Genomic DNA, 115,343 nt, shown 5'->3' with positions numbered 1-115,343 from the left:
GGCTGCATTATTGTCTATATCAATCCATGTGCTGCTGGTTACAGGCTTCACGTAGACCTTCAAATCATCCGCCACGGCTTCATAGGTTAGGGCCGGATCATTGTTGAAGGTAGGATAAGTAAAGCCTGCACCGCCTGTAAAGCCTGCTGTAATCTGCGGCCCTTGTGTAGGTGCCATTGCAGTGATGGTTTGCTTGTTCTGGTTCTGGAATACAAGTGTGTAATCAAGCGTAACCCCATTAGCCTTGGAGTACAGCTGAATCTCAGTAGTTGCGGAGAGCGTGAACCAATAGCCGTTCATGCCGCCGTCGTTCCAGTGCCCCCAGTTTTGGTTGTAGGTATAGCCGCCTGCACTGTCAATGTCAATCCAGTTGCCACCTACTTTCACATGTACGCCCACGTCCCCGGAAACCTCATTCCAGCTGGCGGAGCCTCCGTTGAATATAGGCATGACAAATCCGTAGCTGGCTTGCCCAACGCCTGTTTTGGAGATGACAGGTCCGTCTGCCGCTGAGAAGTAAGCCATAGAGGAAACGGTGGTTCCGGCTGCTTGAACCCTGGAAGTTGGCCATAGGCCGACACTAGCCATCAGCACTACTGCTAAGAACAAAATCAACACCTTCCGCTTAAACCCATTCTCCGTTCTGTGAAGTCGTTTCATACTTGCCCTCCTTTAATAAAATATTGGCAAAGGAAACCGCTTACATTTAGGAACACCTTTATTCTATCGAATCTAATAAACAGCTGAAAAGGTACAATTGTTTTTGTTGTGTCCCATTTTTTTGGCTTTTGACTATATTTGTTTATTTTAGCAGCCGTATCGCCCGCTTTATAGCGCTGTATCCTGATATTTGCCTTCTCTTTCAAGCTTCCGGCGCATCAGCTGCCGGTACTCTGTGGGCTGCATGTCCATCACATCCCGAAATGCCCGTGTGAAGCTTTTGTAGCTTTCATACCCTACCATGGCGGCCACTTCGACTATTTTATAATCGGTTTCGGCTAGTAGCCGCCGGGCTTTATCCAGACGCACATCACGCAGATATTCTGCAAAGCCTTTGCCGATATTCTTCTTGAACAGGTTGGAGAAATAGGCATAATTAAGCGAGACATGGTTGGATACCATCGCGAGGTCCAGCGGTTTATGGTAGCTTTCGTGTATAAAGCGTATGGCTTCATTCAAATCCTGCGTGTTGCGGTAGCTGCACTTATATTCATAATAGAACTGGTTCAGCCGAAGCAGCTGTTGTTGCAGCGCCTGAATATACTCGCGAATGCCCGGATAATCGAATAGATTACGCAAACATTCTATATCCAGCACTTCGTCCCCCATGTACGGGCGGATTACACGAACATATTCCTCCAGCATCTGCACGATGGCGCGGCATAGCTGCTGTGTATACCGGATGTGGTAACGTTGCAAGGCATCCTTGTGGAATATCTTGGAGATTCCTTGGGTGATTGCGCTGTTGTTCTTGGTGCCGATTAAATGGAATAGGGCATATAGCTCCTCATAGGGAATTTCCCACTGCTGCTCCAGCCGCTCCGTATGAGTGGGCAGGATGCAGCGTTGATCTGGAAACAGGTAACTGTGGCGATATAGCTCAAGCACTTGGGTATAGCTGCCGGGCAGCCCCTTTAATCCTTGCTGCGGGCCGGTCATGGCCGTGATGGCATCCATCTGCCCTGCCTTGAGAGCAGTGGGCAAGGCTCCCGTATCTATGGAAGCCTCAACTGCGAGGATCAGGTACGGGCGGTGTTGCAGGCATATACATCCCTGTCTGCTATATACACTGTAGGCGATGGATTCCATACTGTGGCTGCTACTGGCCCCCGCTTGATTAATCCATAGTTCCTCCCGCAGCAGGCACAGGCGGTAGTGCCGCCACAGCTCTGGATTCTGCTGCTGGGTCTGGAGGACCCAAGCCTCATCACTCACCGAGCCCTGCATAAACATACATAGCTCTTTGCGGTCGGTCTCCCGGGCGCGGCGGGAGATATGCTCCATATTGCGTGAGAGCGCCTGTCGTGTGTTTACCTCCTGCCATGCATGCTCTATGGCGGTTTGCAGGTCTTCGCGTTTCACAGGTTTCAGCAGGTAGCCCTTTGCCCCAAGTTCGATGGCTTTTTGAGCATAGGCGAAATCGCTATAGCCGCTAATAATCAGGAAATCCACCTGGATACGCTCCTCTTTGGACTGCGCCATCAGCGCAAGTCCATCCATATCGGGCATCATGATATCAGTAATCACCAGTTGGATGCTGTGCTGACGTAATATTTGCAATGCCTCAATCCCGCTTATAGCGCAGTAGATGCTATCAAGCTGCAGAGGGAATTGGCGCAGCATGGCCTGCAGGCCATCGCGAATGTGCTTTTGATCGTCCACAATCAGAATATTGATCATGATCTACCATCCTCCAAGATTCACATTTTCCCAAGGCAAATGTATGGTTACACAGGTGTAGGCACCCTGCACACTGTCAATCCAAAGACCGCAGTCCTTGCCATAATGAAGCTGCAGACGCTTATGCACATTCTCCAAGCCCAATCCGTTCTTGCTGGTGACGATCGGCGTATCCGTGTCTCCCCGCAGCACAGCCTGCAGGCTGGCCAGCATCTCCGGGGCAACACCTGCGCCGTCATCCCGTATCCTGATTAGCAGCAGGCTGTCATTCTCTACCGATACGGTAATTTGGATGCTTACACTGCCGCCTGGGGGGGCCGCATGATGAACGGCGTTTTCGACTATGGGCTGCATGCACATCTTAGGAATCGTATAGCGCAGCATTTCCTGGGGGAGATCCACCGTCAATACCATGCTGCCTCCCTCCATAAAGTTTATGAAGCGGATATAGCTGTGTATGTTGGCAAGTTCTTCGCTAAGGGCAACTGTATCGCTGCGCCACTGCATGCTGTAGCGCAGCTGCGAGCCTAGAGACACCAGCGCGTCGGCGATAGCGGGCTGCCGCTGAACCTCTGCCAGCATACGGATGGATTCCAGCGCGTTATACAAAAAGTGTGAATTGATCTGCGAATGCAGCGAGTGCAGCTGTGCATTTTTGGCAATCAGCTGCTTATCCACCACCTGCGTCATCAGGCGCTGGATTTCGTCTAACATATTATTGTAGCTGACGGCTACATAGTCGATTTCATCACCGGTCTCATTCTCCCCAAGGCCCGTATCAATCTTCGCGTCCAATTGGCCCCTGCGGACCTTGCGCATCGAAGCCAGCACCTTCTCCAAACGGCGGAAGATTCGCCGGGTCATATGTGAGACGAGCAGCAGCATCAGCAGCAGTACAAATAATGTGATCGCTACCACAAGCAGATACCAGCTCCGCGGGCCCTTCATCAGCGCCTGATGGGAGGCAATATCCACCACATAGGCGTTCAGCGGGGCGATGTAGCGATACAGCGCATAGTAAGTATGATCCCCTACTTGGACCTTAATGGGGCTATTCTGCTGGAGCACATCCAGGCGCTGGTGAATGCTGCCAAGGATTTCATCCAGCTCTTCCCCGGCATCTCCAGCAAACCTATGCTGGGGATTGTATACATATCGGGAAGGACTCGTTCCGTCCATCACCACAGAGAAGAAATCACCCCCGCTCTCCTCGAGCAGGTCGCTGAACAACACGTTATGCTGAGCGCGAATCTCCATAATGGTAGGGAGTTTGTGCTGCTGACCCTGAAGGCGTACCAGCCGGTAATAAGATAACGTATGGTCGCCATCCTTAAAAGCAAATAAGCGGTAGGCCGCACCGCCTTCTTCCCGCAGCGTTACCCAGTAGTCCTGCGGCCAAAACTTGTCATAATCATAGATTTCGGGCCAAATCTCATACAGGTTCGGATTATCTACATAGAAGCTGAGCTCACTGATCATCTCGTAGCTTTGAATAATATTATGCATCTGCTCAAATTGGTTTTGTCTAAATTTCACGAGGCGCAAGCCATCCCCGCGCATATTGGAGTGGATGAAATCCACAAATGCCTTTTGATTCAGCGCAGTGGAGGAAGCGTTCTCAAGGATGTTCATTCTGCTGCGCAGCTGTTCATTTAGCCGTGAGACATGACTGCTTCCGGTGGCCATAGCGTCCTTGTATAGCTGAGTTTCCTGCGTGCGGATAAATAAAAAGGAGACTAAAATGGCAGGGATGGCAATCATCATGCTGAAGGCCAGGAACAACTTCTGAGATATGCGGGAATTGCGGTATAGCTTTCTCATTCTAGTCCATAGAACCTTCATCCCAAATAGCCTCCCCCACCTCTGTAATATACCATATATTACAAACCATCTGGCAGGTAACTAGGCGTTATTGCTAAATGGTCAGAGCCTCCGAAGCAGGGAATACCGGCCACCCTTTCGGTGGCCGGCAGCACTCATAATATGGATATTATTACTCCGCCATTTTGGCTTTTCGCACATCCAGTTCGGTCTGGCGGTATTCCAGCACCTTGTCAAAACCGTAATTCTGGCGGCGGTCAAGAAAACTGTCGAAGATTGTATCAAAGTCTGCTTCATCCTTGGCGGTAATCAGCTCAGGCAGCACTTCCTCCCAATTCTGAGAAATACGCGACCAGGCTACCGATACCTCAGAATCGCCTTGTGGATCTAAGCCCTTGTAAATCCCGCTGTCAATATCGGCCTGCTTATTAGCGAAGTCCTCCATTTGCTTAATGACAGGAGCTTTCTCCGGTCTCCACTGGTTGATAATGACAGGATTTCGCATCATCCAGTAGGTATCCATAATGCCGTATTCCTTCTCCATCTTCTCAATATCGGTTTCGAGCAATCCTGCCATTTCAGCCTTCAGCTGCGGCTTGCCATCCGCCATTTCCCACGTTTCGCCTTCCTTGCCAAGGAACACATCCCGCTGGCCTTCTTCGCTGGCCAGATAGGTCAGGAAGCGGATGGCCCGTTCAGGGTTCTCGGTGGATTTGCTGATCATCGTCACCATCCAGCCATCCATGTTGCCGGGGAATAGCTTGGGGCTGTCGCCCTTGCTGTTCTTCGGCCCATCGACTGCGATGTAGTAAGAGTCCGGGTTAGCACTTGCAGCCAGCATGGGATTAACAGCCGTCATGCCGGTCCACTCGCGAATCATCATGAAATAACGGGCGTTGTTCGTTTTTTCCTCTACCTGTGTATCGGAATCCACCAGGAAGTCCACATTGATCAGCCCGCGCTCGTAAGCAGTGCGGAAGGTCTTCAGCCAGGTGATGTAATCCGGATCGGTAATGCGGTCGTATACTTTGCCGTCTTTCTCGTGCGGAACGGCCAGCAGGTTCTGCAGGTATTCGGTCATCCCGTAAGGGACATTCCCCTGTGCAAAGAAGGGACTGATAGGCTGGCCCTTATATTCGGGATATTTATCCTTTAGCAATTGCAATGCGCCCAGAAAGCCCTCCGGGGTGCTTAAGTCCGGACTGCCGATTTCCTCATACAGATCTTTTCGTACCAGAAAGGTCTGGTTAGCGGCCGTCATGCCGGTTTCATGCATCAGGTTGGGGCTGTATGAATCATTCGGAACGCCATACGTATTGCCATTCTCCTGACGATACCACTTCAGTGTACCGTCGCCAGCCACTTGGAAGAAGTAGGGATCATATTGATCGGCCAATTCATTTAAGGCATACACATGATCGCCTTCCCATAGCTTCTTGACAGCGGTTTCCCACGATCCCATCGAAATCAGGTCCGGCAGCTTGCCGGAGGTCATCATCAGGGTAATATGCTCGTTCGCTTCGCCGGAGGGGACTTCGAGTTTGACGTTGACGCCGGTTTTTTCCGTTACATACTTGGAGGTCAAGCTCTCTCCCCAGGTGTGGGCATACCAGTTAGCGCCTACAAACCAGGTTAAATCTACCGGGCTGGTATCGAGCGGCCATGCAGGTTCATCGGGATTAAGCGTTGTTTCGGCCGGCGGCGGCTGCGTATTATCCGTGGGTTGTGAGGTCGGCTTATTCTCACTGTTTGCTGAATTGCTGCATCCGGCCATGCCTAGTGTCAAGATTACGGACAGAATGAGAGCCAAGCCTGGTTTGAGGAGATTGCGTTTCATGACATAATCATCCTTTCTTTGCTGCTGCTGAATTTTTGTATACCGCTACCCTTTAATGGCACCAATCATCACACCTTTGACCAGAAAGCGTTGAATAAAGGGATAGAACACCAGAATAGGCAGCGTGGCCACCATCATGGATGCGAATTTGATGGAGTTGCCGGGAAGCCTTGCGCCGAATTGTGCCATCGCTTGCTGCTGCATGAAAGACATGGAGTTCTCCGCAATGATTTTGTACAGCAGGGTCTGCAGCGGCAAGATGTCCTGCGAGCGGATGTAAATCACACCCTGGTAATAATCGTTCCAATGATAGACGGCTGAAAAAAGCGATATGGTCGCAATGACAGCCATGCTGTTGGGCAATACGATTCTGAACAGGACGCCATAGTCCGAAGCGCCGTCTACCTTCGCAGATTCCTCCAGGCTGTCGGGAATGGTGCGGAAGAAACTCATGAATATGACCATATTAAAGAAAGTGTACATGGAAGGAATGATGAAGACCCAGAAATTGTCGTATAAGCCCAGCTTCGTCATCAGAATAAAGCTGGGGATCAGCCCGCCTGAGAACAGCATCGTAATCAAAGCGATTTTGAGATACAGCTTGCGGCCGATCAGATTGGACTTGCTCATGCCATAAGCGACAATGGCGGTGAACAACACATGTACCGCTGTCCCGATCACTGTGCGCAGAGTGGTGATGTAAAAACCATTCATCATAGTTTTATCATTAAACACAACACTGTAACTGGCTAGCGATAATTCTGCGGGGAACCAGTTGATGGTGCCCAGCGATGCCTGCTGCGGCGCATTAAGCGAGTTAATGAGTACAAACCACATCGGGTATAACGTTAAAAAGCATACTGCCAGCATCAGCAGGGTATTGCAGATCTCAAAGCCTCCAATTCGCCGAAATCTTCTGCGTCTGTCCATACGCCCAGCCTCCCCCTTTTAAAAAATGCTGTCGCCAGTTAGTTTTTTGGATGTGTGATTGGCCAAAAATAACAGCGCCAGCGCTACAATAGAGCGGGCGAACAGGACGGCCGTTGAGAAGGAATGGCGCCCGGATACCAAACCCATGTTATAGATATACAAGTCCAAGCTTTCCGCCATTTTCATGTTCATGTTGTTCTTGAGCATAAAGATCTGCTCAAAGTTGCTGCCGAGTATCCCGCTGACAGCGAGGATAAACAAAATAGCGATGGTGGGCCGTATGCTCTGAACGGTGATATGCCACATCCGCTGCCGGCGGTTCGCGCCATCCAGCTCGGCCGCTTCGTACAGCCCCGGATCAATGCCGGCTATGGCCGCTATATAGATAATGGCGCTCCAGCCGGTTTCTTTCAACGTATCGGTGAAAAAGGTAATCCACCAGAAGTACTTGGGATCGCTGTTAAACAGGATTTCGCGTTCCTGAAGCCCAAGCGCCATCATCAGCTGGTTAATCACACCGCCCTCGCCCAGCCAATTAAGTGCGATGCCGCCAAAAATGGTCCAGGCAATAAAGTGCGGCAGGTACGAAATGGTCTGTACCGTACGCTTAAACCGCAGACTCCTTATTTCATTAAGCAGTAAGGCGAATACAATAGGAATCGGAAAGCCGAGAACCAGCTTGAGGGTGCTCATTCCCAAGGTATTGCGGATCGAACGCCAAAAACGGTCATCCGTTACAAAATCCTCAAAGTGCTTCAGCCCGACAAACGGGGACTCTAGCATGGGCTTGGCGATGCTGAAGTCCATAAATGCAATAATGAGCCAAAACATGGGGAGATAACAGAAAATAACCATCCAGATAATGCCTGGAATGACCATGCTTTGCAATTGCCACTGCCTAAAAAGCGCTTTCATTTGTTCCGACCGGTATTGGAACATGTTCTGTGCCCCCTTCCTCTTTCATCGTATGAAAAAGGGCAACGGAAAAAAAGGTCCATGATTATGGACCCTATCCCATTTTTTTAGATTCGTTGGATCAGGCAGCAAATTTAAGTATGCTGTGATTAAATGAAGGGAGAGTGTGAAGAATGAACACGCTTGTATGGGAGCAGAATTTCTTGAATGGCGATACCGATTTGAGGCTGTGGAACGTTCGTCTTGGCAACGACTTGCTTGATAACAATGACAATCCCATATACCCGGGCTGGGGCAACGGGGAGCAGCAGTTTTATACGGGTCATGCAGGCAATCTGTATATCGACGACAATGGCTTAAACCTGTGTGCGCGCCGCGAAACCATCGAAACGGACGGGCGGCAATTTGCCTATACCTCGGCCCGTGTGGATACCAGGGACCACTTCTCCTTCTGCTACGGCAAGCTAATCGTGCGTGCTCAGCTGCCGGTAGGGCAGGGGATCTGGCCTGCCATCTGGCTGCTTCCGCAGGATCAGGCTTACGGCCCCTGGCCCGCCTCCGGTGAGATAGACATCCTGGAAGCCAAGGGCCGCCTGCCCCGGCAGGTAGCTGGAACGCTGCACTACGGTAAGGACCTGGACCATAAAGTCGTCGAAGAGTTCACTTATGAGCTTGAGAACGGGACCATTAACGAATTCCGTGATTATGCGCTGGAATGGGACGCCGGCTCGATCCGGTGGCTGGTAGACGGGCATTGCTTCGCCGAGCGTGAGCTGCAGCCGGACCGTATGCCCTTTGACAAGCCTTTTTATCTGGTGCTTAACCTTGCGGTGGGCGGCTGGTATGACAATGTAGTGGTGGACGAAGCCGCGCTCCCGGCGGTCATGACGATTTCAGGCATATGGCTGTACCAATAATTAAAGCAGAAACGTTCCTCTTGTTTCTTCAAAGGTGACGAAGCCCCGGGTACATAGTCGATAAGACATTGCATCCGGGGATTTTGCTGCAGCACTGCGGGTATTTCCAAAAAAATGATCTCTGATGTAAAATATATGCAACGAAGGATAGGTTTAAAATATATATTTTATGAAGGAGTCAGGATGTGAAGAATCAAATCCTATATATTGATGACGACATTGAAGTCGGAGATCTTGTGACACGTGACCTAGAGAATCGAGGGTATGTCCTAACGTGGTTAACTTCTCCTGACGATTACCTAGAACATATGAATAGAACGGATCTTGTTATACTCGATATTATGATGCCAGGGTTAGACGGATTTACGATTGGACAGCGAATGAAAACAGCGAATCCGGATATTCCAATTCTATTTCTTACAGCCAGAACTGCCCTGGAAGATAAGCTGAAGGGATTGAAATATGCAGAAGATTATGTGACTAAGCCGTTTCATCCAGATGAACTTGCTGCAAGAATTGAAGTGCTGCTACGGAGATTCGACAAGGTTGGCAAGGAAGTTATCCTGCTTAAGCATCTAGAAATTGATATGAAAGTAAAACGGATTCTCAATACAGATACTAATACAGAGATCATATTAACGGAGAAGCAACACAAAATATTTCTGCACTTTCTCAAACATCCCAATCAGATACTGACCAAAGAACAAATCTATGAATATATTTGGGACCAGGTGTACATCGAAGGTGATAAGACGCTAATGGTCCATATTCGCTACTTAAGACAACGTATTGAAAAAGATCCGCAGAATCCGGAAATCATAGAGACGATACGTGGAATCGGCTACAGGGTGATGCAGTGAAATTATCAACCAAATATTTATTAATCATTGTGATGTCGATTTTCATTTTCCCAATATCATTTTTAGGAGTGAATTTTTTATATTATTTCACATTGACTAAGCTTGTAATTCATCCTCAGCAAATCTATTATGAACCGAACGAGCTTAAGGCAGAGTGGATGCAGGTAATTGACAGCTTGGGGGGGCGGTCCGATAGTGAGATCATCTCTGGGCTAACACAGGCAATGAAATATAAGGATTCAACAGTGAGTTGGATAGGGGACAATGGGGAAGTATTAATGTCGGAGCCGAAATCTAATAAACTCCAGACACCATGGAGTGTATCTGATGTGTTTACGCTTGCTAATAGAGAGAAGAATAACGAGCTATACACCGTTTCTTTACTTCTTAAAGGACAACAGACAGAAGGGTTTGTCATATTAGAGATTCCTGAGCAACTTATGGGTTCGCAATGGGAGACTGTCCGGGGTAAATACTCCTATCTTTGGTTCGGCTCATTGGTTATTATTTGGATGCTCTTTGTATCTATATCCTGGTTTTTCTTCAGCCAGCTCCAGAAACGTCTTGTGGCCATGCAAGAGAATATGGACAGAGAGTGGGAGGGAGGAATTCCCGAGACAGTTATCGTAGAAAAAGAAGATGAGATAGGGCAACTGCAGCTCTCGTTTAATCGGATGGTTGAACAATTGAAAGTAAGCAGAGCCAAGGAGCAGCATGAGATGGAATTACGCAAGAACTTAATTGCTAATTTATCTCATGATCTAAGGACGCCTCTAACTATTATTCGGGGCCATGCGTTCAGGATCGACAAGGAGAGACTACCAGAGGAAGACAGGAACTCGCTTAAAATAATATATGACAAGGTCGATTTTCTGGGGGAATTGATCGAGGACTTATCCTCCCTAACCTTGCTTAATGCTGGAAAATTACCTATGAATAAAACAATAACAGACATCCGGAAGATTGTAAGGGCTTCAATGTCGGGTTGGTATCCAATTTTTGAACAAAAAGGGTTTGTGGTAGAGGTTGAATTGGAGCATTCCATAGTATGGGATGTGGATGAGATTTGGCTAAAAAGAATACTGGACAATCTGTTCCAGAATATCATACGTCACGCAGCAATCGGCAAGTACATTTCCGTTCGATCCTTGCAGACATCTGAATCATCTGTGGCGTTCGTTATAAAAGACCGTGGTCCTGGCCTTCAGTCAACTTCAGAGCATAAGGGAATTGGCATCGGACTCACGATCGTAACTATTATGCTGCAGCAGATGGGACTTGAGCAGATATGGGAGAGCAGCGGCGAAGGCACAAGCCTCTCCATCTATCCGCAGAATCCAGTTTAGTTTTTTAAACTGTTTTTAAACAAATCGATACTCTGTTTTTAAATGAACCTCCCTATACTGGAACTTAGGTAAGTAATTCCAAATAAAGGAGGGGTACTAAGTGTCAGATATGCCATCAGATTTGCTGCAAACGAAAGATTTGAATGTTAGTATCAAAAAAGTGAAAATCCTTAATGATGTGAATTTGACGTTTGAACGAGGGAAGATTTATGGATTGCTCGGCCCGAACGGTGCTGGCAAAACTACACTGTTGAAGGTTCTGCTGGGAATATTTCACCCGTCGTCTGGAACCGTTCTGCTGAACAATCGTGACCTATATCAGAAATCAAGCAAAGAGGCTATTCGTTCCATTGGAGGCATTATTGAATATCCCGGGTTTTATGAAAATCTTACCTTGTTTGAAAATCTGGATTTACATTTACGTTATATGGGAGAAGGGTCCTCGTATTATGATATCGATGAGTTATTAATGCTTGTAGGATTGCATGACCATAAGAATAAGCTCTTTATGCAGACATCGCTAGGGATGAAGCAGCGTCTGGGAATTGCAAGGTCGATGGCGCATAAGCCAGAGCTTCTTCTTCTTGACGAACCTACGAATGGTTTAGACCCGCTAGGGATTAAGCAAGTAAGAGAGATGCTTATCGGTGAAGTGCTTAGAAGTGGGACAACGGTTATTATTTCAAGCCACCTCCTTAGCGAGATTAATCTTATGGCAGATGAATTAATAATTATGAACCATGGAGAGATCATCTTTGAGACGAAAAATATGAAGAGAAATCATCCGATTTATTTATACAAAATATTCACTCCCCACACGATGGGACGGCATATTCTAGAAATGATATCTGAACAGATTATCCTTCAACATGAGGACTATGTCGAGATCATCTCAACTCTATCCAAGAATGAATTCATGCAGTTTGTTGCAGAAAACAAGATCGAAATTGCCTCTTTTGAAGTAAATGAGCTGTCATTAGAGGATTTATATTTAAGACTGATATCGGGGAGCCAAACGCATGAGTATTCTCATTAGAAATGAACTTTTAAAGCTTAAGCGTTTGAAATCAGTCTATGTTATTTTCATTCTCAGCTTCTTGCCTTACGCCATTAATACCGCAGGCCTTTTAATGACGAATAAGGATATTACAGCCGGGAGATATTATTTCTTTGTATTCAATCAATATGCAATTCTGTTTCCCACGATTATATTCACCTTTACAGGATTTTTCTTCTATACAGAATTTAAGAATAGGACAATGTTAAATTGGATCTCCTATCCTTTTCATACCTTTCAACTTATATTCTCCAAAATGATTTCAACGTTTATTCTTCTCCTATTCTTGTCCTTATTGAATCATATTGTTCTTTTGGCTACACAGTGGATGGCTTTTGGAAAAGGTATAACCTTCAATGATGTGGGTTCATCTCTGCTGACATCAACTCTGTTCTCGACGCTATGTTTATTGATTATTCCCGTTGCTGCTTTCTTGGTACTTACAACAAAAAGTATAATTGGCGTAATGATCGCTGGGGTGGCTTCCATTTTTATCACTACAATATTACTTGGAGCCGATATATCTATTTACTTCCCGTTTTCTTATATATATCGGTTAAGTATTCAGTTCTACGATTCTTCCTTCGGATACTCGACCCAGCGAGTAAAGATGTGGGGCGCACTCATCCTTGCAGCTTATGTGGGCTTGTCAACGGCAGGGTTATATTTATACTCTAAAAAATCTCGTGTTTACTAAGGAGGGTGTAATATGGAACAAGTGGTGTTTATAATTTCCATCCTTTCATTGGCTGTAGCCTTGATCTTATTTATAGGCAGGGTTTTGACTAGTGGGTTAGGCAAAGCGTTTGAAATGAAGAGTAAGTCAACGAAGTATATGCTATCCAGTTTTTTTCTATATATCATTAGCTTCGCTTTATATATTTTGATTAGCAATTCTTGAATATCGTTCTTGTGAAAAGTCATCGACTTGCGATTGTCGTGCCCGCGGTATAGCCCCTTGCAACCATCCTCGTCTGTACTCCCAGCCCGACTGCAACTCGGGCTGGGACAGTGCCCGTTAGAAGTACTTTAACGGCTACCACCTCTACATGATTTCCCCCAGCGGACAGTCCACACGATTTGCCCCTCTATCCAAGACTTCAGCCTGCCTCGCAGCTGCTCGAAAGCCAAGTTTGGCCATACCTTTTACAAGAAAACCAGTGATGATCCCAGGTTGTTTACGAAAACCCCGCGTGACTCGGAAAAGTGGAAGCTCATTTACAAACGCCGTACGTCCATCGAGTGTCCCAATAAGCTTTTTACAATCCCTAGATTGAGATAAGGTTTGTTAAATATGCGCTTCAGGATCATAGATTAATAAGGTTATTGCTGCTAAATATATATCCAAGCACCCTCATAGCTTGTGCATAGAATATAGAGAACGTATTCCAACGCGTTCCGAAGATTGCTTGATTTTAAGAGTAGGGGGGCCTGTTTATGAAAGGATTAATCTTGTGCGCTGGCCGAGGAACGAGACTGCAGCCTTCGACTTATACCAAACCGAAGTGCTTGTTACCCGTTAACGGAGAATATATTCTTGTCTCGATCCTCAATAAACTTGTTGCTGCCGGAATTACCGAGATTGGAATCGTAGTGAGCCCTTCGCAAGGGGAGATCCAGGAAACGATCGGGGATGGGGCGCGGTGGAACGCCTCTTTAACCTTTCTGCTGCAAAAGGAAGCAAAGGGACTGGCGGATGCAGTTAGAAGCGCGCAGTCTTTTGTCGCGGATTCCCCTTTTGTATTGATGCTTGGCGATAATTTGTATGAGGGTGATCTGGAGCCGTTAATCCGGTCACTGGAAGCAGATAACTCTACGGCTTCGATACTGCTTCAGCAAGTCAAGGAACCCCGTCAATTTGGTGTTGCCGTGATCGAAGAGGGGCGGATTGTCAGTCTGGAAGAGAAACCTCGCTATCCCAAATCGAATTTGGCTATTGTCGGCGTGTATGCTTTGACTGCAGCCATCTGGTCAGCCATTGAGAAGCTTACGCCTTCCGAACGCGGTGAATATGAGCTGACGGATGCTATACAAATGTTAATTTCAGAAGGCAAGCGTGTTGCGTACAGTGTAACGACCACCCCCTTTTTTGATATTGGAACCCATGAACGCTGGCTTGAGGCAAATCGGTACCAGATGGATCATGATCCAAAGAACATTGTGATGCCGTCCGGCAATAACAAATCGGTTCAGTGGATCACTCCCGTTAAAGTAGATCCAACCGCCCGCGTAACGAACAGTGTAATTGGACCTTATGTGTATATTGGACCGAATAGTGTCGTCGAAGATTGCATTCTAACCAATAGCATTTTGACGGATCAAGTGTGGTTGTCCCATGTTCATGCGGAAGGAAGTGTTTTTGGGTCACATGTCCATCTTGCTGAACACGAAATTCAGGAGCTGCCTGCCCGTCATATCCTGGGAGATCGTGCAACGGTTACAAGAATCGGTCCTGACCTGCAGAACGATTCCAAATAAATTAGATGCTACTGGGGAATAGTCCAATCCAGTCACTGGGGTAAACATACACTTAAAGTAGTCTAATGCATAAGACGGCTATGCAAAATATACTTTTAAGGGCAGGTGATCCCTCAGAATGATTGAGCTGGTTTTGACGATTAATGATAAAGACGGGAGCTATACGGAGCATGCGGGTGTTGTTCTGGCATCAATCTTTTCCAATACCCAGCAAACAATCAATGTGCACATAGTGCATGATGATTCCCTAAGTGAAGAAAACAAGGCGAAGCTCACGCAGTTGGTAGATGTATTTCATCACAACATCTTTTTTTATCATGTTACAGTTCCTGGGGATTTGTATGAAGTTGCGGCTGGTGTGCCCAAAATCGACTTCTGGACAATGGCTAGTATGTACCGCTTGTTGCTTCCGCTATTTATTCAGGCAGACAGGGTTATTTATTTGGACTGTGACATTTTGGTCAATATGGATATTAACGAATTGTGGAGCATCGATCTTGGAGAACGCTATTTGGGAGCAGTGCTGGATCAGGGCGAAAATTTGTTTGAGTACTTTGCTTCACTTGGTCTTAGTGCGGAGCTGTATTTTAACTCAGGTGTGATTCTGTTTCAGTTGAACAATATCCGCAGCAAACAGACCTGGTATGATGAAATGCTCCATTTCTTGCGTAGTTATCCAACGATGACCATGCCTGATCAGGATGCTCTGAATGCCATTTATAGCTCCAACTATTTGCAAATGGATCAGCGGTTTAATACGTTTGCTCATTCGGAACTCGATTTAGATAATAAAATAGTTCATTTCGCCGGGGACAACAAGTGGTGGGATATAGATTCGCCTGCAGCACCGCTATACTCTAAATTCCTGGCCATGACCCCATGGGCAAGAGAGCTTACACCAGGGCCGGTTCCTGAGCCGGAGCAGGCCAACATCCCGCAGGAAGAACATCCAGTTGCGCTACCTGAAGTGGTGCAGGAAGAACATCCAGTTGCGCCACCTGAGCCGGAGCAGGAAGGACATTTGGTTGCCCCAGCTGAGCCGCCCGCTCCGGCCCCAGAGAACATTTCTGTAAAGCCGCACAGACAGAAACGCCGCAGATCGTTACGACTACGGTTACGGCTAAGACTGAGACTGAAACTGAAACGGAAACTGAGAAAGAAAAGTATGCTCCGCGCCAAATACCGTTCTATCAAGCGACTAAAGCTGATCAAGCGTCGACGTGCAGCGAAGAAACAAGCACTGCGGTCGACAACGGTGAAGCTGCGGCCAGTCAAAAAAAAGAGAAAATATGTGATAAGAAGAGTTAGAGTTTCGAGAAAAAAGAGTTAGTGAAAAGGCCACCTTTTCGGTGGCCTTTACTTGTTCGCTTTAGCGGCAAGAGATGGGGAAAGAAGGTTAGCTTTGACATACAAATTTTCTTGCGTTTCTCACTTTCAGCACTTTAACATTTCTTGTTAAGAGATATTTATCAAGCTATATATCCTTACGTTCTTATATTGCTTTGCGACCTTTAGATAAGGGTGTCCATACATTGCCGCCGTTTGGTACAAGCAATTATGGAAACAGCATTCGGATCAGGTGAAATATCTCGATTCGCCATTATAATAGGCCCTTTGGTTTTTTCTGTACAAAACTCTTGTAATTCTTAACAGATGGAATTTTGGTTACAGGTCGATTTTCATCATGTGCAAAACGAAGTATAAGAGTCTTTGATCCACGTAAATACATATAATGTGCCCGCTTTCCAATGACATCGGCATTTGTTCTTTGAAAGGCCTGCAAGCTTTCTGTCAAATAATAGGGAGCGTAATAATAATCATCATCATCGAACTTGGCAATGTAGTTGTATTTCGTCTTCTTGACAATAATGATAAGTTCTTTCTTTGAAGCGCTGATTTCAACTTTTCTCTTTTTAAGAAAAATGCTGAGCTATATTAGTTAGATACTCTTCTTCATCCGTATTTTCTTTCATATGAATGAGCATCTTTGCATCTTCTCCAACTACATATCGGAATTGACTTGTACCGTCTGTGGCCGCTTGATATATGGTTTCGGCAACAATTTCTGGAGGTGAAGCGTATGCTGGGTGTTTTTCCATCTCCCTCAATTTACCCCGAAATGCAGTAGTAAACGGCGTATAGTCCGTTAATGCCTCATTAAAAAAGAACTCCATCGATCTTCCGCCAAAGTCGGTATGAATAGCACCAGGTTCAATCAACTTTACTTTGATGTTTTGTGATGCTAATTCATAAGATACGGATTCAGAGAAACCTTCTACTGCGAATTTAGATGAATGATACAGAGACATCGTTGGAAAAGTGACTTTCCCTCCCATAGAAGAGATATTGATCAGCATACCTTCTTGATTAGATCTAAAATGTGGCAACATGGCTTTAGTCATACGGATAAGACCCAAAACGTTTACTTCAAACTGTCTTCTAATCTGCTCATCCGTAGCTGCTTCTATAAGGCCCATTGTTCCATATCCAGCATTATTGAGAAGAACATCAATTGTACCAAACCGTTGAATCGCTTCCGCTAACGCTGATTGAATAGTATCTTCTTTCTCAACATCTAGTCTTAGCACCAACACATTATCTAATGAAATGAATTCTGTTTCTTGTTCAGGTGAACGCATCGTGGCTACTACGTTCCATCCTCTTTCAGCGAAATGTTTTACTGTAGTTCTCCCAATGCCTGATGAGGCACCCGTGATAAAAATAGTTTTCATAATAATTCCTCCAGTCTTACCAATCCCTCGGCAATGGTTGTAAGTTTAGCTTTATATTCTTCTATCCCAATTTGGATGCAGATGATCTGTGCTGGGTGCATTTCATCTTTATAAAGCGAATACTGCTCAAGTAGTTGATCCAATTTTGTGTGTGATTCCTCTTGTGCTTGCTTCAACCAAATAATCACCTTGTCATACCCAACGAATTCACCAAAATATAACCTCATCATAAAATCAGATTTCTTAATACGGTCTCCTTCTAGTGGAGCTAGTAAATAGGCGTTAAAACAATCTCTGCCTTTAGGCGTTATGTTTATAAGGTTCTTGTTGGGCTTACCGTCCTGAGGAACATTTTCCTTCGTTATCAACCCCTCCTTTTCCATCCGAGTAAGTGTGGGATAAATCGTGCCATAACTAGAACTATAGAAATTAGAGAATACATTCTCCAATAACTGTTTTATTTCGTATCCAGTCAACGCTTCTTTCATAAGCATGCCTAAAATAACATCCTGACTGTTCAAAATTCGACCTCCTTGTAGTTTAGAAATATTTGTATATCATGACCACAATATATCAAACCAATATATATTGTGTCAATATATATTGCTTGGGTATAATAATCCAGAAAGAACCTGCTCAATGAAACAGATCTTATCAACATGCAGTTGAGGCATGTATGGATTGGTGTATTTATAATGATAAATTAGAAATGGCTTCCATCAATAATCTGAGGTATTATGGTAGATATTTCATTGATGAGGAGTATGTTTATGTTGAAATTAAAGTATCTTTACAGTAATGAGAATTTGGCCGAAATGCTCTTGGGTTACTGGGAATATGATAAGGCATCCATCAATATGTTTCAGTATTATAGAATATCTTCAAATGCAATTTATCCGTTTCAGTCTGAAGGAACAAGCCGACTATTGAGATTTGCCCCAACAGCTGAGAAGTCTAAAGAAAATATTGTAGCAGAGCTCGAATTCATATCGTACCTGCGCACCAAAAGCTATGGAGTTCTTGAATCGGTTGTATCCAAAAATGGGGAAGAGCTTGTAGAGGCGCAAACTCCATGGGGGAACTATTATGCATCCGTATTCGAACGTGTATCCGGAGTGCAGATGAATGAGACAGATTTTAGTGACCACATTGTATTTAGCCATGGAAAAGCATTAGGGAAACTTCATTATTTATCTAGTGAATATACACCTGCCAACCCTAAGAGATGGTCATACAGTGATGTATTAGCTTGGATTCAGGGTGTATTAATCGATTTTCCACAAGAAACAGCAGCATGGATGGAATCTAAACGATTGCAAGAGTATTTTTCTTCTATTCCGATTACAAAGTATAACTTTGGACTGATTCATTATGATTTTGAATATGACAATGTCTTTTATGATAATGCAACCGACTCTTGTAACGTTATTGATTTCGATGATGCCATGTACCACTGGTACGCAATGGATATTGAGCAGGCTCTGGATAGTTTGACAGACTATATTCCAAGTGAGATTTTTAATCAGAAGAAACAATGCTTTTTGGATGGATATCTTACTGAATATAATATTTCAGAGGAATCTTCAACTATTATGCCAGCATGCAGGCGGTTTGCTAATTTATATGGGTATGTTCGCTGTCTAAGATCGATTACAGAAGAGTGGGCTAATGAGCCTGAATGGATGATCAACTTGAGAGGTAAGCTAATTCAATCGATGGATGGAAAATCTCTTTGTTTTGATAGGGAGATTCGTTAGAACATGGAGCAATATTAATTATTACGGGCTTTACATTTCAGCGGTTAAAATGAATAAGCAACTAAGACGGGTTCATCAATTTACTTGAAATAGAATATGAATGATTACTGGAGGATCGCAGTATGAATAATAAGCTACAGGTTTATGCATTGGCTGATTTGGAGCATGTGAAGGTTCACGGTAGAACAACAGGGAATCTGTCGCCCTTGACCTTGTTCTGGACAGGGAGTGCGGTGGAGCTGAATGTGCAGGGAACCGAGCTCTGGGTGGAAGTTGAGGTCAACTATGAGATATATGAGCCATGGATCAGCATAGTGATGAATGGGGTTCCTGTGAGCAGACAGATGGTAACGGCAGGCCGGTACTGGGTTCCGGTGTTCAGGGGTATGAATGCAGACCGGGTGAAGAATGTACGTATTGTAACAGAGGTGCAAGCGATGAATGGCGATCCTGGCTGCTCGCTTCAGTTCCACGCTGTGAGAACGGATGGTACCTTTCAGCCCGTGAAGGATAAGCCTTATAGAATCGAGTTTATTGGCGACAGCATCACCTCAGGCGAAGGAGCAATAGGGGCAAAAGGTGAAGAAGACTGGATTCCTATGTGGTTCAGTGCCATTCACAACTACACGGCAATGACGGCAGCGGCAATGAATGCTGAATATCGGGTGATTTCGCAGAGCGGATGGGGAGTGCTGACCAGCTGGGATAACAATCCGCATGCGAATATTCCAGCGTACTACGAACAAGTCTGTGGTCTTCTGACAGGGGAAAGAAATGAAGCTCTGGGCGCAGGGGCACCCTATGATTTCGAATCCTGGCAGCCGGATGCAGTTGTGGTTAACCTTGGCACGAATGATGGAGGCGCTTTCTACTCTCCGGAGTGGACGGATCCAGCAAGCGGGAAGATATATAAGCAAAGGTTGAATGAAGACGGCACTTACCACACAGAGGATCTGGAAGCCTTCGAGGAAGCCTCCTGCCAATTCCTAATTACCCTTAGAAAAAACAATAACCATGCACATATCATTTGGGTATACGGCATGCTTGGAATTCCAATGATGCCAGCAATCTACCGTGCCGTAGATGCGTATGTGAAGCTAACCGGTGACCGCAAGGTGTCCGTTCTTCAACTGCCCAATACTACAGCTGAAACCGTAGGTTCAAGAAGCCATCCAGGTGTATTGGCTCATGAGCAGGCCGCTGAGGCGTTGACGGGGTATTTGAAAGAGCTTTTAGCTTAAATGGTCCCCGTCTCCGCACCTCCCTGCATCTGCCGTCCTTTGTGCTGGGAGATAAGCAAATTTAACTGTGTAACCAAGTAGAGTGGCCTTAGCGCTCTCTGGAAGGGTTGTTCATAAATATTTATTAGAATAACAGTAATAGTTTCTTGCAATAAATACAGATAATTACTGTAAACTCTCCGATTCCTATTGTAGACTCAAGAAGTTGTCTGGATTTGGTCTTAAATCCCATCCTTGGGACCTATTGAGATGACAACGGATTGAAATTCTTACATTAGAAGGGGAGAAGAATATGATAGGGCATGCAGTACGCCGTAAAATCAGTCTGATGATGGTGTTTGCTCTGCTATTAAGTACGCTCATGCCATATCTGGCATTTGGCGAGGCTAAGCAGTTCAAGGACATCACAGATTCTTATGCGCAAAAGGAGATTCAATCATTAGTAGAAGCAGGCATAATTTCTGGATATGAAGATAACACGTTTAAACCGAATAAGGCGATGACACGTGCGGAACTAGCCAAGATTATCGTCCTATCCCTCGGTCTGAAAGAAAGTGGAAATACCACAGCATCGTTCAAAGACGTTGCAGCGGACAGTTGGTATCGTGGGTACGTAGGGGCACTGGTAGAAACCGGTATTACAAAGGGGACATCGGCTACTACGTTCAGCCCTAATTCAAAGGTTACCCGCGAAGAATTGGTCGTATTCTTCATCCGGGCTTTCGAATTGGAAGATACGGCGAAGAAGCTCCCGGTTGATGCTAAGCTGTCCGATATGTCAGAGATATCCGATTGGGCCAAAGCGCATGTATCTCTGGCCTTCAAGAATGGCTTCATCAATGGGGTTCAGGGCAGTGGCGGAACGCTGAAATTCATGCCCAAAGACCACGCTGAGCGGCAAGCTCTGGCTCGTCTAGCCTATGAATTCACAACCAATAAAGCGGTATATGTGGAGAAATCCAAGAAGCTTGTTACAGAAGAGGCAACCCCTGTGGCAACCCCGGCTGCAACTCCGGTGACAACCGACCGGGGTACGAATACAGGCATTCCTGCGCCTGGACCGGCAGCGCCTGAACCAGCAACGGCAACGCCAGCACCGGAAGTGCCAGTACCGGCAACGCCTACACCGGAAGTGCCAGCACCGGCAACGCCTACGCCAGCACCAGAAACACCTGCACTGACAAACAGTCTCCAAGTTGTTGTGAAAGGGGAGAGCTCCGACTCCATTTATGCGGATGAGGCAACAGAAGTCATATTCCGCGTATCACTCCATGAGGCTGAGACGGTAAGCGCAAGTGTCTATAAAGTTGATGCAAGCGGCCAAGTGATTTCCACAATCACTTCGCTATATGATGATGGTCTGGGAGCGCATGGAGACAGTCTTCAAGCAGACGGAATCTTCAGTGGAACAGCTACATTAACTGAAAGTACGGAAGGGTACATCAACCTGCAGGCATATACGGGAGATCTCCCAAGCAGCGCAGTGTTTAAATTGTCTGTAGTGAAGCATCTTACGGATGAGCAGCTTGCACAAACCGAGATTATTGAAAAGAATACGCAGGATAAGCTGGATCAACTGATTACTACATATGGTGATGTGCAAAAAGCCAAGGAAGAGACTGTGGCTTGGCTGCAGACGCTAGCCGAAGTACAATATGCAGGTATTTCGGGTAATGGGGGAAGTATTTGGTATTCCCTGGACACTGGAATTCTGGGGGGCATTTCGGCAGCTCCTGAGAACACGAAGGGGCTAAACAGTACTGGCGAGGAGATTGCCTCATCCAGTGACGCATTGACAGCGAGTGCGCTAACAGACAAGGTGGAGCAGACCGTGGCTTCAATTGGAAGCAAGCGGGTTGCTGTGATTTCTCCGTTTTCTACCAAGCTTACGTCTTCGACGGTTTATGATGCTGTATATGACGAGTTCTTTCAGTCCAATTACCCGTTTGTTGTGGACAGAGTAAAAGATACCGCAGCTGATGTAAATTTTTTTAAAGGATTAAATAACTATGGCGTTGTGGTATTAGATACCCACGGAGATAGTTTCTATGATGAGAAAGTGCTCCAGATGCTCCATACTAAGTACGGCATGGATTTCAAATATGCTGGACCGCAGGTCATGTTCTTGACAGGAGAAAAGGCAACGGCACAGAGTAAAAAAGCATATGAGCTAGATTTGAAAAAAGGAAGATTAGCTATTATCTCCGGTTATTATGCTATTACGCCTTCTTTTATTACACGCTATAACGATATGCTGCCAGATACAATCGTATTCAATGGTAGCTGCCGGAGCATGTACAACCCGTCCATGGCAGATGCGTTCATCAACAATGGAGCTGCCACTTATTATGGATACACCGATTATGTAAAACTTGCCTATGATCATGCAATCGTTCAATCTGTGTTCACCGCTTTGGTGGATGAGAACAAGACGACTGCAGAAGCATTCCAGGCAGCAGTAGCTGCCAATGGCGCAAATGATGGGTTGGCTGCTTTTGCTATGAAGGGAAACAGCATTGGCACTAAGACAGAGGGTTTGGTCAACGGAACATTTGAAACCGGTAATTGGATCGGCTGGAATGGTAACGGGGATGTCCGGGTTATCTCCAAGCTGGGGCCGCTGAAGCCGACAGAAGGTAACTATATGGCTATTATCAGTACCGGTCTTGGGTTTGAGAACAACGATAATGGAGGTCAGGACTATAACTCGGATAGTTATATCGAGCAGAGCTTCATGGTTCCAGCAGGGGCGACAACCCTTTCATTCGATTACAATTTCATTTCGGAAGAGCCCAAGGAATTCGTTGGAACCAAGTTTGACGACACCTTTAAAGCAACGGTAACTTCCAGTGTATATATTAATACGGCTTCAGTTATTACCTCTCATCTGAATGGGGGGGATACGGTAACATCCAATGTCTACGGTCACGAGGCCGTTACCATTGCTACCGAATCCATTAATAGCTCCACGGCTTACTGGATTGATGAGAATAAAGTAGATATTGATTTCTACGGCGGGGATCACACGGCATACATGACGAATTGGAAGCATGTACAATTCGACGTAAGCCAATTTGCCGGCAAGGCATCCATTGTACTGCGCTTCCACGTGTGGGATCAGGGGGACAGTGTGTTCGATACGGCGATACTGATCGATAATCTTATATTGAAGTAGTAAGTGAGATGGGATAAGACACTTGTCCCAGGAGTCAAACCAAGAAACGGTTGGATCAGGGAACCCTGAGACCAGCCGTTTTTTTATAGTTCTATGCATGAAATAGTTATTGTTTTACAATAATGTCACCCGCTGTACTTATGAGGTTTTAGTTACGTGGCTTCTCTGAAATGATGATTGTCCAAAACAGTGATTTGGGGAGGGAGAAATTATGGATTTTGAGAAAGCAGAAAGGTTCATTTGGAGAAATGGCAGATTACTTGAAAGAAGAATATTTGAATTTGTATTTCATGATGGAACAAAGAATAATATGCTACGTGCAATTAAAGCGTATCAGAACGATGACGGCGGATTCGGCAATGCAATAGAACCGGACTTACGTACACCGGAGAGTCAACCACTCTATACTGAGTTCGCTTTAAGAACCTTATATGATTGCAATATAAAAGACGCGGAGCTGGCGAATCAAGCATGTGATTATGTTGCACTCTATGCAGACTTAAGCAGAGGGATTCCAAAGATATTTCCTTCATCCAGTTATTTTCCAAGAGCCGAACGCATTTCCTCTCGGATTTATAATGATTCACATACTATTTTGACCGCATTTTGTCTGTTAGAGAGTTTACCCCAGACAGATTACGTTAAGGAGTTGTTTGGCAAACTGTCTAGTGAACTCATCCAGGCAAATTTCTTTTGTTTAGAGGCACGTCCCCAGGATAATGGTCTTACACCCTTAGATTTTTCACCATTATCAAATTCCTATTGCAGAGATATATTCTCGCAGACAACTATTAATGAGCATTTGAAAGTAATGGAGTCGCAACAAGAGGCAGATGGGGGCTATCTAATACAATGGGAACCACCCGGGGAAATGGCGAAATTAGAATGGAGAGCCCATAAGACATTGAAATCCCTAATCACGTTACATTTCCAAAATTAAAATATATTCATGTATGCATCCGTATTTGAACGTGTATTAGGAGTGCAGATACCGAATTAACAGACAGCCAGTATGATCTCATTTTTGCTTATGTGCTCAACAAGCAGCCGCCTGATTGTATAGTTAAACAAATGATCTATATAAGTTCACGTTCTATATCGATTGGGTTTGAATAGTAGGTCATGCCTCCATACTTACCATTTGCTCTGATTCCCGCGCCAAACAAATAATCTTGTCGTACCTTTCACTGTTGTAGTTATGAGCCACTTCAATTACAGTGAGAGGAAGAGAAAACAGCAATTGCCGGATGTTTTCGGCAGTTTTTTGGTCCAAAGCGGATGTAATTTCATCCAGCAATAAAATTCGTTTATTTCGGATCAGCATTCGAGCTATCTCAATTCTTTGCTTTTGCCCTCCCGAAATGTTCTTCCCATCTTCGCCTACGCTGAAATCTTTACCGTTACTATGAATAATAGAATTCAAACTCACCTCGTTGATGATTCTATCCAGCTCATCCTGCGTGAATTCTTCCCACAATCTTATGTTATTCTCAATCGTATCATCAAATATAAAGGGTTCTTGTTGTATTAACCCAATGCTTTGGCTAATAGTTTCATAAGATAGATCCCTCACTTCAAGATCAGCAAACCGCACGCTTCCCGTGTAATCGTTATGCAAACCCTGAATGATATTCAAGACGGTTGATTTCCCAACCCCGGATTCTCCTGCGATTAACACTTTTTCCCCCTCCTCGATAATGATATCAACGGGGGTAAACAGAGGTAGACCATTGCGATTGGCAGAAAAGCTACTTATTCTAATCTCATACTTAGAAAGTGGAGTGAATTCCTCTGTGTCTCTACCATCATGGTTGACAATATTCAAGTTTAACTTTTTTATATTTTCTATTAATGGTTTAGCCTGGCTAATGTTATTCATCTGTTCTATCACCGACATTAGCGGGCTTAGAATCGTATTTGATATCTGCAACAAACCAAGCAGTGTGCCAATGGATAGATTCCCCCGAATTACTTGGATTGTGCCTATAATTATCGGGATAAAAAAGGAGATCATTCCTATAGCGCTTACAAGAGATGATACCAGGGCGGAAACGTTGTTCATTTTTTTTTGCGCTGTTTCAGTCTGAGCATTCATTTCATCGTGATGTTGAGAAATTGTTTTCTCCAAATTATAGATGCGGATTGTCTTTCTCCCCATCAATATTTCTTTTAAATATTTTACATAGTTTTCATTTGCAGAAGACCAACGGGCGGATGATTCAATCAGCTTTTTCTTAAATAGAACAGAGATCAGCGCGGGTGCCAGCGAGCATAGGATGAAAATGAGGGTCATGGTCAAATCATAGGTTACAGATAATGTTAATGAAAGGATGAAGATACAGATGCTTTGAAAAATCAACAGGATCGGTTGAACAAACTTTTGTTCAATCATCTTTGAATCACCCGTAAATTTAGATAACAAAGATGAAGGATTAATATGTTCGGAGTAGGTCTCTAGTATACCTTTGTACATTTTGTTCTTAACGCTCGAATTAAACTCGCAGATCACATGGTTTTTACTTTTTCCGGCTAGATAGCCGAATGCTGAGACAGTAGTGAAACTAGCAAGTAGAGAAACAATGATAATGGGTATTTGCTCCAGTTTCCCATTTTCCGCAACATCCAATGTCATCTTCATAAACAAGCTGAAAAGAACATTTTCAAAAGAGGCAAAAAATATCAGAAATCCAAATATCCATAATGTTCTTTTTTTCACATGATTCAACAAGAACATTCTTAACCCCTCTTTCGAGAAATATAGGTGAATTCAGCCAGGAATCATCATGTTATATTCATACTTGTTATATTCATACCTGCCTCTTAATAATCCACATTAAGTTAAAATATTCCATTACATGATCCATTTTAATCCATTTAAGTATTTTGTCAACCGTTCTCTTTTGCGGTTTTCATCACGCTGTAAATCACTGCACTGGCTCTGGCTCCGCGTGGCGTGTTCGCAAACAACCAGTTCTTTCGTCCAATGACGAAAGGCTTAATTGCCCGTTCGCTGCGGTCATTGTCAATCTCCAGTCGCCCGTCTTTCAGGAAATGAAAGGCACTTTATGAACGGGCGTGCAGTCTGGACTGACTCGTTACCCTTTTACAGACCCTGCTGCAATGCCCTCGACAATCCGCTCACTCATAATCAGGAACACCAGCAGAATCGGCAGAATGCTGATCATTAGGGTCGCCCCGATGGCGCCCCAATCCGTAGTATACTGCCCGATGAAATTCTGCACCCCGACCGTAAGCGTCTTGAAATGATCCGAGCTGATGAAAGTGTTGACGAAGATAAACTCATTCCAGTTATAGATCATATTGATAATAGCCGTGGTTGCCAGCACCGACGAGGTCATGGGCAGCACAATCCGGAAGAACATCGTATTTACAGAGCAGCCGTCTATAATGGCCGCTTCCTCCACTTCCTTCGGGAGTGAATAATAGAATCCAAGCAGGATCATGATGGTGGTCGGCAGGTTGAACGCCACATAAGACAGGATGATGGAGACCGGATTGTCCGTCAAATGAAGCTTGTTGAACATACTGAACAATGGGATCAGCGTAGAATGGACGGGGATCATCAGCCCCACCATGAACAGGCCAAGTACGAGTGAGCTGCTCTTCCATCTCATGCGAGTCACCGCAAAGGTAACAAAGCTGGCAAGCATTACGGTAAGCGCCAGCGACACCGCTGTAATCCACACACTGTTGATGAAATACTGCCCTATGTTGCCATTGGACCACACATTCTCATAGTTGCTCCAGTGGGGGTGGGCCGGAATCGCAAAAGGTGCCATATTAAAGACTTCCTGATTGTTCTTCAGCGAGAAAATGAACAGCCAGACCAGCGGCAGCACCTGGATTACAGCCACGGCAATAAGCGCAATATAGAGCAGGCTGTAACCGGATCTGCGCAGCAGAAGGACTCCGCTCCGCTGCCGCAAGGGCGGATAGCTGTGAGCAGCTTCAGTTCTCATTAGTTATTCCTCCTTTCTGGCGGAATGGATCAAGAGTATTGAATCGTCTCTTTGGACGCGGTAGCCTTGCGGATCAGGAAGGTCGCTACCAGGCAGATCAGCAGCAGGAAGAACCCGATGGCACTGCCGTATCCGAAGTCAAAGCTGCGGAACGCCTTATGATACATATAGGATGCCATCACCTCACTGGCTCCGTTGGGTCCGCCGTCAGTCATTACATAGATGAGGTCGAAATATTTCAGCGACCCCACCACCGACAGTACCACCGTAACCTTAATCACCTCGCTGATCAGCGGAAGCTTGATCCGGGTGGCGATCTGCCAAGGGCTGGCTCCGTCAATCCGCGCCGCTTCCATCAGCGATTCGGGAATGTTCTTCAAGGCCGCATAATAAATCAGAATATAGAATCCGGCGTACTGCCAGATGATAGGGATAAACAGTGCTATCAAAACTATGGAAGGCTCGGCCAGCCATGAGGGCGGGTTATCAACTCCCAGAGACACCAGCAGACTGTTCAGCACCCCGTTCGTCGGATGATAGATTTTCAGCCACAGCTGGGCGATGGCTACCGATGACAGCAGCATCGGAACCAAATAGATTTTGCGCAGCAGATTCGCGCCTTTGATCTTTCCCGACAGCACCATCGCGATCCCCAGGTAGCCGATCAGGCTGACTCCCGAGAACAAAGCGAGCAGCAAGGAGTGCAGCGCACTGTGCCAGAACGCAGAATCCTGAACCAGCTCCTTGTAGTTATCCAGCCCAATGAAGACCATCTTGCTGATCCCGTCCCACTGATTGAGGCCGTAATAGCCGGTCAGTACAATCGGAATATATATAATGCCCATGATAAGCAGCAGGGAAGGCAGCACGTAGAGTGCAATTACCAGCTTGTTGGACATCACTTTCTCCATGATGTATATCCTCCTTTCCTTGTGTTGCGGGTTCACGCATATGGAGCATTAATCGCAGGAAGGGAAGGCTCCTGATACCGCCGGAGACTTCCGCCTTCCGCCAATCGCCCGAACGACTCAGTTTCCTTTGTCTACCGCTTCTTTATGCTTGGCAGCGAACTGCTCCGGCGTCACCGCTGTGCCGAACAGCGCCTGAATCATATCCAGGTGGACCTGAGCGGCGTTCGGCTTCATCTGCACATCCGCAAACAAGGTAATGCTGCTGGCATTATTAAGCTCGTTAAGCAGATCGACATACAGCTGAGGAAGCTCGGAATTCGAAGTATCTACTTTGGTAGCCGGAATGACTCCCGCTGTGGTCACGGAGTCCTGTCCCCACTTGGCTACGAAGTATTCAACAAACGCTTTGGCTTCTTCCTTCACTTCGGAGGATTCGGCTACGAACAGTCCGACACCGGGACCGCCCACCCAGCTGTTGATATTCCCTTTGCCCCCTTCTACAGTAGGGAACTTGAAGAATCCAACCTTGTCCTTGAATTCCTGCGGGATATCCGGGTTAGTGGTGAAGTTAGGCAGCTCCCAGGTTCCCATCAGGTACATGGCCGCCTTTTCATTCATGAACTCCGACTTGCCTTCATCATTGGACAATCCGTTGAACCCCTTGTTGAAGGCATTCATGTCCACCAGTGTCTGCACTTCAGCCGCAGCCTGGATCAGCCCGAGATCATCGAATGAGCCTGTACCATTCGTCGCTTTCTTCAAGGTATCGCTTCCCGCGATCCGGTCAGCCAGATACATGTACCACAGGGAGCCGGTCCAGCGGTCTTTGTTGCCCAAGGCGATAGGGGCTACACCGTTATCCGAGAGTGTCTTCACAACTTGCTTGAATTCATCATAGGTCGTCGGAACCTGCAGATTGTATTTAGCAAAAATGTCCTTGTTGTAGTAAATGGGCGAGATGTTCAGCTCGATGGGCAGGGCGTAGGTCTTGCCGTCCACCGCATAAGCTTCCGTAGTACCGGGAACGAATTTATCCTTAAGCTGTTCACCGCCCAGAATATCATCCAGCGGAGCGAACAATCCACCCATCACGTAAGGCTCCATGAAACCCGCCGCCCATGTAATACCGACATCCGGCAGCTCATTGGAGGCCGACAGCACCTTCAGCTTGTTCTTGTACTGCTCATTCTCCAATACCTCCTGTTTGATCGTGACGTTCGGATGCTCCTTTTGGTAATCGCCAATGATCTGTCCAACCAGTTTATTCTGCTGGGCTGAGCTTCCCGCCGGCCATAGATGCATCATCTTGAGGGTGACTTTAGGCGCCGGTGCCTCAGTGGATGCCGCGGTATCCGCCGGGGCTGCGGTGTTGTTCGCAGCTGTATTATTTCCGTTCCCCCCGCCACAGCCCGACAGAACGAGCGCCAACATTGATGTCAATACCAGGCTTTTGGTTATCTTATTCCTTGGCATTCGTATAACCTCCATATTTTTCGTTATGCGGTTAATGTAACCGCTCTCATATACATTCTAGCATCGCACCCGGAGGACTATAAGATCACGCTCATTGGCTATAATTCCACTTTTATTGGATTTCGCTGCGCTCATCCTTCATCTGCTGGCGATAGCGGCTCGGACTCAGGGCTTCCAGGGACTTGAACACCTTGATAAAATATTTATCCGTGCGGTAGCCTACCCGCTCACCGATCTCTCCAATCGGCAGGCGCGTCTGCAGCAGCAGCTCCTTGGCCCGTTGAATTCTCAGGCGGGACAAATATTCGCTGAATGATACTCCGGTCTGCTCCTTGAAGAGCACGCTGAAGTAGCTGGCATTCAAGTGAATCATTCCGGCCACCTCGGCCAGGGTCAGCTGCTCATGCAGATGCTGCTCCACATAGGCCAGGGCTTCTTTGACCGGTTCACCCATGCCCGCCGTATCCGGGTCGATTTCCATCAGCTTGTGATCGACCAGCTTCTCCAGCTTCTCGTGGCGCTGCTGTTCTTCCTCCTGCTTCAGAGCAGCCTCGACTACCTGCACCAGCTCCCCCTTGTCCAGCGGCTTAAGCAGATAATTGACCGCCCCCAGCCTAAGGGCCTGCTGCACATATTCGAATTCAGCATAACCGGAAATGACAATAATGACCGGCTTCCGGACCTCGCCCTTTAGGGAGCGGATCAGATCCAGTCCGCTGACCTCAGGCATACGAACATCGGTAATCAGCAGATGCACCCGCCCCTGCAGCAGCCGATCACGCGCATCAATCCCATTATCGGCCGTTTCTACGATATATCGGCCAGCCGCCCACACCTCCAGCGTCTGCCTGATGCCCTGCCGTGTTCTCGGTTCATCATCCACGACCAGAATCGTCCTATTGCCCAGGCTCATAGGTATGTCCTCCATTGTTCGGAATTTCAAAAGTGACGATCGTGCCCTCGGACAATTTGCTCTCAATGCTCAGCCCTTCCATCTTCGTTCCTTGCGCTTCATAGTACAGCTTGAGCCGCCGCTGTACATTTACAAGCCCTATTCCCGTACCCTTGGCAGAGATGGACGGACCGCCTGCAAGCGCACTGTACAGTGACCGAAGCGTGTCAGCCTCCATCCCAGGGCCGTTGTCCTGTACGGTTATTTGGGTCCAGCCTTCACGTGTGGATGGGGCGACGGTGACACTGACCGTTCCGCTGCCTACCTGGCTCTCCACCCCATGGAGAATGGCATTCTCGACAATCGGCTGAACGAGCAGCTTAGGCACCGGTACGGCAGCCCCCTCCGGTTCGAGCTTAATAATCCAGGACAGGCGATCCCCCATCCGCATCTCCATAATTTTCAGATAATGTTTGACCTGCTCCATTTCTTCTCCGAGGGTAACCCACTCATCGGAGTTCGAATTTCCGATAATGTACCGGAAGAGTCTCGACATCACAATCACAAGCCCGGCCAGCTCTTCTTCGCCTTTCTCCTCAAGCGACCAGTTGAACGCCTCCAGCGTATTGAACAGGAAATGGGGATTAATCTGTGCCTGCAGCGCTTTAAGCTCGGTTCGGCTCTGCAGCATTTCTTTTTCATATACCACCCGGATCAGATCATTCATATTGGCAATCATGCCGTTATACGTATAATTCAGCTCCCTTAGCTCCATTGTAGATACCGACTCCTGATTGGGTGTGAGTACTCCTAGCCGGGATTTGCGCATTGCCCGGATCAGATGGATAATCGGCCTTGTGATCATCGTGGACAGCACAAAAGACATAATTAAAAAGAGCAGGGTTCCGATCCCCCCCGAGACCAGCAGTACCGTTCTCAGAACAGAGAGACCCTTTGTAACATAGCTTAACGGAGTGAGCACCAGCAGCGTCCAGTTTGTCTTGTCCGAGCGCAGCTTCACCTGCACATATTCTCTGCCCTGGAAGCTGACCGTCTGATCCTTGCTGGCAAGCAGCGGCAGCAGCTCCGCCTGCGGCTCCTCACTGCTGCCGAGCAGCTGGCCTTCGTCATTCACCAGCAGCACAGACTCGCCTCCGTCGCTCCCGGACAGCGGATCATCGAGCTGAAAGTAGCTGCGCTGGATGCGCGCCATCAAATAGCCGCCTCGTGAGAACCAGTGGTCCATCAGACTGACCTGACGGATGGCCAGAAGGCTCTGATCATCGCTCGGATCGACGCCGATCCAGACCAGCCTGCCTTTTTGGATATTGGCTTCGGTGATATAAGGAGCACTGATCCTTGTCCCAAGGCTGCCGTCTTTGATCGGGAACAGTAGCCGGTAATCCGCCGTATACAGCTCCAGGGAACCCACACTCGGCATATAGGCCTGATAGCTGGAGATAATCTGCAGCAGAGACTGCCGCTGATTGAAAGACACGGATTTGCCGTTCAGCTCTTCCGTCAGCAGCTGCTGTACTGTCGGATGATTCGCCACCTGCTCCATCAGGCTGTCGATCTGGCCGATCAGCGCATCGAGCCTCCCATTCGCTTGCACCGCAGTCTGCTGGATGTGCCGCTCTGCATTGTTTTTCAGCAAATAGGATACCCTGTTGTACACGAACGCCCCGGAAACAGCAATAATAATCAGCATGACCAGCAGGAACCCAATGAATATTTGATTGCGCAGCGTATTCAATTCTTTGATTTTCCCATACACTTAGGATTCCCTCTTTCATATGGTGGCGTTTCCAACCTTATTCTCCAAAAGTTCCGCCGATTGTCAAGAAGAATTGCCGGACATCTTCCAGATACAGTAAAAAGCCCTTAAGCAGTTCCCCTGGCAAGGGTACCGTTAAGGGCCGTAGCCGCTTGGTCAGATGAGCACAAGCGGATGTGGTTTCCCATATTGTGACTGAGCTTTTAGCCTACATTCAACTCGAAGACACATTATGAAGCAGCGGGTAACGTCGTGGTGGGTGCGCTGCCCGCTTTGTGTGTGGAATTTGTTAAAAAACCATTTCTTGCAAAACGTGATAGGAAAGCTTTATGATTTTACTTCTTCCGGAATGTCAAAAAACTGATGTAACTTCATGTCCTGTTGCCCCAGGGTGGTGACTTCTCCGTTAGGTTCGATAAACCCGTAAGTAGCTTCCCCGATGGGTCCCATAAAGTTGTAAAAGACCACGCGCTTTGTTATTTTGGGAAGTTCTCCGTCCTGGTTGGTAATTTTTTGCGGAAGGAAGAACAAGCCGCTTGAGGCTTTAACTGAATTGGTGGTGGCCGTCCATTTTGCTTCGCTGTGGTTTCCCACAATTTCGTAATACGTAATGCCGTTCCCTCCAGACAAGAAAAACTGGTCCGCTCTTCCTTCAGGAAAGTAGTATTGTTGACCTTGAGTCTCGTTTATAACCTCAAAGGATTCCAACGAGCTAACCACTGGAAATTTCAGCGCTGCGGTTCGGGCTTTGGCCAGACTGGACGATGCAAATTGTTCCTTTACCTCTTCGCTGGGCTTGGCGACGAATACGATCCGTTGCTTGGGATTCCACAGGACATACGCCTGGGTGGATTCTGCGATAAAGCGCAGGGGAACCATGACACGCCCTTGCTTTAGGGTCGAGGCCGTCTCCAATTTCACTGCTTTATTTCCTACCTTCGCCGTTTTTTGACCAGCGACTAAGGTGATGGTTTCGCCGTCCCGGGTAATGGTGACGGTTTTGGACGAGTTATTCCATTGTACCGAGATGCCGGGTATTTTTTGGGCCACCTGCAAGGGAACCATGGTTGTTCCATTGGTAATATACGGGGCCACATCCGTGTCCACGAAAAGGTTATTCATCCTAACTTCAATAGCTGAAGGAGCCGCCGAAGCTGTTCCTGTAGTCAGTGCGCTTCCCGCGATCAGCAGGGAAGCGGTGAGCCATCCGATGACGCCCGTTTTCAAATGCTTGTTCACGTTATCATATCCTCCTTGTTCCATTTTAGTCATTCACTCCCTATATTTCAGACGCACGAGAATTTAAAAAGTTACTAAAACCAAAGAAGAAACTTCTATTGTAGAAGTTTCTTCTTTGGTTTAGATGTGGCTGGCTCCTGTTAGGCTGGGTCAAGCTTGGTGATTAGTGGAGCGAAGTTGTAGATGGTGAATTGGTTGGCACTGGCTGGATCGGACCCATTACCTACCACTACGCGGCTTGTGGAAGAAAGATTATCCGTCCACGTATTGTAAACCGCTCCTGCTGTGTCCATACGCAGCTGGGTTTGGGAGAAGCTGGCTTGGCTGTATGAGCTGCCGCCCTGATCCTGCACGCCATGAATCATTTTGACTTTGTTGTAGGTGCCCAGCATCTTAGAGGTATCACCGACATCCACATTATTCGTCCAGGACAGTGGAGACCCATTTACGTAAAGGGTTGCCCGGTTGGTCGAACGATCGTACGTCAGTTTCAAATCTACCGTTTGGCCTTTGGCCAGGCTGGGAACCGGTTTGGACTCATAATACGTTTGGGCCCCATTGTAGGAAGCACCAAGAAAGACTTTGAATCCTTCGTTTTTTTGAGAAAAGCGAATAAATAAACCCTTGATTTATAAGTGTTTTTTAGAGAGGAAACTCCCCGATTCGGACTTTTTCAACAGTCTGATATATTTCTAAATAAAAAAAGTAATTTGCATTGACGAAATGTATATACAAGACTATTATAGGTAAATAAATGAAAATAATAGAATTATAGGGAAATCTCTTATACTGAAATGGAATTCTGACACCTCAATTAATATTTTGAAAATGCTGTACTGAGGCAGAAAGGAGGGCATGATTGGTATTGCTTTGGCAAGTTTGACACTGATGGTTACAACATAGAATGTAAAATGCAACTTGTATGATGTTTGTATACCAGCCGAAGTTACCAGCAACTGCGAAAAAACTGCGTCATTTCTAATCTAGAAAAAGAAAATCAAAAAATGAAGGTGAGGACAACTTTATGTTTAAAAAATTATTAGCATTAGCATTATCGGCAACTATGGTTATAGGTATGGGTACAACGGCTTTCGCATCAGATGTTCCAGCTGTTGACTTTGATTTATCCGTATCCGAAGTAGCAGGACTCCGCACTTCTGTGACGAGCGACGAAACGTCACAATATACCGAATGGACGCCAGTCTCGCTTTACGGGGTTTCATTGATCTCTTCTGTTGGAGCTGGTTTTGCATCAGGAGGTACGCTTACACCTGCTGCGATTGCAGCTGTCGTTGCCGCAACGGGAGCAACTGGCGCAGCAGCTATTGCGATGACGGCAATTGGCACTCAATACAATGTTTGTGAACTTGCTTGTTGGAACGCACTAAATGCATCCAACAATATTCACTATTAAACAATATCATGGTAGAAACTTACGTTAGAATAGTCTTAGTTACATTAATATCTATAGTTGTTGTATACTACGCATATCTATTGGCACAAGCACGGGTTATATTAAAGCAAGCCCACAAGAACCCGACTGATGAAAGTGTGGAACGCATTGCACTTCTTAAGCAAAAGCTCGTTCCTACGGTATGTTATTTACTGTGCATGGTTGCCGCCGGGGTACTATATCTTGTAGGAATAAACATCGGAGTTATGTTGTGTGTGCTCATAATCTTAAATGTTATTGTTGCTTTCGTTGGCGACAAAAGGATTTTGTCAAAAGCAGAATTTAAGAAGAAATAAGTTCGGCTTTATCGTGACGCAAACAGTGGCACAAAGCAAGACGAAGCGGTAGTGTAGACGGCGGTATTACTATACAAGATTGTAATTGTAGATTTGCGCTTTAACCAATTTTGGGTATGCGAAAAGTTTGATTTTATGGCTATAGCAAAGGAACAATTAGTAAGCGTCAACTCTACCACGTATAGAAAAATCCCTACAGTTGTAGCATAATTACTATTGCTGTGGGGGATTTTGCATTCTTTCATTTTTTCGAAAGTTCTTTTGACCATGGTAGTATTTCCCTTATATTAAGTTCCTTACTTGACTCTTGCAAAAATGTTGTCATAGAAAACCATGGATGAATATGTCAGAAATTAATGTTTCATGAGAAGCTTTGTCGAAATCATAAAAAATACTGCAGGGATTCGGACTTCCCTGTCTGGCTTCGCAGCAACCTACATCGATAACGCGGATCTCCGCTCCGTCATGAGCATAAGGGACAACTGGTGCTCTATGTCTTTGAACAAGCGATGCAGCAGAAGCCGTTATTCGACATATTACGAGATCTGAAGATGATCTCATAACGCTCTTTTGAACGCTAACACAACCAGTCTGTCCGTTTCAAGGTCGGATTAGATTTTTTGCAAGAGTCAAGTTAATAATAAATAGTGGTTTATCTAAAGAACGGTTCTCAGAAATAACCGCACCTGTTCAAATTGAATCAAACCCGATAAATCAAAATAATAATTCAGCAGAACACCAGTTATGCAACTATATATTTGTGTGCAGGATTCATGGTAAGTAAAACAGAAGAATTAGGACAGGCTATAATGCCTATTTCGTTTTTGTTAATGGCTGGTTTCTATCTAGGAATCTACGGCTTTCAATCGGGTAGACCCTCCATACGTCAATCAAGGTGGTAAACGCGGAGCAGCTCCGTCCCTTAAGGGATAGGGCTTTTTTTTGCATTCTAATCCATAAATAAACTGGAGGTATTCAAATGACAAAGGTAATGGTTACAGAACGTTTGACGTTGCGGCGGCTTGAGCTTCATGACGCTGCAGCGAGAGGTGATAGCCACTCGTTCGCTGTAACTCTTACAGAAGGCAGGGATTTCCCTGGAGTTATAGGCTACATGTAAATAAGACTCATAATATGGCAGAGCTGGCTTATTGGATGGGTAAACCCTATTGGAGAAGCGGCTATTGCACAGAAGCGGCTGCACGGGTCGTGCAGTTTGCATTTGACGAGCTAGAGTTAAATCGGGTATTTGCCGCAGCTATGACGCGAAACCCTGCTTCGTATAAAGTAATGGAGAAACTCGGAATGAAATATGAAGGGATCTTGCGCAATCATATTCGAAAGGGAGAAACTTATAAGGATTTGACTTACTATGGGCTTCTCCGAAATGGGGAGAAATGATGCAATTAAAGCATATCCGAACAATCGCCTGATGGTTCCGCTGCGGTTTCTAACTTTAATTTGCAGGGGTTCTGGTAGACATATCAAAATCAACATCTTCAATAAATTCGATAATTTCTCCATTGGGGCTGTGAATGACCGCGTTCTTTATTAGAAGAGGCGGTTCGCCAAGAGAAAGGTAATCGGGTGCTATAAAAGTCTTTGCTCCATGAGCAAGGGCTTTCTGAAATATTTCATCTACATTATCCACATAGAAGGCGAGATGTAATAACGCTCCATGAGCTATATCTTCTTCAGATAATGCTTTCTTTCCTTGAGCGGGAATAACTGCATCGTTATCAAAGATCTCAATGCAGGTTCTTTGGTCAGGTGAAATCAGCATAGAAGCTTCTTTAATTTGAAAGAGTGGCAAACTCCAATGATGACCTAACTTGAACCCTAGAACTTCAATATAGAATGTAATAGTTGCATTATAGTCTCTGGCTTGGATTGCTACATGTGATAGGCCTTTTACGCTCATCTATAATCGCTCCCTTATATCGTATATATTTATTATAGTTCCATTAGAACATGGAATACATACGAAAGATAAGCGTTTTATAGTAATATGGTTAATGAATATAAGGTATTTTAGTTGAATAGGTTTACATTATTGAATGGGGTCAGGGGGTTCTTGATATAGAACATATTATGGATGATATTGATAAAAAGATCATGGCATTACTTCAGTACAACGCACGAATGTCCATTTCTCAAATCAGCAAAGAGGTTTCAATGTCGCAACCATCCGTTAAAGAAAGAATTATCAAGTTGGAAGAAAAAAACATCATTTCTGGGTATAACACAGTTTTTAATTTGCGGGATCTGAATCGAGGCACGACCACATTCATTCTTTTAAAAACAGAACATTGCCAGGAAATCACTGATTTTTGTAAAAATGCTATGGAAGTAACTGATTTATTTCGCATAAGTGGAGAATACAATTATCTCATTAAGGTACAAACCGCATCTATTGAGGAACTTGCCGAATTTCAAGATTGCCTTATAAAGTTCGGACCTTCAAAGTCTCATATCAGTCTAAAAAACATATTGGAAAATAGGGTTTTGCTCTAAATGGATGAAAAGAAATTTATCGTGATGGACAAAAAGAGCCATCCACAAAGGATGGCTCACTATGGAATCATAGACCAGCTTGCAAGTTGGGCGTGTGGATAGAAGTAGACCTACAGATTCGCCAAGAGAACGGCCAGAATAGCTACAAAGGCTGGGAAGCCCTGAACCAATAAAATCGATTTCTTGGATGTGAGGCCGCCATAAATCGCTGCAACACCGACACAGATTAGAAAAAACAACTGAAGCTGAAACCCGGTCGTGTCGTTCGGATGGAGCAAGCCCCACAATAAACCAGCGGCCAGGAAGCCATTATACAACCCTTGGTTGGCAGCGAGCGATTTCGTATCCTGCGCAAATTGCTTGCTGGTCCCGAACGCCTTCTGTGCTCTCGGGGTAGTCCACATAAACATTTCCAAAACTAAAATATATACATGCTCAAGCGCAACCAACGCTACGAGTATCGTACTCAAAATCATCATTTCAATCTCCCCTTTTTCAAAAAAATAAGAAAGTCTCACATATGTAAGATCCTTCGTTTCACCTTATTTATTAGTTAACAAAATTAAATTTCACAAGATCTAATTTTACAAATCTAAATATATCTAAATTCAGAGTTTTTGTCAATTGATGTGAAATAGGTTTCAGACTTCATAGATGTGGTGTTTGCTGAACATTGATAGTGTATAATGAGTCTATTTTGGCGATGTTTCAAACACGGAAAAAAGGAGCGTGGCAAGGTTCAAGAATTGAACCGGTATGCTGGAAACACTGACGAAGTATATTCGAGTTGTCCGGGTAGCCCTATGCACCAGTCATTCTGACAACTCCACCGTTTCATTCTTAAGTTCATCTTATATAGTCTCATAGGTCCAGTCCACAGAATTAGTTGCGAAACTGCATCTATTTAGCCGTTTTTTTGTGTGTTGGAGGAAATAAGTGCGAAAATGCACCTAATTTAGGATTCTGAGCGTAATAAGCTTGCTTTACTCGAATTTAGTTGCAGATATGCACTTATTATCCTGATAATGGGTGTTTCGGCGGAGATTAGTTGCAGTTTCGCATCTAATTACTCCGAAGGTTCCAGGGCAACACTCTATCTAAATCCTGGCTGAATCCTAAGCAGTAACTAATGGTGAAAATTCCCTAATAACTACCTTGAATCCCCAAGTTCATGCATGCGTTGGGCGTGATGCCGATGGCGGCCAGGGTAGTCGATCAAGGGTTCTTCAAACCGATCCCGGTGTGGATGAGCAAGCTCTGCTGCCGGTACTGTCCACCAGTCATAGTGTTAATAACAGTACCTACGTGCCCCCCAGCTACAGCAATAAGGGTTATCACGATAATACTCCATATGAGCATTAACGAGATAACCCTTATCACTTCATACGATATTAAATTAGGCCAGACTTTTGCAGCAGTCTTTGCACAATTGCTGCAACTTCAGCTCGTGTAATATAAGCCTTCGGTGCAAGCTCGGCATTGCTTCTTCCTGATACGATGCCAGCCTCTAATACATCGGCAATGCTGCCGGATGCCCAACTGGATACATTTGCTGCATCAGTGTACGGATGAAGAATATCGACTGTATCTAAGGCCGCAAGCTTGGCCTTCAGATCGGTAATTGTCATCGCTTTGGCGATGATGACCATCGCTTGCTCTCTAGTAATCTTATCCATTGGACGGAAGGTACCCTCTTCAAACCCATTAATCAGATTGTACGAATATAGGGTCTGAATAGCACTGCTGTACCACTCTTCTACCTTCACATCCGTAAATGTAGTCAGGTTATTCTCCAGCTTCAATCCCAATCCACGAACCATAATCGCTGCAAACTCAGCCCGTGTAATATCCTGATCCGGATTAAATTGTTCGTCGCCTATGCCGTTGATGACCATCCGGGAACCCATGTCGTTGACGGCATCCTTTGCCCAGTGCTGTGCAACATCCTTGAATTCCAGCGGATGCCATACAATGGTATAACTGCTATTGGTCAAACTGCTCACTTTTGCAAAATATTTCCTGTCAATGACTACAATCTTCGTTGGCACATGACGAACAGTTCCGTCGGATTCCACAACAATTCCGGTTGTGATTCTGTCTGGATCTATCCCCTCCGGTATTTCAATAGTGCGTTCAACGTAGGCTTTGAACTTGGACAATTCAATTGTTGTATTTCCGTAAATGGCTTGAACAGAGAAGTCAATTGGCGGAATAACAATCGAATATCCTGAGGCGACCGCGGAGTTCTCAACGATCTTGAGCATCCCCGATGTCGGTTTGGAAATTAGGATCTGTATCTCAATATCCTGGAGCGCTATCGACTCCCCAAGCTGCTTGGATATGGAATCAATATTAATCAGCAGGGAAGGTAAAGTATAGGTTGCACGTTCTGTCTTTAGTTCTAGAACGGCCTGATTTTGCTCCAAGTTTTTGATCATTTGACCATTAAGCTCGCCGATAATCACATCGGAATTGCTATGAACTGGAATAGTAATCACAGCACCCTGCCCCTCCAGCGCTAACCTGTCATCCAGCTTTTCCTGGTCAACGGCTATAGTTGTTACAGATTGGCTGTTTACTTGCGTTGTTGTTGCCGTTCCAGCGTTCTCCACCTTGCCATTCACAAGAACTTCAACGGCTGTGGTTGCTGTACCAGTTGTCTCCGGTATCACTGTCGGAATGCTAGATGGTACAGGTTGAATGCTCCCTCCGCCACTCGACGGTGAAGTCGGTGTTACTGTATTGGAGATAGCTGAGGAGATACTGCTACCAACGTTATTGATCGCTTTCACTGTAAACGAATAGGCCGTACCATTGGATAGACCCGTTATCGTAATGGGGCTAGTTGTTCCAGTAGCCATGATCTTGCCAGATGCTTCTGAAACCTCATAAGCAGTAACAGTGCTGCCTCCGTCATCTGCAGAACCTGTAAAGGAAATAATGGCTTGAGTGTTCCCGGCTGTTGCAATGATATTTGTTGGTGGAGTGGCAAGTGTCATCGGAGTTGCGCTTAATTCATTGGAAAGAATGCTGTCCCCACCGTCATTAGTAGCTTTTACTACGAAATAATATGGCGTACCGTTCTTTAAATTCAATATCTCATAATTATTAAGGGTACCACTCACTGTAGTTAGTGGATTACCATATGAGCCAGCCGCTGTACTTTGATAAATCAGATATTCAGTTGCGTTTGGAACATTTGTCCACTGAACAACAACACTTGAATTACCCGAGGTAGCTGATTGAATTACTGGTGCCTCTGGAGGGTTTATTAGCCATTTTGCGAATAGGGTCACATCTGATGTAATAGCAGTAGTCGTAAAATTAAATTTCGTTGTCAGATTACTGTCTACATACCACCCTGCAAAAGTGTATCCCGCCTTTATGGGAGCCTTCGGTTCAGTGGCAAACGCGCTATAGGTCACGTTTTGACTATCCACTGGTAAACCACCATTGCTATTAAAACTAATCGTATAAGTGTTGGCGGCAAAGCTTGCCGTCACGTCCACGTTCGCTAGAACATTGGCATCCATACGCGTAGCGGTGGTATCATCATCGCTCCATTTCACGAAGTGATAACCTGCATCGGCTACTGCGGTCACTGCGGTGCCGTTGGCCCCGCTGTTAACCGTCTGCGCGGCGTTGCCCGTGAGTGAGCCGTTGTTTCCGGCGGCGTAGTTTAGCTTGTAGGTGTTAACGGCAAAGCTTGCTGTCACATCCACGTTCGCCAGAACGTTAATATCCGTGCGAGTAGCGGTTAGGACATCATCACTCCATTTCACGAAGTGATAGCCTGCATCCGCAACGGCGGTTACGGCGGTGCCGCTGGCCCCGCTGTTCACCGTCTGAGTGGCGCTGCCGGTGAGTGTGCCGTTGCTTCCGGCCGCGTAGTTTAGCTTGTACGTGTTGACGGCAAAGCTTGCCGTCACATCCACGTTCGCTAGAACATTGGCATCCGTACGTGTTGCGGTGGAGACATCATCACTCCATTTCACGAAGTGGTAGCCAGCATCCGGTACAGCGGTCACAGCGGTGCCGTTGGCCCCGTTGTTCACCGTCTGAGTGGCGATGCCGGTGAGTGTGCCGTTGCTTCCGGCGGCGTAGTTTAGCTTGTACGTGTTGACGGCAAAGCTTGCCGTCACATCCACGTTCGCTAGAACATTGGCATCCGTACGTGTTGCGGTGGAGACATCATCGCTCCATTTCACGAAGTGATAACCTGCATCTGCCACAGCGGTCACGGCGGTGCCGCTGGCCCCGCTGTTAACCGTCTGCGCGGCGTTACCCGTGAGTGAGCCGTTGTTTCCAGCGGCATAGCTAAGCTTGTAGGTGTTGACGGCAAAGCTTGCTGTCACGTCCACGTTCGCTAGAACATTGGCATCCGTACGCGTTGCGGTAGTGACATCATCGCTCCATTTCACGAAGTGGTAGCCAGCATCCGCAACAGCGGTTACGGCGGTACCACTAGCTCCGCTGTTCACCGTCTGCGCGGCGATGCCAGTGAGCGTGCCGTTGCTTCCGGCGGCGTAGTTTAGCTTGTAGGTGTTAACGGCAAAGCTTGCCGTCACATCCACGTCCGCCAGAACGTTAATATCCGTGCGAGTAGCGGTTAAGACATCATCGCTCCATTTCACGAAGTGGTAGCCAGCATCCGGTACAGCGGTCACAGCGGTGCCGTTGGCCCCGCTGTTCACCGTCTGCGCAACGCTGCCCGTGAGCGTCCCGTTGTTTCCGGCGGTGTAGTTTAGCTTGTAGGTGTTGACTGCAAAACTTGCGGTCACATCCACGTTCGCCAGAACATTGGCATCCGTGCGCGTTGCGGTAGTGACATCATCACTCCATTTCACGAAGTGGTAGCCAGCATCCGCAACAGCGGTTACGGCGGTACCGTTGGCCCCGCTGTTAACCGTCTGGGCGGCGTTGCCCGTGAGTGAGCCGTTGTTTCCGGCGGCGTAGTTTAGCTTGTAGGTGTTGACGGCAAAGCTTGCCGTCACGTCCACGTTCGCCAGAACATTGGCATCCGTACGCGTTGCGGTAGTGACATCATCACTCCATTTCACGAAGTGATAGCCTGCATCCGCAACGGCGGTTACGGCGGTGCCGCTGTCCCCGCTGTTAACGGTCTGGGCGGCGTTACCCGTGAGCGTGCCGTTGCTTCCAGCGGCATAGCTCAGCGTATAGGTTGAGGCCCCCTTTGGAGAGCCAATCGCTATATTATTAATACCAAACCAATTGTCTCCTGCTCTATAAATACGAACCTCATCGATATTATAAAAGCTTGTATTTAAGCTTAGATCTATATTCACATAATTAAGGTCCATATTCCCAATGAAACTGACAGGTGAACCTACAGCAAGTCCATCTGTGTAGGCTTGAATAGAATAGGTCCCCCCATCCCAGTTCCCCCAATCATAGAAATTTAATGAGGACATAGAAAACTTAACAACAGGCGAACTTTTTATTGATATTCCATATATTGTACCGTTGTTGAGGTCATCTGGTGTAACTATTGGAGGAACATCCCAGTCTTGCTCATCATGATAGTTCATAAAGAACCCTGCTGGAGTATTACCGTCAATATCTATGGGGGAGATAAGTACATGTACACCAGCAAGATCAGTCGAACCACCTTGTCCATCTGTAATTATCGATCCACCATTATTGCCGTTATTACTAAAAGTGATCACTCCTGAACCCGTCTCCGTAACTGGATCACCAATTTCTATATGGTTAAATCCAATCATGTTTCCCCATGCCATATCTCCTTGATATTGGTTGGATATTCTCACTTCATCCACATTTTGAAATATCGAAGCTGTGAGTCCATTCGATGGGGTAAAGGTTTCTATGAAGTCATTTTGATTAATATCAAGGATAACTGCTCCCGTTGAGACCCCATCCAGAAATCCTTCAAATTTAATCTGCGGTTGACCATCAGAATCTACTACAAAAATGGATTTGAAATGAAAGGCGCTTCCATCATTACTTTTTATAATAATTATATCTGGGGCCTTACTTTGGTTATAGGCACCTGAAGTTGCATCAATGGGTGCAACTACACTTTGATCGCCAGCGACCAAAGGATTGATATCTTGCCTGTATGTGAAACTCCCAGTCTGTGTTCCTAGAGAACCTTTATTCACATTAAAAATATCCAATTGAATGCCACTGATATCGGTAGCTGCCAAATCCCCATTGTTAAATCCTACACCATCATGTAATACCTCGCCCGAATTCGTTTCGTTAACACCGGAAAATGTAAGCATACCTGATGCTGCAAAAACCTTAGATCCCATACTACTAAAAAAAGATGTACAAAGAAGTGTGGTTATTACTACGATGGAAATAATCTTGCTTTTGGTAAAAAAATTCCCCATAAATTCCTCCTATAATAATGTATTCAAAAATTTAATAGATTCAAATTTACTAATTTTATCATGTGTCGGTTATAAAATGCACTATAAATATAAGAATAATTTATTATAAATTCCGGCGTAATATATAGTCCTTGTAGAAAGGGAAATCCTCAGCAGAAGTGGAATAGGGAGTATCTCAAAAGCCATGAAAATGGCTGAATTCGGATGTATAATTGATACCGGATGATCAATAGAGGTTGAGGCATGTTATTTGAAAGAAAAACAGGGTAGAGATGGAAGTAACGACGATGGTGAGGATGAAGGTCTGAAAGACAAAAGGGCTCAAGAGGAGTAAGGTCTATGGACAGAAATAACAATAGGTTATATGCATTTAAGTCAATTTCCCGATTTTCTTGCAGTCCCATTCAGTTGGAGCAACGGCTCAGCACTCGATTTGGATGGATGCTGATCACAATTGCAGGAACAGGAGCTGTTATTACCGATCATCAGCGCTATGTCATGTCATCCGGCGGTGCTTTGTTAGGGCAGTCAGGAAACCTTGTGCTGCAAGCGGAAAGATACGATGAAGAGAGCAACTTTTTTTTTATTGAGTTCATGGCTGTTCCACTTCCCGGGTTTTCAGATGAGGACAACCTGGCTAAGGAGGAATCTCATGGGGCCAAATGCAAGGACGCGCCATATGCTAATGAGTTAGTGACATTGTCAGAACGGTTGTTTTCGGTCATAAATATGAATGCTGAATCCCCGCAACGCAGTTTGACTACGCATATGCTCATACAACAGATGATGCTTTGGTGGCTGAACTATGATCATGAAGAGCATAGTCAACAACGAACAACAGATCAGGCAGTATTGTCAACTATGCATTACATGGAAGCTCATTTTACAGAAATGTTGACGAGAGAACAATTAGCCGCAATAGCAGGGATTACCAGTACTTATTTCTCTGTTCTCTGCAAGAGATTGACCGGAATAAGTCCTTTCGACTATCTGGAGCGGCTTCGTGTCCATCGTGCAGCCGAGCTGCTGCTGCAAGGAAGAGAGAACAAGGGGGATCTGGCTGAGGTATCACGTCATTCCGGCTTTCGCGATCCGTGGTATATGAGCAAACGATTTCGAAAGCTTCAGGGCATGAGCCCTACGGTTTATAGGAGCCGTTTCATTCCTGAACGTGTGGCTTCACTGGAGTATCCGTATACCTATCATTTGATAGCACTTGGCATCCTTCCATGTGCTGCAAGCTTCAGCAATTATAACGATGTAATCCAGCCAACCCTACACGAAACTATTGTAGAGCTTCCCTCTCTAATGTCTATTGAAAGTCAAATACAATTGCTCATTAAGAGTAAACCGCAAGTCATTCTCACTTACGATATGGAGAATGTCCGTGAAAGGCTTAGATGGGTCGCACCGGTTGTTTATATCCCTTGGATATCGATGAACTGGCGGGAGCATATGAGAACCATTGGTCGGTTGTTTCTTAGAGAAGCCGAAGCGGTCCGTTGTATAGAAGTATTAGACCGGCAGGCGGAGGATGTCCGGCTGCAAGTATACACAAGGATAGCACCTGGCACGAGGATTAGTGTGTTCAAAATCGAAAATAAACGCTGTTATCTGTATGGCATTAGAGATACCGGCTGCATCTTCTATGAATTTCTTGGGTTTTCCCCTCATCCTCATATCCAGCAGCGTATTGCTCAAGATCCGAATTTTCATAGTATGGAGATTTCGATACAGCAGATGACGGAATATGCAGGAGAAGTGAATTTTGTCATCCTGTTTCCTGATTTGAGCGAGCAAAGTGATTATCTGCGCATGAACGAACACTGGAGACAGTTCGAAATTGCGGCTAAGCATTCGGTGATCTATCTCGATTATCGTGAGTGGCTGCACTATGATCCGATCAATATTGCGGCTCAATTGCAGAAAATCACTGGTTTATTAGCCGGATTAGCGCAGGTTCGTTAACAATATGACCAATAGCTTTTAATAATCGGATGTAGCAGCTTTTCTTATTCCACATTACAATTGATAATGATTATCAGTTTCATTACATAATTGGAGGGAATACAGAGATGCGTACTAGAAAAATGGTTATCGTTGGCATGCTATTGATGGTTATTATGGCATTAACTTCTTGTGGTCAGAAGAATACAGATAATATCAAAGGAACAGAGGCGTCAGCCGTAGAAGCGAAGGAGAATGCAGCGGAGGAGCCAAAAAATCGAACTGTGAAGACAGTGAATGGGGACGTGACCATCCCAGTTAATCCAAAGCGAATCGTGGCAACTTATTATGTTGGCGAATTAGCAGCGCTTGGCATCAAGCCGATCGGTACTGTAATCCGCCAGCTGGGAGATAAGAATCCTAATCTGGCCTCATATACGGAAGGCGTGGTGGATATCGGTGATTTCCCGCCTAATCTGGAGGCTATTGCTGCTTTGGAGCCTGATTTAATCATTGCAACTGATTTTGATGGTATCGAATATGCGGATTTTTCCAAGATCGCCCCTACGATTATCATTCCATGGGTAGCTGAAGATGTTACAACTAAGCTGCGTACCTTTGCGACACTTTTCAATAAAGAACAAGAAGCTGAGAAATTTATCGCTGAATCAGAAGCAAAAGTTGTCGAAGCCAGAGAGGCAATCAAGGGTTATGTATCTGAGGGTGAGACCTTCTCAATCATTAGGTTCTTTGGTAAATCTATTAGAGTGTATGGGGGGCGCGATATTGGCCATTCCCTATATAACAGTTTGCAGTTGACGCCGTCACCGCTTATTAAAGAAGCTATGGACAAGGACCCGAACTTCACTAGTACGGAGGATGTCTCTTTGGAAGTGATCTCAAAATATGCGGCTGATCGTATATTTGTTGTAGTGACGGATGAAGATGGTGACAAGTACTTTGATGAATTGCAAAAATTATCCGTCTGGACGAACCTGCCAGCAGTCAAGAATAATAAAGTGTACAAAATTCCAGCCGACAAGTGGTTCACCTATGATCCTATTTCTATTAATGTAACGTTGGATGAAGCTGTTCGTATTCTGAAAGCGGACGGTCTGAAATAGAGGGGGGAAACCGTATGGCAGTTGAGTTGGAGTTGTATGATGTAACCATTGTTGGAGGTGGGCCAGCTGGATTGTATGCTGCATTCTATAGCGGGATGCGGGATATGAAGACGAAGCTCATTGAGGCGAAGGATGAACTGGGCGGCAGGATGTTGATCTATCCGGAGAAGATGATTTGGGATGTAGGAGGAGTGACACCGATTCGCTGTGAAAAGCTAATTCAGCAGTTGATCGAACAAGCCCAGACATTCGAGCCGACGATTGTACTGAGTCAGCAGGTTACCGGGCTCAAACGGCTTGAAGACGGGACTATGATTGTGACGTCGAATACCGGGGAAAGCCATCACACGCGTACGCTCATTCTTGCCTTGGGATATGGGGTGATGAAACACGCCAAATTGGAGCTGGAAGGAGCAGATCGTTATGAAGTGACGAATCTACACTATACGGTGACTGAATTGGAAGGCTATCGCGGCAAACATGTATTGCTTTCCGGTGGTGGAGATACAGCCGTTGACTGGGCTATGGAATTGGAATCGATTGCAGCCAGTGTTACGGTGGTACATCGCCGCGAGCGCTTCGGCGGACATGAGAAAAATGTGAAATATATGATGGAATCATCCATGAATATTCACACGCCATATGCTATAGCGCAATTACATGGCAGCGGCAATGCTATCGAAGCTGTTACGATTGCACGAGTGGATGCTGAGGGTCGTTTAACGGAGGAAACGAAACGGTTGGAAGTGGATATAGTAATCATCAATCATGGTTTGCTCGGTGACTTTGGCCCAATCGTCGATTGGGGATTGGAGATGGGGAAATGGGATATTCCGGTGGATGAAAGAATGGCGACGAATATACCTGGGATATTTGTAGCGGGAGATACAGCTAACTACTCAAGTAAGCTGCACCTAATTGCCGGAGCGTTCACTGATGCGGCATTGGCTGTCAATGGTGCGAAGCTGTATATGGACCCTGCAGCGTCAAAGATGGCGTATGTCTCCTCGCATAATGCCAGATTTAATGAGAAGAACAAGGCACTCCATATAACGGAAGAGGACGCATGAAGCTCTGCTAGGATCATCAATAATAAACATCGAGTGTAACGCCGTGTGAAACCAAAGCCTTAATCCTTGTAGGAGCAGGATTAAGGTCTTGGTTTTTTTGTGTTCCCAGGGCCGTGTGAACGAATTCCTATTCTCGCTTGGCAAAGGAAAATGATTCCGGAACGCCGCTAAATGATAGCGTTACCATCAATATTTTTACTAAAAATGTAAGGGTATAGCACATATTGACAAAATTCACCTTACTTCGACATAGTTGATGTGTTATATTCTGGACGAATATTAAGTACAGTTTGTTTGATCCTATCAAAAACTTGAAAGGGAGTACTTGTATGGAAGCACTAGTATGGACATCCAATCACAAGCTGGAGTTATGCGAATGTAAGGAGCCGCAGATTGCAGCACCGGATGAAGTGAAGATCCGGATTGAGATGACAGGTGTTTGCGGAACGGATCTGGCGGTGGTTACCGGTAAAGAGGAGGGCGTTCCAGGTATTATTCGCGGTCATGAGGCTGTAGGCACTGTCGTTGAAATCGGCAGCAATGTCGACCGCTTGAAGGTGGGAGACCGCGTAGTTATTGATCCCAATAAAAGCTGCGGCGACTGTTACTACTGCCTGAGGCAACAGCCTCATCTGTGTATGGGTAGAGACGGAAACGGGATGCCCATTGCAGGTTTGAATCAAAATGGCACATTTACTTTTTTTTACTCCACTGTACAAACGTTTGCACACCGTCTTCCTGATCATATGAGCTGGGAGGCGGGGGTTTTGGTCGAGCCGCTGGCCTGCGTGCTGCACAATTTTAAGGAGGCAAATGTTTCGGCAGAGGATAAGGTACTTATTCTCGGGTCGGGTCCGATGGGTATTTTGTCACAAATGGTCAGCAAATCAAAAGCGGCACTCACAGTTGCGACGGAGATTAATCCATATCGGCTCGCCTTTGCAAAAAAGACTTCAGACTACGCTCTGACGCCTTCCGAACTAAACGAAACTAACGTAAATGAAATCTGCTCGGGCCGTAAGTTTGATCTGATTATCGACACGGTTGGTACTCAGCTCGAGATTGCAGAGAAATGGATTGAACGTGGAGGTCGGATCGTCCCTTTCGGAATTAACGCCCAATACCGGTATACGTTTTCTCCTACCAAATTCGTACAACATGCGATCAAAATTATTGCGGCAGGAGAATACCGCTATATGTTTGAGGAGGCTTTGCGATTTGCCGCTGAGACACCTGATTTGAAGCATCTAGTGACCAGAAAAGTAAAGTTGGAGCAATACGAAGCGGCGATTAACGAACTGCTCGGCTATGAATTAAGCTCTATGAAGGCGGTAAAGTGTGAAACTGTAAAGACAGTTTTTATTCCGTAAAGCACAACTACAAAAAGTAAGAGGTGAGACCTGCTGATGAGCCAAAAAAGCAAATTAGGATTAGTTCAGGATTACTTATCTGCATACAAAGATAAAGACGTTGAGCCCATTTGGATACCCGCAATTTGGAACGAGTGTCAGTATGATCGCTTTCTCGCAGAGAAAGAGGGTGAAATTTACGTACACCCCTATGATTTTATGACGGAGCATCTGCAGTATTTGTCCAAGCTTTCTTGGAGATATCTGCTCAAGGAACGGACAAATTTAGACGACAGTGCAATCTATTCCTCGCTCGTTCGTTACTCGACAGCTTGGGATTACAATCATGATGGAACAATCGAATCCGGTACTTTTTTGCGGTTCTGTATTCTTCTGCCGCTGCTCAAAAAAATAGGCGTCAATATTTTGTACATGCTTCCGGTTAACCAATATAGCAAGTTGAACCTGAAGGGAGACATCGGATCGCCTTACGCTGTGCAATCGTTATTCCACCTGGACCAGAACCTGCACGATAGCCTGCTGGACGGCATGGAGAACTTCACGATTCACGATGAGCTTAGCGCTCTGGTAGAAGCCTGCCATTTACTTGATATTAAGACCGTTGTCGATTTCATTCCGCGCGTTACGGCGAGAAACAGCGAGTTTATCGCCGAGCACCCGGATTGGGTGTATTGGATCAACAATGATGCGCTGGAAGGTTTTGCACCGCCTCCGATTCCGGAGCTTGGTTTTTTTGAGGAGTGCACACCTGACAAGTTGGAGTCCGTCTATCGCAGTCAGGAGACCGCAGCGTTCCTTCGGAAGTTCTCACAGCCGCCAAACGAGCTGAACCCGGTACTCTGGGAGCAGTTGAAGCAGCGCGCAGCTAAGACTGGGGAAGAAATATTAACTTTGGTGGAGCAAGAGATGGGCATAACGACATCGCCGGCGCACTCGGACTGGATTAACGATGTTCAACCGATTTGGACAGATATTACATTCTTGCGCCTCTACAAGGATTTCTCTCCGCAAGTGAGACATCTTATCAATCCCGATCAGGCGCCATATGTCCTTTTCGATACGATCAAATGTAATGACTACCCGGGGGAAGAACCGAACCTCGAGCTGTGGGAGGTTCTGGAGCAGGCAGTACGGTTTAGTCTCGAAACGTACGGTATTGACGGCTTCCGCATCGACATCGGACATGTACTTCCGACTCCGCTGCTGACCCGCATTTTTGACACGATTAAAGAGATTAACCCGAATGCCATATTGATCAGCGAGGACTTGTTTAACCGTAATCACAAGAAAGCGGCCAACACTGGCTACAACATCATGCTTGGCAGCGGGTGGAACGTCATGACACAAATTACGAAGGACAATCTGATTGCATTCTTAGAGGAGCTGCCTGAATTAAACATTCATGTGTTTGCCTGTGCGGAAACGGCAGATACTCCGCGCATCACGAGCCGCGGCGGTGTCGAGGTTGCCCGTATGATCGCGGTATTTAATCAATTTCTTCCGAACGCGATTCCGTACGTGACTACCGGCTATGAAATGAACGAGGAGCAACCCTTGAACTGCGGTCTGGGAGACAATACGAACGGAGCCGACATCTTGCGCGCCTTTTTTAACGTCATGCAGATTAATTGGACGAATCCTGCGCCGATGCTGCCGCTGCTGGCTGAGCTAAGCAACTTTAAAAAAGACTGGCTTGAGCTGGTCAAGCCCGACAACTTCTTCGTGGCTCAATCACCGGATGGTACCGTGCTTTATGGGTATATGCATGGAGATCAAATGCTGTTGTGCTGCTTTAACTTGAGCGCTGATGCTTCCGTCCAAGTCGATTTGAAGGCTGCCGTACCTGGCCACGTACCATTGACTGTGATGCTTGACAGTTCCTTAACGACCAGCAGTGCAGGTCAGACGTTTGACAACTTGCTGCTTGCGCCTAATCAAGCTTTAGTGCTCGTAGACAATAATAGACAAGCAATTTAAGGGAGAGAGCCTACGATGAAAAGAAACAAAAAAGAAATCGTGTTATGGCACGAGTTTGACGGACCGGGAGATACCTCGATTGAAGTGCTGGAGGAAATTTGTAGGCTTTATACGGAGCGCTTCGGCATACAGGTTACTCCGCAGGTGATGAACATTACAGCGTTGATTGCTGGCCTGAGTCGAGTCAAGGAAACCGGTCAAGGCCCGCATCTGGCGATGGTTCCTGCCGACATGTCCTCCTACGTGGAGAAGGGTCTTTACTCCGAAGTGCCAGACGGGCTGTTTGCTGATGTGTTGACCGAAGCTGCCCTTTCAACGATGCAAATGAATGGTGTTCAGTATGGTGTACCGGTATTGCGAGGTAACCATCTGGTTGTGTATTACAATAAAGAGATTTACGCCAGTGCGCCGACGTCATGGGATGTGTTCGAAGAGGCAGCGGAGAAGCTGACCGCTCAAGACATCGTGCCCATCGGGGCAGATCTGAAGGAAGGCTATTGGTTTATTCCGTTCCTCTCGGCTTTCGGTGGTTGGCCTGTAGAGGCAGGACAGCCGAATATCGTTACCCCTGAAATGAAGCAGGCGCTGCAATTCATCCGCGAGAAGATGGATCAAGGCGTGCTGGCTAGTCTCGACGGCTCAACAGGACTGCTAGAGCAGTTCATTGGCGGCAAAGTGGGTGCCATTATAAGCGGCGAGTGGATATATAACCATCTGGATAAGCATATGAAGGATAAGCTTGCCGTTTGCCAGCTTCCAGTCATTGAAGGCCGGCAATCGTTGTCCATGTCTTCTTCGATCGGCTTGATTTACCCGAATCATTCGTTAACGTCCGGGGAGCGGGAGCATATCTTGTCGTTCACGCGCTTTATGCTGAGCGACGAATGCCAATCCATGTGGGCGGTCAAAGTGCAGCGTATTCCGGCTCATGAAGAGGTGCTGAATCGGCTGGCCGCCTCTACTACACCTAACAAACAAAACATTCTATCACTTTTGGGCAATACGCGTCCGATGCCGACCCATCCTTTTATGATCCATGTATGGGAGTCGATGCATACCGGTCTGATTGAGCTGGACTCCAGCAATGCTGAACAAGCGCTGGAAAAAATAGATCAGACCATCCACGAGTCCCTAAACGCATTGTGAAGCTAATATGTGAAGGAGAGAAACTATATGAAAACAACAATATTCAGTCAAATATCTATTGATGGAAAGTTAACTTTGGGGGCGGGTAATTCGAGCAAGGAGCTTTTCACCTTGTTTTCCAGTCAGGATATGGAATACATCCATCTCTTCCGAGGGGATGTACAGGGCATTATGGTCGGTAAAAATACGATCCTGACTGACAATCCGTTTCTAACTAATCGATATGAAGACAATAAAAATCCAATCCGCATCATTCCGACGAGGACTTTGGACATTCCGCTGGATAGCCATGTGCTATCTGATCAAGGGAAGACGATTATCGTCACGACCGAGCGGGGGAGAGATGAGGCCAAAATCCAGCAGATCCGGGACAGAGGGAAGGATTGCCTCATCTGCGGCGACGATAAAGTCGACTTCGTAGAGCTTGAGCGTCAGTTGGAGGAAAACTACGGCATTACTGACCTGATGGTCGAAGGCGGCGGCTTTTTGAACTGGCATATTTTTAATCAGGACATCGTCGATGAAATTATTCTGATGCAGCTCCCGATCATCATAGGAGGCTCCTCAAACATTACTTTAGTGGATGGAGAGGGTTATCAGGAATTGTGCTTTACGAAAAAGTTCAAGGTTGTAGAAATTCAGCCTAAAGATAATTACACGCTTATGCGCTATAAAAAAGTGATATGACATCAGATCCAAGGCAGATGAAATCAATAATATAGGAGTTGTGAAAAAACCATGTCAGACAAGGATAAATTCTACAAAAGTGTGTATAAAATCGCTGTGCCGGTTACGCTTCAAAGCTTGCTCATGGCACTGCTCAACTTGACCGATCAATTGATGGTCGGACAACTTGGGGATGTGGCCATCGCCTCAGTTGGGATGTCGACGAAGATTTATGGGATCATCGCGGTCGTATTGGCCGGCTTATCGACTGGTGTATCGATTTATGCCGCACAGTTTTGGGGGAACAAAGATGCCAAAAGCATATCACAGGTGCTGGGCCTCGGACTCATCATCGGCTTTGTGTTCTCGTTCCTGTTCTCCGGAGCGGTCTTCATGGATTCGCAGCTCTTCTTGAGCCTATTCACCACAGACGTGAATGTGACACAAAACGGGTATATTTTCCTGCAAATTATGTCGCTTGGCTTTGTACCTGTCATGCTTACGATGATGTATTCGGCAATTCTGCGTAGTACCGGGCATGCCAAATGGCCGATGTATGTAAGTTTAATTACAGTCGTTCTGAACATTATACTGAACTACCTGCTTATTTTCGGTAATCTCGGCGCACCTGAACTTGGTCTGAAGGGCTCAGCCATTGCTACGCTTATTTCGAGGGTTTTCGAATGCTTGCTGATCATTGGTGCCGTATACCGGTATCGCTTGCCAGGAGCTGTCGGGTTGAAGAACTTGTTCATTATTCCTAAACCGCTCATTCGCAAGTTTTTTGGAACGACCTATCCGATTCTGTTGACCGAATTGATCTGGGTATTGGGTGAAACAGCATATGCAATTATCTATAGCCGGATGGGAACGATGGAGATGACGGCGATGACAATTACATTCCCGCTGCAAGGGCTGTGCATCGGCTTATTGTCCGGCCTGGCCAGTGCAGCCGGGGTCATGGTCGGCAACCGTTTAGGCGCGAACGAAATCGATGTCGCACTCGATCACGCCAAACGATTTATTCGTCTTGGCATCGTTATCTCCCTGATCGTCGGGGTTGTCATTGCGGCAGGCTCAAGGCTGTATGTCTCTGCGTTTAACATCTCCGAGGATGCCAAACAAATGGGCACTTATATCATTATCGTGTTCGCTGCATTTCTCTGGGCCAAAGTATCCAATATGATTATGGCCGGCGGCATTCTGAACAGCGGGGGAGATAGCAAGTTCGTATTCGCCATGGAATCGACTGCAACGTGGATTGTAGGTGTACCCTCCGGGCTGCTGCTGTCGTACATCTGGAAGCAGCCTGTCTTCCTTGTGTATCTTGTCATATCTCTTGAGGAGGTTGTCCGCTTCGGCTTCGGCTATGCACGTATTTATTCCCGTAAGTGGATGAAGAATTTAGTTAACGATTTGGCTGACACCCAAAACTTAACCCTTTAGACAGTTTCTTAAGCTGGAACTTTATCAAACATCGATGGGATCTGCTTTACCACTTACAGGGCGGTGAACCGTACCATAAGTAACGAGCCTCTAGAATCACTTCTAGGGCTCGTTTTTCAATTTATTCCGAATTACTTCAGCAGTGTAAGTATTACTTCTATCGAATTATCGACAAATGATCGCTCTGGACGAGACTTCAATATTACGGTTAGTCCAATTAACGATACGAGCAGCGCCTGTGATACAGCCTTTGCATTTTCCCCGATCTTGAGCTCACCTGATTCTATACTCGTTCTATGGTTTCTTGAAATATGTCTGGTTCGGATAAGAGAAGCACGGGACTTCGTGTATTTGTATATACTGGGGCGTTGAATTCCCATTTTGGAAGTTAAATCACTTAATGAGTAGCTTCATATCCCTTCTCCCAAAATAGTTGCATAGCTGGTTACTACTTAGGTCCCTCTAAGGATGTAGAATGCTACACTAGAGATTTCAGAGAAATTAGATGCAAAAGTGCATTTAATTTCAGCTGGAATTCCTGTTATTGGGCAAATAAGTGCGAATCTGCAACTATTTTCGAGTAAAACGATTGTTTAAGGCTCAGAATCCGAAATTAGATGCGTTTTCGCACTTATTTGCTCTAAAACAGAAAAAATCTTCTAATTAGATGCAGATTCGCAACTAATTCGGTGGATTGTACTTATGTGGCGATCAGACTTTGATGCTCGGGAACAAGCAGTCCGCCGTCTTCGCGGCTCAGCCCGATGTTGCCGTGGTCGCGGTCGTTGTCTCCCGCTTCGAAAACGACGATGTAGCCGTGCTTCTCTAAACGAAAATCACACTCCGTTTCGTCGTCCAGTTCGACCTTTAGTTGGTTGAAGTAGTCCTCGACTTGATCTAGGAGTGCCGTTGGAAGTGCTCCGGCGCGGCGCAGGACGTCAAAGTCCTGATGTTCTTGATGATCCTTATTCTACGTATTTACGTCCTTAGAGCTTTTGAATAAGGTGCTAATACTATATATGTGATGACATCAGTTAGGTTCCTCTTACAACAACTAATTCTAATTGTCGTTCACGAAGAGAGCCGAGGGCCTCCGGAGCATTATCAAATCCATAAACAGAGGTGGGGGGAAGATGTATCTTTCCTGTTTCTAGCATGTTATTTAAAACCTTGATACTCTCAGTACGTTCTTCTTCTGAGCGAACTAAGTGGAGTGCGCCGGTAACAGAATAGCCTTTAGATAGGATATGCAATGGATCAGGGCGTCCCCAAGTTCCGCTCGCAAACCCAATTAGTACAACTCGCCCTCCTAAAGTAATACTATTTACAGCGTTAGTATAAACGTCACCACCAACCGTATCATAAATTACATTGACGCCCTGACCCTCAGTAAACCTGGCAATGGTTTCATCAAATCCTTGCTCTGCTGGATTAAAGATATAGTCAGCTCCTTGATCGCGGCAAAACTCCTCTTGTTCTTTAGCCCTCGCTGTGGCAATGACGGTTGCTCCAAGTGCTTTGCCTAATTGAATGGCTGCTGAACCAGTTCGGCCTGCCCCGCCTAATACAAGTAACGTTTCCCCAGGTTTTATCGCTGCACGGTGAACAAGACCAACATATGCAACATGGAATGAGCCTAAGAAACTAGCAGCTTCTTCATTTGAAAGCGTTGATGGTGCCAATATAGTGCTGTCACCTGGGCTTAGGCAATATTCTGCCAATCCTCCCAAGCCAACATGGTAACCTGTAATTCCCATTACACGATCCCCTTCTTTAAATGGATATCCAAGGCCTGCTTTGTCTACAATACCTACTATCTCTTGACCAAATGAAATGGGTAGTGTTTTGGTAATTAAATAAGTTCCTTCTAGCATCATTTTATCGGGGAGACCTAGTACTGTAGCCAGAACTTTTATTCTAGCTTCGTTTTCTTGGGGCTCCGGTAAGGGGATTTCTATTTTTTTCACAACCTCTTCAGCTTTTCCTAATGAATGTGCCTGCCAACTAAACATAAACATTTCTCCTCGTTAATTTATATTTGTAATACTCTTCTTGACAAAATTATAGATTAACATCATTATGAGTTCAAATCATGTTTTTCATATTAATATGAGGAGAATTCATATGACTTTAACTCAACTTCAGTGCCTTGTAGCTCTTGCGAAACTAGGCAGTTTTACAGAAGCAGCAGTGCAAATGAATTTAACTCAATCTGCTGTGAGTCATGCACTAACGGCTTTTGAAAATGAGTTAAATATTACTTTGATAGAGCGTAATCGTAAGGGAATTATTACTTTCACCCCTGTGGGGAAGAGGATTTTGGAGTATGCACGTTCTATTGTGTCTTATGCTGAAGCTATCGTACAAGAAGCAAAAGCAGAACAAGGAGAAATAACAGGAAAACTACGTATTGGTTATATTCCTTTCATACATGCAGGCATGCTAGCTCGTATAATAACAGTTTTTCAAGAGAGATATCCAAACGTAGAAGTGGTGCTTTTTGAAGGTACCATATTGGAAATAGAAGATTGGCTAAACCAGAATATAATTGATGCTGGATTTTTACTTCATCCGTCTGTTGGAAAAAATAGCACATTGATATTAACAGATGAGCTTTGTGTACTGGTTCCTTCTGGACATCATTTAAAGGAAAGGGGATCTATTGCTCTAAGTGAGCTAGGGGCGGAACATTTTATTTTATCTAAAGATGAGTGTTCATTTGATATTATTAATCAATCTGGTCCTGAAAAAGAGAAAATCACTCCGCATGTTAGGTTTAGGGTTCAGGACAGTGCAACAATATTCGCTATGGTGCAAGAAGGGCTAGGTATAACTCTACTACCACGTATGATGCTCTCTAATAGTCTGGAAGGAACGACAATTCTATCACTTGATCCGCCCCAACTACTACCTATTGGAATGGTTGTAAAATCAAAACAACGGAGTTCGCCAGCTGTACAGGCATTCATTGACGTGGTTTCGATGGTTGCTACTATGGGGAAAGACAGGGGTGAATTATAAAATGAAGAAATTAGGAGTAAAAGGTTATGTTAGTTTCTATACTGAATTTAACCAAGAATAGAATTTGCGAGGGGTTCCTAAACAATTATGGAAGCATAAGTAGAGCAGATTTTGAAGACTCTAGCCATTGTGAAATTGTCGCACACTTAGTAAACTCTCGCTTTCTTCATTACATCCGTTTGATTTAAGAAGACAATAAAATTTATTAGAGTGCCCTGAAAACTCCAATCAGGCACATGTTTCTGATGAAAGGGTGCAGCCGCATGAACAAAACGGATCGGTTGTTAGCCATAGTGCTTGAGCTGCAGCGTAACAAAGTGTTACGGGCCGAGGATTTGGCCGCTACATTTGAAACCAGCGTGAGAACCATCTATAGGGATATTCAGGCTTTGAGTGAAGCAGGCGTATCCGTGATCGGGGCGCCAGGGCAGGGATACTCCCTAATGGAGGGGTATTTCCTGCCGCCGGTTAGTTTCACGGTGGAAGAAGCGGTGACGTTGCTCATCGGGACAGATTTCATCGAGCAGTGGTTTGATGCCCACTATGGCAGTAAGTCTCGTACTTCTAGAGGGAAGATTGAAGCCATCCTGCCGGAACCAATCCGCAGCGAGGCCTCCCGGATTCGCAAGAGCTTTCGGTTGCGTACATCCCCTGAAGATGTAGCACGAATACAAGAGAAGGCATACTTGGAAGTGATTCGCCGAGCGTTATTGGAGGAAAAGAAAATAAGCTTCCGCTATTCCAAAAGAATCGCTGAAGCCGATGGGAACCGTCAAAGTGTTCGTACGGTTGCTCCTTATGGGCTTGTGCTGCTTCATGAGGCCTGGGTACTCATCGCATGGTGTGAGTTGCGTCAAGACATCCGTCATTTCCGGTTGTCCCGGATGACGGAGCTAATCGAGCTGGAAGCTGGATTTAAGCTGCCCGCAGATTTTCATCTGGAGGCATACAAGCCGCCAGACGATCGCAACATCCGTGTGCGCGTTCGGGTCCAGTCTGAGATTGCCGATAAGGTAAGGGAGTCCAACAACTTCTATACAGAATCCATAGAGGATGGTGCGGAAGGGTTGCTGGTGACCTTTCGCGTTCGGCAGCCTGAAGAATTGCTGCACTGGGTGCTCAGCTGGGGAAGCGGAGTGGTTGTGCTGGAGCCGGAATCCTTCCGGAACCGGGTTAGAGACGAACTGGAGAACATGTTAAAACGCTACTGACATAATGGTGTCAGTAGCGTTTTTATATACTTAGCTCAAAAGATGACTAAAGGAGCTAATACATGATGATTACAACAAAAGAAGTATTACAACGTTTTGAGGAAACTGCGACACATTATATTCATGAGCTGAATCATTTCAATATGGAGCAGCTGAAGCAGCAGCCAAGTGAGAACGAGTGGTCCATCGGACAGATGGTTCAACATCTCATTAACTCGGCGCTGTATATGCAGCTTCGTAATGCTGATCAATGCCTGATGCCAAGCCAAGATGCCCTGGTATCTCCAGCGGGAAAAACCGAGGCTGGTGCAGCTATATTTGCGGAAGGAAGTTTCCCGCCCATTCGTATTCAGGTTCCGCCTTCCCCCCAATATACGCCGGAGCAGCCGGAAAGCAAAGAGCAGCTAATCCAAGGGTTACACACTGTCATTCAGAGAATGCAGGAGATTGAACCTACCCTTGACAAAGCGTCCAAACAAAATACAGTGTCCCATCCGCGATTCGGCGGACTATGTGCGGAGGAATGGTTTCTGCTTGTTGAAATGCACTACCGTCATCATCTTCTGCAGCTGGGCCGCTTAACCGAAGGATTGGTTCGGTTCTAATGTGTTTCATTCATCAATTGCGGATGAGATAATCGAATGCCCCTAGAGCAGCGGTCGCACCCGAGCCCATGGAAATAATGATCTGTTTATAGGCACTATTGGTACAGTCGCCTGCGGCAAATACTCCTGGTATATTCGTAGCGCCATGGCCATCTACAACGATCTCACCGAAGCGAGTACGTTCAATGACATCGCCTAACCAATCCGTATTGGGCACAAGACCGATCTGGACAAACACACCCTGCAACTCAATATGTTGCACTGCTTCTGTATCACGTTCAACGTAGCTAATACCGTTTACCTTGTCGGTGCCTGTAATTTCTTTGGTTTGAACGTTCTTTATTACCGTTACATTAGGTAGACTGTAAAGACGTTTTTGTAGCACAGCATCAGCTTTCAGCTCCGGCATAAATTCAAGCACCGTTACATGCTTCACAATGCCTGCGAGATCAATCGCTGCTTCAATGCCGGAATTACCGCCGCCAATAACGGCTACGTGTTTTCCTGCAAACAATGGACCGTCACAATGAGGACAGTATGCAACACCTTTATTCTTAAACTCTGCTTCGCCAGGTACACCCACATTGCGCCAACGGGCACCTGTTGATAGGATGACGGTTTTGCTCTTCAGCACGGCACCATTTTCAAGCTCGATTTCGATAAATTCCTTCTTCTCTAAACGTTTGGCACGCTGTAAATTCATCACATCAATGCCATACTCTTTGACATGCTCTTCCAGACTGGCTACAAGCTTGGGACCTTCCGTATGCTTCACACTGATAAAGTTCTCAATGCCCATAGTGTCCATGACCTGGCCCCCAAAACGTTCAGCAACAATGCCTGTACGAATGCCTTTACGCGCCGCATAGATCGATGCACTTGCGCCAGCTGGGCCGCCTCCAACAACGAGCACGTCATAGGGTTCTTTATTAGTAAGCTCTGATGCATCCGGAGCATCACTGATCTTGGCGAGAATTTCTTCAAGTGTCATGCGACCACTGCTTAAGAATTCACCATTCAGGTAAACAGAAGGCACGGCCATGATGTCTTTACGTTCTACTTCTTCTTTGAATGCTGCGCCGTCAATCATAGTATGGGTAATCCCGGAATTGAGAACACTCATCAAGTTTAGGGCTTGAACTACATCGGGACAATTGTGGCAACTGAGACTGATGTAAGTTTCAAAATGATACTCGCCTTTAATGTTTCGAATCTGATCGATTACGTTTTGCTCAACTTTTGGAGCTCTTCCACTTACCTGCAGTAGAGCTAGCACTAATGAAGTGAATTCGTGTCCCAAAGGGACACCAGCAAAAGTTATCCCAGTATCTTCGCCGATACGATTCACACTAAAACTTGGTGTTCTTGGTAGGCTTGTTTTCTCAACAGTAATGCTAGAGGACATAGCGGCTAATTCATCCACTAGAGCTAGGACTTCATTAGATACATCATCGGTTCCTACACTAACCTTGAGCAGCACATTTCCTTCCATAAGTTGAAGGTATTGATTCAGTTGTACCTTTATATCTGCATCTAGTATCATATTTATCCAACTCCTTAGATTTTTCCTACAAGATCAAGGCTTGGTTTAAGTGTTGCAGAACCTTCTTGCCATTTAGCCGGGCAAACTTCACCGGGATTGTTTCGAACATATTGTCCTGCTTTGATTTTGTTGACAAGAGTACTTGCATCACGACCGATTCCGTCTGCGTTAATTTCAACCGTTTGAATAATACCGTCTGGATCGATAATAAAAGTACCGCGGTCAGCATGACCCTCGGATTCGACCAGCACATCAAAGTTGCGGGAGATTGTATGGGAAGGGTCTCCGATCATAGGATAGGTGATTGTACCAATAGCTTCTGAACTATCGTGCCATGCTTTATGTGTGAAATGAGTATCTGTAGAAACGGAATACACTTCAACTCCAAGTTGTTTTAGAGCTTCGTATTGGTTTTGTAGATCCTCAAGCTCGGTGGGGCATACAAATGTAAAGTCTGCTGGATAAAAGCAAACGACACTCCATTGTCCTTTTAGATTCTCTTCCGTAACTGTGATAAATTGACCCTTGTGATAAGCGGATGCTTTGAACGGTTTTACTTCTGTTCCAATGAGTGACATATTAAATTTCCTCCTAAGTGTGGTTTTAAAAGATGAGAAAATGGCTTTTCAGGAAAAATAGTTATTCGTTATTAATAATGATTCTAATTAGATATTAATTATTATTTTATCTCTTGTCAAGCGAAGCGTTGCTACTTTTTGGGTTTATGCTGATTAATAGGACAGGCCGGTTGAAGCTGTATTGGAGGAGAGCTGCTGCTTGCGGAACTCAGATGGAGACATACCGCTTAGCTTATTAAATACACGATTGAACTGAGAGAAGCTGTTGAATCCGCACTGCTCAGCTATAACGGAAATCTTATGCCGGGTGTAGATCAACAGTTGTTGGGCATTGCGGACTCTGGTCATCTGGATGTACTCGGTTAGCGTAAAGCCGGTGATCGACTTGAACTGGTGTGATAAATAATAGGGGCTGATATAGAATTCTCTGGATATGGAATCAAGCGACAACTCGCCGTTGTAATGGCTGTGGACGTATGCGGTAATCGAGTATATTTTTTGCATAATGGCACTTCCGATCTCATCCAGAACATAACTGTTGCGGTCCCGCTGCTGGAACAAGGCACACAGAAACTGTTGGAACAGGCTGTGAATCAGCACAGGATTCAGCGGAGATACGCCATGCGATAAGGTGAAGATAGTGTTAAGGGGATCAAACACGGTTCTGCGCGGTTCGCTCGTTAAACGGTAGATCGGTACTTCTTCCCCAAAAGGGAGAAGCATACTTTTGTAAGCGGTTTCTAATCCGGGTATATTTTTGGGCATGGCAAAGTTTATGATCAGCCGCTTATGCGGAGGACCTAACGGATATTGTGTCTTATGCAGCCGGTACGGACGAAGCAGAACGATGTCATATTGCTGTAGGGCATACACATTCCCTTCGATGATATGGGTTGCTCTGGAATCCAACAGAATATGAATCTCATAAAAGTCATGAAAATGCTGAAACTCCATATTGATATTGTGGGACCGCTGATCATAATCGAAATAATAGAAAAGGGAATCAGCTGGAGTGTTGATGTGTACGCTATACCCTTGCTCATACAACAATTCGCTTTCAAGCATATCTTTCACCGCCACATTCTCTAATATGCACTTATTATACGGACAAAAAAGCAAGATATGCAATATAAGTGGGTCATTACAGCAATTATAAAGTAGTTTTTGAGGGAGGAGATTGCTATAGTGGCTTCATGTAAACGGATGCAAGGGGTGAAATGTGATGTTCTTGACAGAAGAGAAGCTGGTTCGGCGTCAGGCCGAAATTGGAAAGTACAGGTATCGCCAGGTACTGGAACTGAAGGAATTGGAGCTGGCGGAGGACGAGGACGGGGCGAATGGTGTATATCCGGATGTAATCTCATTCCATGACAAGATCAAGCTGCACGAATGCTGGTCCGGGCGTGACCGTTATGTCTGGCTGCGTGCCGTGACGGTGCTGCCCCTGAGTCAAGCGGGCTTCAAGATCGCCGGAAGATTTGACTTCGGCAAGTCGGGGGCCTTCAACAACTCCGGGTTTGAATCGCTGCTGTTTGTGAACGGGGAGCCTTATCAAGGCGTTGATACCAACCATAGGGAGGTTATCTTTGGCAAGGAATTAAGTGGTCAAACCGTGGAACTTGTCTTTCGGCTGTGGTCAGGTCTGGAGGGCGGGGGGCCGCCCGTTGTTCAAGAGCACCGGTTGAGCGAGGCGATGATTGGTTATCTGGATGAAACGATTGATGATCTGTTCTATATGTCGCAGGCGGCGCTGGACACCTATCGCTATCTGGGCAGCGACCAGCCGGAGAAGCAGTGGCTGGGCAAAGCGCTGAACGACGCGTTCCGTGAAATTGACTGGTCGGAGCCTGGCTCGGAGGCGCACGCGATCTCGCTGTACCGAGCAGGTGCCAGCTTGAATCAAGCGGTTGATGCCATGCCCAAAACATTTGATATGACGATTACAGCCGTTGGCCATAGCCATATTGATGTCGCCTGGCTGTGGCGGCTAAAGCATACCCGGGAGAAGACGGCACGTTCATTCTCTACCGTGCTGCGGCTGATGGAGGAATTTCCGGAATATCAGTTCCTCCAAACACAGCCGCAATTGTACGATTATCTGGAGCGTGATTATCCCGATCTGTTTAGACGCATCTCCGATAAAATCAAGGAAGGCCGATGGGAAGCGGAGGGGGCAATGTGGCTGGAGGCAGATTGCAATATCCCGTCCGGCGAGTCATTGGTCCGCCAGATATTGGCGGGCAAACGCTATTTCCGTGAACAGTTCGGCATCGAGAGCAAATATTTGTGGCTGCCGGATGTGTTTGGGTACAGCTGGGCGCTGCCGCAGATTTTGCGCAAGTCAGGCATAGATACTTTCATGACAACCAAAATCAGCTGGAACCAGTTCAACCGGATGCCGCATGACACCTTCTGGTGGCGGGGTCTTGATGGTTCTGAAGTGTTGACGCATTTCATCACAACCTCGGAGAAGAATGGAGATGCCTATACGTATAACGGCCGGATGACAGCCGCTCTCCTGCGGGGAATCTGGAATTCGTATCAGGACAAGGCAATCAATGATCATTTGCTGTTTGCTTATGGCTGGGGCGACGGAGGCGGTGGGCCAACACGGGAGATGCTGGAGCTTGGGCGGCGGTTTGATAAGCTTCCCGGGATGCCCAAGATTAATATGGGCAGCGCCGGAGAGTATTTTGCCGGACTGCATGAACGTATCGGGGATACTAAAGAGTATGTGCATACATGGAACGGCGAACTATACTTCGAATGCCACCGGGGGACATACACCTCTCAAGCCCGCAATAAAAAATACAACCGGCGTCTGGAATTGCTGCTGCGGGATGCGGAATGGCTGCACACACTGGCCGGTGTGAGACGCGGCGATCTGGAAACCAGTTATCCGGCGGAAGAGTTGCGGGGCATTTGGGAAATCCTGCTGCGCAACCAGTTCCACGATATTATTCCCGGCTCGTCGATTAAAGAGGTTTACGAGGACAGCGACCTTGAATATGCGGAAGGAGAGGCACGGTCGCTGGCTTTAATTAACGGAGCGAGCGAAGCCGGACGCAGTAACAGCGGGCAAGGCCGCCTCACGCTGCTGAACAGCTCGGTCTGGGATCGTCCGCGTTATCTTGAATTGCCGGGAGAAGTTGCGGATACAGCTATCATCCATGATGCCGCCGGGCAGCTCCTGGAACAGCAGCGGACGGCAGACGGCGGAAGGCTGGTGTATGTTCCCGCCGTGCCTGCAATGGGTACGGCAGTCCTGCAATATGTACGGGGACAGCAGGACAACGCTCCTTCTTGGGAGGGAGAAGTGCGGCTTGCGGATGTCGCCGGCAACAGCCTGACGACACCGCTGGTTGAGGTGGCCTGGAACGATCAGGGCCATTTCACCTCGATGCGCGACCGCCGGAACGGCCGTGAGCTTCTGGCACCCGGAATGCGCGGCAATGTGCTTCAAGTATTCGAGGACAAGCCGCTGGATTTTGAAGCCTGGGACATTGATATATTCTACCAGGAGAAAATGACGGAAATCTCGCAGCTTGTCGAATGTGCCCTGGTAGAGAATGGACCGCTGCGCGCTGTCCTGCGCATGGTCTGGACCTATCATCTCTCCACGATTACCCAGCAAATCATTTTCTATCGCGATACGGCCAGAATTGACTTCCGGACCGTCATCGACTGGCATGGGCATAATCAATTGCTCAAAGCTGCGTTTCCGGTCGATATCCATGCCGTGGAAGCTACCTACGATATTCAGTTCGGCAATGTCAAACGGCCCACGCACTGGAACACGAGCTGGGATTATGCCCGTTTCGAAACGGTGGCCCACCAATGGGCCGATGTCAGTGAGAAAGGATATGGCGTGGCTCTGCTCAACGACTGCAAATACGGTTATGACATCAAAGACAGCGTGCTGCGGCTGACGCTGCTGAAATCGGCTACTCACCCCGATCCGGAGCAGGATCAGGGCAGGCATACCTTCACTTATGCGCTTTATCCGCATACAGGAGATTTTGTGGAGGGCGGGGTTGTCCAGGAGGCCTGGGAGCTTAATAATCCCCTGCGTACCGTGCCTGGAGAAATGGATGGGGAGCCGCTATTCTCTATCCAAGGCGGACATGTACTGGTCGATGCCATAAAGCGCTCGGAAGATGGCAGCCATGTGGTACTGCGCCTGCATGAATACGCCGGTTCACGGACGCGGGTGCGTGTGGAGAGTGCCTACCCCATTGCATCCTGGCAGGAGTGCAATTTGATGGAGGAGCCGCAGGAGGCATGGCGGGTGGATGATTTGGCATTCCAGATTAAGCCCTACGAGATCAGGACTTTCAGAATAAATATAGGGAAAGCGCACAAATGAGGGAGGACCAAAAAATGGCGGGAGAAGGAGTGGAGCCACAGATGGATAACAGCCGGGTTAACAAGGCCGAAATCATCGGGAAGCTGAACCGCGTGACGGATAAGCTGCTGAAGCTGGAGCGGCCGGACAACGAAGCCGAGCTGCAGAAATTAGGAGATGATGCGGGACGGCGGGGATATTTCGCTCGTGATTTCGGAATGGAAGAATGGGACTGGCCGCAGGGAGTGGGGCTATACGGGCTCCAAAAGCTTGAGCAGCATTTCGGGGACGGCCGTTATCAAGATTATGCCAAGCCGTGGATGGGCAAGCAATTGGAGAAGGGGCTGCCGAGCCGGAACATCAATACGACTGCACCGCTGCTGTCGCTGATGGAACTGGAGGGAGCGGAGGAATTAAGCCTTGAATGGATGCAATGGCTGATGCATGGTCTGCCGCGGACAAAGGAGCTTGGCTATCAGCATGTCACATCAGGAGCGAGCAAGAGTGAAATTACGCTCAATGACAATGAAATATGGATTGATACACTGTTTATGGCCATTCTGTTCACGGCAAAAATGGGAGTGAAGTACGATAATTCTGAATGGCGGCAAGCGTCGCTGCACCAACTGCTGCTGCATATCAAATATCTGTATGACAAAAAGACGGGACTGTTCTTCCACGGCTGGCATTTTGGCGGCCGGCACAATTTCAGTGAAGCCTTCTGGTGCCGCGGCAATGGTTGGTTTACGCTCGGCCTGCCGGAGTATCTGGAGCTGATGCGCCCGTATCTGGACAGCGGAGTCTTCACCTATCTTCAGCAGATCCTGCATTCGCAGGCAGAGGCCTTATTGGCCTGCCAGAGTGAGGATGGGCTGTGGCATACGCTGCTGGATGACCCGGCCAGTTATACGGAGACGTCTGGGTCGGCAGCCATAGCGGCCGGCATTCTGCACGGTGCCCGCAGGGGACTGCTGCCGGAGGCGTATGCACAGCAGGCCCTGAGAGCGATCCAGGCTGTGCTGGGCAGAATTGACAGTGAGGGCACAGTGCTTGGCGTATCCGGCGGTACACCGATAGGTGCGGCAAAAGCAGATTATAAGCAGATCATTATTGCCCCTATGGCCTATGGCCAGGCGATGGCTTTAGTTGCGCTTGGAGAAGCATTGTATTACAGTTGAGTGCCGTATCCGGCAGTTTAATCCGGCGATAAAAGAAGCGGCGAAATATTTGCTTGTAGCTTCAATGGTGCTTGGAGTATACTATTCACGGGATGGTTAAGCGCTTACCTCGAAGGAGGATAAGCGAACATGGTAAATCCAATCGTAGTAGGCATTATCGGCGCGGGCAGAATCGGCCGCCTGCATGCGGATAATCTGCGTGTAATGCCGTTGTTTAAGTTGAAATCAATTGCAGAGGCTGTGGTAGGCGAGGAATTGCTGGACTGGGCGGAGAGCCGGAACTTGGGCTCCGTATTTGTGAGTGGGGAAGACATTCTGAATGACCCTGAGATCGAAGCGGTGTTCATCTGCACCCCGACGGATACTCATGCCTATTGGATTGAGCAGGCTGCCCGTGCCCACAAGAATATTTTCTGCGAGAAGCCGATCAGCCTGTCGTCGGCGCAGACAAGCCGGGCGCTGCAGTGTGTGGAGGAAGAGGGCGTAATGCTTCAGGTCGGCTTCAACCGCCGGATGGACCCGAGCTTCCGCAGGCTCAAGCAGCTGGTTGAATCGGGAGAGCTGGGCAGTCCGCATATCGTTAAGATCACATCGCGTGATCCGCAGCCTCCCGGCGAAGCTTACGTGCGTTCTTCCGGCGGAATGTTTATGGATATGACAATTCACGATTTTGATATGGCCCGTTACCTGATGGGTGAGGAAGTGACCGAAGTGTACACCCGGGGTGCCAATCTGGTTGACCCGATGTTCGGGCGCTGCGGAGATGTAGATACGGCCGTCATTACGCTAACCTTCGCCAGCGGCGCCATCTGTGTGATTGATAACAGCCGGAAGGCCGTCTATGGCTATGATCAGCGGGTGGAGGTGTTTGGTTCCCACGGTTCAGCCACCGCCGACAACTGCCGTCCGACCACGGTGGAAGTTTCAACCGCGGCTTCGGTCACGCGTGATCAGCCACAGCATTTCTTCCTGGAGCGGTATAACCAGGCTTTCTCGGATGAGATAGCCGCGTTTGCCCAGGCGATTCGCCTGCAGGAGCCGGTCATTTGCAGCGGTCTGGACGGGCAGCAGGCGGAACGGATTGCCGAAGCCGCGAAGGAGTCTCACCGTAGCGGGCTTCCAGTCAAGCTGTCTTTTTGCGCCGGAGAAGGGATTTCGGCAATGCAGGCTTTGTAAGCGTCCACATACCCTGATGAAGGAGGAGCCGAGGAGAATGACCGATTTAATCATAAAGGGAGGGCCACCCGGCAAGGATGGGCTGGTGGCGGCAGTGAGCAAGGAGAGCGCGGGATGGAAGTACGTGGGTTTTGAAGTGTATCAGCTGCAGGCTGGGGATACCCTGAACCGCAGTGCGGAAGGGAACGAAATCTGCCTGGTGCTGCTGGCGGGCAAGGCGGACGTAAGGGTGGACGGTCAGGAATTTACAGGCATTGGAGAGCGCATGTCTGTATTTGAAGATGTGCCGCCGTATGCGGTGTATGTCCCGGCAGGAGGGCAATACGAAGTTGCGGCCTTGACGGAACTGGAGCTGGCCGTCTGTCTTGCACCGGGTACGGGCAAATATGCGCCCCGGCTGATCGCTCCGTCCGATGTTGTGGCCGAGGACCGCGGCTTTGGCAGTATGTCGCGCCGGGTGGTTAACATCCTTCCCGAGCAGAGTGAAGCTGAGAGCCTGCTGGTCGTGGAGGTGCGAACGGGCGGTGGCAACTGGTCCAGCTACCCTCCGCACAAGCATGACCGGGATAATCTGCCTCTAGAGTCGTATCTGGAAGAAACGTACTACCACCGGGTAAATCCCGCCCATGGCTTTGTGGTGCAGCGGGTGTACAATGACGACCGCAGCCTCGACGAGACGATGGCCGTGCCCGACCGCAGCATCGTGCTGGTTCCGGAAGGCTATCACCCGGTATCCGCGCCACCGGGCTATGATTCTTATTATCTTAACGTGATGGCGGGTCCGGTCCGTACCTGGGTTTTTCACAACGATCCGGATCATGAGTGGCTGTTCGGGACGAAGCCGCACAAGCCGCACGAACGGTAATCATTCGATAACAGGCAGGCACAAAAAGGGGCTTCCGCATGGCGGAGGCCCTCTTGTGCGTAGTTATCTTAGTCAAATCATCAGCCGGAGCGTACAAGCCGCCGTCACCGCCAATTAGACACCGTCTGCCGAGTTCCCTATAATCGAGGTATAAGATTGATTGAACGTAAAGGCGGGCTAACTAACGATGAAACCTACGATATATGATGTGGCACGGGAAGCTGGAGTCTCCATCGCTACGGTGTCCAAGGTGTTGAACAAGAGCGGGAGGATCAGTGACAAGACGCGGGAGAAGGTGGGCCGGATCATGGAGGAGCTGAATTACCAGCCAAGTCTGGTGGCCTCTGCGCTGACGAGCCGCCGCACGGGAACCATCGGGCTGATGATTCCCGATATCGCAAATCCCTTTTTCGCGGAAGCGGCCCGCGGCATCGAGGATTATGCCCAGGAACAGGGGAGCGACTTAATCGTGTGCAGTACGGATCGCAGCGATGAGAAGGCGGCCAGGTACATCTCGCTGCTCTTGCGCAAACGGGTAGATGGCCTAATCATTGCTTCTCATATCGGAAATCCGGACCTGATCCGCCGTTTGCTGGCCGATCAGGTGCCGCTGGTGCTATTCTCGGCCGATATCCGTATGATTGAGAGCAACAGTGTCACGGTGGATGACTATAAGGGAGGGTATCAGGCGACGGAATATTTGCTGTCCCTGGGACATCGCAGGCTCGGCATCATCTCCGACAATTTGCCGGGGAGCAAGCTGCGCGCTGAAGGCTTCCTGGATGCGCTTAAGGCGGCGGATATCCCCTTTGACAATCCAGCCAATATCACGCATACTTCGGCAACGCTGGAGAACGGCCGCAAAGCGGCTGCGGCGATGCTGGACCAGGCAGAGGAACACCGGCCGACAGCGATATTCGCCTGCAACGATCTGTTGGCGATCGGGGTATTGAAGGAGGCGCGCAGCGCAGGTTTGTCCATTCCCCGCGATCTGTCCGTAGTGGGCTTTGACAATACGATGCTGGCTGAAATTTGTCACCCCGCCTTGACCAGCATTGCCCAGCCCTTGCCCGAGATGACAGAGCAAGCCATGATTCTGTTGAACGAATCCATCGACAATCCGGATAGTCCCAAGCGCAAGATCATGCTGATGCCGGAACTGGTTGTTCGCCATTCCACGGGTCCGGCCCCGCATTAAGCGGAAATGGGATCTGCCGCCCGGAGTAAGAAACCTATCTTATAATGAAGACCTTTCCCCCGCTTTGCGGTTGGCGAAAGGTCTTTTTGTACAAATATAAGAATTTATATGTTTCACACGATAACTTATCCTTCTATTTCTCGCTGAAACGATACCGTCCTTATAAAAGGACGGCAAAGCCGTATCCACTTGTCCATAAATAACATGAACTTAAGAATGGAACAGTGGAGTTGCCAGAAAACTTAATGTATAGGGCTGACTCTAATTTCAGGATTGCCAAACCGGACATTCTAAACTATACTAAAGTAGAAAATAAGGTTAAGCGCTTACCCTACCCCCTGTCGATTGTCGTTTTCTCAGTTAGGAGCATCAAAGTCTAATCGCCACAATTAGCCCGGCCACCAATTTAAGTGCGAATACGCATCTAATTCGCCAATTTATTCTGTTTTAGAGCAAATAAATGCGATAATGCACTTAATTTTGGATTTTGAGCTTTAAACAAGCGATTTCCTCGAAAATATTTGCAAATTCGCACTTATTTGTCCGATATCAGGTGTTTCGACTGAAATTAGATGCAGTTTTGCATCTAATTTCTCTGAGAGCGCTAGTGTAGCACTCTATATCTTCGAGTGGCATACTGAACTTTTTTCAAGGAGGCGTCATTATGAACGGTTTACAGTTCGATCCCGCGCGGCCGCTGGATTTAATCGCCGTCGGCCGGCTCTGTATAGACTTGAACGCCAATGAAACCGGAAGACCGATGGAAGAGACGCTGACGTTTACCAAATATGTAGGTGGCTCTCCCGCGAATATCGTGATCGGCGCGGCGCGGCTGGGGATGCACACCGGCTTCATTGGCAAGATTGCCGATGATCAAATGGGCCGTTTTATCCGAACCTATCTGCAGCAGAATGGCATTGACGACAGCCAGGTCAGCGTTGACCGGACCGGTGCGGTGACTGGGCTTGCTTTTACTGAAATACGGAGCCCTCAGGAATGCAGCATTCTGATGTACCGGGACCATGTGGCAGATTTGCTGCTGAGTGCGGAGGAGATCTCGGAAGATTATATCCGGAAGTCCAAAGCGCTGCTAATCTCAGGTACCGCACTGGCGCAAAGCCCCTCCCGCGAGGCGGTGTTTCTGGCACTGGAATTTGCCCGCAAGCATAACGTCACTATATTTTTCGATCTGGATTATCGTCCTTACACCTGGAAGTCAGCCGCGGAAACGGCGGTCTATTATAACTTGGCAGCAGAGAAATGCGACTGTATCATCGGCACCCGTGAGGAATTTAATATGATGGAGAACCTGTACAATGTGACAGGAGCAGACGACGAAGCAACGTCCAACCGCTGGTTCTCGCACCAAGCGAAGCTGGTCGTCATCAAGCATGGCGGGAGCGGCTCAATCTCCTACACGGCGGACGGGAAGAAACACCGGAGTGGCATTTTTCCCGCAAACGTACTAAAGACGTTTGGAGCCGGAGATTCTTACGCTTCCGCCTTCATCCACAATCTGATGCAGGGCGGAGGCGTCAGTGAGGCCATGCGTCGCGGCAGTGCGTCGGCATCCATCGTCATCTCCCGCCACAGCTGCTCGGATGCCATGCCAACCTTGGACGAATTGGAAGCGTTCTTATTATCTAACGAGGAAATCGGCTCAGGCGCAGAGTAAGAAGGGCGACGGAGGCGGAGAACACAAATTCAGAGGACACAGCTACAGCAATACATTAGCAGCAACACATCATTAGAGCCGAAGGAGTGGGTAGGGTGGAACAGCAAGCCGTGCAGGTCCTGCACAACTATATTGACGGGCAATGGGTAGAGGCAATTACGGAGCTGACGGAGCCGGTATACGATCCGGCCACGGGTAAGGTGTTGGCCAGAGTTCCGCTGTCCACAAGAGCCGATGTAGACCGGGCTGTGGCGGCGGCGAAGGCGGCTTTTGCCGGATGGTCCAAAACGCCGGTGCCGCGGAGAGCGCGAATCTTGTTCAAATACCAGCAGCTGTTGGTGGAGAATTGGGATGAACTAGCGAAGACCATTACGCTGGAGAATGGTAAAAGCTTCAAAGAAGCCTACGGCGAAGTTCAGCGCGGCATCGAATGCGTGGAATTCGCAGCTGGTGCGCCGACGCTGATGATGGGCCGGCAGCTGCCGGATATCGCGACAGGCATCGAGTCCGGAATGTACCGCTATCCCATCGGTGTGATTGGTGGGATCACGCCGTTTAATTTTCCGATGATGGTGCCCTGCTGGATGTTCCCGCTGGCCATTGCCTGTGGAAACACCTTTGTGCTGAAGCCCTCCGAACGCACGCCACTGCTGGCGGCGCGTCTTGCAGAACTGCTGGAGGAAGCCGGACTTCCGAAGGGGGTGCTCAATGTGATTAACGGTGCGCATGACGTTGTAAACGGCCTGCTGGAGCATCCCGATGTCAAAGCGATTTCCTTCGTCGGCTCGCAGCCGGTGGCTGAGTATGTATATAAGAAGGGAACGGCACATTTGAAGCGGGTTCAGGCGTTGGCGGGAGCGAAGAATCATTCCATCGTGCTGGCGGACGCGAACCTTGAAGCTTCGGCAGCGCAGATTGTGAACGCGGCTTTCGGCTCTGCCGGGGAGCGCTGTATGGCTTGCTCCGTGGTAACGGTGCAGGAAGAGGTCGCTGATGAGCTGATCTCGATTCTGCTGCGTGAATGTGACGTGATGAACATTGGAAACGGCCTGGATGAAGACACGTTTCTGGGACCGGTTATCCGCCAAAGTCATAAGGACAAAACGGCCGCTTATATTGAACAGGGTGTGGCTGAAGGCGCAAAGCTGCTCAGAGACGGCCGGGAGGATGCCGCGGTGCGGGGAGAGGGTTATTTTATCGGCCCGACGGTGTTTGATGGGGTGACCCAGGAAATGAAAATCTGGCAGGAGGAAGTCTTCGCGCCCGTCCTGGCGGTGATCCGTGTCAAGGATGTGGAAGAGGGGGTTGAGATCGCCAATGCGTCGCGTTTTGCCAACGGGGCCTGCATTTTTACGAACGACGGCGGGAAAGTGCGCTATTTCCGGGAGCATATCGAGTCAGGCATGCTTGGGGTCAATGTGGGCGTACCGGCACCGATGGCCTTCTTCCCCTTCTCCGGCTGGAAGGATTCCTTCTACGGCGATCTTCATGCGAATGGAAGTGACGGGGTTGAATTCTACACACGTAAAAAGGTCGTTACTGCCCGCTGGCAGTAAAGAGACGAAGGAGGAATTCATGTGGATACGATCAGACTAACGACGGCGCAAGCGCTGGTGAAATTTCTTGAGCAGCAATATGTGGACTTTGGCGGCGGGCCGGAGCGCTTCGTACACGGCATATTCACAGTCTTCGGCCACGGCAATGTACTCGGCTTGGGGCAGGCGCTGCAGGAAGCGCCGGGTACGCTAACGGTCTACCAGGGGAGGAACGAGCAGGGGATGGTCCATGCGGCCACCGCGTTCGCCAAGCAGAACCGCAGGCGGCGAATTATGGCCTGCACCGCTTCCGTGGGTCCAGGCTCGGCGAATATGCTGACGGCCGCCGCGACCGCGACCGCGAATCAGATTCCGGTCCTGCTGCTGCCCGGCGACACGTTCGCCACCCGCCAACCTGATCCGGTGCTGCAGCAAATGGAGCATACCTACAATCTGTCGATCACAGTCAACGATGCCTTCAAGGCGGTGAGCAAATATTGGGACCGGATCTACCGGCCGGAGCAACTGATGACGGCATTGCTGAACGCGATGCGTGTGCTGACCGATCAGGCGGACACCGGGGCGGTTACGATCGCGCTGCCGCAGGATGTGCAAGGAGAGGCCTGGGACTACCCGCTTGAGTTCTTCTGCAAGCGCATCCACCGAATCGTTTCCCGTCTTCCCCATCCGGATGAGATCGCTGCGGCGGCTGAGCTTATTGCCGGTAAACAGCGGCCTTTGCTGGTCTGCGGGGGTGGAGTCCGGTATGCGGATGCCGGAGCGGACTTGCGCGCTTTTGCCGAGAGATTCGCCATTCCGTTCGGTGAGACACAAGCCGGTAAAAGCGCGGTGGCAAGCGACTGCGTCTACAATCTCGGCGGCATAGGCGTCACCGGCAATGGCTCTGCTAATGCCCTGGCCGCAGAAGCGGATCTGGTCATTGGTGTCGGCACCCGGTTTACGGATTTCACTACAGGCTCGAAGAGTCTGTTCGCGCATCCCGAAGCGGAGTTTCTGACGATCAATGCCTCTCCTTATCATGCTGCCAAGCTGGATGCGCTGGCCGTGGTGTGCGACGCAGCTGAAGGTTTGAAGGCGCTGTCCGCTGCCCTGGAGGAGCGCGGTTACCGCTCCGCCTATACGGATGAAATCGTGTCGGCAAGAAAGGCATGGGAAGAGGAGAGAAGGCGTCTAGCTGGAGTGGAGTATACCGTGAAGGAGGGGGCGCATGGCACTTCGGGTTCCTTCGTTCCCGAGATTGCCGGACATTTCGATGAGTTGCTTCCCGAGTATGCGGCGAAGCTGAATACTTCGCTGACGCAAACACGGGTGCTCGGGATACTTAATGATTGCATCCCGAAGGACGCTATCGTCATCGGGGCCGCAGGCAGTCTGCCGGGCGATATGCAGCGGATGTGGAATTCGGCTGTGCCAGATACTTACCATATGGAATACGGTTTTTCGTGCATGGGGTATGAAATCTCCGGCGCATTCGGCGTGAAATTGGCCGAACCGGAACGGGAGGTATATGCGCTGGTAGGCGACGGCAGCTATCAAATGCTGCATTCCGAATTAGTGACGAGCCTTCAGGAGAACAAGAAGATCAACGTCATTCTGCTCGACAATGCGGGCTTCGGCTGCATCAACAATCTGCAGATGGAACAGGGTCTGAACAGTATGGGTACTGAATTTCGCTACCGCAGCCCGGAGGGCCAGCTAAACGGCGAATTAATGCAGATCGACTACGCAGCCAGTGCCGCCGGCTATGGCGTCAAGACCTTCCGTGCGTCGACCGCAGAGCAACTGCGCAGCGCACTGGAGGAAGCTCAGAGACAGGAGCGGTCCACGCTGATCGACATCAAGGTGCTGCCAAAGACAATGACTCATGGTTATGGAGCCTGGTGGCATGTCGGTGTCCCGGAAGTGTCCGGCAGCGAAGCGGTGCAGGCCGCTTACGAGCAGAAGCACGGGCAGCTGGAGAAGGCGCGCAGCTACTGAAACAGTCTGGGCTGCCGGAGCAAAGTGTGCAAACACGCGGCGGGCCTTCGATCTGTACTATTGTAGAAACGGAAGGGGTAGACGTGATGATGTTCAAAGAACATGCGGTCAAGCTGGCGATTGCTCCCATCGCCTGGACCAATGACGATATGCCTGAACTGGGACGGGACAATACCTTTGAGCAGTGCATCAGCGAGATGGCACTTGCCGGGTTTCAGGGAAGTGAGGTGGGCAACAAGTATCCGCGCTCCCCGGACCGGCTGCATCGGGCGCTGGAGCTTCGCGGACTAGAGATTGCCAGTGCCTGGTTCAGCGCATATCTGACTGTACGTCCGTACGAGGTGACGGCAGAGGCCTTTTGTGCGCACCGTGATTTTTTACATGAGATGGGGGCCAACGTGATTGTGGTTTCAGAGCAGGGGCGGAGTATTCAAGGGCAAATGGATACCCCGCTGTTCGCTGGTAAACCTGTGTTCACGGAAACAGAGTGGGCCGCACTCGCGGAAGGCCTGGGTGGGCTTGGCCGTCTGGCCGCCGAGAAGGGTATGACACTTGTGTATCACCACCATATGGGGACCGGGGTACAGACGGTGGCCGAAATTGCCCGGTTAATGGAGCTTACGGAACCCGGCGAGGTATCCCTACTATTCGATAGCGGACATCTGGCTTTTGCCGGTGAGAATCCCTTGGAGGTGCTGCGTGCCCATTTACCCCGGATTAAGCATGTGCACTTGAAGGATATCCGCCCGGAGGTGGTCGAGCGGGTCATGCGGGATCAGCTCAGCTTTCTGCAGGCTGTAAAAGCGGGAGCGTTCACCGTACCCGGCGATGGCTGCATTGCGTTTGCAGAGATTTTCGCCGAATTGGCCCGCCATTCTTATACGGGATGGTTTGTGGTGGAAGCCGAGCAGGACCCGGCGCTTGCCGATCCTCTGGAATATGCGATCAAGGCGCGCCGTTATATTAGGGAAAGCACAGGCTTGTAAAGCGATTCGACAATGATTTGCCGCTTGGCCGATGCTTGGGCGGATAGGTATGCGGGGTTTCACACCATAAATGATCCTTATATTTCTCGAAGAAACGGATGCCGCCTCTTTCAGAGGACGGCTAAGCCGTTTCTTCTTGTGGGCAGGGACAGTTTGGAACGGAGTGGCCATGGATACCCGGACGCAAGTGGATGGGCTGTGGTTGCCGTACGTAATACTATGATGGAGAAGATTGTCGAAATTTGGCATGTTGCCTTTACTTGCTTCGTTAGCCGGGTCCATGCCGCGTATGCTATAATGGCAGCAATTCGCGCAGAAGAAACACTCATGAAGGCGCATTCAAAACTCTGTGGGCGGTGCGTGCATCAGTGGCTGAACCGCGGCCTGGTATCTTAACGGTTGTATGGAGGGGGTTGTCTATTGTTACGCACCTGGTATCACCGATTGCTGCTGTCCTACTTTCCCATTTTCTTGCTTACCGTGACGATACTGATTTTTGCCTCTTTTGTGTTTATCAATGATATTTCACAGATGGAGACCCAGAAAGCGGACCGTATCTCCGCCAGCTATCTCGTGGATAATGTAGACCGGACGATAAAGGAAACCGAACTGTCGGTGCTGGAGGCTGCTGAACGCAGTGATGCCTTTAAGCGTTATTTCAACAATCAAAGCGAGACGGATACGGGGGCAATATATGCGGTTGCCCAGAGCCTGCGCAACCTTACCAACGAGTCGCCCCACATTCAGTCTATCTATTTATACGACAAGACAAATGAAAGCGTTTTAACTGAAACTGGAATCAAGGATCTTTCAGGTTTTGTAGACGAAGACTGGATTGACAGCATGGCCTCCGGCTCTTTGCCAGAAGGCTGGCAGTCCGTCAGGGAATATAAAGATGAGTTCGTTCAGCGTACGCCTGTGCGTGTGCTTACCATAAATAAAGGGATGCCTCTGCCCTTCGGCTCGGAGGGGATATTAGTAATTAATATCAAAATGAGCGGGATTGAGCAGATTGTCGACAGCATGGTCAACGAACAGCTGTCCTTCCTGACTATTCTTAGCAGTGATGGACAGACAGTGTATCAGGCGCATTCGGACAGTGGAGGCGCCAAGAATGGAAAGCAGCTGAACACCATGTATCTGGAAAGACTTGACTGGACGTTCTCCAGCGGGATCAAGGCGGGGAACCTGTTCGGCTGGGTGTCTGTGATCTCCTATCTCTGGGTGGCTATTGCCTTGGGAACGGTTGTCAGCGCAATTTTTTACCTGGTCTATGTTACGCGGCGCAATTACAAGCCCATTCAGGTGATTATGAACCGGATTGAAGGCCATCAAATCCGAATGATGGACCAATCTACCGACAGATCGGACGAAATGGTGCTCATTGACGAGGTGCTGGAAGATCTGATCAACCATATGACGGATTATGACAAGAAGAGCAGGGAGAATCTGCTGCTGCAGCGCAGCAAGCTATTCACTGATCTGCTGCGCAGCGAGCGGCTGGACAACGTGGTCGAACGGATAGAAGAGCTGTCGCCGCTTTCCGGTGCTCATTCTACATCCCGCTTTACAGTTGTACTGGCCGAGATTAACCGTTACGAGAAGGTGTTTCAGGATCGGTACACAAGGGGTGATCAGAACACACTCAAATTTGCCCTGATGAATGTCTTTCAGGAGTTGGCGCGCAGTGCGGAGCTGCAGGGTTGGGCGGAGTGGATTGGAACCGACCGGGCGGCGATTCTCTTCCTGACGACTGGAAGTGATGAAGAGATGTCGGAGAAAATCCGTATATTCGCCGAGGACTGCCGCTTCTGGGTAGAGCAGAATTTACGTATCTCCCTCAGCTTCGGGATCGGACTGGCAGCGGTTGGTCCGGGCGCCATCCGTGATTCCTATGCGGCAGCGGAGAATGTCATGCAGCATAAGCTCTTGATGCATGAAGACATCGCTTTGGCGGCATGTGGGGAAGCTCGTCAGCCGCTGCTTGAGACATACAAGTATTTACAGATGATAGCCGAATTTGTCAAGCAGTTCCGGATGTCGAGCGGCCAATGGCGGGAGAGGCTGGAAGGGATTTTCGATGCGTTTGAACAGGATTATTTACAGGATGACAATATTCGCTCTCTAGTCGAGGCCATGCTGCAAATGCTGAGCCGGGAAGTGGCTGTGATGTCGGAGCAACTGCAGGACGAACTGTCGGCGGAGAATGCTTCGGTACGGCTGAAGCAGCTGGAAGACGCTGAATCCATTGATGAAGTGAAGGGCATTCTGTTTGAATATTTGACCGACTTATTCCGTACCTATGTCTCCGTCAGCGAGACCAAAAGCTACCGAGCAATGGTCAACGAAATGAAGGACTATATTGAAGAGAACTTTGCCAATCCCGATCTTTCCCTGAAGCATTTAAGCGACCGGTTTCAGGTATCCGGCAAATATGCCAGCTATCTTTTCAAAACGGAATTTAAAATGAAATTTGTTGATTTCCTTACAGAGCTGCGTATGAAGGAAGCCGAACAGCTGCTATTGGAAACGGAATATTCGTTGCAGGATATCGCGCTTCAGGTAGGCTATGCCAATGCTATTACGTTCGGAAGGGTATTTAAACGAATCGCAGGAATCACGCCGGGCGATTACCGCTTGTTGAAGCGTGGCCGTCCAACCTCCAGAACATAAACCGCACGCCAAGGTCTTGCACATTCCGCAGGATCAGCCCCTCTTTGCCCTTAAGATCTTGCGCATTCCGAAGGAACAGCCGCTTTTGATCTTAAGGGTCTTGCGCATTCCGAAGGAACAGCCCGCCTTTGATCTTAAGGGTCTTGCGCATTCCGAAGGAACAGCCCGCCGTTGCCCTTAAGATCTTGCGCATTCCGAAGGAACAGCCCGCCTTTGACCCTAGCCTCCGGCGCGCATCCCGTCAGGGATAGCGTGCCGCCCCCGGCGGCGTTCAAGCGGTCCCGCAGGGATAAGCGCTCCCTCCTCCCAGCCTCCTAAACACAGTACCGCCAGACTTATTCGCCAAACTTGCAGGTGTCCAGAGGGTGCAACCCTCTCAAACCCTCCCTTGGAAGGGAGGGTTTGAGAGGGATCGATCCGCCTTTGTGAAAGCGGTTTATCCCACGAAAATAGTTGTATGGATAAACTGGAAGTCCGAATTTGCAGCAAGGGGAATATCCGAAACAGGTTTATTGTCAAACCCCTGAAATTCATGAAATACTGTGGGCATCCGGAACAACAAGCGGCCCAGTAGCACAGCGAATAAACATCATGTGAAATGGATTCCGCTAGGGACGGACAGGGTTCAAGGTTGGGGGATCATAAAGTCACCATTAAAGCCTGAAAGGCGAAGGAGATGGAAAAATGACAGTGAACGTACACCAAGGAGTTCTGAAGAAGGCAATCGGAATCGGATTGACCGCAGTGATGGGTATTTCCCTGCTGGCAGGGTGTTCCTCCAATTCTGATAATAACAAGGCAAACGGGGGGGCGGCGGCAGAAGGGGAAAGCGCCAAGCGCGTTAAGTTGAAGGTGGAAGTGTTTGACCGCGGCAACAGCCCGGCGCCTTATACCATTACCAACAACTATTTGACTAAACTGGTGCAGGAACGGTTCGGCGATCCGAATAACATTGATGTCGAATTTGTACCCATTCAGCGCTCTGAGGAAATAACGAAGCTGAACGTTTTGATGGCGAGCAATACCGATGTACCTGATATCGTATTTACTTATGATTCCAGCGTATTTTACCGCTACGCCCAGCAGGGCGGCCTGACCGATGTCGGTGAACTGCTCAATGAGCATGGCCCCAACCTGAAGAAATTTATTGGTGAGGATACACTGACATTCGGCCAGCTTGAAGGTCAGCAGTACGCGATCCCGGGTAAACGGGCGATCACAGGCCGCTACAGCTCTTACATCCGCCAAGATTGGCTGGATAAACTGGGTTTGCCTATGCCAACGACGACCGATGAGCTGTATACAACTTTGAAAGCGTTTAAAGAGAAGGATCCGGGCAATCTTGGCAGCAAAAACATCCCGATGGGCATGGCGCTGGCTCCGGCTCAGTATGAAACGCTGATTTATTCCTTCATGAAGCCGATCAGCGGCGATCTGACCTACAGTCAGCGTTATGAGCTGCCGCTTCACGAAGGCTTCAAGGATGCCTTGCAATTTCTGAACAAGCTCTACAACGAAGGAATGGTCAGCAAGGATTTCAGTCTGGACGAGGATAAGACCCAGTTGGCCAAGGATATCCAGAACGGCAATGTAGGCTACTGGTCGGAGGATGTGGATGTCCTGTTCTATGCCGATGGTACCCTGGATAATCTCTACAAAAATGTGGAGGGCAGCAAGGTGCTTCCCGTAGACATCTTAACCAACGCCAACGTTGACAATAAGCATATTAAATCCCGCTATGCCTCCAACGGTATGTACCTCATGATTCCGAAGAGCAGCAAGCGTGCCGTAGAAGCGATTAAGTATCTCGATTGGATGGCCTCGGACAATAATCTGATCAACCTGCAAAACGGAGTCGAAGGTGAGAACTATGACATGGAAGACGGCATTCCGGTAGTCAAAGCAGATGTCCCCCAGGAGTTTGCCGACCGTTTGTTTAACGCCGGTGACACGGCCATTATCTCCAACGGCAAAAACATCGGCGACCAGGCTACCAACGAAAAAGCATGGGTGATGGGCTTCCCTGAACGCAACCAGGAAATGCTGAAGCAATCTATCGCTATCGCCAACACGGATACGGTCGGACCGCTCGTCTTCGGCAAGCCGATTGAAGCGGAAGCGCAATACGGCAACACACTCAATGACAAACTCGGCGTGATTATTGTAAAGACGGCGATGGTCAAGCCGGAGCAATTTGAAGCCACTTACGAGCAGGAAATGAAGGATTTCATGTCTTTGGGTGGAGATAAGCTGCAACAAGAGCTGGAGCAGGCGCTTAAGGAACTACCGGCTCAATAAATAAATATGAAGTGAAAACCCGGGGGAAGTGGTTGCCGCTCCATCCGGGTTTTCTCCATAGGAGGAAACCGACTTGAGCAAAGCGACATACTTTAGACGGTATTGGCAACTATACGCGCTGCTATCGCTGCCTATTATATATTTCCTGATTTTCCGTTATGGTCCAATGTATGGCGTGCAGATTGCCTTTAAGGATTTCAATTTGTTTAAAGGAATCGGAGGCAGTGAGTGGATCGGCTTTGACGCCTTCCGCGAGGTTTTTGGAATGAGGGAGTTCTACACTACCCTGCGCAATACCTTTATGCTCAATTTTCTGGATTTACTCGTCTCCTTCCCGGCTCCAATTATACTGGCTATTATGCTGTATGAAATTAAGTCGGTATGGTTCAAAAAAATATCGCAGACCATCCTGTATATCCCGCACTTTATTTCCTGGGTGATCATCGGGGGGATCGTATATCAATTATTCGGCAACCAGTCCGGTATGGTGAACGGTGTTCTGGAGGGCATGGGACTAAATCCTATTCCATTCTTGACGGAGAAAAACCCGTGGCTGATTACTTATCTGTTCACAGGTATCTGGCAAAGTGCCGGCTGGGGAACCATCCTCTACCTGGCAGCGTTGACCGGTGTCAACAAGGAGCTGTTTGAAGCTGCTGAAGTAGATGGAGCAACCAGGCTCAAGAAGATCCGTTATATTACGCTTCCCAGTATTAAACCAACCATCGTGACGCTGCTTATTCTCAATATTGGAAAAATGGTCACCATCGGCTTTGACCGTCCCTACATTATCGGGAATACAGCGGTACGTGAATATTCCGATGTGCTCAGCACCTTTGTGTACCGGATCGGTATGGAATCCGGGCAATATACGCTGGCTACCGTAGTCGGATTGTTCCAGGCGGTGGTAGGGCTGGTGTTCATCCTTGGCTCCAACTATATTTCGAAAAAAGTGACCGGAGACGGTATTCTATGATAAAGAAGGAAGGAGGCGGAGTGCTATGAGTGAACGTACCTCAAACCGGATATTCGATATCGTCAATATTGTGTTTGTTGCCTTGTTCGTTTTGTTCTGTCTGGCTCCGTTTTTACATGTGATTGCGGTGTCGCTCAGTTCCAACCGGGCAATCACTTCCGGAGAAGTAACGATTTTTCCCATTGAAGTGAACTGGGATGCCTACATTAAAGTTTTTTCTGATAATGCGATGATTCGCTCGCTCATCTTCACCATTGTGCTTACGTTTGCTACAACGGTGTTATGTATGCTCTTCACGATCGCAGCAAGCTATCCGCTGACCAAAACTAATCTGAAGGGCCGCAAATTCTTCATGTATGTAATCATCATTACCATGTTCTTCAGCGGTGGCATCATTCCCGAGTATTTGCTGATCCGTGACCTGCACATGCTCAATTCGGTCTGGTCGCTTATTCTGCCCGGATTGGTCAGTCCCTTTAACCTGATTATTCTCATTTCTTTCTTCAATAATATCCCTCCCAGCCTGGAGGAGTCGGCCGAAATCGACGGCAGCTCCCATTTCTATACACTCATGAAAATTGTATTGCCGTTATCCATGCCGGTTATGGCTACACTGTCCCTCTTCTATGCGGTCGGAAGGTGGAACGGCTTCCAGGATTCCCTGATGTATATCAATAATCCGGACCTGTATCCGCTCCAGCTTAAGCTGTTCCAGATGGTGCAGAACAATATGGTATCTGAACTGACACAGATGGAAGGAGCTAACCGGACCGCGCTGACACCGGAGAGCCTTAAGGCGGCCACCGTCATCTTCGCCACGGTACCGATCCTTGCCGTCTATCCATGGCTGCAGAAATATTTCGTCAGCGGCGTCATGCTTGGTGCTGTCAAAGGCTGAACCCTAAGGTATAGAAAAAGGAGAACACAGTTATGGAGGACAAAGGAGCATTCTCATTCTCAACTTGCTGGAATATTAAGCGCCATACTGTCGGCAGCGGGATGCTGGAGGAAATCCGCAATCTGGGCTTTCGCCGGGTGGAACTGAACTACAATGTGACTAAGGAAATGCTGACCACCATCGAGCCGATGATCGAGCGGGGAGAGATTGGAATATCCAGTGTTCACAACACCTTTCCCCATGTCCCGGACCCCGATTACGGCACCGATTCTGTGCTGCTCGGCTTCGAGAATGAGGAGAAGCGGCAGCGGGCGATTGAGCTGCTGGTCGGCTCAGCCGAATACGCCCAGCGTTATGGTGGCGAGGCTGTTGTTGTGCATCCTGGTGAAGTACCTTTTCCTAATGATATCAGCAAAGAGCTGGAGCAAATCTACAGCGGACAGGGCAGAGATTCGGAAGCTTACCGCAGCAAATGGGCGGAGCTGATGGAGCGGCGGGAAGCCTACAGCTCCAGTTATGTGCAGACAATTATCGAAAGCCTGGATGAAGTATGCAACCGGGCCGCTTCTAAGGGCTTAAACGTCCGCTTTGGCATCGAAACACGCTCCAAGCCACAGCAGATTCCGACGCTCGCGGAAGCCAAGACGATTATCAGAGCGCTAAAGGGTGCCCCTGTGGGCATATGGTATGATACCGGTCATGCTATTATGATGGACCGTCTGGGTCTGTACGACAGTGTGGGAGAAATGGAAGGTCTGATGGATGATATTGTGGGCGTCCACATTCATGAGACCATCGGTCTCTCCGACCACTGGTGCCCCTATGTGAACAGCAAGAATATGGATTTCTATGATGCCTATTTACCGATGATTGAGCGGGCACAGGTCAAGGTGTATGAGCTGAAGGCGGCCTGTAAGCCGGAAGAAATCCATGAAAGTCATCGCCTGCTTGCTGCCAAGCTGGCGGGCAGAGGATAGGCCACTGACGTCTTAAGGAGCCTGGCACCGCCCGGACATGAAGCAGAATGTTTAACTTGGAGGGAATACAATGTACAAGCAACTGGTGGAAAGTAATGACAGAGCGGTAGAGGGAGGGCTGTTCCGGCAGGTGCTCGACCCAGTGAGCCGTTATTATGGAGGGACGATTGACCCGGGTACGGGTATTGCCTGGGTCAATCATACGACAGGCACGCCGACCGATATGTGTTATTGGGGAGCGGCTCTGGCCAATCCCGATTCTACATATTATCGGGATGAGCGGCTGCTGGCGCGGCTGCTGCTGGCGACGGAGTTCGTGCTGCGCGCCCAGCACGAGGACGGCTCTATCTCTCCAGGCTGGACGAACTATCACTCTCCGCCGGATACGGCCTTTGTCATTGTCGGCTACGCCCAGCTGTACCAATTGCTGGCTCGGCAGGACTGGGAGCCGCTGAAGCCGGTGCTGAATAACATGAGGCTGTTTCTGAAGCGGACCGTCCCCGTCATGCTTACAGGGGGATGCCACACGCCGAATCACCGCTGGGTACTATGCGCAGCACTGGGATTTCTGCATGAGCTGTTTGGACTGGAAGAGGCTGCTGAGCGGGCCGATCAATGGCTGGCGGAAGGGATGGACATTACCCCGGACGGGGAATGGACGGAGCGGAGCAACGGCATTTACAGCGCAGTTAGCGACATTATGCTGATTCACGCCGCCCGTCTGCTGGACCGGCCGGAGCTGCTGGACCCGGTCCGTCTAAATTTGCAGATGATGGTCTATCTGGTTCATCCTAGCGGCGAGGTCGTGACCGATTATTCTGGACGGCAGGATCTGGGAAGCTATCACGATCTGTCTCCGTATTATTTGCCTTATGCGATTCTGGCCCGTTCCGACAGGGATGCACTGCTTGCGGGCATGGCTGAATGGGCCGGCCGGGCGCTTGTTGATCCGGGTGTCTGCTCCGTCAACGTGCTTGTGCGGATGCTGCTGGAGCCGGAGTTGCAGCAGCCGTTCGAGGCCTCAGCGGCCCTGCCCGTGAAATATGAGCAAATATTGAACGGTGATTTTCTGCGGTATAGCTATCTGCAGAATATGGAGGCCGCCGGTCATCAGGGGCGGATTTACCACAGCCGGCTGCATACGGATTTCGGGGCACCGGTTGCCCGTTTCAGGGACGGCGACACCAGTGTGACGCTGATTACGGAGACGCCATCCTTTTTTGCGCTCCGCCACGGTGCCGTGAGGCTGTTGGCCGTGCAGCTGGCTTCTTACTTTTACCCAGGGTATGTGCCAATGCAGGAGATGACCAAGCTGCCCGAAGGATACCGCCTGGCAGGAGAGCAGAAGAAGGGTTATTACGGTCCAGTTGAAGGAGCATGGCTTCCGCAAACCTCCGGGGCGTCGGTAAGTCCGTGGTATTTACTCCCGCACCAGAGCCGCCCACTTACCCATGAACAGACGTTCCGTGTAGAGACGGAGGTTCAGCGCACTGACGAGGGCTGGACACTCCGGCTGCATGGTGATAAGCCGGGGGAGGTCATGACTCAGCTGTCTTTCATTTTTGGGAAGGAAGGAAGCTTCACTTCCGGAGAGCTGCAGCCTACAGAAGAGGGCTGCTATCTCTGGAGCGGTGGTATCCTGCGGTATACCTGTGGTGAGGATTGGATTGAATTGACGGGGGGCGAGCTGGGCCATCTGGCGGCCACAGTGCGCGAGGCGAAGCTGCAGGATAACTGCAAGGTGGTGCTGGTCAACTTTATGACCCCGTTCGACAAGATGTTTACTATCACCCTATCTCCTTCCATGATAAGGGAGTAAACCCGGCTCCTTATGGACGAACTGGAGAACATGTTAAAACGCTACTGACATCAAGATGTCAGTAGCGTTTTGTAGAACGGCTTGATCACAATATTTCTAAAAATCGCTGTGCCGCCCTCGGAGAACAGGGTGATTCCTTGATCGTTTAATTCAGGGAAAATGAGACTGGAATACACTATGGTTCCATCATCAATAAAGACTTCGACGCTCGTTTTATCGACAAAAATCTTCAGATGAACTTTCTTCTTGCTTACATCGAAGGGAGCCGTGCTTTCCAGATTTTCCTCGCTTTTGTCGGGGTGCCCCGTATAGGCCCGATTGACATAAGTGTACCCGCCTTTTACAGAAACTCCAACATCAACATGACGGTTTTTATCGGATGATTCCCGAAGTCTGAGTCCCACATTCTTGATCTCTGACCAAGTGATATCGGCGTCAAGCTCGTACGAATTTCCTGTGAAAGGAAGCGTTTCAGAGCCATTTACATCGATTTGTTGATATGAAACCGTTGAATCCGCCATTTGACTTAAGGCTTCAAGCGGTTGCGAAACAAGATGATAAGTGCCATCGCCTACCGGTTTAAGTTCAATTTGACGAACAATCGAGTCCATACCGTTGAAGCCTTCCCGCAGTGTCGGTGTATTATGGGCATAATCCCAATTGTTCATCCAGGCTAAAGCGTAACGATGACTAGTTTGATCCCTGCTGATCCCATCTTCAAATGTTACGGCACCGTACCAATCATAGCCGTAATCCAGCCACAGTGGTTCCTGGAGATCGGGGTGAAATGCCTTTCCGTCAAAGTCTCCGGTCCAGTAGGCGTAGGTATTTGGCTTTCCTGATGATTTGCCGTTGGCACTGACGCCAAGCACCCATTTATAGGTTCCGTCGTCCGCACGCATCCGGTACAGATCGGGACATTCTACGAGTCCGATATTCTCCGTTACGAAACCGCTTGTATAGTGCCAATCTTTTAAGTTCGGAGACTCATAAAACCCTATTTTTGTGCCTTCCGCCAAGGTCATGATCCATTTGCGGGAGAAGTCATCCCAGATGATTTTGGGGTCTCTAAAATCAGGTGTTCCCGGATTCGGCAGAACGGGTCTGCTGCTGTAGGCTGTAAATGTTTGTCCCCGGTCGGTACTATACCATAAATATTGTTCCTGCTGTCCGCTGCCAGCGGAGGGCTGAGTCACAATCGCGACAAGAGCCCCTTTTCCGAAGCCTGCGGTGCCTGTCTCGTCCACAATGACTGACCCTGACCAGGGATCGCCATTTGGATTCGTATATTTGGGGATAGCGACCCCTTCATCTGTCCAATGCACCAGATCTACGGATGTCGCATGCCGCCATTCGGTGCCATTCCCCGTGGGATAATCACGGTTATAAAGATAATAGTAATGGTATGCTCCATCAAAATAAATCGGCCTTTGGGGGTCGTTTTTCCACTTGTCGGGCGCTGTGAAATGATAGTTGGCCCGATAGGTCAAATTTGGATGGGAAGCGGGAACTTCCTTCGGGTTGTGGTCCCTTCCGGAGTAATGAGCTGCTAATCCTATAGTGAACATAAAGCTTAAACAAATGGTGCATAAAAGAAATTGCCGCTTTAATGCTCTCTTATTTGTGTCCAAGAGGTTAGTTAACCGTCAATTGCCCTTGTTCGAGGACACTGTCTTTGACGACTGAAGTTTTCGAGCCTTTAATGTTTAGCAGGAAACTTGGCGCAAAAGTGGAATGCTGGTCGGCATATAACCCTCTGTTAGTCATATAGCTGGTGATGACCACATTATTTCCTTTCGCCTGAGGGACCGCGAAGTGGGAGTATGTCCAGATAGGATCATTAGGATCAAGAGCCATGTGCAATACAAGTCCGCTGCCGTTCAACGGTTTGTAAGGTCCGGTCAATGAAGACGCTACATAACCCAGCATGTATACATCATTGGCGCCGATTCCATCAATCGTCATTTTGGAGCCTCTGGAATCCGTGAACAAATACCATTTTCCATTCATTTCAAATAAGTTTGCGCGTTCGATTTCATCCGTTACGGTATTGGAGGCAATCAACGGCTTCATCACTGTTTTCAGCGTGTAATCATCATTCAACTCAATAATACCCAGTGAGCCGTTCGCTAATGCCGCCAGAGATTTCTTAGGACCGAACAACAATTTATTTTTTTCAGCTTCGAAGAAGGGTTTGCTTCCTTCATAGTAAGTTCTGTTGGATAGCGATTCTTCTCCCTGGTAACCCGTTTCCGATCCGGTATTTGATTCGAAGACTAGGTATTTACGACCGTTGTCTTCAACATAGTGAGGATCTCTTAACGTATGGTTATCGGCATAGTCACCTTCACCGAAGGCTTGATCCACAGTTTGATACATCTTGCCGTCTCCGTCAAAGATCGATTTGAGGTCTTCCACGCCATCCACTTTCAGCGTATCCGCATCCGGCTTGGACACATTAACTTGAGCTGTCGTCAAGGTTTGCTTGCCAAAAAATCCGTTCGCCGGATCCCAGCCTTGGCGGTTGGTATAGAACAAGCGGACTCCGCCATCTTTCGTCAAGGTTGCGGAACCGGACCATTCTTCGGCTTGATTGTTGAGAATCGGATCGTTTGAAAGGTATTTATCACTATCCTTAAAGACTCTGCCGGCATTTTTCCAGCTGTCAATCGATGTGTCGCCCACTTTTTGATAGAACATATATATGAATGTGTCCCATCCTTTTTTAGGATCTCCCGCCAACGCAAACACGATATGGTGGCCATTATATTCGGCGACTGTTCCGTCCGCGTTTTGAAGCGGCCAGCTGTCCCAAACATCAAGATCGATTGCGTTACCCCACTGGTCAACCCCTTTTGCAGAAGGGATATTCTTGATTGTGGAAGCATTGAACGGAGTGACTTGAAACTGCTCGCTCTTTTGTTGCTCCGGTATTTTCAGGATGTCAGAACGGGTAATGTGGGAGAAGCCATAGCTTTCTTTGTAATCCTTGCTGTTATTCCCTTGGGCAAAAGCTGAAGCCCCGCCACCTGCAAGCAATGCTGTTGTAAAGGTTACTGCTGCTGCTCTTCTAACAATCTTTTTGATAGTCATACTGTCTGTCTCCTTTTCTGTTTCAAAATTTGTCATCTTAAACAGAAAAAAGACCTAAAAATACCATGGGGGACACGTAAATCGCATCGATTCCCAAGCGGATTTTTAGGTCTTGCCTGCTTAACAGTAACAATCCCGACATATTTTATTGTCGCGTTAATTCTATAATTTTATAACGGATACTGGCTATAGACTGATACTCCTGTTTTTCTTAAACAAAAAAAGAGTGTTATTTGTTATTTTTTACAATATCAAGGGTCTAAAGTCCTGTAATTTTCAATTACAAAATATTACCTTCCATCGACCGGGTACATATCCGGCCGATTTCCATGGCGATAAATACCAGCTGACTGTCAATGAAAGTATACCCGTAATCCTCTTCCACCTGATCGCCGACCTCCTTAGCCTGCAAGTAAGCCCGGGCGTAGCGCTCTTTGGCAATTCGTACAATTTCGGGGTTCAGCTCATTGAGAAGCTTACCGGTTTCATCGGATTGCAGGATATTTTCAAGCTGGGTCACCAGACGCTCGTAGTTGGCGGAGCCCCGTTTGAGCATAATGCCGGCGGCCTGTTCCACTCCTTCGGCAATATCACGGATCATTGCCGCCATTTCGCCATCTGTTCCGTGAGCTCCGGCGTTTTTCCAGGCGGTATGGATATGCATGGCGATGTATCCTACCTCGTCCTCGGGAATATCGACCTGCAACGTTTCGCGGATTATGCTTTTGGCGTGTTGGCCGATCTGGAACTCTCTCGGGTATAAAATGCGGATTTCATCCAGCAGCGTGTTCTGGATCAACGTTCCCTTAGCGATCCGCTCCAAAGCGAATGAGAGATGATCCGTCAGCGCAATATGAATATGTTCATTAAACGCTACGTCCAGTTCGCGTTCTGCATACGAAATAATCTGCTCGGACACCGCAATCTCCTCCTCGGGCAATGTCCGCAGCATTTCCTGCAAATGGCCATATTGATCCGGGTCGCCCATAATGAACACTTTCTCGATAAGGGACGGATCTATAATATCGTTTTTCCTTTTCTGAAAAGCAATACCGGAACCCATGACAATCTTTTCCTCTTCGTGGTCGTTTACCACAACCGCGTTGTTGTTCAGAATTTTTTTGATTTTCATGTTTATCTCCTATGCTTTTTCGATTCATATCTAGGATTATTGTTCCTTAAGAAGGCGGTTTGTCCACACCCAGAATCCATGTAGTCATAAAGGCTGTAACTGCTGCAAGCAGAAAACCGATCATATAATGAATAAGATTCATCGGTCCGAGCTCGACGATAAAGGCAATCATCGGAATCCCGGTCAAACCGAACGAATCCGCTACCACTTGGTGAAAGGCTACATAAGCCCCTCCGGCGGCTCCTCCCGCCGCAGCGCCCAAGAAGGGACGGCCAAGCTTCAGGTTGACGCCAAAGGTGACCGGTTCGGTGATGCCAAAAAAGGCGGTGATCGAAGCGGGCAGCGCTATTTTTTTCAGAGCCTTGTCCCGGGTTCGGGCATACACAGCCAGTCCGGCCGCACCCTGTGCGATATTTGCCATGGACCAGATGGGGAGCAGGAAATTAACGCCGATGTCCGGATTGGTAATCAGTCCAATTTCAACGGCCTGTATGCCGTGATGCAGCCCACTCATGACGATAGAGCTGTAGATTCCCCCGAGCAGCAGCCCGAAAACCGTACTGCCGTATGTGAACACCGCTTCCAGCAAGCTGCTGAGTGAGCTGCTCAGTTCAGAGGTGAGCGGTCCTATGACCAGAATGGCAATGCTGCCCCCAACGGCAAGGCTTAGAAAGGGAATCAGCATAACAGCAACGGAAGACGGAATGATCCGGCGCAGCCCCTTCTCAATTAAAGTCATCAGCAATACCGCAAGAATGGTTGGAATTACGGCTCCCTGATACCCAGACTGCGGCGTGACCATTAAATCTGCGGAGCTTAAGGGTACTCCGCCGAAGCCAGTGACCCGTAGAAGATCAGGACGGGTCATGAGAATGCCGATTGCGGCACCGAGCGGAGGAGTGCCCCCGAACCGCTTGGCTGTGTGATAACCGAACATCACGGCCAGAATCTGAAACGCCGATGCGGTCAACAAGGACAAGGTTCGAAACCAGACACTGCCCGGCGGCGCCCAGCCGAAGGCCTCCATCATGCTGAGCAGGCACAGCAACAGGCCGACCCCGACAAAGAGCGGAATCATGGGCACGACGATATCGGAAAAAAAGCTGACCGCATCGATAAACTTTCTTAGCACGCCCTGGTTTACCAGGCCTTTCGCCTTGGACGATGAACCATCGGTGCCGGCCACCGGCATCGATGGTCTCTGTTTCTGTACTTCAGGCCCGCCGTCTTGAAGAATGCGGACAACCTGCCGGTGTACCTTGAAGACGCTGGCCGATCCCAATATAATCTGCAGCTGTTCGGCTCGAAAGAAGACGCCGTGAACCTCCTGCATGCCGGAAAGGCCAGCTTCATCCACTCGGGAGCTGTCCCGCAGTCTAAGGCGAAGCCGGGTTGTGCAGTGAACGGCTTCCGACACATTATCGGCTCCTCCGGACAACCCAATCAGACGTACAGCCAATTCCCTGGCCGAGCCGCGGATCTCTTTCGCGGGTTGTCCATCCTGTTCCGGGCGGATATTCCCTTGCGGCATTGCAGTTCCTCCCAACCCTTTTGCGTAGAGGCTATAACTATCACCCCGGCTTGTATTCAACCTGCGGGGCCGAACATGACTCTTCTGAGGTCTATGCCTGCCTCAAAAAGTAACAACTCCGTAATATTTGACTGTAATCTTATTGTGACAATGATCGATTCTAAAATCAATGGTCAGGAATACCACATTATCTGGGAAGAAGCAGGTATTCCGCCTTAGTTCGGAACGATTCAGCCTGGGTCTGGCTTGCCTGAATGCTTAAGTTCTTTATAACCCCTGAAGAATCATTACTACTTAGGTCGGATTTCCACACTAGTGGCGTCGTTAAATGTCATATAATATAACGTAATATATATGGTTTATAGAATTTAACAATCGAAAGAGTGTTATTTTCGTAAAAATTATAAAGATTTCTTTGTTTATTTGTAATATAATATGACACATGAACATTTGAACGAGTAAATGTTATATAAACTAACGCGACAGCGAAGGAGGGGTAAATACTATGCAAATTGAAGCTATCCCTTATCGATGGCCCTACGACGGCGTCATTGACCCCAGGAAGACGGCGCTCCTGATTATTGATATGCAGATTGATTTTTGCGGAAAAGGCGGTTATGTCGAACAAATGGGTTATGACTTGTCATTAACCAGTCAAGCTATAGGGCCTATCCAAACTCTTCTGGAGCGTATCCGGCAGATCGAGGGTTTTACAGTTATTCACACAAGAGAAGGGCATAAGCCGGATCTCTCCGACTTGCCTCCTAATAAGAAATGGCGCAGTAAGCAGGTCGGGGCAGAGATCGGTTCCTTGGGTCCTGCGGGCCGGATTCTGGTGAGAGGTGAACCGGGCTGGGCCATTATTGAAGAGCTGACTCCTATTGAGGGGGAGCCTGTTATTGATAAACCGGGAAAGGGCAGCTTCTATGCTACGGATCTGGACCTCATTCTGAAGAATAAAGGAATCACCCATCTAATTCTGACAGGGATTACTACCGATGTATGCGTGCATACCACCATGCGGGAAGCGAACGACAGAGGATACGAATGTTTGATACTGGAGGATTGTACAGGTGCGACAGATAAGGGCAACCACTTGGCAGCCCTGAAGATGGTGACCATGCAAGGCGGCGTATTCGGCAGTGTCAGCAGCTCGGAACAGGTTCTGAAGGCTCTACAACCGCTCTAAGGCTTTCTATAAAAATACTGGAGGAATGTATATGTGGCACAAATCAACCAAGAAATCATCGTTCCTGATCGTAACCATGCTTATGCTTCTCTTAACCGCATGCGGTGCGGACAATAGCAAGAACTCAACTGCGACGGGATCTGCCGCCGGCAATTCAGCGGGAACGGAACCTGAGGCCCTGAAAAAAGTGGTGTTGCGGCTAAAATGGGTGCATCAAGCCCAATTTGCCGGATTCTATTCAGCGGTCGAGCAAGGGTTCTATAAAGAAGCGGGTTTAGATGTAGAAATTAGGCCGGGCGGTTCAGACTTCCCAGCAGTCCAAATGGTAGCTTCCGGCAGCGAGGAATTCGGAGTCACCGGGGCTGACCAGATTATATCAGGCCGTGAAAAGGGAGTGCCCGTTACCGCTGTAGCTACTCTTTACCGCCAGACTCCGTTTGTGCTCTTCAGCTTGAAATCGTCGGGTATCACTACAATGAAGGATCTTGAGGGCCAACAGGTAGGCGTGAAATTAGGCGGCAATGAGGAGCTTACTTACCGAGCTATGGTCGAGAGTGCCGGAATCGATGCTTCAACCATTAAGGAAATGCCTGTTAAATTCGATCTGAGTCCCTTGTTAAGCGGTCAAGTGAAGGTATGGCCTGGATATGTAATTAATGAGGTGCTGGCTGTTGAAGAGACGGGGGAAGAAGTTAATATTATCAAACCTGCAGACAGTGGTATTAACTTTTATGCAGATACTCTATTTACCACACAGGAACTAATTGATAAAGATCCGGAGCTGGTTAGAAGCTTTGTGCAGGCATCCATGAAGGGGTGGGCGTACGCTGTGGAGAACCCGGAGGAAGCTGCTGAGTTCGGATTGAAATATGGAGACTCTCTGAAGCTTGAACATGAAGTCAATATGATGAAAGCCAGTATTCCTATGCTGCAGCCTGAGAGTCCCCCGCTTGGGAAGATGGATCTCGAGGCCTGGAGCACGCTGCAGCAAAGTCTGCTGGATTTAGATTTCCTGAAGAAGGAGCAAGACTTGAGTACATTATTTACCAATGAATTTCTGGAGTAGGGGTGGCTGCCATGGGAGTATCACTAAGGAGTGAACGGAGTGGGCATATGACAGATCTGAAAGAAATAAACGTAACTTCGGCACTTAAACGTGAAGCGGCTGTGACTCTAAAGAATTGTTCGCTCTCCTTTGACACGGTGCCGGTCCTGAATAATGTGAACTTGGATGTATATAAGAATGAATTTCTAACGATTCTGGGACCCAGCGGATGCGGGAAATCAACCTTGCTGCGATTAATGCTGAATCTGCTTCAGCCGGACAAGGGAGGGGAAGTAATCTTTGGTTCGGATTCGCCCTCGCTGGGGATGGTTTTTCAGAAGCCGGTGTTAATGCCTTGGCTAACCGCCATCAAGAATATTGAGCTATCCCTGAGCTTAGGCACGAATAAGAAGATGTTCTCGAAGAAGGAAGCCCGGGAGAAAGCTGAAGGAGCGCTGCAGCTTGTGGGCTTGCAGGATTTCAAAAACCACTATCCCCATCAATTGAGCGGAGGCATGCAGCAGAGGATCGCGATTGCGCGGGCCTTGGCTGCCGATCCCACGGTATTGTTGATGGATGAGCCTTTCGGGGCTCTGGATGAATTCACGCGGGAGAAACTGAATTTCGAGCTTCTTCGTTTATGGGAGAGCGCTGAGACGAGCCTGAGTACAGTTGTTATGGTCACCCACTCTATTCATGAATCGGTGATGATGTCTGACAGAGTTGTCATGATGTCTCCGCGGCCTACGGGCGTAGTGGATATTATTCCAGTACCGCTTCCGCGTCCAAGAGAAGTGGGCATGGAAGATCATCCCGAGTTCTCCCGGACAGTTCATGAGCTAAGAAAGCAGGTCAAACATCTATGATCAATAAAATAAAGAATGGGTTGTATCCTGTCGGGTTCGCTCTGGGATTCCTGGTCTTGTGGGAGCTTGCTGTAAGAATATTTGATATTCCCTTATATCTGCTGCCTTCGCCTACGGCTATCCTTGCGGTCATTGATCTGAAGTTAGGCTCACATCTGCTGGTCACGTTATCGGAAGCTTTAACCGGGTTTATTCTCGCTAACATGCTTGGCTTTATAACCGCGATTATCTTCGTTCATTCCAAGACGCTGGAGAAAGGCATGTTCCCTCTGGCCATTGCCTTGAAAACGACACCGCTTGTGGCGTTGGCTCCATTGCTGGTGGTATGGCTGGGCACCGGGTTTACCTCGAAGGTGGTGGCCTCCATGTTGATTTGCTTTTTCCCGATTCTCGTAAACAGCGTTAAGGGCTTGAAGGCGATAGAATATGAAGCTTGGGAGCTCTTCTCTACTTATAAAGGTACGAAATGGGAGATTTTCTGGAGGCTGCGTTACCCAGCAGTCTGCCTTATGTATTCTCTGCGTTGAAGATATCAACCTCTCTGGCGATTGTAGGTGCGATCGTAGGTGAATTCGTAGGTGCGAGTAAAGGATTGGGTTATGTCGTATTGGTCTCGTCCTATCATATGGAGACTCCGCAGATGTTCTCGGCGATTATAGCTTCAGCGGTGTGCGGCCTGCTGCTGTTCTGGTGCATTAGCTGGATAGAGAAGAAGTTAATATTCTGGCAAAGGGCGGATGAGATATGAGATGTTCAGTTACACGCGTGCCTATGGCCTCACCAAGTGATGTGAAGACGCTCAGAACCTATGTGGATCAGGCAGCTATCCATCCCGATGAAGTGATTGCTGTACTAGGTAAAACCGAAGGGAATGGCTGTGTGAATGATTATACCCGCGGGTATGCGGTTCGTTCAGTGCAGGATTTCTTTGCCGGCTATATCGGAGAGAAGGCCAGGCAAATCTCTTATGTGATGTCAGGTGGAACGGAAGGCATATTGAGCCCCCACTTAACTGTTGTCAGTCGTAACCCCGGTGGTGATGAGGCCCGGAAGTATGACCGGAAGTCATTGGCGATAGGTGTAGCCAAGACACCTGAATTCCTGCCAGAGGAGATTGGACGATTAAACCAAGTAGAGCAGGTTGCTGCTGCAGTCAACCGTGCCATTCATGAAGCGGGGATTACGGATCACGCCGATGTTCATTTTGTACAGGTGAAGTGCCCGTTGCTGACTACAGAGCAGTTGCAGGATGCTAGCAGCAGAGCTGTGACAGTGGTGACGGAAGATACTTACAAATCGATGGGTTATTCACGTGGGGCTTCCGCACTCGGGGTAGCGATTGCCTTAGAGGAGATTGAGGCAGCCGGCTTAGAGGAGAAGGATATCTGCCAGGACTGGGAACAATACAGCTCCGTGGCTTCGACCTCAGCCGGCAGTGAACTGAATTACTGCGAAGTGATCGTCTTTGGCAACTCGTACAGCTCAGAAGGCCCATTCTATATTGATCATGATGTCATGAAGGATTCAATTGATGCGGATGCTCTCAGGAAGCTGATAGCCAAACATGAACAGGATGAGCTTGTCCAAGTATTGGCCAAGGCTGAAGCAGACCCGACCGGATATGTCCGCAGCCGCAGGCATACCATGTTAAATGATTCAGATATTAATCATACCCGGCATGCACGTGCTGTCGTAGGTGGCGTTCTTGCCTCCGTATGCGGCGATCCTATGATTTACGTTTCCGGTGGGGCAGAGCATCAAGGGCCTGCAGGCGGTGGTCCTGTGGCCGTAATTTTCAAAAGGGGGATGAAATGATGATCACAGCCAAAGAAACGAAGGTTCTGACAGGTGAAGCCAATCCGTGGGCGCTTATGCCCAATCATATTCATTTATACCATCGGGAAATCCTGTCAGCAGAACAGGCAGACGGCATGGGGATTAGAGCAAGTTCTATTCTGTGGGAACGAATTGATGTAGGGGGGCAAGTCCTGCCGCACTATCATGATGTAGCCGAGATTATTCATATTACTGTAGGTAAGGTGAAGCTGTTGTGCAATGATGAATGGAAATCCTACCAAGCGGGAGATACCTTTCACGTTCCTGCCGGAGTGATCCATTCCGTGGCCAATGACGATGACCAGCCGACGGAGCAAATCAGCGTGTTCTTGCCTGCTGAGCAAGAAACGGCACCGCTGAATACATTCTTTAATACGCAGCTTGTGGAAGATGTATATTCCATGAAATTGAAGTGAAGTTATGACTACCAATAAGATCGGGTTCACCTGCGGGGATATCTTATTAATACCCGACTTCAAGGATGCAGTGGTTCTGGCTGGTGCGAATGGTATGCAGCGTACCATAACGCGGGTGAACGTAATGGAAGTACCTGATGTAATCGATTGGGTAAGGCCAGGTGAATTCCTGATTACCAGCGGATTTCCATTCCGGGATCAGCCGGATGCGATCTCTGACATTATTCCACAGCTGGTGGAAAGAGGTGTGGCGGCCTTAGGTATCAAAACAAAAAGGTATATTGATAGAATCCCCCAGCGTGCGCTGGAACTGGCGAATCAGTTGGATTTCCCTATATTTGAACTGCCCCTGTCCGCCTCCTTCTCCGATGTGGTGAGAGATATTATGGAGCGGGTCTTGGTTCAGGAGGCCAGAGAATTGTCTCTTCTGCAGAGCCGGTTCCAGAAGCTGTCGCAACAGCTGCTGTATGGCAAAGGCATTGAAGAGTTCCTGCAATCGCTTGATGCGATGGTGAATAATCCGATCATCCTGCTGGATGACTCGGATCATTTGTTTCTGTCCCCCCAAGCAGAGCATGTGGTGAAGTTGATGGGAGAGGCCTTCATTTGGTCCCAAATGCGTGACGATAGTAATTTAGGGATCAGCTTCATCACCATAGGTGGACGCCGAACCCGCGTATATATCTCTGCAGTTAATGACAAGCAATATAATAAGTGTCTGCTCATTCTTCTGGAGTGGAATCAAGAGTCGTCTGTCGTGGATCAGCTGACGATTGACCGCGTAGGTGTCCTGGTAGGACTGGAAATGATTAATGCCCATGCCCGCAGGGAAGTGGAGTCCAAATATATTGATCAATTCCTGCAAGATTGGATATCCGGCCGGATGGTGACTATGGAGGATTTGAATATTAGAGCGGAGGCCTGCGGCTGTCCCCTGGAGAAGGATGATCGCCTGTATGTCGGTTTGGTCCGCTGGTTAGACAGCAAGCCAACAACGAAACAGCTGCTGCAGGCGGTCAGAAAAATTCGGATGAAGTCGTTTTGTCCGAATATTCAGGTAACCCTGTTGGAAGGAGAGTTGACCTTTGTCTTATCTCTGCCTCCGGAAGGTAATTTAAATACAACCTTAGATATGATTGCTGCGGACATCCAGGCGCAATTTGGATCAGAGCCCTATTCCATATGCTTGGGGAATGGTGTCGATTATCCGGATAAAGTATTTAAGAGTTATAGCGATGTTAAGAAAATCCATCATATCAGCACGATTTGTGATTATAGAGAAGCTTACATTGATTATAAGAAGCTTGGCATATTTCAATTACTGTATCTTCTGCCGGATATTGAAGAAATAAACGATTACCGGAATCGGTATATCGTCCCCATCCTCAATTATGATGCTAAGCATAACACGCTGTTATTCGATACGTTGAAGGTCTATTTGAAGCATAATCGAAATGCGAAGAAGACATCCTTGGAGCTGTTCACCCACTATAATACGGTAACCTATAGAATTGAACGGGTATGCGAGATCCTAGGCATTAGTTTGGATAGCGGGGATGATATGCTGCAGCTGCATTTTGCAGTGAAACTAAATGAAATGAGACCGGTAGAATCAGACGGAATTCCAAAGGGGAAGGTGACATCATGAACTCCATTGATATCCCGCGTGTATTATCTATAAAGTGGCTGCGGGAGATGTATACAGCCCAATTCATTACGCCTGAAGAGATCATTCTGGAGATCATTAACCGTTCGATTGAAGATGCAGATATGAATATTTGGATTGTTCCGCCCTCGATGGATCAACTGGCGATTTATTTAGATCGACTGAAAACGATGGATATTGCAACTTCTCCGCTGTGGGGCATTCCGTTCGCGATCAAGGATAATATAGATTTGGAAGGAGTGGCGACAACGGCAGGTTGTCCCGAATTCGCTTATCTGCCTACTGAACATGCAGTAGTAGTGAATCGTATGATACAGGCCGGTGCGATACCTCTGGGCAAAACCAATCTGGATCAGTTCGCCACAGGGTTGGTGGGAACAAGAAGTCCATATGGTGAAACGAGTAATGCGCTGCGCAAAGAATTAATTAGCGGCGGGTCCAGTTCGGGTTCTGCGGTTGCGGTTGCGCGCGGTCATGCAGCCTTTGCCTTTGGGACAGATACAGCAGGCTCCGGCCGGGTTCCAGCTGCTCTGAATCATCTAGTCGGGTATAAACCAAGCTTGGGTGCCTGGCCCACCAAAGGTGTGGTTCCGGCCTGCGCCAGCCTTGATTGCGTAACTGTATTTGCCCACTCCTTAGAGGAAGCTCTAGATGTAGATGCTGCTGCGCGCGGTCTAGATCCTACAGATCCCTGGTCCAAAGATTATCCGCAGCCCCACCTAAGCCTTCCCTCCAGAATGTATTTGCCGAATAATGCCCCCGATTTCTATGGGCCCTTTGCTAATGAATACCGAAACGCATGGAATGCTGCCATAACGAATCTGCAAAAAATGAACCTGGAGATCGAATACATCGATTATGATATCTTCTCCCAAGCGGCTGCAATTCTGTATGAGGGTCCATGGGTCGCTGAACGTTGGGCCGATTTGGGTGATTTTATTGATTCCCATCACGGAGCAGCCTTTCCTGTAACAGAGAAAGTGCTGCGTTCGGGTGCGGATGAGAGACATACGGCAGCTTCGGTCTTTCAGGCCATGCATAAGCTGCAGGAGATGAAGGCCATTACCAAGAATCTGTTGAATAATGCTGTGATGGTCATGCCTACCTGTGGAGGAACCTGGACCCGTGATCAGGTTCGGCAAGATCCAATCGGCACCAACAGCAATATGGGACGGTATACGAATCATTGCAATCTGCTGGATTTATGTGCAGTTGCTGTTCCGGCAGGTGATGCAGCTGCAGACACTCCGTTTGGAATCACGTTTTTTGCGCTTGCCGAGAATGAAGATTTAATCTGTGGAGTTGCGGATTTGTTCCAAGATACCTTGCAACGCGTTAGCCCATTGCGGACAGAGACAACGTTAGTGGCGGTATGCGGCTTACATATGCGTGGGTTCCCATTAGAGAAGCAAATGCATGAATTTGGAGCACATTTTGTCCGTGAAGAGGTTACGGCAGCCAAATATCAGCTGGTTAAGCTACCTACAGTGCCCTCTAAACCAGGCCTTATAAAAAAAGGGGTGGGGGGAGCATCGATTCATTTAGAAATATGGGAAATGCCCCTTAAGACGTTTGGTTTTTTTGCAGCATTAATACCTGCTCCGCTCGGTATGGGTAAAGTTGAGCTGCAGGATGGCTTGGAGATCCCCGGTTTTGTCTGTGAAGCTTATGCAGAGACAGAGGCGGAGGATATCACGGCTCTTGGTAGCTGGGAGAATATATAGTTGTGCGCTGTGAAGAATAGGGCACCTCAAAATATGGAAATACGGGGACTGGCATCTGCTCACAGGCTGTTATACAATACCGATTAGACAGGGTAAGTTACCTGCAATAAGGGCTAACCGGAGGCTGGGAGATGACAGATACAGTGAATAAAGTGAAATTATCGCAATGGGATGCGCTTTTGGTAGAATCGCTGCGTTCCCTCGGCTGGTCGGATGAAGAGCTGCTGCGCAGAGTCGCGTCAGGTGAGCTGCCGGTCGACGAGAGCGAATACCATTTTGAATATGCGCAGCTGACCGTCCTGGCGGGTGAGCAGCCGGAGGTGTTCCAGCAGGCGGTAACCGGCGGCTATCAGATCAAGTACAATACCATTCGCGGTATCCGCAGCTGGATCTCCATTGCCCTGGGCAAGCAGGCCGAGCTGGAGCTGGAGGAAGGCAAGGAAGCAGCGGAAGTGGCTCTGAGCGAAACCGAGGCAAGCCAGCTGGAGGCTGTGCTGTCTTTCGGTTGGCGGATTACCGGCGGTCCTGCCGGTGCGGACGTCACCGGGGTATACCGAATCGAGCCTACACGAAGATAAGGATAAAGGCCCGATTAGCTTGCCATAGAGCTAACGGGCTTTTTTGACTATCAGATATAGCCTAACTATTATATAATAGTAAAAACTTTAATTTCTCAATAATAATGTTACACTACAATTAGTTATATTTGCCCCAGAATATCCTAACATAAGGATGGTATAAATGAGCAGACAAACTAAAACAGACGTTATCTTAATTGGTGCCGGAATCATGAGTGCTACGTTGGGGTCCATGCTGAAAGAGTTAGCACCGGACTGGAACATCACAGTATTTGAGAGACGGGCAAACGCAGGAGAGGAAAGCTCGAATGAATGGAATAATGCAGGAACGGGGCATTCCTCCCTGTGTGAGCTGAACTACACCGTCGAGCAACCGGATGGATTGATTAATATTAGCAAAGCCATCGCAGTGAATGAGGAGTATCAGACCTCCAAGCAGTTTTGGTCGTACCTGGTAAACAACGAGCTGATTCGTAATCCGCGGGACTTTATCGTGCCGGTGCCTCATATGAGCTTTGTACAAGGCGAGCAGGATGTGCTCTTTTTGAAGAGACGTTTTAAAGCGCTTTCTAACCACCCGCTGTTTCAGGAAATGGAGTATTCTGATGATCCGGCAAAATTGATGGAATGGATTCCGCTTATGATGAAAGACCGGACCAATACACCGATAGCGGCAACCAAAATCGAATCCGGAACGGATGTTAATTTCGGCGCTTTAACGCGCATGTTGTTTGCCCACTTAAAGAGCTCAAATGTGGATGTGAAATTCAATCATAATGTGGATCAGATTAAACGTACTAAGGGCGGCTCGTGGGAATTAGCAGTGCGGAATATAGAGAGCGGTGCCGCTGAACGTCATACTGCAAAATTTGTCTTTATCGGTGGTGGGGGAGGGAGCCTGCATCTGCTGCAGCAATCGGGCATTCCTGAAGGAAAAGGGATTGGCGGATTTCCGATAAGCGGACTCTTTATGGTATGTAAAAAGCCGGAGATTGTAGCCCAGCATCGTGCCAAAGTATACGGCAAAGCTTCGGTTGGTGCTCCTCCGATGTCGGTCCCGCATCTGGATACTAGAGTGATCGACAATCAGGAATCGTTGTTCTTTGGACCGTTTGCCGGCTTCTCCCCCAAGTTTCTGAAATTCGGTTCCATGTTTGATTTGATCACTTCTGTAAAGACGCATAACCTCTTGACGATGATGGCCGCAGGTGTAAAAAACGTATCCTTGACCACTTACCTGATCAAACAAGTTATGTTATCGAAAGATAAGCGTATGGAGGCTTTGCGGGATTTCGTCCCGAATGCCCAAAGTGAGGATTGGGATCTGCTGGTGGCAGGCCAACGTGTGCAGATTATTAAAGACACGGCTGCCGGCAAAGGCACGCTTCAATTCGGCACGGAAGTGATCAGCAGCGCCGATGGCTCGATAGCGGCATTGCTCGGTGCTTCCCCAGGGGCTTCTACCGCCGTTTCCGTCATGCTTGAGGTGATCCATAAATGCTTCCCGCAGCATATTGAAGCGTGGCAGCCGAAATTACAAGAAATGATTCCTTCTTATGGTATGTCACTATCGAATAATCCAGCTCTTATTCAGGAAATTCAAGCTTCAACAGCACGGGCACTTGGCTTATCCTAATTCCTCAAGAGGAGCAGACACCAGAGCCTTCAGATTCGCTTCCTGGTTCTGATCCATACCCAAAAAGATGGCGGCATAATAAATATCTTCCTGCTTCCACAAGTAATAAGTTTGGCTCTTAACCTTCGTCGTGCCGTTGCCGGAATAGAGAGGTCCAAAGTAAAGATGACTGTTATCAGTGTAAGCTGAAATTTCGATCCCGTTCATCTCCAGCTTCCGAATGTAGGTGAGCTTGGCTGCATCGAAGAGTGGAGCTTGGCTCTGATAAAGCGAGAGCTCGTCGTTCAGGTCATAGATTGGGGAATCGTACCTTGCTCGATAAGAATTCCACAAGGCATCCGAGCTTTGTCTAAACGAAAATCCGGTGTTCTGATCTCCAGCCTTCAGCAATGTCGAGTTAATCAGCGTTAGCCCCTTGCCTTGCAAGGCGAGCGGAAACTTCACCTTAAAGCCGAGAATATCCTTCGCTTCGAGCAGATCCGTCTCATCGTATAGAGGAAATGAATTGCCCTCCCCGTCATAACGGACATGCTGAATCTGCTGCGGGGAGGCAAAGGACTGCACCATTTTGGCCAACTCGTCCCAGCTCGATGATTTGCTCTTCATCTGTGCCGAAATGGGTTACATAAGTGATGTTTGCCAGGTCATTGGTACGATTGACGTACTTCTGAAGGACATCAACGTTCTGGAGTTGATAACCATCGGGCAGGTAATCGGACACCTTGAAGTCGAAATCAGCAAAAGCGGTCGCCCGGTCCAGATTGTTAAACCATTTAGCCCAATCATTAATCCGTGCAATCTTAAAGGAGGAAGCACTATTCTCAGCTGAGCCGGCATTCGAATCTGCAGCCGGAGCGGCACCGCCTGCCGGCTCTGACACCATGGTGAAAATAACGGCGCTTATAAAGAAAACCAGGACAACAGCGGCGATGGATAACTTGTAAGACCCTTTTTTGAAGCTCATGATCATTGTAATTCTCCGTTTCATTTCATTCTTATGGACAAAAAAAGGCGTAAGATGGACTTGAAGGGAGGACCTTCGGGAACTTAACCGTGACAGCATGAGGAGTGTCGTGCCGTAGGATGTAGATTCCCGCTCACCAAGCACCTCGAGTACGCCCGCGTCGCAGGCCACCTCCTGGTCGGCTTTCATTCTCTTCATGGCGAACCACACGAGTGGATTGTACCAGTGAATCAGGACAGCCAGCGTCCACAGGAAGTTCACCCACAAGTCTTTCCGTTTATAGTGAGCCAGCTCATGCAGCAGGATGTGCGTTAGCTGCGCTGAATCGGTAATGGCTACGAGATCCTCCGGCAGATATACGCCCGGCTTCAACAAACCATAAATGAACGGACTATGAAAGCTGCTTGTCTCATAAATAGGAATGTTCCTTTGGATACCCAGCTTGGCCTTGCACGCCTCCAGAATGAAGAGGACCTCTTCGTTCTCAAGCTTACGCGCCATAGCAACTTCTTTTCTGAATCGCAACGTTACGGATAGGTAGTATAAACCCAGAGCCAGAATTCCTCCAAGCCAGCTGATCGCCAGCCAATGGCTTGGCCCATAATGGGCTGTTTCAGAGCTAGCCATTTGAGGGTGTGCAGCTGTGTTAGTAGAGCTTGGTTCCTCTGTCTGATTCGATATAGAACTGTAACTAGGATTGATTTCCTCACTAGGTTCCGAGGGAGCCCTTGATCCGAGCGTTGTTCCCAAATAAACCTGGTCATGAATCGTCTGCGGCAGCAGATTGAACAGGCTGACAGGGCTGTGCGGAGCTATAGGAACAAGCAGCCTAATTAATGCGATCACCCACAACATATGGACGATTCGAGCGCCAAGGCGCTTGTTTAACGGCTTCCGAAGTAGTAGCAATAGCAGAATGATCACGGAAGATGCCAGGGATGCGGTCAGCAGGAGGGAGAACATCGATTCGATCAGCTTCATGTGCTGGAATCGCCTTTCTTCTTGTTCTCCAACAGCTGTTGAAGCTCCTCAATGTCTTTCTCCGAAAGTTGCTCTTCTTGAAGAAATTTTGCACACATCAATCCGACAGCCCCGTTGTAAACCCTGTCCAGAAAAGAACGATTCTCGGTTTGTAAGTATTCATCGTGCGAAACCAGTGGATAGTAGATGTAGTTCCGGCCGGATTTTTCGAAACGAATCGCCTTTTTATTGTGCAGCCGGTTCAGGAAGGTTTTGATCGTCTGATCTGACCATTGCATCTGCTGCTTCAGCTTGATTATGATCTCGTTAGCGGACAGAGGTTCTTTCTCCCAGAGGAGCTTCATCACTTCACATTCTGCTTCGGTAATGTGGGGGGATGCGTTCATTAGCTTCACCTTTTTCAACCAAATTTGTTTACGGACGTAAACGTTAAATTGAGTTTACAAGTGTAAACGAATTGTGTCAAGCAACCATTGAATCTACCGGACTCAAGAAAGGTTAGCAGGAATCCCCACATGGATCGTTGAATATAACCGTAAGCATATCAGCGAAATCTAGCGTATTCGGATGCGCCTTAGCCGCAGGAGGAGAACAACATGAAGTCTATTACTGTTCAAAGTCTTACGGACACGTTCCATTTGGAAGTGTTGGCGGGAGCCAGCCGTATGGACCGCGAAATTACCCGCTCACGGACGCATAGACCGGGGCTGGAGTTTGTCGGTTATTTTGATTTTTTCCCGATGGAGCGGGTGCAGGTACTCGGCCGTAAGGAGATTAACTATTTATTAACGTTAAGCGTAGAGGATCGTATGCTGCATATTGGCAATATCGTCAAATATCATCCCCCGTGTTTTATCGTAACGGCAGGCCAACAAGAGATCCCTTACTTGACTCTCTTTTGTGACCAAGAGGGGATTCCGCTTCTGCGGACGGGGGACACAACGAACGAGTTTATTGCCAAGCTGGACAGCTATCTGGTGAAGACACTGGCGCCGGAGCTGTCGATCCATGGCGTGTGCGTGAACGTATCAGGTATCGGCATTCTGCTCAGAGGAAAGTCCGGGATTGGCAAAAGCGAGACTGCGCATACGCTCATCAGAAGAGGCCATCGGTTCGTAGCAGACGATATTGTGGTGCTCAAGAAGCTGGGTCCGGCGACGCTGCTCGGCACGCACAATGAGACCACACGCGAATTCCTTGCACTGCGCAGCATCGGCCTGATCAATGTGGTACGCCAATACGGACGCAAGGCCTTTCAGGACGAGACCCGCATCGTGCTCGACATTGAGCTGTCTCCATGGCGGGAGAATTCGCTGAATAATGAGCTGGAGCTGGTCCCCCAGTTCACGGAATATCTCGGCGTCCAGATTCCGCATATCGAGGTCCAGCTTCAGCCAGGACGTGACGTAGCTGGACTGATCGAGGCCGCGGCGAACAATTGGTACCTCAAACAGCTTGGCTACAGCGCCGCTGAAGAGTTCATGAAGCGGATCGAGAATGGGATGCAGTCGTAAGCGCAGGAGATTAATTTTATGGCTAAATATCTGGTTTGAGAGAAAAGGCCATCCCGCAAGGGATGGCCTTAAATTGCTTATTGTTCGCTTGAACACATCTTTACCCCACATGCCTATACATTTAGATCCCCATCGATAACGCCATCACGCTACATTGGGAACAGCTGGTTGAATCCCGTGAGGCTATTTGGATGTATAAAATAGAGGTGTGATTAGGGACGGCTAAATTTACTGGGAACAATTATTTTTGATTTAAGGCTGTAAGGCTTCCAGTTTCGACTGAATGGATAAATAAAAGGGGTCTACCTCGATGGCTGTCCTTGCTGCTGAAGAAATCTCAACGTAACGTTTGTTCAGAAAGTCATAAAGCTTCTGTTCTCCTGTTTCGCAGAAGACGGAGTAAGTAATAAAGTCCTTTATGTTTGCAGTTACCAGGATTGCATCATTTAGGTAGGCATCAACGAGTATTCGTGCGTCAGAGGCACGTAAGTAATCTATTTTGTAATGAGGATTTTTGAAGATGCTGTTGAACTTGTTAGAACGTATGTAATTGCTGAATTTCCGGAGTTCATGCTCAAGGTCAACCGAAAGGTTGGCACTCACCGGTAAGTATCCCTCGAGCATGTCACAGATAATACGTTTGCTTCTATCTTTAAGTGTATGCATTTGAACTTCAAGTTCACATTTCACTTCTGCACTAAGTAAAATGATTGATTGCCCATCCAGAACTTCTTTTCTAGCAGTAGTGAAAAATTCCTTAGCCGCTTTTTGATAAGCTGCATTATCATCGTTGTGCATGTAACGAAAGAGATTGGAGTCCAATAAATACGCCGACATTTATTCCTTGATTCCCTCCTTATGTGCTGCCATAATCGGTAGGACCCTCGTTATCCCAAAGTGCCAGAGCATGATCGGCAATTTTTTTTGAACTCTCTATCCCTTCTGTTCTATCCCTTACAAAAGCCTCCCAGTTCGAGAGCTTCATAAATGGTTCCGGTTTAATTCTCCAGGTACTATTCTGACCAGCTACCTGTTCAGCTTCCCATTTGCCGTTTGCACAATGACGACGTACAACTTGAGGAACTAGGCCCGTGAGTTTGCTAACGTCACGAACAGATAGATAATCCGGAACGCTTGGAGTTTCAGATGTAGAGTCAAAGAGGGTTGTTGGATGAAGCGAATGAATGGATTCGTCGACTTCTCTAAGGGTTTCTTCTGAAAGAAGCGGTACGATTTGTGCTTCTCGAAGACGCAGTTCAGATTGAAGCAGTCTTATTTTTGCAAGTGTAATTTCAGCTTCGCTGTTCAGACGTCGTTCAGTCATTTGCGGTAGAGTTACATATTTTAGAACTTTAGACATATCGACCAACCTCCTCACCTCCATATTAGCATATAAATTCCCAGAAACGAAGGAACCAATAGAACCTTTGGAACTTTAATTTCAGTATATGTATATTACTCCTCTTTAAACGTTGTACCTCGAAAAAAACCTTTACCCCCTGATAAATAATCTTATCCTCGGGACCCAGCAGCTCGGGAGTGATAAGACCGCTGACCACCGCTTCACCAAGGCCATATCCGGCACTGATCATGACTTCCTCGGTGTTCTCATTCACAGGGTTGGCAGTAAACATGACACCCGCAGCTTCCGCAGGGATCATAGCCTGAACGACAACCGCCAGATCTACCTTAAGATGTTCGAAATCCATGCTCTTTCTATAAGAGATGGCCTGAGTGGCCATGAATCCTTACTCAGTTCACTTAACGGCTTAGTATAGCTGGATATGATATAGTCTCCTTCATAGACTGGGAGTGGTATTCTTCGAAACCACGATAATAAATATTCAAACTAACGGTGTAAGATTAATCAAAAGCAAGCAGAGCATCTTCCAGACACTTGCCAATGAGGTGGCGAAGGAAGCGCTGCAGGCGGCAGAGCTGGAGGGCGATTGGAAAGAACAGCTGTATCATTGTACCGGCAGCATTCGTAGCGCCTTAAGCAAATATCCGTGTTCGTCTCAGCTGCTGATGAGAACCTTGCCATCTGATGAGGTCTGGATTCCTGTTCAGCGTAAGAAGAGTTGATGCCCAAGGCCACCTTAAGGGTGGCCTTTACTATATACAATGCGGTTGCGGCCTTCATGTTTGGCTTCGTATAGGGCTTTATCAACTGATTTGAACAGATCATTCAGGTAGCTTGTAGCTTGCCTGGCGGTATCGGCTGAGAAATCATGGATCGCTAATAGTCCAATACTGATGGTAACCGATAGAGGCTGATCTATATTTTCGATAACCATCCTATTCGATTCTATGCTGGCTTTGACTTGCTCCGCTATGAGCTGCGCTTCTGCATGCTCTGTATTGGGCAAGTAGATGATGAATTCCTCTCCGCCATAACGTGCCAGAATATCAGTGTGCCGCAGCGTTCGCTTCAGAACCTCGACTGTACCGCAAATTACAGCATCGCCTGCCAGATGACCGTAGTGATCATTAACCGATTTGAAGAAATCGATGTCCAGCAGCAGAATGGCAAAGGGCTTGTGAGACTCCCTGTTCTTCATAAGCTCATTCTCCAGCTGTTGGGTCAAATAATGACGATTATAGCAGCCTGTCAGGCTGTCGGTTATGGCCATTTTCTGGAGCTTGTGATTGGTCTCGAACAGCTCGGCTTGTACCCTGATCAAGGATTCATTTCTTTCCTGCAGACTGATATTCTGCTGATTCGTCTCATTAATCAACCGCCGCAGCTCGGTGATATCCTGAAAGGTGACGATCCGTCCAACCCGGCTGCCGCTAACCAGGATAGGTGCAGCATGAATGTGAATATACCGCCCGATCGCAGGAAGGAGCAGCTCGATTTCAGCGGTCTCCAGTGGGCGTTCCCGGTAACTGTCCAGGAAGGATTGGAGGGTGGCAGTGGTATAACGTAAGATACCTGCCATGTCGAAGCAGTCACCGATCTGCAACTGTAAAAGAGGAGTCAGAGATTGATTAACTTCGATCACGATTTCATGATCATCAAGCACTAGAATCCCATATTCCATCGTATCAATAATATCCTGATGCGCGATGGTTACAATATCAAATACCTTGTCACGGTTAATGGTAATCACGAAAAAGATAGCAGAGAGTAAGATGCCAAGAGAAGTCATCCCCGGGATGACCGGCAGATAATCGTCCAAGACCACATTCAGGAATATATCCGCCATAACGCAGGCCGTCACCGCCACAATGCCTTTGAGCATGAAGATGACCTGATTCTTGATCCGGGGAGCCTGATCGGACACCAGTGCGATATAGATGATATACAGCGAAACTATGGCATGTACAATGAGAATGGATATATTGACCCAGAAAATAGGTCCATAGGTTCTTTCGATATACCCGCCGTTCACAGGACGGACGAACCAGCCGTTTGGATTAAATATCACTCCCAGCGATGTTAAAAGTGCAGGCACAAACAGTCCAATCAACACTTTTTGGCGCAGAAATTGCGATTGGCCGGTAAGAAGAATCGTGAACCAAATAAAGCCGGTAGTCAGGAGAGCAGCATCCACAAAGGCAAGCTTCACATAAAACAACTGGTACGTCGGGTTTTCTATGGTTTTTATGGCGAACTGGCAATAGGGCCATAGCATCATGGAGATGTGGAAACCCAGATACACCTTGTGCAGGTTCGTGATCGTAACGGAAACAAACATGTATAGAAGCAAAGCAAACAACATAAAGCACAGAATCAAATCAATCCATGGTGCTAACCCCAATATATTACACCTTCTTGCTATTATTAGTAATTCAAGAAATTATGTGGGTCTAAGGTCTTATATCATGTTTTTAATATATAATTTGCCTGTGAAGAATACAATGTTTTTAGAGAGATATGCAGATTTTGTGGTCGGGTAAACAGCCTTGTGGATCAGAGGTTCTATTTGCCACAATGAGAAGGGGATAGCGGAGGTCGTAAGTGTATTTCGTACAGCTATATTAGCGGATTAGGCGGCTAGAGGGCATGTAACTGTATTCGGTACAGTTACATGCCCTCATTTTGACGTGCAGCGGCGTTTGGGAGAATAATAGCTGTACGGAATACAACTAAACTCGTTTTTGGCGGAAATATTGACCTAATAGCTGTACTAAATACAGTTAGGGGCAGGAAATGCGTTGGTATGGCTCCGTTCTTGAGGTGCAGAAACAATGCAGGTTATACCTGTACATGCTCATTCATGAGTCTTGCGGTCTGGAGGCCAGTATTGATACAGCACTTGTGTCCTTTTATCCTCATAGCCCAGAAGCGCGAGCTTCTGGTACATCTGCTCCGCCAGCGACAGGCCTGGCACAGCCATGCCCATTTCTTCAGCCGGAGTCCGGCAATGCCAAGCGCTATCAGATGATTCTTGTATTCCAACATCGCGGGCAAGATCACCCGGAAATTCAAACGGATCAAGACATCCGAAGACAGCCTGCTCCATAATTTTCATATTCTGACCAAACTTACGCCCACCGAACTGGAGGTGCTGGATCTGCTTATGAAGGACTACAGCCGCCAGGATATTTGCCGTGTACGTCATGTAGAGCCGTCTACGCTGAAATCCCAGATCAACAGTATTCTGAAGAAATTCAACAAAAACAGTGTGCAGGAGATCCTCCCTGTATTGCGGGAATTGCATATACCCCAAATCCTCTCCCAGCGCAAGGGAAGTTTACCGTTACAATCGCCTACGGACACTTAAAAAAGGGGAACCCTAAGGCTCCCCTTTTCGTTGGCCCCCTTACCGGAGCCTAGAAATGTTACAGTATTTACTTCGCCAGAGCGTGGGCTGCTGCGTCCTCACCGCCCAGACGCCCGGAAGTGAAGGAGTAGCCGATCCCGACACCGTTTCCGACGTAGGTATCATTAAAGAGCACACCTTCTGATTCCAGACCCACGGCATACAGACCTTGGACAGGCACACGTTTATCGTTCAGCACCTGAAACTGAGTATTGACAAGCAATCCGCCTACAGAACCCAGATTGTTGATCTCAGCTATAATGGCGTAATAAGGTCCACTCTCTCCCATAGGGAGCAGGTATTCCTTAGCCTTGCCGAATTCAGTATCGACTCCGGTTCGGGTCGCCTCCTGATAGCTGTTGAATGCATCTGTGAATACAGCGGCATTCAGCCCGGCGTTGCTGGCCAGTTCTTCAATGGTGTTGCCCTTGTAGCCGTCACCGTTAACTACCATGGAGTCGAACACCTTATCGGCATCCTTCCAGGGATTGTCCAGCGTGAACTGCTCCGCGAAGGGCTGGTAGAATTCCGGCGGCATTCCCGGCAGGGCAGGTGCTTCTACACCCTTCATCCCTTTAGCCTTCAAAGCATCAATCTGGGACTTGGAGATGACAACCAGATGGTAGGGACCGTTGAATGCGCTGGTATTGGCCGCTGCTACGGAAGAAAGAGTGGAGGCTTCATCCCGGAATCTGGCCCCGGAAGAGCCGACATTCATGAAGTTGGGCAGATAGGTAAGCATCAGCGGATAGCTGGCCTCAAAAGGCTCGTATTGAGTCTTCAGCTTCTCCGTGGCTCTCGCCAGTGTCTGATGCAGCATTTGCCCGCCGAAATTGTCCGGAACCTTGGCTCCGGCTGCCCAGGACATTTCCAGACCTTCGCCGATATTCTGACCCAGCCCTCCATTTACGCCTTCGAAGCCGAAGGCGTCACGGACCATTTCCTTGTTGGCGGCGTATCCGCCGGTGGCCATAACAATGCTTGTCCCCGTAATTTCCAATGAAGTTCCATCGGCTTTCTCGGCCATAACGCCTTGCACTTCTCCGTTACTGCCTGTAATCAGCTTCTTGGCGGTAGCTTCTGTAATGACCTGACCGCCGTGTTTCTCCACTGATTCTGCCAGCATGGCGCGCAGCAGCTCCTGCCGGGTGTCATATTCGGGAAGCATATGCAGCTGTTCGCCGCCCATGTTAAGGAATGTGGTTGTGTAGCCTTTCTGACTCAGCCAATCATAGGTTTCCCCGGATTGGGTCACATATTGACGGATTGCCGCTGCATCCACTCTCCAGTGATTATTGACAATCCAATCCGAGATTTCCTTCTCGACATTGATCTTGAGTCCGCTGCTGACAGCGGCTGATGAATTGTAGAATTTACCTGCCCAGGACAAGTTGCTTGCCCCGCCAATCGTGGCCGTTTTCTCGATAATAATGACCTTTGCACCCTTGTCTGCGGCTGAGACAGCCGCAGACACACCCGATGCTCCCGCGCCCACAACAATTACGTCTGCCGAGAGCTGCTCTGTTTGTCCTTGGCCTGCTTTGACAACTGTTCTGGATTTGAACGCTCCGACGTCTCCGCCAGCCTGCTTAAGCGCATCTTCGACAGCGCTCAGGATAGCTTGGCTTGATTCTGAGGCACCGCTGACTGCATCAATCGACAGGGTCTGGCCTGAGAGGATCTGATCCGTTACTTTATTCATCGCTTCAACACCAATACCGGCTGTTTCATTCTGGCTGATGATCTGGATATCGGTAATCTGCTGCTTGTCGTCCATGGTAACTTCCACCTGAATCTTGCCATCCTTGCCGTCAGCCTCCGCCTTGTAAGTTCCCGCTTTATAGGATGCTGGAATCTCCCCGGAATTGGCGGACTGCTGAGTAGCCTCCGGAGCCGCCGAAGGCTGCTTCGAGGCGGCCGGTTCGGCCGAATCGCTGCTGCAGCCGCTTATTATGGACAGCATCATAACCAAGCACAGCAACAACATGAGCATTCTGGTTAATGGTTGTTTGCGCATTTCTTTTCCCCCTGTGTCGTAAGTGACTACTCCTATTTCTCTTTGCCGGAGCGTCCTGAGTACGACCAAAGCTTAAACCTTGGTGTAATACCAAGGTCAATGAATTATATGTGAAATTTTTCTCATACTATTCAACAAAAAGTGTTAAGGGGGCGCTCCGCAGGCAGATTCACGGGAATATTAATTTCCAGATATGTTGTGTTAACGGTACCAACATGCTCCGTAAAAAGAATCTTGCCGTAAATATCGCCCGTAAGGGTATATCCGTTCTCGCGGGCGTAGTCCAGCATGAATTGGAAGGCCGCCCGCTCAAGATTCTCCTTCCAGCAGGTGACGATGACGGAGGAGATGCAGGCCGCAGGCTGAAGATATTCGATGCAGTCGTTCAGGCATACGTCCAGCTTCTTCTGATCGCTCTCCAGCAGCGCCAGACCCCAGCTGTAATCCAGCCCCCCGTCCACGCAGATATGCTCTGGGTTCTTAATCAGGAAGGAATAGAAGGTGAAGGGAAGCAATTCCATCCAGCTGTGAACCGTTCTTCTAAGACGGTCCTTTTGCAGCAGTTGATTCTTATCCGTCTGCTGAATTCTGTAGATGCCCGGCATCTGCCTGATCCGGCAGGTGCCGAAGGACTCGCTAATAAGCTTCAGCTCATCGTGGATCTCGCTTATCTTCTCCAGCAGCATCGTGCTTCGTTTAATCTCTGCCTCCAGTTGCAGCTTGGCGGTGTCAATCGAGGTTACCACCTGCTTGGAAGGTGCATCATTAATCAGCTCTGTCACGCTCTGGAGCGGAATCTGCATACTCCGGTACCATCTGCTTGAGAGCAGGTTTCGGGCATCCAGATCATTGAAATAGCGGTAGTTATTATGCTCAGTCTTAACCGGACGGATAATGTCATGTTTCTCATATAATCGCAGGGTGTCAGCCGTTACTCCAAGAATGGATGCGAATTCTCCAATGGAATATTTCATGTGAAGTCCCCCTTGTCTTGTAGAAATTTGTCTATCACTCCCTAGAATATCATATCTGCGGAGTTCTACGAGGCATAGAAGGGACATTTGTAGATTTCACAAAAAAACTGCCCTCCGTCCGTATAACCGGACCCTGAGGGCAGTCTCTTCACAAGCGCAAGGCCGCCTGTACAAGCGGCCAGCCTTGTCTGCTTCCATATGCTTCTTAAGCTTGCAGTGAATTCAGCATGTCTTGCACACCTTCGGCAAGCGGAGTGGCCGGACGCTGCAGCAGCTTCTCCAGGTCGCCGCTCTCAATGTCGAGAGCGCCTTCGCGGATTGCGGCCTGGATGGCCACTACAATCGGAAGGGCCGCTTCTGGCACCCCTGCACCTGCCATAATGTCCGAATATGCGGCATCATCGACCTGCTGTACCGGGACTTCCTTGCCCAGCACTCCGCCGACAATGGCTGCCAGCTCTTCTTGGGTGAGCGGCTTGCCGGATAATTCGTACACCTGATTCTCCCGTCCTTCTCCGCTGAGCACCGCTGCAGCCGCTTCTGCATAATCACGACGTGTAGCCCAGCCGACCTTGCCAGCTCCGGCTGAGGTCAGCCATGGGGCTCCAGCCAGAACTGCCTGGATGGTGCCCAGCTCATTCTCCAAGTACCAGTTGTTGCGTAGGAAAGCATACGGAATACCCGATTCACGGATAAACTCTTCTGTTGCACGGTGAACCGGAGCCAGGAATAA

Annotated in this window: 90 protein-coding genes and 6 pseudogenes (2 of these 96 only partly in view); 55 read left to right on the top strand and 41 right to left on the bottom strand. The window is 48.1% G+C overall.

Going from position 1 to position 115,343, the window contains the following annotated elements:
- From B9T62_RS31315 to B9T62_RS31290, 6 genes and pseudogenes are all read right to left on the bottom strand, one after another.
- Window positions 1-660, bottom strand: a pseudogene (locus B9T62_RS31315) (family 16 glycosylhydrolase); it reaches 1,898 nt to the left of the window's first position.
- Between the two features lie 168 nt (window positions 661-828).
- Window positions 829-2,400: a response regulator gene (locus B9T62_RS31310; RefSeq protein WP_087918843.1), complete on the bottom strand. Its 1,572-nt coding sequence runs from the start codon at window positions 2,398-2,400 to the stop codon at window positions 829-831.
- A 3-nt stretch (window positions 2,401-2,403) separates the two neighbouring features.
- A complete protein-coding gene (locus tag B9T62_RS31305) occupies window positions 2,404-4,242 on the bottom strand; it encodes a sensor histidine kinase (RefSeq protein ID WP_087918842.1) in 1,839 nt (612 codons plus the stop codon).
- A 151-nt stretch (window positions 4,243-4,393) separates the two neighbouring features.
- Window positions 4,394-6,058 (bottom strand): extracellular solute-binding protein, encoded by a 1,665-nt coding sequence (locus B9T62_RS31300; protein WP_087918841.1) that lies wholly within the window; start codon window positions 6,056-6,058, stop codon window positions 4,394-4,396.
- A gap of 45 nt (window positions 6,059-6,103) precedes the next feature.
- A complete protein-coding gene (locus tag B9T62_RS31295) occupies window positions 6,104-6,988 on the bottom strand; it encodes a carbohydrate ABC transporter permease (protein ID WP_087918840.1) in 885 nt (294 codons plus the stop codon).
- Between the two features lie 18 nt (window positions 6,989-7,006).
- A complete protein-coding gene (locus B9T62_RS31290; protein ID WP_087918839.1) occupies window positions 7,007-7,927 on the bottom strand; it encodes an ABC transporter permease in 921 nt (306 codons plus the stop codon).
- A 149-nt stretch (window positions 7,928-8,076) separates the two neighbouring features.
- Between B9T62_RS31290 and B9T62_RS31285 the strand changes: the two genes are divergently transcribed.
- The 7 genes from B9T62_RS31285 to B9T62_RS31245 all read left to right on the top strand — a co-directional run bounded on the left by B9T62_RS31285 (window position 8,077) and on the right by B9T62_RS31245 (window position 15,891).
- On the top strand, window positions 8,077-8,820 hold the full coding sequence (locus B9T62_RS31285) for a glycoside hydrolase family 16 protein (RefSeq protein ID WP_087918838.1): 744 nt from the start codon (window positions 8,077-8,079) through the stop codon (window positions 8,818-8,820).
- Between the two features lie 185 nt (window positions 8,821-9,005).
- Complete coding sequence (locus tag B9T62_RS31280) at window positions 9,006-9,680, top strand: response regulator transcription factor (protein WP_087918837.1); 675 nt, start codon at window positions 9,006-9,008, stop codon at window positions 9,678-9,680.
- Window positions 9,677-11,026 (top strand): HAMP domain-containing sensor histidine kinase, encoded by a 1,350-nt coding sequence (locus B9T62_RS31275; protein WP_087918836.1) that lies wholly within the window; start codon window positions 9,677-9,679, stop codon window positions 11,024-11,026. The genes B9T62_RS31280 and B9T62_RS31275 overlap by 4 nt, the downstream gene beginning before the upstream one ends.
- Before the next feature lie 109 nt (window positions 11,027-11,135).
- A complete protein-coding gene (locus B9T62_RS31270; protein ID WP_087920493.1) occupies window positions 11,136-12,062 on the top strand; it encodes an ABC transporter ATP-binding protein in 927 nt (308 codons plus the stop codon).
- A complete protein-coding gene (locus tag B9T62_RS31265; RefSeq protein ID WP_087918835.1) occupies window positions 12,046-12,780 on the top strand; it encodes an ABC transporter permease in 735 nt (244 codons plus the stop codon). Before B9T62_RS31270 ends, B9T62_RS31265 begins: the two co-directional genes overlap by 17 nt.
- 740 nt (window positions 12,781-13,520) lie before the next feature.
- Window positions 13,521-14,561, top strand: coding sequence for a sugar phosphate nucleotidyltransferase (locus B9T62_RS31250; protein WP_087918833.1), 1,041 nt, complete (start codon window positions 13,521-13,523; stop codon window positions 14,559-14,561).
- A 118-nt stretch (window positions 14,562-14,679) separates the two neighbouring features.
- Complete coding sequence (locus B9T62_RS31245) at window positions 14,680-15,891, top strand: glycosyltransferase (RefSeq protein ID WP_087918832.1); 1,212 nt, start codon at window positions 14,680-14,682, stop codon at window positions 15,889-15,891.
- A gap of 324 nt (window positions 15,892-16,215) precedes the next feature.
- Here B9T62_RS31245 and B9T62_RS41930 read toward each other — a convergent pair.
- The 3 genes and pseudogenes from B9T62_RS41930 to B9T62_RS31230 all read right to left on the bottom strand — a co-directional run.
- Window positions 16,216-16,425 (bottom strand): annotated as a pseudogene (locus B9T62_RS41930) (glycosyltransferase family 2 protein); the annotation flags it as partial.
- Window positions 16,426-16,474: 49 nt separating this feature from the next.
- The gene (locus tag B9T62_RS31235; protein WP_087918831.1) at window positions 16,475-17,293 is read right to left on the bottom strand and encodes an SDR family oxidoreductase; all 819 of its coding nucleotides are present in this window, start codon (window positions 17,291-17,293) and stop codon (window positions 16,475-16,477) included.
- Entirely contained in the window at window positions 17,290-17,814 is a 525-nt protein-coding gene (locus B9T62_RS31230) for a PadR family transcriptional regulator (protein ID WP_087918830.1), read from the bottom strand. Before B9T62_RS31230 ends, B9T62_RS31235 begins: the two co-directional genes overlap by 4 nt.
- Window positions 17,815-18,063: 249 nt before the next feature.
- On the opposite strand from B9T62_RS31230, the gene B9T62_RS31225 reads away from it, so the two are divergent.
- The 4 genes from B9T62_RS31225 to B9T62_RS31210 all read left to right on the top strand — a co-directional run bounded on the left by B9T62_RS31225 (window position 18,064) and on the right by B9T62_RS31210 (window position 24,406).
- Window positions 18,064-19,050: a phosphotransferase enzyme family protein gene (locus B9T62_RS31225; protein WP_087918829.1), complete on the top strand. Its 987-nt coding sequence runs from the start codon at window positions 18,064-18,066 to the stop codon at window positions 19,048-19,050.
- A gap of 122 nt (window positions 19,051-19,172) precedes the next feature.
- Window positions 19,173-20,291 (top strand): SGNH/GDSL hydrolase family protein, encoded by a 1,119-nt coding sequence (locus B9T62_RS31220; protein WP_087918828.1) that lies wholly within the window; start codon window positions 19,173-19,175, stop codon window positions 20,289-20,291.
- Between the two features lie 292 nt (window positions 20,292-20,583).
- Window positions 20,584-23,466 carry an S-layer homology domain-containing protein gene (locus B9T62_RS31215; RefSeq protein WP_087918827.1) on the top strand — a complete coding sequence of 961 codons (2,883 nt, stop codon included), beginning with the start codon at window positions 20,584-20,586 and terminating at the stop codon, window positions 23,464-23,466.
- A 211-nt stretch (window positions 23,467-23,677) separates the two neighbouring features.
- Entirely contained in the window at window positions 23,678-24,406 is a 729-nt protein-coding gene (locus B9T62_RS31210) for a hypothetical protein (protein WP_087918826.1), read from the top strand.
- 180 nt (window positions 24,407-24,586) lie between these two features.
- Here B9T62_RS31210 and B9T62_RS31205 read toward each other — a convergent pair whose 3' ends face one another.
- The 9 genes and pseudogenes from B9T62_RS31205 to B9T62_RS31165 all read right to left on the bottom strand — a co-directional run bounded on the left by B9T62_RS31205 (window position 24,587) and on the right by B9T62_RS31165 (window position 34,232).
- Entirely contained in the window at window positions 24,587-26,200 is a 1,614-nt protein-coding gene (locus tag B9T62_RS31205) for an ABC transporter ATP-binding protein (RefSeq protein ID WP_087918825.1), read from the bottom strand.
- A 155-nt stretch (window positions 26,201-26,355) separates the two neighbouring features.
- Window positions 26,356-26,517: pseudogene (locus tag B9T62_RS31200) on the bottom strand (IS66 family transposase); the annotation flags it as partial.
- Window positions 26,518-26,561: 44 nt separating this feature from the next.
- Window positions 26,562-27,446 carry a carbohydrate ABC transporter permease gene (locus B9T62_RS31195; RefSeq protein WP_087918824.1) on the bottom strand — a complete coding sequence of 295 codons (885 nt, stop codon included), beginning with the start codon at window positions 27,444-27,446 and terminating at the stop codon, window positions 26,562-26,564.
- Between the two features lie 29 nt (window positions 27,447-27,475).
- Window positions 27,476-28,357, bottom strand: coding sequence for a carbohydrate ABC transporter permease (locus B9T62_RS31190; RefSeq protein ID WP_087918823.1), 882 nt, complete (start codon window positions 28,355-28,357; stop codon window positions 27,476-27,478).
- A 117-nt stretch (window positions 28,358-28,474) separates the two neighbouring features.
- On the bottom strand, window positions 28,475-29,830 hold the full coding sequence (locus B9T62_RS31185; protein ID WP_087918822.1) for an extracellular solute-binding protein: 1,356 nt from the start codon (window positions 29,828-29,830) through the stop codon (window positions 28,475-28,477).
- A gap of 112 nt (window positions 29,831-29,942) precedes the next feature.
- Window positions 29,943-30,743 carry a response regulator gene (locus B9T62_RS31180; RefSeq protein ID WP_087918821.1) on the bottom strand — a complete coding sequence of 267 codons (801 nt, stop codon included), beginning with the start codon at window positions 30,741-30,743 and terminating at the stop codon, window positions 29,943-29,945.
- Window positions 30,727-32,433, bottom strand: coding sequence for a cache domain-containing sensor histidine kinase (locus B9T62_RS31175; RefSeq protein WP_245864698.1), 1,707 nt, complete (start codon window positions 32,431-32,433; stop codon window positions 30,727-30,729). Before B9T62_RS31175 ends, B9T62_RS31180 begins: the two co-directional genes overlap by 17 nt.
- A 393-nt stretch (window positions 32,434-32,826) precedes the next feature.
- On the bottom strand, window positions 32,827-33,738 hold the full coding sequence (locus tag B9T62_RS31170) for a copper amine oxidase N-terminal domain-containing protein (protein ID WP_157794080.1): 912 nt from the start codon (window positions 33,736-33,738) through the stop codon (window positions 32,827-32,829).
- A 140-nt stretch (window positions 33,739-33,878) separates the two neighbouring features.
- The gene (locus tag B9T62_RS31165; RefSeq protein ID WP_157794079.1) at window positions 33,879-34,232 is read right to left on the bottom strand and encodes a hypothetical protein; all 354 of its coding nucleotides are present in this window, start codon (window positions 34,230-34,232) and stop codon (window positions 33,879-33,881) included.
- A 416-nt stretch (window positions 34,233-34,648) separates the two neighbouring features.
- On the opposite strand from B9T62_RS31165, the pseudogene B9T62_RS41925 reads away from it, so the two are divergent.
- The 4 genes and pseudogenes from B9T62_RS41925 to B9T62_RS41015 form a co-directional block, all read left to right on the top strand.
- Window positions 34,649-34,720, top strand: a pseudogene (locus B9T62_RS41925) (AgrD family cyclic lactone autoinducer peptide); the annotation flags it as partial.
- A 42-nt stretch (window positions 34,721-34,762) separates the two neighbouring features.
- A complete protein-coding gene (locus B9T62_RS31160; protein ID WP_087918817.1) occupies window positions 34,763-35,152 on the top strand; it encodes a hypothetical protein in 390 nt (129 codons plus the stop codon).
- Window positions 35,153-36,466: 1,314 nt separating this feature from the next.
- Window positions 36,467-36,607, top strand: coding sequence for a hypothetical protein (locus tag B9T62_RS41020; RefSeq protein ID WP_245864175.1), 141 nt, complete (start codon window positions 36,467-36,469; stop codon window positions 36,605-36,607).
- Window positions 36,608-36,621: 14 nt separating this feature from the next.
- Complete coding sequence (locus B9T62_RS41015; protein ID WP_245864172.1) at window positions 36,622-36,888, top strand: GNAT family N-acetyltransferase; 267 nt, start codon at window positions 36,622-36,624, stop codon at window positions 36,886-36,888.
- A gap of 55 nt (window positions 36,889-36,943) precedes the next feature.
- Here B9T62_RS41015 and B9T62_RS31150 read toward each other — a convergent pair whose 3' ends face one another.
- Window positions 36,944-37,408, bottom strand: a complete 465-nt coding sequence (locus B9T62_RS31150) for a VOC family protein (protein ID WP_087918816.1) — start codon at window positions 37,406-37,408, stop codon at window positions 36,944-36,946.
- 170 nt (window positions 37,409-37,578) lie between these two features.
- On the opposite strand from B9T62_RS31150, the gene B9T62_RS31145 reads away from it, so the two are divergent.
- The gene (locus tag B9T62_RS31145) at window positions 37,579-38,001 is read left to right on the top strand and encodes an Lrp/AsnC family transcriptional regulator (protein ID WP_245864171.1); all 423 of its coding nucleotides are present in this window, start codon (window positions 37,579-37,581) and stop codon (window positions 37,999-38,001) included.
- A 110-nt stretch (window positions 38,002-38,111) separates the two neighbouring features.
- Here B9T62_RS31145 and B9T62_RS31140 read toward each other — a convergent pair whose 3' ends face one another.
- Both B9T62_RS31140 and B9T62_RS31135 read right to left on the bottom strand, forming a co-directional pair.
- Window positions 38,112-38,480, bottom strand: coding sequence for a DUF1304 domain-containing protein (locus tag B9T62_RS31140; protein ID WP_087918814.1), 369 nt, complete (start codon window positions 38,478-38,480; stop codon window positions 38,112-38,114).
- A 912-nt stretch (window positions 38,481-39,392) separates the two neighbouring features.
- A complete protein-coding gene (locus tag B9T62_RS31135) occupies window positions 39,393-43,760 on the bottom strand; it encodes an InlB B-repeat-containing protein (RefSeq protein ID WP_169834459.1) in 4,368 nt (1,455 codons plus the stop codon).
- Window positions 43,761-44,717: 957 nt separating this feature from the next.
- Here B9T62_RS31135 and B9T62_RS31130 point away from each other — a divergent pair.
- From B9T62_RS31130 to B9T62_RS31095, 8 genes are all read left to right on the top strand, one after another.
- The gene (locus B9T62_RS31130) at window positions 44,718-46,346 is read left to right on the top strand and encodes a helix-turn-helix domain-containing protein (RefSeq protein WP_087918812.1); all 1,629 of its coding nucleotides are present in this window, start codon (window positions 44,718-44,720) and stop codon (window positions 46,344-46,346) included.
- Window positions 46,347-46,453: 107 nt separating this feature from the next.
- A complete protein-coding gene (locus tag B9T62_RS31125; protein WP_087918811.1) occupies window positions 46,454-47,449 on the top strand; it encodes an ABC transporter substrate-binding protein in 996 nt (331 codons plus the stop codon).
- Window positions 47,450-47,463: 14 nt separating this feature from the next.
- Window positions 47,464-48,519: an NAD(P)/FAD-dependent oxidoreductase gene (locus B9T62_RS31120; protein ID WP_087918810.1), complete on the top strand. Its 1,056-nt coding sequence runs from the start codon at window positions 47,464-47,466 to the stop codon at window positions 48,517-48,519.
- A gap of 329 nt (window positions 48,520-48,848) precedes the next feature.
- Window positions 48,849-49,889 carry a zinc-dependent alcohol dehydrogenase gene (locus B9T62_RS31115; RefSeq protein WP_087918809.1) on the top strand — a complete coding sequence of 347 codons (1,041 nt, stop codon included), beginning with the start codon at window positions 48,849-48,851 and terminating at the stop codon, window positions 49,887-49,889.
- Between the two features lie 36 nt (window positions 49,890-49,925).
- Entirely contained in the window at window positions 49,926-51,866 is a 1,941-nt protein-coding gene (locus B9T62_RS31110; RefSeq protein WP_087918808.1) for an alpha-amylase family protein, read from the top strand.
- 15 nt (window positions 51,867-51,881) lie between these two features.
- Window positions 51,882-53,012: a sugar ABC transporter substrate-binding protein gene (locus tag B9T62_RS31105; RefSeq protein ID WP_087918807.1), complete on the top strand. Its 1,131-nt coding sequence runs from the start codon at window positions 51,882-51,884 to the stop codon at window positions 53,010-53,012.
- 27 nt (window positions 53,013-53,039) lie between these two features.
- Window positions 53,040-53,699, top strand: a complete 660-nt coding sequence (locus tag B9T62_RS31100; protein WP_087918806.1) for a RibD family protein — start codon at window positions 53,040-53,042, stop codon at window positions 53,697-53,699.
- Between the two features lie 51 nt (window positions 53,700-53,750).
- Window positions 53,751-55,124, top strand: coding sequence for an MATE family efflux transporter (locus tag B9T62_RS31095; RefSeq protein WP_087918805.1), 1,374 nt, complete (start codon window positions 53,751-53,753; stop codon window positions 55,122-55,124).
- Window positions 55,125-55,255: 131 nt separating this feature from the next.
- On the opposite strand, the pseudogene B9T62_RS31090 reads toward B9T62_RS31095, so the two are convergent.
- Window positions 55,256-55,563: pseudogene (locus tag B9T62_RS31090) on the bottom strand (TetR/AcrR family transcriptional regulator).
- Between the two features lie 595 nt (window positions 55,564-56,158).
- Window positions 56,159-57,136, bottom strand: a complete 978-nt coding sequence (locus B9T62_RS31085; RefSeq protein WP_169834458.1) for an NADPH:quinone oxidoreductase family protein — start codon at window positions 57,134-57,136, stop codon at window positions 56,159-56,161.
- Between the two features lie 112 nt (window positions 57,137-57,248).
- On the opposite strand from B9T62_RS31085, the gene B9T62_RS31080 reads away from it, so the two are divergent.
- The 3 genes from B9T62_RS31080 (at window position 57,249) to B9T62_RS31070 (ending at window position 59,961) form a co-directional block, all read left to right on the top strand.
- Window positions 57,249-58,145: a LysR family transcriptional regulator gene (locus B9T62_RS31080; RefSeq protein ID WP_169834457.1), complete on the top strand. Its 897-nt coding sequence runs from the start codon at window positions 57,249-57,251 to the stop codon at window positions 58,143-58,145.
- A 263-nt stretch (window positions 58,146-58,408) separates the two neighbouring features.
- Window positions 58,409-59,356: a helix-turn-helix transcriptional regulator gene (locus B9T62_RS31075; protein ID WP_087918802.1), complete on the top strand. Its 948-nt coding sequence runs from the start codon at window positions 58,409-58,411 to the stop codon at window positions 59,354-59,356.
- A 68-nt stretch (window positions 59,357-59,424) separates the two neighbouring features.
- A complete protein-coding gene (locus B9T62_RS31070; RefSeq protein ID WP_087920492.1) occupies window positions 59,425-59,961 on the top strand; it encodes a DinB family protein in 537 nt (178 codons plus the stop codon).
- Window positions 59,962-59,974: 13 nt separating this feature from the next.
- On the opposite strand, the gene ahpF is transcribed toward B9T62_RS31070, so the two are convergent.
- The 3 genes from ahpF to B9T62_RS31055 form a co-directional block, all read right to left on the bottom strand.
- Window positions 59,975-61,504, bottom strand: a complete 1,530-nt coding sequence (gene ahpF / locus B9T62_RS31065) for an alkyl hydroperoxide reductase subunit F (protein WP_087918801.1) — start codon at window positions 61,502-61,504, stop codon at window positions 59,975-59,977.
- 14 nt (window positions 61,505-61,518) lie between these two features.
- On the bottom strand, window positions 61,519-62,082 hold the full coding sequence (gene ahpC, locus B9T62_RS31060) for an alkyl hydroperoxide reductase subunit C (protein WP_087918800.1): 564 nt from the start codon (window positions 62,080-62,082) through the stop codon (window positions 61,519-61,521).
- A gap of 153 nt (window positions 62,083-62,235) precedes the next feature.
- On the bottom strand, window positions 62,236-63,147 hold the full coding sequence (locus tag B9T62_RS31055; RefSeq protein WP_087918799.1) for a helix-turn-helix transcriptional regulator: 912 nt from the start codon (window positions 63,145-63,147) through the stop codon (window positions 62,236-62,238).
- 157 nt (window positions 63,148-63,304) lie between these two features.
- On the opposite strand from B9T62_RS31055, the gene B9T62_RS31050 reads away from it, so the two are divergent.
- From B9T62_RS31050 to B9T62_RS30975, 15 genes are all read left to right on the top strand, one after another.
- Complete coding sequence (locus tag B9T62_RS31050) at window positions 63,305-66,448, top strand: alpha-mannosidase (protein WP_087918798.1); 3,144 nt, start codon at window positions 63,305-63,307, stop codon at window positions 66,446-66,448.
- A 14-nt stretch (window positions 66,449-66,462) separates the two neighbouring features.
- Window positions 66,463-67,605 carry a glycoside hydrolase family 88/105 protein gene (locus tag B9T62_RS31045; protein ID WP_245864168.1) on the top strand — a complete coding sequence of 381 codons (1,143 nt, stop codon included), beginning with the start codon at window positions 66,463-66,465 and terminating at the stop codon, window positions 67,603-67,605.
- 129 nt (window positions 67,606-67,734) lie between these two features.
- Window positions 67,735-68,781, top strand: a complete 1,047-nt coding sequence (gene iolG / locus B9T62_RS31040) for an inositol 2-dehydrogenase (RefSeq protein WP_087918797.1) — start codon at window positions 67,735-67,737, stop codon at window positions 68,779-68,781.
- A gap of 37 nt (window positions 68,782-68,818) precedes the next feature.
- Window positions 68,819-69,646 carry a 5-deoxy-glucuronate isomerase gene (gene iolB, locus B9T62_RS31035; protein WP_087918796.1) on the top strand — a complete coding sequence of 276 codons (828 nt, stop codon included), beginning with the start codon at window positions 68,819-68,821 and terminating at the stop codon, window positions 69,644-69,646.
- A gap of 187 nt (window positions 69,647-69,833) precedes the next feature.
- Window positions 69,834-70,844 (top strand): LacI family DNA-binding transcriptional regulator, encoded by a 1,011-nt coding sequence (locus B9T62_RS31030; protein WP_087918795.1) that lies wholly within the window; start codon window positions 69,834-69,836, stop codon window positions 70,842-70,844.
- A gap of 664 nt (window positions 70,845-71,508) precedes the next feature.
- On the top strand, window positions 71,509-72,519 hold the full coding sequence (gene iolC, locus B9T62_RS31025; RefSeq protein ID WP_087918794.1) for a 5-dehydro-2-deoxygluconokinase: 1,011 nt from the start codon (window positions 71,509-71,511) through the stop codon (window positions 72,517-72,519).
- Window positions 72,520-72,614: 95 nt separating this feature from the next.
- Complete coding sequence (locus B9T62_RS31020) at window positions 72,615-74,075, top strand: CoA-acylating methylmalonate-semialdehyde dehydrogenase (RefSeq protein ID WP_087918793.1); 1,461 nt, start codon at window positions 72,615-72,617, stop codon at window positions 74,073-74,075.
- A gap of 21 nt (window positions 74,076-74,096) precedes the next feature.
- Complete coding sequence (iolD, locus tag B9T62_RS31015; protein ID WP_087918792.1) at window positions 74,097-76,052, top strand: 3D-(3,5/4)-trihydroxycyclohexane-1,2-dione acylhydrolase (decyclizing); 1,956 nt, start codon at window positions 74,097-74,099, stop codon at window positions 76,050-76,052.
- 89 nt (window positions 76,053-76,141) lie between these two features.
- Window positions 76,142-77,038, top strand: coding sequence for a myo-inosose-2 dehydratase (iolE, locus tag B9T62_RS31010; protein WP_087920490.1), 897 nt, complete (start codon window positions 76,142-76,144; stop codon window positions 77,036-77,038).
- 420 nt (window positions 77,039-77,458) lie between these two features.
- Window positions 77,459-79,711, top strand: coding sequence for a helix-turn-helix domain-containing protein (locus tag B9T62_RS31000; protein WP_087918790.1), 2,253 nt, complete (start codon window positions 77,459-77,461; stop codon window positions 79,709-79,711).
- 684 nt (window positions 79,712-80,395) lie between these two features.
- Window positions 80,396-82,009: an extracellular solute-binding protein gene (locus tag B9T62_RS30995; RefSeq protein ID WP_087918789.1), complete on the top strand. Its 1,614-nt coding sequence runs from the start codon at window positions 80,396-80,398 to the stop codon at window positions 82,007-82,009.
- 73 nt (window positions 82,010-82,082) lie between these two features.
- Window positions 82,083-82,985, top strand: coding sequence for an ABC transporter permease (locus B9T62_RS30990; protein ID WP_087918788.1), 903 nt, complete (start codon window positions 82,083-82,085; stop codon window positions 82,983-82,985).
- Window positions 82,986-83,010: 25 nt separating this feature from the next.
- The gene (locus tag B9T62_RS30985; RefSeq protein ID WP_087918787.1) at window positions 83,011-83,883 is read left to right on the top strand and encodes a carbohydrate ABC transporter permease; all 873 of its coding nucleotides are present in this window, start codon (window positions 83,011-83,013) and stop codon (window positions 83,881-83,883) included.
- 32 nt (window positions 83,884-83,915) lie between these two features.
- A complete protein-coding gene (locus B9T62_RS30980) occupies window positions 83,916-84,860 on the top strand; it encodes a sugar phosphate isomerase/epimerase family protein (protein WP_087918786.1) in 945 nt (314 codons plus the stop codon).
- A gap of 70 nt (window positions 84,861-84,930) precedes the next feature.
- Window positions 84,931-86,679, top strand: a complete 1,749-nt coding sequence (locus B9T62_RS30975) for a hypothetical protein (protein ID WP_087918785.1) — start codon at window positions 84,931-84,933, stop codon at window positions 86,677-86,679.
- 50 nt (window positions 86,680-86,729) lie between these two features.
- Here the strand turns inward: B9T62_RS30975 and B9T62_RS30970 are convergent, their stop codons facing one another.
- The 4 genes from B9T62_RS30970 to B9T62_RS30955 all read right to left on the bottom strand — a co-directional run bounded on the left by B9T62_RS30970 (window position 86,730) and on the right by B9T62_RS30955 (window position 92,435).
- Complete coding sequence (locus tag B9T62_RS30970; protein ID WP_087918784.1) at window positions 86,730-88,247, bottom strand: glycoside hydrolase family 32 protein; 1,518 nt, start codon at window positions 88,245-88,247, stop codon at window positions 86,730-86,732.
- A 67-nt stretch (window positions 88,248-88,314) separates the two neighbouring features.
- Complete coding sequence (locus tag B9T62_RS30965) at window positions 88,315-89,772, bottom strand: glycoside hydrolase family 68 protein (RefSeq protein WP_087918783.1); 1,458 nt, start codon at window positions 89,770-89,772, stop codon at window positions 88,315-88,317.
- A 280-nt stretch (window positions 89,773-90,052) separates the two neighbouring features.
- On the bottom strand, window positions 90,053-90,904 hold the full coding sequence (locus B9T62_RS30960; RefSeq protein ID WP_087918782.1) for a PRD domain-containing protein: 852 nt from the start codon (window positions 90,902-90,904) through the stop codon (window positions 90,053-90,055).
- Between the two features lie 46 nt (window positions 90,905-90,950).
- Complete coding sequence (locus B9T62_RS30955) at window positions 90,951-92,435, bottom strand: PTS transporter subunit EIIC (RefSeq protein ID WP_087918781.1); 1,485 nt, start codon at window positions 92,433-92,435, stop codon at window positions 90,951-90,953.
- Between the two features lie 505 nt (window positions 92,436-92,940).
- Between B9T62_RS30955 and biuH the strand changes: the two genes are divergently transcribed.
- The 10 genes and pseudogenes from biuH (at window position 92,941) to mqo (ending at window position 103,391) form a co-directional block, all read left to right on the top strand.
- Window positions 92,941-93,624, top strand: coding sequence for a biuret amidohydrolase (gene biuH, locus B9T62_RS30950; RefSeq protein WP_087918780.1), 684 nt, complete (start codon window positions 92,941-92,943; stop codon window positions 93,622-93,624).
- Window positions 93,625-93,655: 31 nt separating this feature from the next.
- Window positions 93,656-94,690 carry an ABC transporter substrate-binding protein gene (locus B9T62_RS30945; protein ID WP_087918779.1) on the top strand — a complete coding sequence of 345 codons (1,035 nt, stop codon included), beginning with the start codon at window positions 93,656-93,658 and terminating at the stop codon, window positions 94,688-94,690.
- A 47-nt stretch (window positions 94,691-94,737) separates the two neighbouring features.
- Window positions 94,738-95,535, top strand: a complete 798-nt coding sequence (locus tag B9T62_RS30940) for an ABC transporter ATP-binding protein (protein ID WP_245864167.1) — start codon at window positions 94,738-94,740, stop codon at window positions 95,533-95,535.
- Window positions 95,532-96,283 (top strand): annotated as a pseudogene (locus B9T62_RS30935) (ABC transporter permease). The gene B9T62_RS30940 and the pseudogene B9T62_RS30935 overlap by 4 nt, the downstream one beginning before the upstream one ends.
- Window positions 96,280-97,350 (top strand): cyanuric acid amidohydrolase, encoded by a 1,071-nt coding sequence (gene atzD, locus B9T62_RS30930; protein WP_087918777.1) that lies wholly within the window; start codon window positions 96,280-96,282, stop codon window positions 97,348-97,350. The pseudogene B9T62_RS30935 and the gene atzD overlap by 4 nt, the downstream one beginning before the upstream one ends.
- Window positions 97,347-97,787 carry a cupin domain-containing protein gene (locus B9T62_RS30925; protein WP_245864162.1) on the top strand — a complete coding sequence of 147 codons (441 nt, stop codon included), beginning with the start codon at window positions 97,347-97,349 and terminating at the stop codon, window positions 97,785-97,787. Before atzD ends, B9T62_RS30925 begins: the two co-directional genes overlap by 4 nt.
- 4 nt (window positions 97,788-97,791) lie before the next feature.
- Window positions 97,792-99,435: a PucR family transcriptional regulator gene (locus B9T62_RS30920; RefSeq protein ID WP_087918775.1), complete on the top strand. Its 1,644-nt coding sequence runs from the start codon at window positions 97,792-97,794 to the stop codon at window positions 99,433-99,435.
- Window positions 99,432-101,177, top strand: coding sequence for an allophanate hydrolase (atzF, locus tag B9T62_RS30915; protein WP_087918774.1), 1,746 nt, complete (start codon window positions 99,432-99,434; stop codon window positions 101,175-101,177). The genes B9T62_RS30920 and atzF overlap by 4 nt, the downstream gene beginning before the upstream one ends.
- 131 nt (window positions 101,178-101,308) lie before the next feature.
- Window positions 101,309-101,755: a hypothetical protein gene (locus B9T62_RS30910; RefSeq protein WP_087918773.1), complete on the top strand. Its 447-nt coding sequence runs from the start codon at window positions 101,309-101,311 to the stop codon at window positions 101,753-101,755.
- Window positions 101,756-101,918: 163 nt separating this feature from the next.
- Window positions 101,919-103,391 (top strand): malate dehydrogenase (quinone), encoded by a 1,473-nt coding sequence (mqo, locus tag B9T62_RS30905; protein ID WP_087918772.1) that lies wholly within the window; start codon window positions 101,919-101,921, stop codon window positions 103,389-103,391.
- On the opposite strand, the gene B9T62_RS40320 is transcribed toward mqo, so the two are convergent.
- Genes B9T62_RS40320 through B9T62_RS30890 form a run of 3 tightly spaced genes read right to left on the bottom strand, consistent with a single transcriptional unit; the run spans window position 103,383 to window position 105,722 of the window.
- Window positions 103,383-103,967: a hypothetical protein gene (locus B9T62_RS40320; RefSeq protein ID WP_211296371.1), complete on the bottom strand. Its 585-nt coding sequence runs from the start codon at window positions 103,965-103,967 to the stop codon at window positions 103,383-103,385. The genes mqo and B9T62_RS40320 overlap by 9 nt on opposite strands.
- Complete coding sequence (locus B9T62_RS30895; protein WP_087918770.1) at window positions 103,909-105,336, bottom strand: M56 family metallopeptidase; 1,428 nt, start codon at window positions 105,334-105,336, stop codon at window positions 103,909-103,911. Before B9T62_RS30895 ends, B9T62_RS40320 begins: the two co-directional genes overlap by 59 nt.
- Window positions 105,333-105,722, bottom strand: coding sequence for a BlaI/MecI/CopY family transcriptional regulator (locus tag B9T62_RS30890; RefSeq protein WP_087918769.1), 390 nt, complete (start codon window positions 105,720-105,722; stop codon window positions 105,333-105,335). Before B9T62_RS30890 ends, B9T62_RS30895 begins: the two co-directional genes overlap by 4 nt.
- 210 nt (window positions 105,723-105,932) lie before the next feature.
- Between B9T62_RS30890 and hprK the strand changes: the two genes are divergently transcribed.
- Window positions 105,933-106,850, top strand: coding sequence for an HPr(Ser) kinase/phosphatase (gene hprK / locus B9T62_RS30885; RefSeq protein WP_087918768.1), 918 nt, complete (start codon window positions 105,933-105,935; stop codon window positions 106,848-106,850).
- Window positions 106,851-107,102: 252 nt separating this feature from the next.
- On the opposite strand, the gene B9T62_RS30880 is transcribed toward hprK, so the two are convergent.
- From B9T62_RS30880 to B9T62_RS30870, 3 genes are read right to left on the bottom strand one after another with little or no spacing between them, the layout of a single operon-like run.
- Window positions 107,103-107,687 carry a DUF4411 family protein gene (locus tag B9T62_RS30880; protein WP_087918767.1) on the bottom strand — a complete coding sequence of 195 codons (585 nt, stop codon included), beginning with the start codon at window positions 107,685-107,687 and terminating at the stop codon, window positions 107,103-107,105.
- Window positions 107,688-107,706: 19 nt separating this feature from the next.
- Window positions 107,707-108,210, bottom strand: a complete 504-nt coding sequence (locus tag B9T62_RS30875) for a hypothetical protein (protein ID WP_087918766.1) — start codon at window positions 108,208-108,210, stop codon at window positions 107,707-107,709.
- Between the two features lie 25 nt (window positions 108,211-108,235).
- Window positions 108,236-108,592, bottom strand: a complete 357-nt coding sequence (locus tag B9T62_RS30870) for a PEP/pyruvate-binding domain-containing protein (protein WP_087918765.1) — start codon at window positions 108,590-108,592, stop codon at window positions 108,236-108,238.
- A 70-nt stretch (window positions 108,593-108,662) separates the two neighbouring features.
- Here B9T62_RS30870 and B9T62_RS30865 point away from each other — a divergent pair, with 70 nt between their 5' ends.
- Entirely contained in the window at window positions 108,663-108,935 is a 273-nt protein-coding gene (locus B9T62_RS30865; protein ID WP_087918764.1) for a hypothetical protein, read from the top strand.
- Between the two features lie 14 nt (window positions 108,936-108,949).
- Here B9T62_RS30865 and B9T62_RS30860 read toward each other — a convergent pair whose 3' ends face one another.
- Both B9T62_RS30860 and B9T62_RS41920 read right to left on the bottom strand, forming a co-directional pair.
- Window positions 108,950-110,614: a histidine kinase N-terminal 7TM domain-containing diguanylate cyclase gene (locus B9T62_RS30860; protein WP_087918763.1), complete on the bottom strand. Its 1,665-nt coding sequence runs from the start codon at window positions 110,612-110,614 to the stop codon at window positions 108,950-108,952.
- Between the two features lie 453 nt (window positions 110,615-111,067).
- Window positions 111,068-111,193: a hypothetical protein gene (locus B9T62_RS41920; RefSeq protein ID WP_425436614.1), complete on the bottom strand. Its 126-nt coding sequence runs from the start codon at window positions 111,191-111,193 to the stop codon at window positions 111,068-111,070.
- A gap of 183 nt (window positions 111,194-111,376) precedes the next feature.
- Here B9T62_RS41920 and B9T62_RS41915 point away from each other — a divergent pair, with 183 nt between their 5' ends.
- Entirely contained in the window at window positions 111,377-111,580 is a 204-nt protein-coding gene (locus tag B9T62_RS41915; protein ID WP_425436711.1) for a hypothetical protein, read from the top strand.
- Window positions 111,581-111,647: 67 nt separating this feature from the next.
- Here the strand turns inward: B9T62_RS41915 and B9T62_RS30850 are convergent, their stop codons facing one another.
- From B9T62_RS30850 to B9T62_RS30840, 3 genes are all read right to left on the bottom strand, one after another.
- Complete coding sequence (locus B9T62_RS30850; protein WP_087918761.1) at window positions 111,648-113,636, bottom strand: FAD-dependent oxidoreductase; 1,989 nt, start codon at window positions 113,634-113,636, stop codon at window positions 111,648-111,650.
- Between the two features lie 131 nt (window positions 113,637-113,767).
- Entirely contained in the window at window positions 113,768-114,610 is an 843-nt protein-coding gene (locus B9T62_RS30845; protein ID WP_087918760.1) for a MerR family transcriptional regulator, read from the bottom strand.
- Between the two features lie 205 nt (window positions 114,611-114,815).
- A protein-coding gene (locus tag B9T62_RS30840; RefSeq protein ID WP_087918759.1) for an SDR family oxidoreductase crosses the window boundary here: on the bottom strand, window positions 114,816-115,343 show its 3' portion. Its footprint extends 339 nt past the window's final position; only the last 528 of its 867 coding nucleotides appear in the window; the start codon falls outside the window, past its right edge — the gene reads right to left on this strand; its stop codon occupies window positions 114,816-114,818.

The organism is Paenibacillus donghaensis, from assembly GCF_002192415.1.
Classification (GTDB): domain Bacteria; phylum Bacillota; class Bacilli; order Paenibacillales; family Paenibacillaceae; genus Paenibacillus_AQ; species Paenibacillus_AQ donghaensis.
Note: the sequence above shows the minus strand (reverse complement) of the source record. Positions and strands in the feature narration are given on the sequence as shown.

Coding starts and splice junctions, on each gene's coding strand:
- B9T62_RS31055 (WP_087918799.1), bottom strand. CDS start 63,147: ATGCTTGAAAGCGAATTGTTGTATGAGCAAGGGTATAGCGTACACATC.
- B9T62_RS31295 (WP_087918840.1), bottom strand. CDS start 6,988: ATGGACAGACGCAGAAGATTTCGGCGAATTGGAGGCTTTGAGATCTGC.
- mqo (WP_087918772.1), top strand. CDS start 101,919: ATGAGCAGACAAACTAAAACAGACGTTATCTTAATTGGTGCCGGAATC.
- B9T62_RS30960 (WP_087918782.1), bottom strand. CDS start 90,904: ATGAAAATCAAAAAAATTCTGAACAACAACGCGGTTGTGGTAAACGAC.
- B9T62_RS30940 (WP_245864167.1), top strand. CDS start 94,738: ATGACAGATCTGAAAGAAATAAACGTAACTTCGGCACTTAAACGTGAA.
- B9T62_RS30845 (WP_087918760.1), bottom strand. CDS start 114,610: ATGAAATATTCCATTGGAGAATTCGCATCCATTCTTGGAGTAACGGCT.
- B9T62_RS30895 (WP_087918770.1), bottom strand. CDS start 105,336: ATGAAGCTGATCGAATCGATGTTCTCCCTCCTGCTGACCGCATCCCTG.
- B9T62_RS30875 (WP_087918766.1), bottom strand. CDS start 108,210: ATGTCTAAAGTTCTAAAATATGTAACTCTACCGCAAATGACTGAACGA.
- B9T62_RS31285 (WP_087918838.1), top strand. CDS start 8,077: ATGAACACGCTTGTATGGGAGCAGAATTTCTTGAATGGCGATACCGAT.
- B9T62_RS31250 (WP_087918833.1), top strand. CDS start 13,521: ATGAAAGGATTAATCTTGTGCGCTGGCCGAGGAACGAGACTGCAGCCT.
- B9T62_RS31115 (WP_087918809.1), top strand. CDS start 48,849: ATGGAAGCACTAGTATGGACATCCAATCACAAGCTGGAGTTATGCGAA.
- B9T62_RS31220 (WP_087918828.1), top strand. CDS start 19,173: ATGAATAATAAGCTACAGGTTTATGCATTGGCTGATTTGGAGCATGTG.
- B9T62_RS31270 (WP_087920493.1), top strand. CDS start 11,136: ATGCCATCAGATTTGCTGCAAACGAAAGATTTGAATGTTAGTATCAAA.
- B9T62_RS31265 (WP_087918835.1), top strand. CDS start 12,046: ATGAGTATTCTCATTAGAAATGAACTTTTAAAGCTTAAGCGTTTGAAA.
- B9T62_RS30965 (WP_087918783.1), bottom strand. CDS start 89,772: ATGACTATCAAAAAGATTGTTAGAAGAGCAGCAGCAGTAACCTTTACA.
- biuH (WP_087918780.1), top strand. CDS start 92,941: ATGCAAATTGAAGCTATCCCTTATCGATGGCCCTACGACGGCGTCATT.
- B9T62_RS31050 (WP_087918798.1), top strand. CDS start 63,305: ATGTTCTTGACAGAAGAGAAGCTGGTTCGGCGTCAGGCCGAAATTGGA.
- B9T62_RS31080 (WP_169834457.1), top strand. CDS start 57,249: ATGACTTTAACTCAACTTCAGTGCCTTGTAGCTCTTGCGAAACTAGGC.
- B9T62_RS30970 (WP_087918784.1), bottom strand. CDS start 88,247: ATGTTCACTATAGGATTAGCAGCTCATTACTCCGGAAGGGACCACAAC.
- B9T62_RS31305 (WP_087918842.1), bottom strand. CDS start 4,242: ATGAAGGTTCTATGGACTAGAATGAGAAAGCTATACCGCAATTCCCGC.
- B9T62_RS30955 (WP_087918781.1), bottom strand. CDS start 92,435: ATGCCGCAAGGGAATATCCGCCCGGAACAGGATGGACAACCCGCGAAA.
- B9T62_RS30910 (WP_087918773.1), top strand. CDS start 101,309: ATGACAGATACAGTGAATAAAGTGAAATTATCGCAATGGGATGCGCTT.
- iolE (WP_087920490.1), top strand. CDS start 76,142: ATGTTCAAAGAACATGCGGTCAAGCTGGCGATTGCTCCCATCGCCTGG.
- B9T62_RS31125 (WP_087918811.1), top strand. CDS start 46,454: ATGCGTACTAGAAAAATGGTTATCGTTGGCATGCTATTGATGGTTATT.
- B9T62_RS41015 (WP_245864172.1), top strand. CDS start 36,622: ATGGCAGAGCTGGCTTATTGGATGGGTAAACCCTATTGGAGAAGCGGC.
- B9T62_RS30880 (WP_087918767.1), bottom strand. CDS start 107,687: ATGTCGGCGTATTTATTGGACTCCAATCTCTTTCGTTACATGCACAAC.
- B9T62_RS31120 (WP_087918810.1), top strand. CDS start 47,464: ATGGCAGTTGAGTTGGAGTTGTATGATGTAACCATTGTTGGAGGTGGG.
- iolG (WP_087918797.1), top strand. CDS start 67,735: ATGGTAAATCCAATCGTAGTAGGCATTATCGGCGCGGGCAGAATCGGC.
- B9T62_RS30985 (WP_087918787.1), top strand. CDS start 83,011: ATGAGTGAACGTACCTCAAACCGGATATTCGATATCGTCAATATTGTG.
- B9T62_RS31300 (WP_087918841.1), bottom strand. CDS start 6,058: ATGAAACGCAATCTCCTCAAACCAGGCTTGGCTCTCATTCTGTCCGTA.
- B9T62_RS31290 (WP_087918839.1), bottom strand. CDS start 7,927: ATGTTCCAATACCGGTCGGAACAAATGAAAGCGCTTTTTAGGCAGTGG.
- B9T62_RS30890 (WP_087918769.1), bottom strand. CDS start 105,722: ATGAACGCATCCCCCCACATTACCGAAGCAGAATGTGAAGTGATGAAG.
- B9T62_RS31045 (WP_245864168.1), top strand. CDS start 66,463: ATGGCGGGAGAAGGAGTGGAGCCACAGATGGATAACAGCCGGGTTAAC.
- B9T62_RS31140 (WP_087918814.1), bottom strand. CDS start 38,480: ATGATGATTTTGAGTACGATACTCGTAGCGTTGGTTGCGCTTGAGCAT.
- B9T62_RS31150 (WP_087918816.1), bottom strand. CDS start 37,408: ATGAGCGTAAAAGGCCTATCACATGTAGCAATCCAAGCCAGAGACTAT.
- B9T62_RS31085 (WP_169834458.1), bottom strand. CDS start 57,136: ATGTTTAGTTGGCAGGCACATTCATTAGGAAAAGCTGAAGAGGTTGTG.
- B9T62_RS31215 (WP_087918827.1), top strand. CDS start 20,584: ATGATAGGGCATGCAGTACGCCGTAAAATCAGTCTGATGATGGTGTTT.
- B9T62_RS31180 (WP_087918821.1), bottom strand. CDS start 30,743: ATGAGCCTGGGCAATAGGACGATTCTGGTCGTGGATGATGAACCGAGA.
- B9T62_RS31100 (WP_087918806.1), top strand. CDS start 53,040: ATGAAAACAACAATATTCAGTCAAATATCTATTGATGGAAAGTTAACT.
- B9T62_RS41920 (WP_425436614.1), bottom strand. CDS start 111,193: ATGGCTGTGCCAGGCCTGTCGCTGGCGGAGCAGATGTACCAGAAGCTC.
- B9T62_RS31145 (WP_245864171.1), top strand. CDS start 37,579: ATGGATGATATTGATAAAAAGATCATGGCATTACTTCAGTACAACGCA.
- B9T62_RS31135 (WP_169834459.1), bottom strand. CDS start 43,760: ATGGCATGGGGAAACATGATTGGATTTAACCATATAGAAATTGGTGAT.
- ahpF (WP_087918801.1), bottom strand. CDS start 61,504: ATGATACTAGATGCAGATATAAAGGTACAACTGAATCAATACCTTCAA.
- B9T62_RS31205 (WP_087918825.1), bottom strand. CDS start 26,200: ATGTTCTTGTTGAATCATGTGAAAAAAAGAACATTATGGATATTTGGA.
- B9T62_RS31210 (WP_087918826.1), top strand. CDS start 23,678: ATGGATTTTGAGAAAGCAGAAAGGTTCATTTGGAGAAATGGCAGATTA.
- B9T62_RS31175 (WP_245864698.1), bottom strand. CDS start 32,433: ATGCTGATTATTATTGCTGTTTCCGGGGCGTTCGTGTACAACAGGGTA.
- B9T62_RS31310 (WP_087918843.1), bottom strand. CDS start 2,400: ATGATCAATATTCTGATTGTGGACGATCAAAAGCACATTCGCGATGGC.
- B9T62_RS31245 (WP_087918832.1), top strand. CDS start 14,680: ATGATTGAGCTGGTTTTGACGATTAATGATAAAGACGGGAGCTATACG.
- B9T62_RS30870 (WP_087918765.1), bottom strand. CDS start 108,592: ATGGCCACTCAGGCCATCTCTTATAGAAAGAGCATGGATTTCGAACAT.
- B9T62_RS30925 (WP_245864162.1), top strand. CDS start 97,347: ATGATGATCACAGCCAAAGAAACGAAGGTTCTGACAGGTGAAGCCAAT.
- B9T62_RS31185 (WP_087918822.1), bottom strand. CDS start 29,830: ATGCCAAGGAATAAGATAACCAAAAGCCTGGTATTGACATCAATGTTG.
- B9T62_RS30945 (WP_087918779.1), top strand. CDS start 93,656: ATGTGGCACAAATCAACCAAGAAATCATCGTTCCTGATCGTAACCATG.
- B9T62_RS31075 (WP_087918802.1), top strand. CDS start 58,409: ATGAACAAAACGGATCGGTTGTTAGCCATAGTGCTTGAGCTGCAGCGT.
- B9T62_RS31030 (WP_087918795.1), top strand. CDS start 69,834: ATGAAACCTACGATATATGATGTGGCACGGGAAGCTGGAGTCTCCATC.
- B9T62_RS30995 (WP_087918789.1), top strand. CDS start 80,396: ATGACAGTGAACGTACACCAAGGAGTTCTGAAGAAGGCAATCGGAATC.
- B9T62_RS30920 (WP_087918775.1), top strand. CDS start 97,792: ATGACTACCAATAAGATCGGGTTCACCTGCGGGGATATCTTATTAATA.
- hprK (WP_087918768.1), top strand. CDS start 105,933: ATGAAGTCTATTACTGTTCAAAGTCTTACGGACACGTTCCATTTGGAA.
- B9T62_RS31110 (WP_087918808.1), top strand. CDS start 49,926: ATGAGCCAAAAAAGCAAATTAGGATTAGTTCAGGATTACTTATCTGCA.
- B9T62_RS41020 (WP_245864175.1), top strand. CDS start 36,467: ATGACAAAGGTAATGGTTACAGAACGTTTGACGTTGCGGCGGCTTGAG.
- atzD (WP_087918777.1), top strand. CDS start 96,280: ATGAGATGTTCAGTTACACGCGTGCCTATGGCCTCACCAAGTGATGTG.
- B9T62_RS30975 (WP_087918785.1), top strand. CDS start 84,931: ATGTACAAGCAACTGGTGGAAAGTAATGACAGAGCGGTAGAGGGAGGG.
- B9T62_RS31095 (WP_087918805.1), top strand. CDS start 53,751: ATGTCAGACAAGGATAAATTCTACAAAAGTGTGTATAAAATCGCTGTG.
- B9T62_RS31225 (WP_087918829.1), top strand. CDS start 18,064: ATGTTGAAATTAAAGTATCTTTACAGTAATGAGAATTTGGCCGAAATG.
- B9T62_RS31195 (WP_087918824.1), bottom strand. CDS start 27,446: ATGAGAACTGAAGCTGCTCACAGCTATCCGCCCTTGCGGCAGCGGAGC.
- B9T62_RS30980 (WP_087918786.1), top strand. CDS start 83,916: ATGGAGGACAAAGGAGCATTCTCATTCTCAACTTGCTGGAATATTAAG.
- B9T62_RS31160 (WP_087918817.1), top strand. CDS start 34,763: ATGTTTAAAAAATTATTAGCATTAGCATTATCGGCAACTATGGTTATA.
- ahpC (WP_087918800.1), bottom strand. CDS start 62,082: ATGTCACTCATTGGAACAGAAGTAAAACCGTTCAAAGCATCCGCTTAT.
- B9T62_RS31235 (WP_087918831.1), bottom strand. CDS start 17,293: ATGAAAACTATTTTTATCACGGGTGCCTCATCAGGCATTGGGAGAACT.
- iolC (WP_087918794.1), top strand. CDS start 71,509: ATGAACGGTTTACAGTTCGATCCCGCGCGGCCGCTGGATTTAATCGCC.
- B9T62_RS30850 (WP_087918761.1), bottom strand. CDS start 113,636: ATGCGCAAACAACCATTAACCAGAATGCTCATGTTGTTGCTGTGCTTG.
- B9T62_RS31130 (WP_087918812.1), top strand. CDS start 44,718: ATGGACAGAAATAACAATAGGTTATATGCATTTAAGTCAATTTCCCGA.
- atzF (WP_087918774.1), top strand. CDS start 99,432: ATGAACTCCATTGATATCCCGCGTGTATTATCTATAAAGTGGCTGCGG.
- B9T62_RS31190 (WP_087918823.1), bottom strand. CDS start 28,357: ATGGAGAAAGTGATGTCCAACAAGCTGGTAATTGCACTCTACGTGCTG.
- B9T62_RS31105 (WP_087918807.1), top strand. CDS start 51,882: ATGAAAAGAAACAAAAAAGAAATCGTGTTATGGCACGAGTTTGACGGA.
- iolB (WP_087918796.1), top strand. CDS start 68,819: ATGACCGATTTAATCATAAAGGGAGGGCCACCCGGCAAGGATGGGCTG.
- B9T62_RS41915 (WP_425436711.1), top strand. CDS start 111,377: ATGAAGGACTACAGCCGCCAGGATATTTGCCGTGTACGTCATGTAGAG.